General features: G+C 64.4%; 106 protein-coding genes, 1 tRNA gene, 1 pseudogene and 1 riboswitch (1 of these 109 running past the window's edge). Of the genes and pseudogenes, 44 read left to right on the top strand and 64 right to left on the bottom strand.

Annotation, left to right across the window (positions count from 1 at the left end):
- On the bottom strand, positions 1-220 hold the start of the coding sequence (locus B0G38_RS07965; RefSeq protein WP_264668943.1) for a MarR family winged helix-turn-helix transcriptional regulator. It extends 275 nt beyond the left edge of the window; the window shows 220 of its 495 coding nt (coding positions 1-220); its start codon is at positions 218-220; its stop codon lies beyond the left edge, outside the window.
- A gap of 104 nt (positions 221-324) precedes the next feature.
- On the opposite strand from B0G38_RS07965, the gene B0G38_RS07960 reads away from it, so the two are divergent.
- Together B0G38_RS07960 and B0G38_RS07955 are read left to right on the top strand one after the other, a co-directional pair.
- On the top strand, positions 325-903 hold the full coding sequence (locus B0G38_RS07960; protein WP_264668942.1) for an NADPH-dependent FMN reductase: 579 nt from the start codon (positions 325-327) through the stop codon (positions 901-903).
- Positions 904-1401: 498 nt separating this feature from the next.
- Positions 1402-1584: a helix-hairpin-helix domain-containing protein gene (locus B0G38_RS07955; protein ID WP_264668941.1), complete on the top strand. Its 183-nt coding sequence runs from the start codon at positions 1402-1404 to the stop codon at positions 1582-1584.
- Here B0G38_RS07955 and B0G38_RS07950 read toward each other — a convergent pair.
- The 5 genes from B0G38_RS07950 to B0G38_RS07930 all read right to left on the bottom strand — a co-directional run bounded on the left by B0G38_RS07950 (position 1581) and on the right by B0G38_RS07930 (position 6067).
- The gene (locus B0G38_RS07950; protein WP_264668940.1) at positions 1581-2243 is read right to left on the bottom strand and encodes a TetR/AcrR family transcriptional regulator; all 663 of its coding nucleotides are present in this window, start codon (positions 2241-2243) and stop codon (positions 1581-1583) included. The genes B0G38_RS07955 and B0G38_RS07950 overlap by 4 nt on opposite strands.
- A 346-nt stretch (positions 2244-2589) precedes the next feature.
- Complete coding sequence (locus B0G38_RS07945; RefSeq protein ID WP_264668939.1) at positions 2590-3528, bottom strand: DMT family transporter; 939 nt, start codon at positions 3526-3528, stop codon at positions 2590-2592.
- Between the two features lie 74 nt (positions 3529-3602).
- Entirely contained in the window at positions 3603-4193 is a 591-nt protein-coding gene (locus tag B0G38_RS07940) for a hypothetical protein (protein WP_264668938.1), read from the bottom strand.
- Between the two features lie 90 nt (positions 4194-4283).
- Positions 4284-5099 carry an ABC transporter permease gene (locus B0G38_RS07935; RefSeq protein WP_264668937.1) on the bottom strand — a complete coding sequence of 272 codons (816 nt, stop codon included), beginning with the start codon at positions 5097-5099 and terminating at the stop codon, positions 4284-4286.
- The gene (locus B0G38_RS07930; RefSeq protein ID WP_264668936.1) at positions 5099-6067 is read right to left on the bottom strand and encodes an ATP-binding cassette domain-containing protein; all 969 of its coding nucleotides are present in this window, start codon (positions 6065-6067) and stop codon (positions 5099-5101) included. Before B0G38_RS07930 ends, B0G38_RS07935 begins: the two co-directional genes overlap by 1 nt.
- 212 nt (positions 6068-6279) lie before the next feature.
- On the opposite strand from B0G38_RS07930, the gene B0G38_RS07925 reads away from it, so the two are divergent.
- From B0G38_RS07925 to B0G38_RS07880, 10 genes are all read left to right on the top strand, one after another.
- On the top strand, positions 6280-7797 hold the full coding sequence (locus B0G38_RS07925) for a SulP family inorganic anion transporter (protein ID WP_264668935.1): 1518 nt from the start codon (positions 6280-6282) through the stop codon (positions 7795-7797).
- 837 nt (positions 7798-8634) lie between these two features.
- Entirely contained in the window at positions 8635-11343 is a 2709-nt protein-coding gene (locus tag B0G38_RS07920; protein ID WP_264668934.1) for a helix-turn-helix transcriptional regulator, read from the top strand.
- A gap of 26 nt (positions 11344-11369) precedes the next feature.
- Positions 11370-14108, top strand: a complete 2739-nt coding sequence (locus B0G38_RS07915) for a helix-turn-helix transcriptional regulator (RefSeq protein WP_264668933.1) — start codon at positions 11370-11372, stop codon at positions 14106-14108.
- Between the two features lie 319 nt (positions 14109-14427).
- Positions 14428-16488 carry a LuxR C-terminal-related transcriptional regulator gene (locus B0G38_RS07910; protein ID WP_264668932.1) on the top strand — a complete coding sequence of 687 codons (2061 nt, stop codon included), beginning with the start codon at positions 14428-14430 and terminating at the stop codon, positions 16486-16488.
- Between the two features lie 206 nt (positions 16489-16694).
- On the top strand, positions 16695-19601 hold the full coding sequence (locus B0G38_RS07905) for a helix-turn-helix transcriptional regulator (RefSeq protein WP_264668931.1): 2907 nt from the start codon (positions 16695-16697) through the stop codon (positions 19599-19601).
- Between the two features lie 349 nt (positions 19602-19950).
- Positions 19951-21324 carry a nucleotide sugar dehydrogenase gene (locus B0G38_RS07900; RefSeq protein ID WP_264668930.1) on the top strand — a complete coding sequence of 458 codons (1374 nt, stop codon included), beginning with the start codon at positions 19951-19953 and terminating at the stop codon, positions 21322-21324.
- 63 nt (positions 21325-21387) lie between these two features.
- Entirely contained in the window at positions 21388-22443 is a 1056-nt protein-coding gene (locus B0G38_RS07895) for a dTDP-glucose 4,6-dehydratase (protein ID WP_264668929.1), read from the top strand.
- 101 nt (positions 22444-22544) lie between these two features.
- On the top strand, positions 22545-24170 hold the full coding sequence (locus tag B0G38_RS07890) for a polysaccharide deacetylase family protein (RefSeq protein WP_264668928.1): 1626 nt from the start codon (positions 22545-22547) through the stop codon (positions 24168-24170).
- Positions 24167-24958 carry a hypothetical protein gene (locus tag B0G38_RS07885; protein WP_264668927.1) on the top strand — a complete coding sequence of 264 codons (792 nt, stop codon included), beginning with the start codon at positions 24167-24169 and terminating at the stop codon, positions 24956-24958. The genes B0G38_RS07890 and B0G38_RS07885 overlap by 4 nt, the downstream gene beginning before the upstream one ends.
- Positions 24959-25018: 60 nt before the next feature.
- Positions 25019-26248 carry a glycosyltransferase family 2 protein gene (locus tag B0G38_RS07880; protein ID WP_264668926.1) on the top strand — a complete coding sequence of 410 codons (1230 nt, stop codon included), beginning with the start codon at positions 25019-25021 and terminating at the stop codon, positions 26246-26248.
- On the opposite strand, the gene B0G38_RS07875 is transcribed toward B0G38_RS07880, so the two are convergent.
- Positions 26217-26672, bottom strand: a complete 456-nt coding sequence (locus B0G38_RS07875) for an NUDIX hydrolase (protein ID WP_264668925.1) — start codon at positions 26670-26672, stop codon at positions 26217-26219. The genes B0G38_RS07880 and B0G38_RS07875 overlap by 32 nt on opposite strands.
- Positions 26673-26719: 47 nt before the next feature.
- On the opposite strand from B0G38_RS07875, the gene B0G38_RS07870 reads away from it, so the two are divergent.
- On the top strand, positions 26720-27973 hold the full coding sequence (locus tag B0G38_RS07870) for an acyltransferase family protein (RefSeq protein WP_264668924.1): 1254 nt from the start codon (positions 26720-26722) through the stop codon (positions 27971-27973).
- 99 nt (positions 27974-28072) lie between these two features.
- Here B0G38_RS07870 and B0G38_RS07865 read toward each other — a convergent pair whose 3' ends face one another.
- The 4 genes from B0G38_RS07865 to B0G38_RS07850 form a co-directional block, all read right to left on the bottom strand.
- Positions 28073-29638 (bottom strand): HNH endonuclease signature motif containing protein, encoded by a 1566-nt coding sequence (locus B0G38_RS07865; protein ID WP_264668923.1) that lies wholly within the window; start codon positions 29636-29638, stop codon positions 28073-28075.
- 266 nt (positions 29639-29904) lie between these two features.
- A complete protein-coding gene (locus B0G38_RS07860) occupies positions 29905-30075 on the bottom strand; it encodes a hypothetical protein (protein ID WP_264668922.1) in 171 nt (56 codons plus the stop codon).
- Positions 30076-30234: 159 nt separating this feature from the next.
- Positions 30235-30699, bottom strand: coding sequence for a hypothetical protein (locus tag B0G38_RS07855; RefSeq protein ID WP_264668921.1), 465 nt, complete (start codon positions 30697-30699; stop codon positions 30235-30237).
- 166 nt (positions 30700-30865) lie between these two features.
- Positions 30866-31147, bottom strand: coding sequence for a DUF3040 domain-containing protein (locus B0G38_RS07850; protein WP_264668920.1), 282 nt, complete (start codon positions 31145-31147; stop codon positions 30866-30868).
- Between the two features lie 431 nt (positions 31148-31578).
- Here B0G38_RS07850 and B0G38_RS07845 point away from each other — a divergent pair, with 431 nt between their 5' ends.
- The 3 genes from B0G38_RS07845 (at position 31579) to B0G38_RS07835 (ending at position 33113) form a co-directional block, all read left to right on the top strand.
- Complete coding sequence (locus tag B0G38_RS07845; RefSeq protein WP_264668919.1) at positions 31579-32343, top strand: helix-turn-helix transcriptional regulator; 765 nt, start codon at positions 31579-31581, stop codon at positions 32341-32343.
- 72 nt (positions 32344-32415) lie between these two features.
- On the top strand, positions 32416-32646 hold the full coding sequence (locus B0G38_RS07840) for a hypothetical protein (RefSeq protein WP_169991003.1): 231 nt from the start codon (positions 32416-32418) through the stop codon (positions 32644-32646).
- 53 nt (positions 32647-32699) lie between these two features.
- Positions 32700-33113: a VOC family protein gene (locus B0G38_RS07835; RefSeq protein ID WP_264668918.1), complete on the top strand. Its 414-nt coding sequence runs from the start codon at positions 32700-32702 to the stop codon at positions 33111-33113.
- 21 nt (positions 33114-33134) lie between these two features.
- Here the strand turns inward: B0G38_RS07835 and B0G38_RS07830 are convergent, their stop codons facing one another.
- On the bottom strand, positions 33135-33338 hold the full coding sequence (locus B0G38_RS07830) for a helix-turn-helix domain-containing protein (RefSeq protein WP_264668917.1): 204 nt from the start codon (positions 33336-33338) through the stop codon (positions 33135-33137).
- An 18-nt stretch (positions 33339-33356) separates the two neighbouring features.
- Positions 33357-34319 (bottom strand): AfsR/SARP family transcriptional regulator, encoded by a 963-nt coding sequence (locus tag B0G38_RS07825; RefSeq protein ID WP_264668916.1) that lies wholly within the window; start codon positions 34317-34319, stop codon positions 33357-33359.
- Positions 34320-34493: 174 nt separating this feature from the next.
- On the opposite strand from B0G38_RS07825, the gene B0G38_RS07820 reads away from it, so the two are divergent.
- The 3 genes from B0G38_RS07820 (at position 34494) to B0G38_RS07810 (ending at position 36547) form a co-directional block, all read left to right on the top strand.
- Positions 34494-35396, top strand: coding sequence for an SDR family oxidoreductase (locus B0G38_RS07820; protein ID WP_264668915.1), 903 nt, complete (start codon positions 34494-34496; stop codon positions 35394-35396).
- Between the two features lie 170 nt (positions 35397-35566).
- Positions 35567-35959, top strand: coding sequence for a nuclear transport factor 2 family protein (locus B0G38_RS07815; protein ID WP_264668914.1), 393 nt, complete (start codon positions 35567-35569; stop codon positions 35957-35959).
- A 141-nt stretch (positions 35960-36100) separates the two neighbouring features.
- Entirely contained in the window at positions 36101-36547 is a 447-nt protein-coding gene (locus B0G38_RS07810) for a cupin domain-containing protein (RefSeq protein ID WP_319801229.1), read from the top strand.
- 78 nt (positions 36548-36625) lie between these two features.
- Here the strand turns inward: B0G38_RS07810 and B0G38_RS07805 are convergent, their stop codons facing one another.
- Complete coding sequence (locus tag B0G38_RS07805; protein WP_264668913.1) at positions 36626-37294, bottom strand: haloacid dehalogenase type II; 669 nt, start codon at positions 37292-37294, stop codon at positions 36626-36628.
- Positions 37295-37496: 202 nt separating this feature from the next.
- On the opposite strand from B0G38_RS07805, the gene B0G38_RS07800 reads away from it, so the two are divergent.
- From B0G38_RS07800 to B0G38_RS07785, 4 genes are all read left to right on the top strand, one after another.
- Entirely contained in the window at positions 37497-39878 is a 2382-nt protein-coding gene (locus B0G38_RS07800; RefSeq protein ID WP_264668912.1) for an FdhF/YdeP family oxidoreductase, read from the top strand.
- Positions 39879-40054: 176 nt separating this feature from the next.
- A tRNA-Gln gene (locus tag B0G38_RS07795) sits at positions 40055-40126 on the top strand.
- A 100-nt stretch (positions 40127-40226) separates the two neighbouring features.
- Positions 40227-41723: a bifunctional UDP-N-acetylglucosamine diphosphorylase/glucosamine-1-phosphate N-acetyltransferase GlmU gene (gene glmU, locus B0G38_RS07790; protein WP_264668911.1), complete on the top strand. Its 1497-nt coding sequence runs from the start codon at positions 40227-40229 to the stop codon at positions 41721-41723.
- Positions 41720-42700, top strand: coding sequence for a ribose-phosphate diphosphokinase (locus tag B0G38_RS07785; protein WP_264668910.1), 981 nt, complete (start codon positions 41720-41722; stop codon positions 42698-42700). The genes glmU and B0G38_RS07785 overlap by 4 nt, the downstream gene beginning before the upstream one ends.
- An 18-nt stretch (positions 42701-42718) precedes the next feature.
- Here the strand turns inward: B0G38_RS07785 and B0G38_RS07780 are convergent, their stop codons facing one another.
- Together B0G38_RS07780 and B0G38_RS07775 are read right to left on the bottom strand one after the other, a co-directional pair.
- The gene (locus B0G38_RS07780; RefSeq protein ID WP_264668909.1) at positions 42719-43093 is read right to left on the bottom strand and encodes a hypothetical protein; all 375 of its coding nucleotides are present in this window, start codon (positions 43091-43093) and stop codon (positions 42719-42721) included.
- Between the two features lie 110 nt (positions 43094-43203).
- On the bottom strand, positions 43204-44163 hold the full coding sequence (locus B0G38_RS07775) for a hypothetical protein (protein WP_264668908.1): 960 nt from the start codon (positions 44161-44163) through the stop codon (positions 43204-43206).
- Between the two features lie 2 nt (positions 44164-44165).
- Positions 44166-44336: riboswitch (cyclic di-AMP (ydaO/yuaA leader) on the bottom strand.
- A gap of 553 nt (positions 44337-44889) precedes the next feature.
- Between B0G38_RS07775 and B0G38_RS07770 the strand changes: the two genes are divergently transcribed.
- From B0G38_RS07770 to B0G38_RS07760, 3 genes are all read left to right on the top strand, one after another.
- Positions 44890-45423 carry a hypothetical protein gene (locus B0G38_RS07770; protein WP_264668907.1) on the top strand — a complete coding sequence of 178 codons (534 nt, stop codon included), beginning with the start codon at positions 44890-44892 and terminating at the stop codon, positions 45421-45423.
- Between the two features lie 127 nt (positions 45424-45550).
- Positions 45551-46687: an aminotransferase class V-fold PLP-dependent enzyme gene (locus B0G38_RS07765; protein ID WP_264668906.1), complete on the top strand. Its 1137-nt coding sequence runs from the start codon at positions 45551-45553 to the stop codon at positions 46685-46687.
- Between the two features lie 396 nt (positions 46688-47083).
- The gene (locus tag B0G38_RS07760) at positions 47084-49372 is read left to right on the top strand and encodes a hypothetical protein (RefSeq protein WP_264668905.1); all 2289 of its coding nucleotides are present in this window, start codon (positions 47084-47086) and stop codon (positions 49370-49372) included.
- A 97-nt stretch (positions 49373-49469) separates the two neighbouring features.
- On the opposite strand, the gene B0G38_RS07755 is transcribed toward B0G38_RS07760, so the two are convergent.
- A complete protein-coding gene (locus tag B0G38_RS07755) occupies positions 49470-49721 on the bottom strand; it encodes a type II toxin-antitoxin system Phd/YefM family antitoxin (protein ID WP_264668904.1) in 252 nt (83 codons plus the stop codon).
- 53 nt (positions 49722-49774) lie between these two features.
- Between B0G38_RS07755 and B0G38_RS07750 the strand changes: the two genes are divergently transcribed.
- Positions 49775-50266: a hypothetical protein gene (locus B0G38_RS07750; protein ID WP_264668903.1), complete on the top strand. Its 492-nt coding sequence runs from the start codon at positions 49775-49777 to the stop codon at positions 50264-50266.
- A gap of 35 nt (positions 50267-50301) precedes the next feature.
- On the opposite strand, the gene B0G38_RS07745 is transcribed toward B0G38_RS07750, so the two are convergent.
- Entirely contained in the window at positions 50302-51825 is a 1524-nt protein-coding gene (locus B0G38_RS07745) for a SulP family inorganic anion transporter (protein WP_264668902.1), read from the bottom strand.
- 188 nt (positions 51826-52013) lie between these two features.
- On the opposite strand from B0G38_RS07745, the gene B0G38_RS07740 reads away from it, so the two are divergent.
- Positions 52014-52424, top strand: coding sequence for a MerR family transcriptional regulator (locus B0G38_RS07740; RefSeq protein WP_264668901.1), 411 nt, complete (start codon positions 52014-52016; stop codon positions 52422-52424).
- Positions 52425-52460: 36 nt separating this feature from the next.
- Here the strand turns inward: B0G38_RS07740 and B0G38_RS07735 are convergent, their stop codons facing one another.
- The 8 genes from B0G38_RS07735 to B0G38_RS07700 all read right to left on the bottom strand — a co-directional run bounded on the left by B0G38_RS07735 (position 52461) and on the right by B0G38_RS07700 (position 59681).
- Positions 52461-52814, bottom strand: a complete 354-nt coding sequence (locus B0G38_RS07735; RefSeq protein WP_264668900.1) for a GNAT family N-acetyltransferase — start codon at positions 52812-52814, stop codon at positions 52461-52463.
- Positions 52815-52997: 183 nt separating this feature from the next.
- Positions 52998-53426, bottom strand: coding sequence for a hypothetical protein (locus B0G38_RS07730; RefSeq protein WP_264668899.1), 429 nt, complete (start codon positions 53424-53426; stop codon positions 52998-53000).
- Between the two features lie 7 nt (positions 53427-53433).
- Positions 53434-54699, bottom strand: a complete 1266-nt coding sequence (locus tag B0G38_RS07725) for an ArgE/DapE family deacylase (protein ID WP_264668898.1) — start codon at positions 54697-54699, stop codon at positions 53434-53436.
- Positions 54700-54733: 34 nt separating this feature from the next.
- Positions 54734-55474 carry an RraA family protein gene (locus B0G38_RS07720; protein ID WP_264668897.1) on the bottom strand — a complete coding sequence of 247 codons (741 nt, stop codon included), beginning with the start codon at positions 55472-55474 and terminating at the stop codon, positions 54734-54736.
- A 3-nt stretch (positions 55475-55477) separates the two neighbouring features.
- Positions 55478-55870: a RidA family protein gene (locus B0G38_RS07715; protein ID WP_264668896.1), complete on the bottom strand. Its 393-nt coding sequence runs from the start codon at positions 55868-55870 to the stop codon at positions 55478-55480.
- Entirely contained in the window at positions 55867-57255 is a 1389-nt protein-coding gene (locus B0G38_RS07710; RefSeq protein WP_264668895.1) for an MFS transporter, read from the bottom strand. The genes B0G38_RS07715 and B0G38_RS07710 overlap by 4 nt, the downstream gene beginning before the upstream one ends.
- A 261-nt stretch (positions 57256-57516) precedes the next feature.
- On the bottom strand, positions 57517-58332 hold the full coding sequence (locus tag B0G38_RS07705) for a class I SAM-dependent methyltransferase (RefSeq protein WP_264668894.1): 816 nt from the start codon (positions 58330-58332) through the stop codon (positions 57517-57519).
- Between the two features lie 152 nt (positions 58333-58484).
- Positions 58485-59681 (bottom strand): helix-turn-helix domain-containing protein, encoded by a 1197-nt coding sequence (locus B0G38_RS07700; protein ID WP_264668893.1) that lies wholly within the window; start codon positions 59679-59681, stop codon positions 58485-58487.
- A gap of 181 nt (positions 59682-59862) precedes the next feature.
- Between B0G38_RS07700 and B0G38_RS07695 the strand changes: the two genes are divergently transcribed.
- Together B0G38_RS07695 and B0G38_RS07690 are read left to right on the top strand one after the other, a co-directional pair.
- On the top strand, positions 59863-61518 hold the full coding sequence (locus B0G38_RS07695) for a thiamine pyrophosphate-dependent enzyme (protein WP_264669078.1): 1656 nt from the start codon (positions 59863-59865) through the stop codon (positions 61516-61518).
- A 43-nt stretch (positions 61519-61561) separates the two neighbouring features.
- Positions 61562-62839: a M20 family metallo-hydrolase gene (locus B0G38_RS07690; RefSeq protein WP_264668892.1), complete on the top strand. Its 1278-nt coding sequence runs from the start codon at positions 61562-61564 to the stop codon at positions 62837-62839.
- 2 nt (positions 62840-62841) lie between these two features.
- Here B0G38_RS07690 and B0G38_RS07685 read toward each other — a convergent pair whose 3' ends face one another.
- Positions 62842-63423 carry a dihydrofolate reductase family protein gene (locus tag B0G38_RS07685; RefSeq protein WP_264668891.1) on the bottom strand — a complete coding sequence of 194 codons (582 nt, stop codon included), beginning with the start codon at positions 63421-63423 and terminating at the stop codon, positions 62842-62844.
- Positions 63424-63467: 44 nt separating this feature from the next.
- Positions 63468-64022, bottom strand: coding sequence for a hypothetical protein (locus tag B0G38_RS07680; RefSeq protein ID WP_264668890.1), 555 nt, complete (start codon positions 64020-64022; stop codon positions 63468-63470).
- 206 nt (positions 64023-64228) lie between these two features.
- On the opposite strand from B0G38_RS07680, the gene B0G38_RS07675 reads away from it, so the two are divergent.
- Positions 64229-64705 carry a zinc-binding dehydrogenase gene (locus B0G38_RS07675; protein WP_264668889.1) on the top strand — a complete coding sequence of 159 codons (477 nt, stop codon included), beginning with the start codon at positions 64229-64231 and terminating at the stop codon, positions 64703-64705.
- A gap of 95 nt (positions 64706-64800) precedes the next feature.
- Here B0G38_RS07675 and B0G38_RS07670 read toward each other — a convergent pair whose 3' ends face one another.
- The 5 genes from B0G38_RS07670 to B0G38_RS07650 all read right to left on the bottom strand — a co-directional run bounded on the left by B0G38_RS07670 (position 64801) and on the right by B0G38_RS07650 (position 69561).
- Positions 64801-65565, bottom strand: coding sequence for a hypothetical protein (locus B0G38_RS07670; RefSeq protein ID WP_264668888.1), 765 nt, complete (start codon positions 65563-65565; stop codon positions 64801-64803).
- On the bottom strand, positions 65565-65948 hold the full coding sequence (locus tag B0G38_RS07665; protein WP_264668887.1) for a hypothetical protein: 384 nt from the start codon (positions 65946-65948) through the stop codon (positions 65565-65567). Before B0G38_RS07665 ends, B0G38_RS07670 begins: the two co-directional genes overlap by 1 nt.
- A gap of 301 nt (positions 65949-66249) precedes the next feature.
- Positions 66250-67878, bottom strand: a complete 1629-nt coding sequence (locus B0G38_RS07660; protein ID WP_264668886.1) for an ABC transporter permease — start codon at positions 67876-67878, stop codon at positions 66250-66252.
- Positions 67878-68783, bottom strand: a complete 906-nt coding sequence (locus tag B0G38_RS07655; RefSeq protein WP_264668885.1) for an ABC transporter ATP-binding protein — start codon at positions 68781-68783, stop codon at positions 67878-67880. Before B0G38_RS07655 ends, B0G38_RS07660 begins: the two co-directional genes overlap by 1 nt.
- A gap of 214 nt (positions 68784-68997) precedes the next feature.
- Complete coding sequence (locus tag B0G38_RS07650; protein ID WP_264668884.1) at positions 68998-69561, bottom strand: dihydrofolate reductase family protein; 564 nt, start codon at positions 69559-69561, stop codon at positions 68998-69000.
- A 91-nt stretch (positions 69562-69652) separates the two neighbouring features.
- On the opposite strand from B0G38_RS07650, the gene B0G38_RS07645 reads away from it, so the two are divergent.
- The 3 genes from B0G38_RS07645 to B0G38_RS07635 all read left to right on the top strand — a co-directional run bounded on the left by B0G38_RS07645 (position 69653) and on the right by B0G38_RS07635 (position 72791).
- The gene (locus B0G38_RS07645; RefSeq protein ID WP_264668883.1) at positions 69653-71290 is read left to right on the top strand and encodes a LuxR family transcriptional regulator; all 1638 of its coding nucleotides are present in this window, start codon (positions 69653-69655) and stop codon (positions 71288-71290) included.
- Between the two features lie 170 nt (positions 71291-71460).
- The gene (locus B0G38_RS07640) at positions 71461-72318 is read left to right on the top strand and encodes an alpha/beta fold hydrolase (protein ID WP_264668882.1); all 858 of its coding nucleotides are present in this window, start codon (positions 71461-71463) and stop codon (positions 72316-72318) included.
- Positions 72315-72791 carry an OsmC family protein gene (locus B0G38_RS07635; protein ID WP_264668881.1) on the top strand — a complete coding sequence of 159 codons (477 nt, stop codon included), beginning with the start codon at positions 72315-72317 and terminating at the stop codon, positions 72789-72791. Before B0G38_RS07640 ends, B0G38_RS07635 begins: the two co-directional genes overlap by 4 nt.
- On the opposite strand, the gene B0G38_RS07630 is transcribed toward B0G38_RS07635, so the two are convergent.
- Positions 72792-73094, bottom strand: coding sequence for a hypothetical protein (locus tag B0G38_RS07630; protein ID WP_264668880.1), 303 nt, complete (start codon positions 73092-73094; stop codon positions 72792-72794).
- Between the two features lie 488 nt (positions 73095-73582).
- On the opposite strand from B0G38_RS07630, the gene B0G38_RS07625 reads away from it, so the two are divergent.
- Complete coding sequence (locus B0G38_RS07625) at positions 73583-74116, top strand: hypothetical protein (RefSeq protein ID WP_264668879.1); 534 nt, start codon at positions 73583-73585, stop codon at positions 74114-74116.
- A gap of 77 nt (positions 74117-74193) precedes the next feature.
- Here the strand turns inward: B0G38_RS07625 and B0G38_RS07620 are convergent, their stop codons facing one another.
- The 20 genes from B0G38_RS07620 to B0G38_RS07520 form a co-directional block, all read right to left on the bottom strand.
- Entirely contained in the window at positions 74194-75666 is a 1473-nt protein-coding gene (locus B0G38_RS07620) for an aldehyde dehydrogenase (NADP(+)) (protein WP_264668878.1), read from the bottom strand.
- An 8-nt stretch (positions 75667-75674) separates the two neighbouring features.
- Entirely contained in the window at positions 75675-77156 is a 1482-nt protein-coding gene (locus B0G38_RS23215; RefSeq protein WP_319801228.1) for an FAD-dependent oxidoreductase, read from the bottom strand.
- Positions 77153-77428, bottom strand: a complete 276-nt coding sequence (locus B0G38_RS07605) for a (2Fe-2S)-binding protein (protein ID WP_264668877.1) — start codon at positions 77426-77428, stop codon at positions 77153-77155. The genes B0G38_RS23215 and B0G38_RS07605 overlap by 4 nt, the downstream gene beginning before the upstream one ends.
- Positions 77425-78606, bottom strand: coding sequence for an NAD(P)/FAD-dependent oxidoreductase (locus B0G38_RS07600; protein ID WP_264668876.1), 1182 nt, complete (start codon positions 78604-78606; stop codon positions 77425-77427). The genes B0G38_RS07605 and B0G38_RS07600 overlap by 4 nt, the downstream gene beginning before the upstream one ends.
- Positions 78607-78609: 3 nt before the next feature.
- Positions 78610-79347 (bottom strand): GntR family transcriptional regulator, encoded by a 738-nt coding sequence (locus tag B0G38_RS07595; protein WP_264668875.1) that lies wholly within the window; start codon positions 79345-79347, stop codon positions 78610-78612.
- The gene (locus B0G38_RS07590; RefSeq protein WP_264668874.1) at positions 79338-80306 is read right to left on the bottom strand and encodes an ornithine cyclodeaminase family protein; all 969 of its coding nucleotides are present in this window, start codon (positions 80304-80306) and stop codon (positions 79338-79340) included. The genes B0G38_RS07595 and B0G38_RS07590 overlap by 10 nt, the downstream gene beginning before the upstream one ends.
- Positions 80303-81304, bottom strand: coding sequence for a proline racemase family protein (locus B0G38_RS07585; protein WP_264668873.1), 1002 nt, complete (start codon positions 81302-81304; stop codon positions 80303-80305). The genes B0G38_RS07590 and B0G38_RS07585 overlap by 4 nt, the downstream gene beginning before the upstream one ends.
- Before the next feature lie 98 nt (positions 81305-81402).
- A complete protein-coding gene (locus B0G38_RS07580; RefSeq protein ID WP_264668872.1) occupies positions 81403-82308 on the bottom strand; it encodes a dihydrodipicolinate synthase family protein in 906 nt (301 codons plus the stop codon).
- Between the two features lie 136 nt (positions 82309-82444).
- Positions 82445-83950: an alanine/glycine:cation symporter family protein gene (locus B0G38_RS07575; RefSeq protein WP_264668871.1), complete on the bottom strand. Its 1506-nt coding sequence runs from the start codon at positions 83948-83950 to the stop codon at positions 82445-82447.
- 827 nt (positions 83951-84777) lie between these two features.
- Positions 84778-86196, bottom strand: a complete 1419-nt coding sequence (locus tag B0G38_RS07570) for a leucyl aminopeptidase (protein WP_264668870.1) — start codon at positions 86194-86196, stop codon at positions 84778-84780.
- A 1-nt stretch (position 86197) separates the two neighbouring features.
- On the bottom strand, positions 86198-87418 hold the full coding sequence (locus tag B0G38_RS07565) for a metal-dependent hydrolase family protein (protein ID WP_264668869.1): 1221 nt from the start codon (positions 87416-87418) through the stop codon (positions 86198-86200).
- A 47-nt stretch (positions 87419-87465) separates the two neighbouring features.
- The gene (locus tag B0G38_RS07560; RefSeq protein WP_264668868.1) at positions 87466-87921 is read right to left on the bottom strand and encodes a GAF domain-containing protein; all 456 of its coding nucleotides are present in this window, start codon (positions 87919-87921) and stop codon (positions 87466-87468) included.
- Positions 87918-89492, bottom strand: a complete 1575-nt coding sequence (locus B0G38_RS07555; protein WP_264668867.1) for a helix-turn-helix domain-containing protein — start codon at positions 89490-89492, stop codon at positions 87918-87920. Before B0G38_RS07555 ends, B0G38_RS07560 begins: the two co-directional genes overlap by 4 nt.
- Complete coding sequence (locus B0G38_RS07550; RefSeq protein WP_264668866.1) at positions 89431-90507, bottom strand: DUF917 domain-containing protein; 1077 nt, start codon at positions 90505-90507, stop codon at positions 89431-89433. The genes B0G38_RS07555 and B0G38_RS07550 overlap by 62 nt, the downstream gene beginning before the upstream one ends.
- A gap of 41 nt (positions 90508-90548) precedes the next feature.
- The gene (locus B0G38_RS07545; RefSeq protein ID WP_264668865.1) at positions 90549-91811 is read right to left on the bottom strand and encodes a hydantoinase/oxoprolinase N-terminal domain-containing protein; all 1263 of its coding nucleotides are present in this window, start codon (positions 91809-91811) and stop codon (positions 90549-90551) included.
- A gap of 96 nt (positions 91812-91907) precedes the next feature.
- Positions 91908-92897, bottom strand: a complete 990-nt coding sequence (locus B0G38_RS07540) for an ABC transporter permease (RefSeq protein ID WP_264668864.1) — start codon at positions 92895-92897, stop codon at positions 91908-91910.
- A gap of 8 nt (positions 92898-92905) precedes the next feature.
- Positions 92906-94432, bottom strand: coding sequence for a sugar ABC transporter ATP-binding protein (locus B0G38_RS07535; protein WP_264668863.1), 1527 nt, complete (start codon positions 94430-94432; stop codon positions 92906-92908).
- Between the two features lie 85 nt (positions 94433-94517).
- Entirely contained in the window at positions 94518-95549 is a 1032-nt protein-coding gene (locus tag B0G38_RS07530; protein ID WP_264668862.1) for a sugar ABC transporter substrate-binding protein, read from the bottom strand.
- A 23-nt stretch (positions 95550-95572) separates the two neighbouring features.
- Entirely contained in the window at positions 95573-97246 is a 1674-nt protein-coding gene (locus tag B0G38_RS07525) for a hydantoinase B/oxoprolinase family protein (protein WP_264668861.1), read from the bottom strand.
- A 9-nt stretch (positions 97247-97255) separates the two neighbouring features.
- On the bottom strand, positions 97256-99307 hold the full coding sequence (locus B0G38_RS07520; protein WP_264668860.1) for a hydantoinase/oxoprolinase family protein: 2052 nt from the start codon (positions 99305-99307) through the stop codon (positions 97256-97258).
- Positions 99308-99607: 300 nt separating this feature from the next.
- Here B0G38_RS07520 and B0G38_RS07515 point away from each other — a divergent pair, with 300 nt between their 5' ends.
- Entirely contained in the window at positions 99608-100093 is a 486-nt protein-coding gene (locus tag B0G38_RS07515; protein WP_264668859.1) for a GNAT family N-acetyltransferase, read from the top strand.
- A gap of 19 nt (positions 100094-100112) precedes the next feature.
- On the opposite strand, the gene B0G38_RS07510 is transcribed toward B0G38_RS07515, so the two are convergent.
- Positions 100113-102092, bottom strand: a complete 1980-nt coding sequence (locus tag B0G38_RS07510) for an APC family permease (protein WP_264668858.1) — start codon at positions 102090-102092, stop codon at positions 100113-100115.
- A 160-nt stretch (positions 102093-102252) separates the two neighbouring features.
- Between B0G38_RS07510 and B0G38_RS07505 the strand changes: the two genes are divergently transcribed.
- Positions 102253-104091 carry a DUF4118 domain-containing protein gene (locus tag B0G38_RS07505; RefSeq protein ID WP_264668857.1) on the top strand — a complete coding sequence of 613 codons (1839 nt, stop codon included), beginning with the start codon at positions 102253-102255 and terminating at the stop codon, positions 104089-104091.
- Between the two features lie 37 nt (positions 104092-104128).
- Here B0G38_RS07505 and B0G38_RS07500 read toward each other — a convergent pair whose 3' ends face one another.
- Complete coding sequence (locus B0G38_RS07500) at positions 104129-104476, bottom strand: type II toxin-antitoxin system PemK/MazF family toxin (protein ID WP_264668856.1); 348 nt, start codon at positions 104474-104476, stop codon at positions 104129-104131.
- Positions 104463-104693: a ribbon-helix-helix domain-containing protein gene (locus tag B0G38_RS07495; RefSeq protein ID WP_264668855.1), complete on the bottom strand. Its 231-nt coding sequence runs from the start codon at positions 104691-104693 to the stop codon at positions 104463-104465. The genes B0G38_RS07500 and B0G38_RS07495 overlap by 14 nt, the downstream gene beginning before the upstream one ends.
- A gap of 451 nt (positions 104694-105144) precedes the next feature.
- On the opposite strand from B0G38_RS07495, the gene B0G38_RS07490 reads away from it, so the two are divergent.
- Positions 105145-105828, top strand: a complete 684-nt coding sequence (locus B0G38_RS07490; protein WP_264668854.1) for a response regulator — start codon at positions 105145-105147, stop codon at positions 105826-105828.
- Between the two features lie 196 nt (positions 105829-106024).
- Here B0G38_RS07490 and B0G38_RS07485 read toward each other — a convergent pair whose 3' ends face one another.
- Positions 106025-106549, bottom strand: coding sequence for a flavin reductase family protein (locus B0G38_RS07485; protein WP_264668853.1), 525 nt, complete (start codon positions 106547-106549; stop codon positions 106025-106027).
- Positions 106550-106832: 283 nt separating this feature from the next.
- On the opposite strand from B0G38_RS07485, the gene B0G38_RS07480 reads away from it, so the two are divergent.
- Both B0G38_RS07480 and ureG read left to right on the top strand, forming a co-directional pair.
- Entirely contained in the window at positions 106833-107507 is a 675-nt protein-coding gene (locus B0G38_RS07480) for an urease accessory protein UreF (protein WP_264668852.1), read from the top strand.
- A gap of 49 nt (positions 107508-107556) precedes the next feature.
- Positions 107557-108312: an urease accessory protein UreG gene (ureG, locus tag B0G38_RS07475; protein ID WP_264668851.1), complete on the top strand. Its 756-nt coding sequence runs from the start codon at positions 107557-107559 to the stop codon at positions 108310-108312.
- Between the two features lie 63 nt (positions 108313-108375).
- Here ureG and B0G38_RS07470 read toward each other — a convergent pair whose 3' ends face one another.
- From B0G38_RS07470 to B0G38_RS07460, 3 genes and pseudogenes are all read right to left on the bottom strand, one after another.
- Complete coding sequence (locus B0G38_RS07470; protein ID WP_264668850.1) at positions 108376-109530, bottom strand: glutamate--cysteine ligase; 1155 nt, start codon at positions 109528-109530, stop codon at positions 108376-108378.
- Positions 109531-109548: 18 nt separating this feature from the next.
- A complete protein-coding gene (locus tag B0G38_RS07465) occupies positions 109549-109965 on the bottom strand; it encodes an alpha/beta hydrolase (protein WP_264669095.1) in 417 nt (138 codons plus the stop codon).
- Between the two features lie 58 nt (positions 109966-110023).
- Positions 110024-110377: pseudogene (locus B0G38_RS07460) on the bottom strand (alpha/beta fold hydrolase); the annotation flags it as partial.
- A gap of 378 nt (positions 110378-110755) precedes the next feature.
- Here B0G38_RS07460 and B0G38_RS07455 point away from each other — a divergent pair.
- The 4 genes from B0G38_RS07455 to B0G38_RS07440 all read left to right on the top strand — a co-directional run bounded on the left by B0G38_RS07455 (position 110756) and on the right by B0G38_RS07440 (position 113536).
- Positions 110756-110917 carry a hypothetical protein gene (locus tag B0G38_RS07455; RefSeq protein WP_264668849.1) on the top strand — a complete coding sequence of 54 codons (162 nt, stop codon included), beginning with the start codon at positions 110756-110758 and terminating at the stop codon, positions 110915-110917.
- Positions 110918-110975: 58 nt separating this feature from the next.
- Positions 110976-112439: a protein adenylyltransferase SelO gene (locus B0G38_RS07450; protein WP_264668848.1), complete on the top strand. Its 1464-nt coding sequence runs from the start codon at positions 110976-110978 to the stop codon at positions 112437-112439.
- Positions 112440-112562: 123 nt separating this feature from the next.
- Complete coding sequence (locus B0G38_RS07445; RefSeq protein WP_264668847.1) at positions 112563-112838, top strand: hypothetical protein; 276 nt, start codon at positions 112563-112565, stop codon at positions 112836-112838.
- 23 nt (positions 112839-112861) lie between these two features.
- On the top strand, positions 112862-113536 hold the full coding sequence (locus tag B0G38_RS07440; RefSeq protein ID WP_264668846.1) for an SGNH/GDSL hydrolase family protein: 675 nt from the start codon (positions 112862-112864) through the stop codon (positions 113534-113536).
- Positions 113537-113708: 172 nt separating this feature from the next.
- Here the strand turns inward: B0G38_RS07440 and B0G38_RS07435 are convergent, their stop codons facing one another.
- The 3 genes from B0G38_RS07435 to B0G38_RS07425 all read right to left on the bottom strand — a co-directional run bounded on the left by B0G38_RS07435 (position 113709) and on the right by B0G38_RS07425 (position 114765).
- Positions 113709-113969 (bottom strand): type II toxin-antitoxin system RelE family toxin, encoded by a 261-nt coding sequence (locus B0G38_RS07435; protein ID WP_264668845.1) that lies wholly within the window; start codon positions 113967-113969, stop codon positions 113709-113711.
- Positions 113966-114298: a type II toxin-antitoxin system Phd/YefM family antitoxin gene (locus tag B0G38_RS07430; RefSeq protein ID WP_264668844.1), complete on the bottom strand. Its 333-nt coding sequence runs from the start codon at positions 114296-114298 to the stop codon at positions 113966-113968. The genes B0G38_RS07435 and B0G38_RS07430 overlap by 4 nt, the downstream gene beginning before the upstream one ends.
- A 308-nt stretch (positions 114299-114606) precedes the next feature.
- A complete protein-coding gene (locus B0G38_RS07425) occupies positions 114607-114765 on the bottom strand; it encodes a hypothetical protein (protein ID WP_264668843.1) in 159 nt (52 codons plus the stop codon).
- Between the last annotated feature and the right edge of the window lie 143 nt (positions 114766-114908).

Below are 114908 nucleotides of genomic sequence, written 5' to 3'. Positions count from 1 at the left end.
GGCTGCGCTCCCAGTCCAGTGCCTGGGCGATGTCCCGCGCCCGCATGACGCCGTCCTCGGCTTCGGAGAGCGCGGCGAGTACGGAGTACTCCACGCCCGAGAGTTCCGAGTCGCGGATCAGTTGGCGGTCCATGGCGGATTCGAAACCCCAGATCAGTTCGCGCAGCGCGCGCCAAACTTCCTGCTCGCCCTTATCGAGCCACCGCGTGTCCGAGCTCACTAAACTTCCCCCTCCAACTATGGTTGACATTTCAAGTGTCCCCTGTGCATGATTGACATGTCAACAAATCAATGACGTGTCAACAACCTGAAGGGGTTATCCACATGACCAAGATTGCAATCGTCACCGGCAGTACCCGTCCGGGCCGCAACAACAAGGGCGTAGCTGACTGGGTTCTGTCCCAGACCGCGGGCCGCACTGACGCCGAATTCGAGCTTGTCGACATTGCAGACTTCAACCTCCCGTTGCTGGACGAGGCTTACCCGGCCGCGTACCAGAACTACCAGAATGACCACACCAAGACCTGGTCCGCCAAGATCAACGAATTCGATGGCTTCATCTTCGTTACCGGCGAGTACAACCATACTCTGACCCCGGCCCTGGCCAATGCACTGTCCTACCTGAACGTTGAGTTCAACAACAAGGCAGCCGGCATTGTGTCCTACGGTTCCATGGGTGGCGCCCGCGCCGCCGAGCACCTGCGCAACGTGCTCTCCGAGCTGCAGATTGCCCACGTCCGTCACCAGGTCATGTTCTCCCTGTTCACCGACTTCGAGAACTTCTCCGAGTTCAAGCCGACCGAGCAGAACGCCGGCACCCTGGCCCCGATGCTCGACCAGCTCGTGCCGTGGACCCGCGCCATGGAGTCCGTCCGCGCCGAAGCAGCTGTCGCCGCCAACTAAGGCCGACGGCCCTCCGCGCGCCGGCACACAGCCAGCATCGCGGATCTCCAAGCTGCAAGTGCTCCGTTCCCCCACTTGCCCATGAGGGGGACGGAGCGCTTGTTCTTTTAAGTCCGCCCCTTGTATTAATCCACCACGCGGGTGCTGCCCATGTCCTCGCGCCGGCCGATTGGATACGATCGTTGCGTCAGACCGGGTAACGTCATGGTCGGGGAGGGCCGTGCCGATTGCCGGCAGGGCTGAGGAAGAATTCGACGGGGAGGAGCCACGCATGCGGCAAGGACCAGGATGGGGCGGTCCCGGACCCGCACCGGCGGCCGGAGCAACCGAGGCGGATGACGCCATCAGGCCGGCGGCTCACACGGCAGGGAAGGTGCCCCTGTGAGCGAGCGGCAGGAAGCACGACGGCGGCTGGTGCTGGCCGTGGGTGTGGTCCTGATCGTCTTCGGTATTGCGGCGTTGGCCTGGGCCTTCGTGCTGCTCGGGCGCTGAGCCACCATGGAGCTACCCCGTGGAATCGGCCAGCCGGCTACCCGTGCATTGAACGGCGAGGGCATTGAGAGTCTTGAGCAGGCGGCCGCCTATACGGAGGCCCAATTGCTGGCCCTGCACGGCGTGGGGCCCAAAGCCATTAGAGTGCTCCGCGAGGCGTTCGCGGAGCACAATCTGGACTTTGCCTAGTCCAGCGGCTCGGGATCGCCCACGCCCAGCAGGTAGGACGCGATGGCCTCGTGGAAAACGTCCACCCGCCGGCTGCCCGGAACCAGGGAGGAATTCCCATCGAGCAGGCTGCGGAACGCGAGGCCCTCGATCAGCGCCGTGAAGCCGCTGGCAAGTTTGGCCGGTTCCGTTGATCCCAGCGCTTCGAAAAGCTCCAGCGCCCGCGACTGCGAGAACAGCGCGTCCGAAATCCTGCCCCGGAACTCTTCTCGCTCGGAGAGCTCCAGGGCCAGGGCCACGCGCGCCTTGATGTGGTGCGGGCGGGTGCTCAGCTGGATGTCGAGGTACTGGGCAATCCGGGTGGCCACGTGCTCAATGTCCATGCCCTCTTCGACGGTCCGCGGCGCCTCCAGATGCGCGTTCTCGAAGTCCGCCACCGAACGCTCGCGCAGGTACTCCAAAGCGCCTGCCATCAGTTCGTCCTTGGTCCGGAAGTAGTAGCTGGTGGAGCCCGTCGGCAGGTTCAGGTGCGCATCCACGGCCCGGTGTGTCAGGGCCCGTAGGCCCTCGTGGGCGATGATTTCCGTGGTTGCTTCTGTCATCAGGGTCCGGCGCTGCGCCTTGTCGTCGTGCGCGGAGGTTGCCGGGCTGTGATGGACCTGCGGTAATGCTGCTTCCACGGGGGAGGCTCCTGATCGTTCGATGTGCTCTACAAATGTAGAGTACCTTGTCTGAAGGGAAAGGAATGACGTAGTGAGAGGCAAGTCGCAGACCAAGCAGGTAATTTTGGCGCACTTTGAGCGCCGTGCGGCAGCGGCCGGCTTCGATCTCGACGAGTACCAGCTCCAAGCCATCCGGCAACTGGCGGACGTTGCCGCCAGGACGGTTAATGCTTCCTGCACCACGCACGCTCCCAACGTAGTCTCCGCACTGTCATCCGGCAACCAGAAGCGGCGGTATCTCAACCTTTGGGGCCCAGTTGGCCGAGGCAAGAGCTGTCATTCCAGCGAATCCTGGTTCACGTCCTCATGGCGTCTGATCCCGGGATCCGGGATCCTCACTGCGCCGGCGCGAGAGCGCAACACCGAACAGGCACACCGCCCCGCCGACCACCGCGATCAGCGTCGGCACTTCGCCCAGGAACAGGAGCCCGAGCACAATGGCGGCAGGCGGCACCAGGTACGAGGAAACGATGAGCTGCCCGGCGGGCATCTTGGTCAGCGCGTACCCCCAGGTGCTGAACGCGACGGCCGTCGGCACCACGCCGAGGTAGACGACGCCAAGAATGGAGGCGGCCGAAGCATCCTGCAGGTCAACGATGAGCTCGCCGGTGAACGGCAGTGCGGTCACGGCGCCAATGGCGCAGGCCAGCCAGGTCACCTGCGCCGCTGGCACTCTGCGCAGGGCTGGTTTCTGGAGCAGCACGCCTACCGAATAGGTCAACGCCGCCACCAGGGCCCAGATGACGCCGGTTCCGCTGCCCGCTGCGCTGTCTGCACTCGTGCCGAAGCCGATCAGCAGTACGCCGATGAAAGCCACACCGGCGCCGATAGCGAGCCATTTCGGGATGCCTTCGCGCAGGAAAACGCCCGCACCCAGGGCGATCAGGATCGGTGCGAAGTTCACGATCATGGCCGTGGTTCCGCCGTCGAGCGTCTGCTCCGCAGTATTGAGGGCAACGTTGTAGACGCCGAACCACATAACGCCGCAGCCGATGATCAGCAGCCATTCCCGCGGGCTCGGTTTCACCCAAGGCCGGCCGATCAGGCCAATGGCCAGGACAGCCGCGCCGACGAGCAGCCGCAGCAGAGTGAGGGCGCCGGGCGTGAAGTCGCTTCCCACACCGCGGATCACAATGAACGCGCTTCCCCAGGCGACCACGGTCACCGCTACGGCAACCAGGACGAGCGGGGTCAGCGTTTTCGCCAGCGGTTCAACCGGCAAGGAAGGCGTAGGGGAACTCACGCCGTCAGGCTATCCGAGTCCTCGGGGCGGCACACCGGCCGGCAGCGAGGATGGCAGTTCCTTGCCGATAGTTGTCAGCTTCGTGCCGGGATTTCTTCCACCACGCTGGTGCCTCGTTCCGGGCGCGATTCCCACTGCCAGGTTTCGTGCAGCCGGATGTGCCCGTCGTCGAGCACCTCCAGCTTGCTGGCGCACACTCCGTTGGCGGTCTGCAGATTGATGTTCAGGTGCGAGTAGCGGAAGTCCAGCCGGTCGCCGTCGCGCGTGCCCACCAGATATCCGCGGACGACGGCGCCGCCCGAGTACTCTGCCCAGATCATTCGGCCGTCCTGGCGGTAGTGGAAGCGCGTGGTGCGCCCTACTTCGCCCGATGCAGTGTTGGCCACGGCGGCGAAGACTTTCCCGTCAATGACCGCCTTCACGGCCGCGGGATCGGGAGCCTCGGCCTCGTTGTCCTCCGTGGTGCCTTCCTCGGCGGCGATGGCTTCTTCGGGCGCGGCCTCGGCGGTGGCTCTGGTGTCCGCGACGACTTCGGCCTCCGCACTGGCTCCGGCGTCCGCTGCAGCGATGGCCGGCTGGTCCTCGGCCGGAGGGAATCCTGCGTCCGTTTCCACCTGGCCGTCGGGCAAATCGGAAAAACTGGTCGCTGAGACTGATTGAGACATGGATACAGAGTAGAGGTCATCACGAAAAGGTCACAATGACGGGGCGTGTTGAATCCACCTCGTGATGGAAAGTTTCACCGTTGGAAACGTTCAGAGAGAACTGTGCTTGATCACCCTCACTCCCACGGCCAGACCAACGACGGCGGTTATCACCGCCGCGACGACGCCCCACAAAGTGTCCCAGCCGAGGCCGCCGGCGAACAGCTCCCGCTCGGCGTTGACCATGTAGGTCAGCGGATTGAACAGGCTGAGCACCTGCATCCAGCGCGGGCCCGCTTCGATGGGCAGCATGATGCCGGAAAGGATCATCAGCGGGAACAGCAGTGTCTGCTGGACGCCCCAGAACACCCACTCCTTCCCCTGGGTGACCAGCGCCAGTGCGTAGGAGAGCGCGCCGAGGCCGATGCCGAAGACCCCGATCACCACCAGTCCGAAAAGCACGTGCAGCGGATAGAAGACGAAACCGAATGGGATGGAGGCCAGCGCAATCACCAGACCCTGTAGAACCAGCGGTGCCCATTCCTTCAGCGCCCGTCCGATCAGGAGCGAGGAACGGGACAACGGCGTGGCCAGGATCCGCTCGTAGGAGCCCGTCATCAGCTCGTACTGCAGGTTCGAGCCGGTCATGGAGGTCCCGAAGAGCGCGATCATGACGACGACGCCGGGCAAAAACCACTGCAGCGAGGACTCGCCCCCGAAGGCCTCCACACCTACGGCCGCCCCGAGCAACGGTCCGAAGAGGGCCAAAAACACCAGCGGCTGCACCAGCGAAAAGATCAGCGAGAACGGATCCCGGATGACCAGCAGCATTTCGCGCCAGAACACGTATTTGGTGTCCTGCAGGATCCGCCCGATCCCGGGTTTCCTCACGGCGGTGCCGGCGGCCGTGGCTTGCTGGAGCTGCATCAGACTTTGCCTCCTTCGCGCAGGCTGCGGCCGGTCAGTTCGAGGAAAACATCGTCCAGCGTGGGTGGTTTCAGCTCCAGCCGCAGGGCCGGTGCACCGGCGTCGTTCATGTCCCTGAGCAGTCCCGGTGCCAGCCGCGCGCCGTCGGGGAGCCGAAGACGGAAGCGGATGACGCCGTCGTACGCTGTTTCTTCCAGCTCGCCTGCGGCCGCCGCCCGGCCGAGCAGCCCCCGCACCTCCGGCGCCGCGGCAGCCGACACCTCCACTGCCAGCAGGTCCCCGGCCAGGTCCGCCTTGAGCCTGGCGGCCGTGTTGTCCGCAATAATCTCGCCGTGGTCGATCACGATGACCCGCTCGGACATCGTGTCCGCTTCCTCCAGGTAATGCGTGGTCAACACGATGGTGGTCCCGTGCTCGTGGCGCATGCGCATAATGTGCTCCCACAAATTCGCCCGGTTCTGCGGATCCATGCCGGTGGAGGGCTCGTCGAGGAACAGCAGGGTGGGGGAGTGCATCAGCCCCAGCGCCACATCCATGCGCCGCCGCTGGCCGCCGGAGAGTTTGATGATGGTGCGCTTTTTCAGGTCCTGCAGTTCCAGCGACTTGAGCAGCTGATCCGCCCGTTCGCGCGCGTCGGTGGTGTTCATTCCATAGAAGCGGCCTTGCATGATGAGCTCGTCGATGACGCGGTAGCTATGCCCGCCGCCGTTGCCCTGGCCGATGTAGCCAATGCGCGAGCGCACACCCGCGGGATCCGCGACGACATCAACCCCTGCCACCCGCGCGGCTCCCGACGTCGGCGCCAGCAGCGTGGTGAGCATGCGCAGAGTGGTCGACTTACCCGCGCCGTTAGGCCCGAGGAACGCGACCAGCTCGCCGCGTGCGACGTCGATGTCCACGCCCTTGACGGCCTGGATCTTCTCCTTCTTGACGGTAAAGGTCTTGGTGAGCTTGCTCGTGTGGATCATAATGACCCCTGATCGGTGGCATTCGCGAATGTGAAAACGCTACGCCTGCGGCACGGGCGAGTCCATGGGATCGCGGAGCTATGTGGACATCTTCTGTCCCTGCCTCTGGCTCTGACCGTGTATGCAGGGCGATTAGAGTTGTACACCGTGATGCCTTTTCCGCACACATCCATCCCTCTCCACGCCCGCATCACCACCTATAAGGAACAGCCATGCCCGCCCCGGCCCCTGCCACGAAGCCAGCCCTGACTCCCGACGAGCGGCAGTCCGTGCTGCGCACGCTGAAGTCCCCGCGGCTGCTCAAGACCGAGGTGCTCGCCGGCCTGGTGGTCGCGCTGGCGTTGATTCCCGAGGCCATCGCGTTCTCCGTGATCGTGGGCGTGGATCCGCGCATGGGCCTGTTCGCGTCCTTCATCATGGCGGTGACCATCTCGTTCGTCGGCGGCCGGCCGGCGATGATCTCGGCGGCGACGGGCGCGGTGGCCCTGGTCATCGCCCCGGTGATGGCCAGCCACGGAGTGGAATACCTGATCGCCACGGTTATCCTCGGCGGCATCTTCCAGGTCCTGCTCGGCGTGCTGGGCGTGGCCAGACTGATGCGCTTTATCCCGCGTTCGGTCATGATCGGCTTTGTGAACGCGCTCGCGATCCTCGTGTTCGGCTCCCAGGTGCCGGAGCTGCTGGGCGTGCCGTGGCTCGTCTACCCGATCACCGCCGTCGGCCTTCTGATCGTGTTCGGCCTTCCCAGGCTAACGACGGCGGTGCCCGCGCCTTTGGTCGCGATCGTCGCCTTAACGCTGGTGACCGTGCTGGCCGCCATCCAGGTGCCCACGGTGGGGGACAAGGGGCAGTTGCCGGACAGCCTGCCGGGCCTGTTCATCCCGGACGTCCCGCTCACGCTGGAAACCTTCCGGACCATCGCCCCGTATGCGCTGGCGATGGCCTTCGTCGGGCTGCTCGAATCCCTGCTGACCGCCAAGCTGGTGGACGACATCACCGACACCCGCTCCAGCAAGACGCGCGAGTCCTGGGGCCAGGGCGTGGCGAACATCGTCACCGGCTTCTTCGGCGGGATGGGCGGCTGCGCGGTGGTTGGCCAGACCATGATGAATGTAAAGGCGTCAGGCGCCCGCACCAGAATCTCCACCTTCCTGGCCGGCGTGCTGCTGTTGCTGCTGGTGGTCGTGCTCGGCGATGTGGTGGCGCTGATCCCGATGGCCGCGCTCGTTGCGGTGATGATCTACGTGTCCATCGCGACCTTCGACTGGCACTCCATCAAGCCGTCAACCCTCAGGCACATGCCCAAGTCGGAGACCGGGGTAATGGTGAGCACCGTCGTCGTGACCGTGTGGACGCACAATCTGGCCATCGGCGTCGGAGCCGGCGTGCTGGTCGCCATGGTCCTTTTCGCCCGCCGGGTGGCGCACTTCGTGACCGTGGAGCGCACCGTGCTGGAGGTCAACGGGGAGGAGACGGCGACCTATCGTGTGGACGGCGAGCTGTTCTTCGCTTCGTCCAACGACCTTTACACGCAGTTCAACTACGCCACCGACCCGCAGCACATCGTCATCGACATGCACGCCTCGCACCTGTGGGACGCCTCCACCATCGCCGCGCTGGATTCCATTGCAGAGAAATACCGCAGCCTTGGGAAGAGCCTTGAGATTATCGGGCTGAATGAAGCGTCCGTGCTGATGCGCGAGCGCCTGGCGGGCAAACTCAACGGCTGACCTGCTGGCCTTGTGAAGTGTCCGGGGACCTCACGAAGCCGTCGGAGACGGTGACCTGACCGTTGCATTTCGGAACGGTCCGTTTATCCAATAGTTATTGGCCCTTGGCGTCGGGCAGGAGTACTCTTTTCTTATCGGAAAGTTGCCTACGTACAACGTTCCGTCGGTACTTTTTTGGGGTTTCACTGATGTGCGCAAGCGATTAATGGGCGTACATTCCAAACGTGGCCGGGTCCGATGACTACCCGTCCCGATAAGAGGAATCCGCTTGCTTCAGCGGAATCAGTTCCTCGCACCGTCCGGTGCCGCATCCTCGGTGCGGCACCGGGCCTAGTTAATCGAGAAACTTCCAGAGAATGCGCAGGAACGGCTGAAGCGCATTAGTCTCCGGCGTCGAAGTATGGGCTTTTATTACGGAAATTGATAGCTTTATCCGGCAGGGCAGAACTTGTTTTAGTAACCCGTAAACTTCATATCCGGGCGCAGGAAAAGGACCCCTGAATTGAGTGTTGTTCACTGCTATTAGGCCGCCCTGCGTCTGGCACCAGCCGCGCAGCCAGAGCAGGATTTGTCCGCTGCTAAGCAGCCGGGCGTTATTACCGCGTTACAGGTTTTTCCAAACCACTGGTTACTTCTGCCTGCCGTCAGTATGCTGATTCTCAATGCAGGAACGCCGACGTTGGGGAATGTGTGGCAGGTGTGAGGCGTGAACCAGTTAAAAGATCTGTGCGCGGCCGTGTCTTGGGGGCGGCTGCAGTGCATCCGGGTGCCAGGATTGAGCGGGCGTCGGACCAGACCGGCCATCTTCCGGAGCCAGCAGGGCACGCCGTAGGAACGGTGTCGCCCATTAGCCTGATGCGCGGCGCCGGCAACCCGGTTTCACCTGTCGGACTCCCGGCGCCGGCCAATGTTTTTGTGGGCCGGGAGCGGGAGATCGAGGACGTCCGTTCCGCGCTGCAGGACAACCTGCAGGTGGGCGCGATGCTCGTGGGGGAGCCCGGCGTGGGCAAGACCGCGCTGGCGCTGGAAGCGCTCAAGACGTTCGACGGCAACCACCATATTGTCCCGGTACGCGGCAGCGGCATCTCCGCCAACGTGCCCTACGCAGCCTTGGGCTATCTTCTCAGTGAACTGCCCGAACATGTGCTGGACCACCCGGTGCTGGCCATGCAGGGCTTGTCCCGGCTCCTGACCGAACAGGCCGATGGGCGGACGATGGTCCTGCTGGTCGAGAACGCCCATGATCTGGACCCGATGTCGGTCATGGCCGTGACCCAACTGGCGGTCTCCGGCCAAGCGAAGGTGCTGATCCTCGCGCGCGAACTGACCGGTGCGGCCGAGGAGTTCATCCGGCTCTGGGCCGACGGCCGCGTCCGGCGGATCGATCTTGCGCCCTTCACGCTGGAGGAGAGCGGCGGGTACCTCTCGGCATTGCTCGGCGGGCGGGTAGCCCGCACCGCCGTCGCAAACCTGCACAGCCACACCTCCGGCAGCCCGGGATTCCTGCGCATGCTCGCGTCGGAGCAGCGCCACGCCGGCACTCTCGTTGAGCAGGACGGCAGCTGGGACCTGGTGGCGCCGCTGGTCCGCTCCGGCGAGATTGCGGAGGTTATCCGCGCCCGGCTGAACCGCTACGGCCCCGAGCAGCGGCGCATCATCGAGCTGCTGGCCTTCGCGGTGGAACTTCCGCTCGCGGCGCTGCAGCGGCTGGCCGCACCGGAGGACCTGGACGTCTTGGAAGAGCACGGCGTGATGCGCGTGCTTGCCACTTCGCCGCCTATCGTCCGCCTGCAAAACCAGCTCAGCGCCGAGACCGTGCGCGAATCCGTGCCGCCGGCACGCAGCCGGGAACTGCGGGAGGCCGTGGCTGCCACCATAGATTTCAACGCGATTCCGGGCGGCACCCTGATGGGCTTTGCCTCGTGGAGCATCGACTGCGGTGTCGAACTCCCGCCCGATGCGGCGCTGCGGGCGGCCCAGCTGGCCAACCGGCTCTACGACCATGCCGGTGCCCTCCGTTTTGTCCGGAGCGTGCGGGACCACCGGAAGCGGCCCGAAATGGTGCTTCAGGAAGCCAGTGCTCTGCGCAGCCTGGGCGAACTCAACGCGGCGGCCGAGGCATTGGAGTCGGTTCTCGAGGCGGCACGCGGAAACCTGCGGCTTTGGACGCTGCTGTGCGTCGAGCGGCACCGCGTGCTCCGCCGCCTTCCGGGCCGCGCCGCCGAAGCCCGCACCGTGATCGAGCAGCTGAAAACCGCCATCGGCAGCAGCGGAGAGGACACCGCAGGCGGAACCACCAACAACGACGGCGGCCCGCCGTTGCGCTGGGAAGCCGTGCTGATCGACGCCGAGTACGCCACCTTCGAGGGCCGGCACGCCCAGCTGCCCCGCGAGCTCGAAGACATTTACGGCGACGAAACCCTGCCGCTGGGCATGCGCCTCTACGCCGGCTGCCTGCTGGCCGAAGGCTGGTCCCTCACCGGGCGGTGCGAGGACGCGATTGCCGTCGTTGCCTGGCTGCACGCCGGTACCGCGAACTCTGACCTCTCGCCGACCCTGCGGGACACCGTGCTGGTACGGGTTTTCGAAATCTACTTCAACTGCGGACTCTGGCAGCGCGCCGCGGACCTGCTGTCGCCCCGGCGCGGCACCGGTTTCGCCAGCCTGGCCCGTGGCTCCAGCGCGGGCACCGGCACCGGCGGCGATCTGGCTGCGGGACTGCTGCACGCGTCCTGCGGCCGGCCCGACGAGGCGCTGGACCATCTGTTGCCGGCCTTGGGCAAACTCAGGCGGCGCGATCCGGCCGGCGCGAAGCCTGCAGCGCTGGCCGCCGCCGCCTACTGCAGCGCCTTGCAGGGCGACACCGCACGCGCCCGGCACTACCTCGATAAGCTGGGTGCAATCGGTGAACAACCGCCCTGGAACATCGGCGTGGTTGCCGCCTATTTCCGCCTCACCGCACAGGCCCTGCTCGGCGGCCGGGAGGCTGCACTCGCCGAGCTGAAACAGCTTGCTCACCACGCCGCAGGCCGGGGCTTGGTCGCCCACAACGCGCTCTTCCTGACCGCGGCCGCGAGGCTGGGGGACCGCGAAGCCGCCGTCGTCATCCTGGATCGGGTTCCGGAGACGGCGGGACAGCTGGCGAGGACCGGCAGGCTTTTCGCCGCGGGAATGGTCAACAACGACGGCGCCGCTTGGCTTCACGCGGCGGAACTCGCCAGCGGGGATGGCAACGAATTGTTCGCTTACGAGGCCGCCTCCGCCGCCCAGTCCGCGGCATCGGACCCGCTGACCGCCCGCCAGGCGCGGGAACTGGCCAACTCCAGCTACCGCAGGCTGCGCCGGCACCACGATCTTCACCGCAGCTTCGAAACGCTGAGCAGATTCGAACAGGAACTGACCGTGGCCGCCGCACGGGGCCGCAGCAGCGTGGAGCTCGGCGAGCAAATGAACCTCTCGCCGCGCACGGTGGACTGGCACTTGGGCAAGATCTACAGCAAGCTGCATGTCTCCAGCCGTACCGAGCTTGCCGAACTTCTCGCCTGACCATGGAGGGTTTCGGGAGCGTCGGTTTGGTCGGGCGGGAAGCGGACCTCAGCATTGTCCTGCACGCCATCCGGACCACCGGGGGCGCCCTGCTGGTGGCCGACCAGGGCCTGGGCAAAAGCGCGCTCGCCCGCGCCATCATCGCGGAGCTGGGCAGCGAGATGACCCCGCTGCGGGTCTACGCCAGCCCCAGCCTCGCGCGCATACCGTTCGGCGCGCTGGCCCCGTACCTGTCCGCCCTGCAGGTGGAGCGGAAGGACTCCGTGCTGCCGGCCATGCGGTCCGTGCTCGCCTACATCCACCGGCTGTCGCCGGGCAAGGCGCCCGTGCTGATGGTCATCGACGACGTCCACGAACTCGACGAGTCCAGCTCCCTGCTGGCGGCGCAGCTGGTGGCTTCGGGAGCGGTCAGGCTGCTGGCGATGAGCCGGACCATCCAGGCCCCGCCGCCGGAAATCCAGTCGCTCGCCACGGATGGGCTGATCCTGCGTCATACCCTGCAGCCGCTGGACCGGGCGCAGGCCCACGAGCTTTGCCGCCAGGTGCTGCAGGGCGAAATCCTGCCCAGCATCAGCGAAGCACTGGTCCAGTCCTCCGGCGGCAACCCGATGTTCCTGCTGGCGCTGCTGGCCCAGGTCCGCCGGGAGGGCACGCTGGTGGAACGCAACGGTGTGTGGTTGCTGGGCGGGGAGCCGCTGCCTCCGGATCTGCGCCTAACCGATCTGATCAAGGGCCACTTCAGCCGCTGCACCGATGCCGAACGCGAGCTGCTGGAGACGGTCGCCCTGGCGGACCCGGTGCCGCTGCAGGTCCTGCTGCAGACCGGCGCGGGGGACCAGATCGACGCGCTGGTCGAAGCCCGATTGATCACCATTGGCGACGACGCCGAACAGCTGGTCCGCGTGGCGCACCCGATCTACGCGCAGGTGCTGCGGGCCATGGTGCCCGCGGGGCGCAGCCTGAGGATCCGGCGCAGCCTCGCCGCCTATCTGGGCCAACTGGGCTCCCGGCCGTTCCGGGTGGAGACGCTGCTGCGCTCGGTGGACTGGTCGCTCGAGTGCGGCGTGCCGGTGCCGGACCAGCAACTGCTGCAGGCCGCGCAGGTGGCCAACGGACTGTTCCACTCGCGCTTTGCCCTGCGCGCAGCCGGAGCGGTCAGGGATCCGGCGTACCGGCCGGCGGCGCAGGTGGCCCTTGCGCGCGCCCATTTCCATTCCGGCGACTATGAGCGCGCCGGGGAAATGCTGGCCGGCGTGCTGGCCCGGACCGATGATCTGGGCACGGTCAAACAGGCGGCGGTGCTGGCTGCCCAGCTGCATCTGCACCTGCATGGCGAACCGGCCGGACTGTATGACCTGGCCGATCAGTGGGCCCGGGCGGTGGAGCGGATCCAAGGCACGAATCCGAAGCTGCAGGCGAGCCGCGCCGTCGTTATTGCCGAGCAGGGCCACCGGCTGATGCGCGTGCACGCCAAGCTCTCCGAGGGCCGCCTGGCCGAAGCCGAAGCCGAACTGCGTACGTTGCAGGAAGAGTCCGACGGCTTCCCCGAGACCGGGCTGGTCATCAAGACCCTGCTGGGCGACGTGTATGCCGCCACCGGCCGGCTGGTCAGCGGAGCGGCGCTGACCCGCGAGGCGCTGGCGCTGCTGCGGCGGAACGAAGACGAGCTGCTGGGGTACTACGAATACGTCCTGACCACGCACATCATGGCCTGCGTGCGGCTCGCCGAATGGGATGAGGTGCGCGTTGAACTGGAGCGGTACGCCGGCACCGGGCACCGCGGCCTGTTCTACTTCGGCGGCGCCGTCAGCTACGCCTACGCCATGCGGGAGATCCTGCGGGGACGGACGGCCAGCGGGCTGCAGATGCTCAACGCCGCCATCGAGGGACTGCGCCAGTCCGATCTCGAACACCTGCTGCCCATCGCCCTCGCCTCCGGTGCCTACGCCTCCGCCATGGCCGGGCTGACCGCGCTCGCCGGCGAATACCTGGCCGCATACGCCGACGTGCCGTACAAGTCCGTGCCGCAGCTGCAGCTGCTGAGCCAGGGGTACGTGGCCGCCGCCGGCTACCTCATTCAAAACGACGCCGGCGGACTCGGGAAGCTGCGTACGCTCAGCGGCGACGCGAAGAAGCGCGGCCTGGCCAGCACCGAGCTGGACCTGCGGCAGCTGAGCCTGCGCCTGGGCGACCTGACGGAGCTGGACGAACTGGTAAAGGTCGCCGGCCTGACCGAGGGAACGCCCGCCGCGCAACTGACCTCGTTCGCCCGGGCCCTGCGCGACGAAGACATGGACGCGGTGCTCAGGCTCAGCCGGGATCCTTCGGTCGGGCACGCCCTGCGGCTGACCCTGCAGAGCCTCCAGCAGCGGGATCTGCTGCCCGAGCATACCGGTGGAGCCGCTGGGCGGCAGGACTTCCTGCAGCAGGTCAAACGGCAGCTGCAGAAACTCTCCCTGGTGCCGGATGCCACCGGCGGGCTGCAGCCGGGCGGACTCGCGGTCCGCGGGTCGTCCGGGGCCGGACTGATCGGAGCGGGACTGCCCGCGTTCGGTCTGCCTGCTGCTGGGGCAGTTACGGTGCACGCCAGGCTGACCAGGCGCGAGCGGGAAATCGGACGACTGGTGGTGGGCGGACTGGCCAACTCGGACATCGCCCGGCGGCTGAGCCTGTCGGTGCGCACCGTGGAGGGCCACATCTACCGGATGTTCGCCAAGCTGCAGATCAGCAACCGCGAGGACCTGACCGCGGAGCACCTGGACTGACAAACCGAGTAACCAGTCCGGCCTTTCCGGCTGCCAGCAGCGCCCGGCGGCAGCGAGCCGGTACCTGCACGTACCTACCTGAGTAGTCCGCACGCCGTCGGCAAGCTTTCTCCAAGGTTCCTGAGTACAGTCCGGCCGCCTCGGCACGAAGAACCCGTAACCGCTACGCAAGACAGCACATCGGCGCGACTTTAGGCTCGATAGCACGTAGCTTCAGCCGATTGGTCTCATCATGTTCAGCCCTACATCGGCGTGGTCTGACCTACCGCTCGCACCGGATGAGAAGACTTCGCACCGACACGCTCACCTGCCCCCTTCCATGCCGCCGGTTCCCAACCCGGTGGGCAGCCGCAGCAAGCTGGCCGAATCCCTCGCCACATACCTGGCCGCCACCCTCGCCGCGTCCCGGTCCGGCTGCGGCACACTGCTGATCGGCGGCCCCGGCACCGGCAAGTCGTCCCTTGCCCTCGACGTACTCCACCGGCTGCACGGCGAGGTCCACATCGAGTACCTCCGCGGCAGCCCCGCCGTCGAACGTCTTCCCTACGGCGCGCTGAACGTGCTGCTCGCCGAGATCCCCGAAGCGGAATTGGGACACCCGCTGGCCGTGGTGCGCAGTGTGGCCAGTTTCCTGCACCGGCGATCGGGCGGCAAGCCCGTGCTGCTGTTTGTGGACAACGCACACGCGATCGATCCGCTCGCTGCCACGGTCATTACCGCAATGGCCGACGACGGCGACGCCCGCCTTCTGGCGTGTGCGGACGATGCGCGCCGAACACCTGCCGGGCTGCTGCGTTTGTGGAAGGATGGCCGGCTCGTGCGGACGGACCTGACGGACTTCGGCGTGGAAGAAACCGGTGAATGGCTCGGTGCAGCACTTGGTCCGCGACTGACCCTCTTGGCCGTGGAGGCGCTCCATGAAGCCAGCGGCGGCAACCCGCTGCTGCTGCGTGTGCTCACCCGCGAATGGGTTGAATCCGGTCGGCTGGTACATTGCGACGCCGGGTGGATCCTCACCGAGGCGCGGCCTGTGGCAGACGAAGCGCAGGCAGACCCAGCGCCAGCCGCCCCCACTAGCACCAGCCCGGCGCTGGAGTTGCTCACCACTGCCGAGCGTGCGGTGTTCGACGGTCGCTACCTTGACGTCCCCGCAGCGGTGGAGGATCTCCTGCCGTCGAGGGATCCTGCCCTGCGGTTGCGGGCAGGAGCAGTCCTCTGTGAAGCGATGGCCGCCACCGGTCGCGAAACCGATGCCCTGGAATTCGCCGCCGAACTGCTCGGCACGGACCAAGAGGGCAGGCCCCGCCAACCGGGCGGGCTTGCCCTTGGACTTGCCGATCCCACGGATGAACTTGCTCGCTGCGCAAGTGGGATAGCCCGCGGGTTCCGGTTCCTGGCACACCATCGGATGTGGGATGGCTTCGGCCGGTTGTTCGCCGCCGCCACCCCGTCCCGGGCGAACCTCAGCTCCGGCCCGGCTGTGGGACCCGCCCAAACCTGGTTGTGGATCGAAATCGCAGAGGCGGTAGCCAGCGCGGATGAAGGCCTGGCGGACGAAGCGCTCACTCAGCTCCGCCTGGTGCCCGTGCAACTGCAGGCCGCCAACGTAGAGGACGGCCTGGACGCGCTTGCCGCAGCGGCGACCGCTTACGCCCACGCACTCGGCGGCGATACGCAAGGTGCACGCACGCAGCTTGGCCGGCTTCCCGCCGTCGTACTTCATACCGGCCATACCGGTGTGAGCTGGCAGCAGCACCTCTGGATCCGCTACCTGCGCGCCATGGCCTCGGCCACCGTAGGCCATCGTGACCAGGCCATCGCCCGGCTGCTTCAGGGCGCCGCCCAGGCCACCACCCATGGCGCGCTCGCGGACGAGCTGCTGTTCGTCAGCGGCGCGGTCCGGCTCGGCGCCACCGAATCGGCTGACCGGCTCGCCACGATCGCCGGCCAGGTGCAGGGGAACTTTGCCCGGCTGTGCGGGCTCTTCGGCGAAGGCATCGCGCACGGGGACGCGGGCCGGCTTTTCGCCGCGGCGGAACATGCTGTTGCCCAGGGAAACCGGATCTTCGCCCAGGAGGCCGCCCGGGCCGGATTGACCATCGCGGCGCGGCAGCGCGACACCCCGCTGATGCGTTCCGCGCACACTTTCTTTCTTGCCGAACGCCGGCTGCCGGACTTCGCGCCCGGCAGCGGCGGCACTCACGATGCCCTCAGTGGGCGTGAGCGCGAGATCGCTTCGCTGGCAGCAACAGGCGCCAGCAACGCGGTCATCGCGCGACGGCTGCACGTGTCCATCCGCACCGTGGAAGGCCACCTGCAGCAAATTTACCGGAAATTGCAGGTTGGCCCGCCGGCTGTCCCGGCCGCCGCGTTTGCCTAAGTCAGCTGGGCGGTAACACAGCAGAAACACGGTTCATCATGAGTCACTCGATCATCCCCGCACGCGCGGGGGCCTTGGAAGAGGCAGGACACAACGGGGAAGCAGCACCAGGGGAGGCGCTGAACGGGGAAACAGTCTCTGGGGAATCACCACCAATAAGTACGACGGCGGTGCCTCGCCTTCCAGCGTTGGCAGGACTTCCAGCCTTGCCAGGACGCGGGCGCGCCACGGCCGCCGTCACGGCAATCCTGCACAATGCGGCCGTCCGCGGCGCACTCATTGTCGGGGCACCGGGGATCGGCAAGACCGCTCTCCTCGGACACATCGCCCAGGTGTTGAGGCCGGATTTCCGTTTCATCCGGCTTGCCGGCAGCGCGGCGTCGCTGCTCGACGTACCGTTCGCGGCGCTGGGTCCGCTGCTCGGCGACGAGGTTCCACCGGCACCGGACACGCTACCGGTGGAGGTCCTGCGGGCGACGCTGCGGTTCCTCTCCGGCCACGCCGAACCGCCCGTGCTGCTGGTGGACGATGCCCACGAACTCGATCCCGGCAGCGCGGGCATACTGGCCCAGCTGATCGGAAGCGGAGCCGTTCAAGCGCTGCTGGCGGCCCGGCCGGGGAATTCCCTTGATCCGGAGCTGGTGGCCTTGCAGCAGGACGGTCAGCTGGAACGCTGCGAACTGGCCCCGCTGACGGTGCCGGAAGTCCACGACGTCGTCCGGCACGTCCTCGGAGGTCCGGTGCTCCCGGCCGCAATCCGGCTGCTCGACCGGAACTCCGGCGGTCATCCACGGAACCTGCTGGCCTTGCTGGCGGAAAGCCGCCGGCTGAACCGGCTGGTCGAACACAACGGCAATTGGCTGCCCAACGGCCGCTTCCCGGAAACCAGCGAGCTCCTGCAGGACATGCTCCGGGAGGACCTGCAGCGGTTGGCACCCGCGGAGCAGGAAACGGTCTACGCCGTGGCCCTCGCCGGTCCGCTGCGCTTGCGCCTGCTGTCGCGGCTTGCCGGGGGAGGACACTTCGAGCGGCTCCAAGCCGGGCGCTTGCTCGAGTTCGACTTCGAAGAGACGGACCAGGGTAGGGACCCGGACTCGGACTCGGACTCGGACCAGGATAAGGACCACACCCAGAATCACCACCAGGCCCACCGCCAGGACCGGGCAGCCGCGGCGGAAGCGTTGGCCCACTTCGGTCCGTTGGTCCGGCTCGGGCCGGCCTACCCCGCAGCGGCGGTGCGCAGTATCGCGCCCGCCGGCACCCGTCGAGAACTGTACGGCCGGTTCACCCAGATCCTCGTCGACGAACCGGAGCTAACTCCCGACAGCGTGGGGCCGTCCAGATGGGCCCTAGACGCGCAGCTTCCGCTGAGCGAGAAGACACTGCTGGCCACCGCGCAGCAGGCCAACCGGGGTCACGACCTCGCGCTGGCGCTGCGGGCTGCGACGGTGATCGAGTCGCCGCGGTTGGCACCCGCGGCGGAAGTAGAGATCGTCCGGATCTACCTGCGCCAGGGTTATGCCGGCCGCGCGCTGGCCCGGTTGTCCGAGGTCCTGGCCAATTCCACCTACCCTGCAGTGCTCCGCGACGCGGTCCTGCTGGGCCAGGAAGTAGTGGTGCGGACCGGTGCCGGGGCGGAGCAGTTGAGCCAGCTGCTCCGGAACTGGGACATCGCGCTGACGCGCCGGATCCTGAAGCCGGAGGACCGCCGGTTCGACAGGCTGCTGCACCACCATGCGATGCAGCTGGAAGGCCGGTTTGCCGAAAGCATCCCGGGGCTGTGGCGGCTGGCTGCCGAGGCAGACGCTGCTCAGCAGTACGAGGATCGCCAGGACCCGGCAACCGAAGACGTAGTCCTGGTGGCCAAGACGCTCCTGGCCGAGGCGGCTCTGGCCACCGGCGACCGGCAGACCAGCACGGACATCGCCAGCGCGGTGCTCCGCCAGATGGAACACGAACCGGACACTGGGAACGTTTTGCAGGAAGGCCTGGCCCTGCGCCTCATCCGCTGCCTGGTCCAGGCCGGACATCTCACCGGCGCAGCCGGCCACCTGGAACGTTACGAAACCGACAGGCCGGAATCACTGGTGGTCTTCGGTGGAACCACCGAGTTCCTGCACGGCTGGGTGGAACTCAAACAAGGGCGCGTCCGGGCCAGCCTGGACCGGTTGCTGCTGGCGGTGGACTCGCTGCGGATGCATGATCCGCACCAGCTGCTCGGTTACTCGCTGGGTCTGGCCGCGGATGCAGCCGCCATGCTCAACGAGCGCGAGATTGTGTTATCGTGCACCAACGCTTTCAACGAGCACCTGCCCCACCGAATGGGCAGCATCCACGACAGAGGCGACGTCCACGAGGCCATGCCCCTCACGGCCCAGGCCCGGATTGCCGCCGCTGGCGCTGCCACGCACGGCATGACCGCTGCGGTTCAGGAGCTGACCGGGCTGGCGGCACGTCTGGCCGAACTCGGCCGGGTGACCGAGGAAACCGAAGTCCACATTCTGTTGCTGCGGCTCGGAGAACTGGACGGGCTGGCGCGGCTGCGGGACATCACCGCAGCACCGGCCGGCAGGGAAAACGGGTTGCTCCATGCCTTCGCCCAGGCACTGCTGGATAAGAATGCGGACCGCATCCTCGTCCTCGCCCGGGACGCGGCCGATGCCGGCTACCCGCTGCTCGCCGCAGAAGCCGCCGCCTACGGCGCCCGATACCTGGCACGCGAGGGCCAACGCGACGGCCAACGCGAGGGCCGCCGGGACGGGCAGCGGGCCAGGCAGCGGAAGGCCGTGCGGCTGGTCCAGCAGCTGCGGCTGCAGCTGCCCGACGTTGTGACCTCCCAGCTGAACGATTCGTTCGCCACCCGGGAGCTCACCTACCGCGAGCGGGACGTCGCCACGCTCGTGGCGCAGGGTATGCGCAGCCGGGACATCGCGGCACGGCTGGGCGTCTCCGTGCGGACGGTGGAAGGCCATATCTACCGGATCTACGACAAACTGCACGTGCGCACCCGAGGTGAGCTTGCCGCCGTCGTACTTAGTGGCACGCAACCGGTGGAGCCCGCCGCGCTCGCCCCACGTGATGCCCTGCCCGCGATGCAAGTAGGAGGCGGGTAAAACGCGTAGGAAGCACTCGTGCCGTGGCCGCCGCAGCTTCCTAGGCTGAAGAAATGGGGCAGGCAACGCCACGGCCAACCCGCTCCTGATCCGGACCGCGGCGGGAAAGCCCCCGCAGCCGCCGCGGTCCGGGCCATGGCGGGACCGGCGGTGAACGAAGTCTTCTGAGACCGAGACTTTTGCCCCTCACTGCCGGCCCCGTCTTCATAAGAAAGCGTCAGGTCGCCGGGGAACAAAGGGGAACAACGTAGGGGAAACGCGGGGAGCATCACCGGGAAAAGCTGTTTGGGGCAGCATCCGCTCAATCATTCGTGTCAGTCCATTCACAGATCAGACAGGGGATCAGATCATGACTCTGCAAGACCCGAGGCTTCGTCCGCCGGATTCGCTGAGCGCGGCACCGCGCGTTGCCGGCAGGACCTTCAACGCCCTGCCGGACATGTACATCACGCCCGTCAGGAAGACCGATTTCGAGTTCGACGTCGCCATTGTCGGCCTGGGTTATGTGGGCCTGCCTACCTCGCTGGCGTTCCATGAAGCCGGTTACCGCGTGCTCGGCCTGGACGTCAGCGAGCGCCGGTTGCAAACCATCCGGCACCAACGGGCCGATCTGCTCGCCGGGGACCGTGAACGGCTCTCTCGGGCCTTGGACGATTCCGGCTACGAACTGACCTCCGACCCCGTCCAGCTGAAGCGGGCTGCCGCCGTCGTTATTGCGGTGCCGACCCCCGTGGACAGCTACTTGGTGCCGGACCTGGGCATCCTGCGCCAGGCCTGCGCCACGGTGGTGACCAGCGCCGTTCCGGGCCAGCTGCTGATCCTGACCTCCACCACCTACGTGGGCAGCACCAAGGACATGCTCGCCGATCCGCTGGCCGCCCGCGGGCTGCTGCCGGGCACCGATGTCCATGTGGCGTTCAGCCCGGAGCGCATCAATCCCGGTGTCGACACGTTCAGCCAGGAGGAAGTGCCACGGGTGGTCGGCGGCGTAACGGCGGCCTGCGGGGAACGCGCCGCCGAGCTGTTGGGCAAATACGTGCCGAATGTGCATGTGGTGCCGACGGCGGAGGCCGCGGAAATGACCAAGCTGGTGGAGAACACCTTCCGGGCGGTCAACATCGCACTGGCCAACGAGTTCGCCGACATCTGCACGGCGCTAGGCATCCAGGTCATGGATGTCATCGACGCCGCGGACACCAAGCCGTTCGGATTCATGCGCTTCACCCCGGGGCCGGGCGTGGGCGGGCACTGCATCCCGTGCGATCCGCACTACCTGCTGTGGCAGCTGCGCCGTAACCGGTTGACCGCCCCGGTGATCGAACAGGCCATGCACGGCATCGCCGCCCGTCCGCACCAGGTGGTGGATCGGACCAGGAAGATCCTTTCCGACAGGGACCATGGCCTGGCCGGGGCACGCATCCTGGTGGCCGGCGTGGCCTACAAGCCGGATGTGGAGGACCTGCGTGAATCGCCCGCGCTGGAGATCCTGGCCGGCCTCGCGGCGGAGGGAGCCATTGTGGGCTACGTGGATCCGCTGATCGGCGAGCTCAACCACGAGGGGCTGGAACTGCGTTCAGTCGCCGACCCGAAGAAGTTCGGCGCGCACGTGGTCATCATGCATACAGCACACAGCAACTTCGAACTCGGCTGGCTGGCCGATGTGCCGACCGTCCTGGATACCACTTACCGGCTGCCGCTGACGGCGAACACCGTCCGGCTGTAGCACTAGCTCTAGCACCGCTGAAACAAGTTCACTGCACATTTCACTGCACATTGGGGATCGGAAATGAAAACAGCCATTACCGGAGGCGCCGGGTTTATCGGCAGCCACCTGACCGAATATCTGCTCGCCTCGGGGGACGAGGTGGCCGTGCTGGATGATCTGTCCACCGGTTCGCTGGAGAACCTGGCCAACGTAAGGCGTCACCCGCGCTTCCGGTTCGTCGAAGGCAGCATCCTCGACCGGGCTGCGGTTGACAGCGTGGTCGCCGGCGCAGACCGGGTGTTCCACCTGGCCGCGGCGGTGGGCGTCAAGCTCATAGTCGAAGAACCGCTGCGGAGCCTGCGCACCAACATCCATGGCACCGAGATAGTGCTGGATGCAACGCTCGACGCCGGTGCCATCCTGCTGCTGGCGTCCACCAGCGAGGTGTACGGCAAGAACGCGTCGGACTCGCTGCCGGAGGACTCCGACCGCATCCTCGGCTCACCGCTGAAGTCCCGCTGGACCTACGCGGCAGCGAAGGGCATCGACGAAGCCTTCGCACACGCCTACTGGAAGGAGTTCGGCCTGCGCGTGGCCATCGTGCGGTTGTTCAACACGGTGGGACCGCGGCAGACCGGCCGTTACGGCATGGTGGTGCCGAACCTCGTGGGGCAGGCCCAGCGGGACGAGCCGTTGACCGTCTTCGGCGACGGAACCCAGTCCCGTTGCTTCTCCTACGTGGCGGACGTCGTGCCAGCCCTGGTCAGGATCGCCGAGCATCCCGCGGCTTATGGCCAGGCGTTCAACCTTGGTGGCACGTACGAAGTCTCCATCCTCGCCCTGGCCGAACGGATCATCGACCAGTTGGAGAGCGCCAGCGACATCAGGCTGGTCCCGTATGACAAGGCCTACGCGCCGGGCTACGAGGACATGCGCCGGCGGGTACCGGACAATTCGAAGGCGCGCGAGCTGGTGGGCTTCAACCCGAAAACCACCATCGCGGAGATCATTTCCAACGTGGCCATGTCCTGGCAGACCGTCATGAGGGCCCCGGCCCGGGCCGCGGCAACAACGCACGACGCCGTAACTACCGCAGGCATCACCACCACCGAACCCGCCGCACTCGCTGCCCGTTAGCCCCTGGCCGGGCCGCCACTGCAACACCGCGGCGGCTCCGGCGACGGTCCCACAGCCCGAAGGGCAGAGCCGTGGGACCACTGGAGGAAAGGACTTACATCATGGGTCTCAAACGCCGCTCTGTGCCTGCGGTGCCGGCCGCAGACACCCGCGGTTCAAGACGCTCGCTGCAGTGGCTGGCGGCACTGGTGCTGCTGGCGCTTCCGGCTGCCTTCCTGGTCTTCGGCGACCAGTGGCTGGACACGTCCGGCCCCGCCGCCGACGCAGAACCTGCCGAGGTACAGGTTTCCCCGCCCCAGCAGGATCCCGCCGCCGCCATCGACGTGCCGGACTACATGCCGGCCGATCCGATGGTGGCCGCACCAGGACAAACGGTGGTTTCCCTGACGTTCGACGACGGCTTCCGCGGCCAAGCGCGCGCGGCGGAGATCCTGGCGGACGCCGGCCTGCAGGGGACCTTCTACCTCAATTCCGGCAACCTCGGTTCACCCCGCTACCTGACACTGCAGCAGGCGAAGGAAATTGCCCTGGCCGACCACGAAATCGGTGGCCACACCCTGTCCCATCAGGACATCCAGGACCTTGGATTCCAGGAAGCGGCACGGGAGATCTGCCAGGACCGGGCCAACCTGAATGGCTGGGGCTTCGATGTCACCAACTTCGCCTTTCCCTTCGCCTCCAGTACTCCTGAACTCGAATCCCTGGTGAGCGAGTGCGGCTACAACAGCGCCCGCGGGCTCGGGGACACTGCCGGCGAAGGCTGCGAGGACTGTCCGGAAACCGAGTCGCTTCGTCCGGCCGACCCCTACCTGCTGAAGGCCCCGGAACAGGTCGAAGCCGACTGGACCCTGCAGGACCTGCAGGACACGGTCACCCGAGCCGAGGACAGCGGCGGCTGGGTCATCCTGACATTCCACGGCATGTGTCCCTTCGAGTGCACCGACATCGACGTGGAAGAAGATCTCTTCACCGAGTTCGTCGACTGGCTGGCCCAGCGAAGCACCCCTGATGACCAAGCAACAGCCAACGACGTCGGGAACGTCCCCGACGCACCGGCTCCGGATTCCGTCAGCGTCGCCTCCACAGGAAGCAGCACCGTGGTCCGGACCGTCCAGCAAGTCATCGGCGGACCCAACCGGGAACCGGCGGAAGTGCCCGCACCCGAGCCGCCTGCGGCAGGGGAGAACGCCCTGGTCAACGGCAACCTGAACCAGTCACAGCGGGATGCAGCACCGTTCTGCTGGGTGGAAGGCGGTTACGGCAACAACCGCGCCGAATTCAGCCGGAGCCGCGGACCGGACGGCTCGAACGCCGCCGAACTCGTGGTGACGGACTACGTCGACGGGGACGCCAAGCTGATCACCCGGCAGGACCTCGGCGAGTGCGCCCCGGCTGTCGCTCCCGGCCACAGATACTCCCTGCGCGCCGACTACAAAACGGAAACCAACGCACAATTCAGCGTCTACTACCGGGACGGGCAAGGCGCCTGGCATTACTGGACGGCCAGCCCGTACCTTGACCCGGTCGAAGAGTTCGTCCACGCCGAATGGACTACGCCACCGGTTCCGGCTCACGCCACTGCCCTGACGTTCGGTATCGGACTCATCGGCAACGGCACTCTGGTCACCGACAACTACGCACTTTACGACGCGAATGGAGCGCCACCGGCGCAACCATCACCGGCCCAACCATCGGCGGTCCAGCCGTCGCCGGAGCAGGCACCGTGAAGAAGTGGGCCACAACCACGGTGGCGATCATGACGGCACTCATTGCAGCCGGAGCACTTCTGGCATCGTGCGTGCCTCCCGGCCCTACCGGTACCGATTCCGACCTTGAGCCGAACAACCAAAAATACCCCTGGCACACGGACATCATTGCCACCACTTTCTGGGTCGGCGAGGTCTTCGACCCGGACGCCCCCGATGGCAGCCAGCTCCAGTCCGCTTACGACAGTTTCTGGCTGGAGAACTACGGAGGCTGCGACGGCGTCGTCGTCGATAATGTCTGCACTACCGAACGGCGTACCCAGACCAACGGGTACTACCCCACACAGATGGTGCCCAAGCAGAACCCGTTCTACCTCGATCTGCCTTTCGACGACATCAATAATTCGCTCGCCTTCGCCATGCGCGGGAGCGTCATCCCGTGGGCACAGGAACCGGCTTACGCCGGCAAGGAAACGGACAAGTCTTTCAGCTACATGAAGAACCGCTGGGTCCGGATCAAGAAAGGGGACCGGGTTTGTTACGGCCAGATCCAGGATGCCGGACCCGGGAAGTACGACGACGCCACTTACGTTTTCGGCAAAGGAGACCATCGGCCCGCAAACACCGAATTCAACGGCGCAGGCATGGACGTCTCACCCGCGCTGAACGGCTGCCTGGGATTCAGCTCGCTCAACGGCGCGCACGACAAGGTGGACTGGCAGTTCGTCGACGACGAGGACGTTCCCAACGGCCCTTGGCTCAAGCGGATCACTACGCTCCAGGTCCAGCAGGGACAAAGGAGCAGCTAGCACCTGTCTATTGCAGCACAACCCGCACCGGCAGGGCTGGAAACGAGATGAGGGGGAGAGATGGAACCGTGGACAATACTGCTGATCTGCCTGCTGGTACTGGGCATCAGCACACCATTCTGGAGCAGTATCGGACTGCTGCGGCTGGTGGGGGAGTGGCAGAACAGGACCAAACCACGGCAGTTGGCCGTCAAGGTTGATCCTGCGGTCCGGCCGGCAGAAGTTGCGGTGCTGATCGCCGCCCACAACGAAGAACTCGTCATCAAGGACACCATCGCTACCGCCGCCGCCCTGGTGCCGGCACGGAACATCCACGTGATCTCCGATGGGTCAAGCGACGCGACGGCGCAGATCGCCGGACACGCGGGGGTGAACGTTCTGGAGCTGAACCCGAACCGGGGCAAGGCGGGAGCTTTGGCTGCGGGCATGGAGTACTACGATCTAGCCAACAACTACAAAGCCGTGCTTCTGCTCGACGCCGACACGCGCCTGGCCCCGGACTACCTGGCAACGGGCCTGCCACTCTTCAACGATCCGGAGGTAGTGGCCGTTGCCGGTCGGGCACGGTCCCTGCCCGACCGAGGGAAGCAAGATCCGGTCGGCAGGATCCTCCTGGCCTACCGGGAACGGCTCTACACCATCGTCCAACTGCTGCTGAAGTACGGCCAAGCGGCCAGGCCCGCGAACGTGGTCGCCATTGTGCCCGGCTTCGCCAGCATGTACCGGACCAGCGTCCTGGCCGATATCGACGTCGATGCCCCCGGACTGCTGATCGAGGACTTCAACATGACGTTCGAGATCCACGCGAAGAAGCTCGGCCGCATCGATTTCCACCCCTCCGCGGCAATCGCCTACACCCAGGACCCGGACAACTTCCATGACTACGTCCGCCAAATCCGGCGCTGGAGCCTCGGCTTCTGGCAGACCGTACGCCGCCACGGCCTGCACCTCGGCCGTTTTTGGGCCGCCCTGCTGCTGCACATCGTGGAACTGATCACCGCCAGCGTCGTTCTGGTCCTGGTCATTCCGGCGCTGCTGGCAGGTGCCCTGCTGGACGTGGTGATCCTGCGGCCACAGGATGTCCTGCTGGGCATTCTCCTGCCGGACTACCTGCTGACCGTGATCACCGCCTGCGTGCTGCGGCGGCCCGGCCTGCTTCTGCTTGGACTGGTCTTCCCGCTGGTGCGCCTGGTCGATGCCACGGTTTGCCTGGTTACCGCCGTCCAGGCCTGGACCCGGAAAACCAGCGGCGTGTGGGTCAGTCCTGCGCGCCGCCTGCAGCCGAGTTAGAACCGCCATGTGCGGACCAGACCGCCGCCTCGGCCAGGAGCGGGAGGATATGGTCGGTCAACAGCGGAGCCAGGTCGTTGCGTGCCTTCGCTTCATCGGGGTGCAGCCAAAGAACTTCTTCGATCTCGGCTGCCGCCAGCGGGGGCTGGGTTGTCTCGCAGCTGAAGATGCCGGCGTCGATAAAGGTGTCCGGTTCATTGGCCGCAGCCCCATACCAGCGGCCCATGTCGGTCAGTTCCCTTTCGGCCACCCGGATGCCCAGCTCCTCGTGGAGTTCCCGGACGGCCGCCGCCGCGAAGCTCTCGCCCGGCTCCAGCTTGCCGCCCGGCTGCATGAATTTGGCAGTGCCGCGCTTGCGGACCAGCAACAGCCGGCCGGCGGCGTCACGGATAACCAGGGCAGAAAGCGTCAGTACGGTAGGCACCTGCAAATCGTATCGCCGCTGCCTGCCCCTAGGCCGCGGAGCAGGCCATGACAGCCGAACCCCGGGCACCCGCTCCGGGCACACCGGAACCCGTCCCGACAGCGTTGGACGCGTCAATACCGCACACTCCTGCTCTGGAACGTCCGAGTCCCAGCGCTGCTTCCAGCGGCCGCGACCGCTACCTTGACCTGCTTCGCGCGATCGCCCTGGTCCGTATCGTGGCTTTTCACACCTTTTTCCAAGCGGTCTGGCTGAGCGTGGTCTTCCCATCCATGGGCGTGATGTTCGCGCTCGCAGGCTCGCTGATGGCCCGTTCCCTTCAGCGCCCGGCTACTGCCGTCCTGAAGAGCCGCACCCGACGGCTGCTGCTGCCCTTATGGGCCTACAGCCTGACCGTGGTAGCGGTCCTGCTTGTTCAGGGCTGGCGGCCGGAGCAAGGAGACGCCGGTGGCTGGTGGCTCAGGATCCTGCTCTGGTTTGTCCCGATTGGCGACCCGCCGTTCCCCGAAAGTATCGGTTCCGATGCGGGCCTGACCGAGACCTCATGGGGGATGGAGTCGGCCGATATCCTCTGGTACATCCGGGCCTATTTCTGGTTTGTCCTGCTGTCGCCGCTCCTGCTCAAGGCGTTCAGGAAGCTGCCGTGGGTCACCCTGATGGCACCGCTTGGACTCGTCACGGTACTGGGTCTGGAGATCGTCGTGATTCCCGGTGCCGCGGACAGCCCCGCCACTGACTTCGCCACCTACGGAGCCTGCTGGCTCCTTGGCTTTGCCTATCATGACGGGCTCCTTCGCCGCGTGCCGTTCCATATTGTCCTGGTCGCGGCGCTGGCGTTCATGAGCCTAGGGCTGTTCTGGGTTTGGTCGCACCTTGAAGAGTTTGGCTGGGACCTGGGGGCCAACCCGCTGGGGCAGGCCTTATGGTCCTTCGGCGTCTGCGCGTTGCTGCTGCGCATCTCGCCCTCCTGGTCCGTGCTGCCGCGATCTTTGCGGTTCCTGGACAAACTCATCGCGCTGATCAACAACCGCGCCATCACGGTGTACCTATGGCACAACCTCGTACTGATCGCATCGGTCCCACTAATCGACCTGCTCTGGAACTTTCCGGTACTCGAAGAGAACCTGCCGTGGCTCTTGGAGAGCGAACTGCTGCAGTTCATCGTCGTCTGGCCGTTGCTGGGACTGGTTTTCCTCGCCATCGGCTGGATCGAAGATGTGGCAGCCAAGCGCCGGCCGCGGCTATGGCCCACCGCAGCGCAGGGGAAGGGTTCGTCAGGGAAAGCGACAAAGACGCCGTGAACGCGACCAACCCCGCGCAATAGTGGATGAGGATTGGCGACGGGGAACGCGGAAGGTAGTCCAGGCCATGCACATGTCCAGACATAGTCAGGGGAAGCGTCAGGTGCTTGCGGCGGCCTGGCCGGCGGATAGCGCCTCGGGGATTCCCGCATGCCAGTACAGGTTTCGGCGCGCTCTTCGTTCCGGGTCGAGATATGCCGGCGGGATGAACCAGGGGATGCCCTGCCGGACCTCGATTTCCCAGTTCCCGTTGTCCATAAGGGCGTGGTGAAACGAACAAAGCAAGGTCCCGTTAACGACCTCCGTAAGGCCGCCGTCCCACCAGGGCTTGATGTGGTGGGCTTCGGCCCAGACAGCGGGTATGCAGCAGTCCGGAAAGGCACAGCCTTTGTCCCTTGCGACAAGTGCACGGCGCATCGCGCGGTTGAAGAACCGATGCTTCCGGCCGACGTCGAGAATTTCGCCCTGCGAGCCGAGCACCACCGGGATAATGTCTGCGTCGCAGGCGATCCGCCGGGCAGTCTTGGGAGTGACCAGCCCGCCGAACACGGCATGGCCGCTTCCCGCGATTTCGCCGCACAGTTCCTGGTATCCGATAGTGACCATGACTTGGGGACGATGCCCGCCGGTGTCCGGCAGCTCGTCCGTTGCCAGTGCCAGTTTGCAGCCCGCGACGAGCCCGTCAAGCAGCTGCTGCTCTCTGGTGCGCGGATCCTCCCACGCCTGGCCGCTGTCCTGTCCGTTCTCCGGCTCGGCACCGATAGTCGCAGGGTTTTCGGAGGAGGCACCCGATTCCGAAGCTGCGCGGTTTGCGGCAATGCGCGGGTTGGTGGCCACGTTCATGACCGTGGCGATGTACTCATGCTGTTCGTCGGTGGCCGCGATTTCGAGTTTGTGGAGACCGTTTCGCTTGCCCTTGTAGAAGACGCCTTGTCGAGCCTTGAGCAGTTCGGGGGACGGCTCGGCCCCGTCCTGATCAAGTGCTGCTTCCCACGTGGCCACGAGGGTAAACAGCACGTCTACATTGGTTTCCTGGGCCTGGCGGGTGAGGTTCTCCTCCATGGCGATCAGGGCTTCGGGGGCCGCTACCGGGCCGACGCGGTCTACCGCATCCCGGATCATGGTGGCGGCTTTGCCGCTGATGGCTCCCTCAGCCAGCGCTTCGCCGAGATGTTCCAGTTTCGCTGCTCCCAGCTCGCCATTGAGCTGGCGCCGCGGCAGAATGTCCGCCGCAACCCGGAGCCGGCGGCGCGCCTCCGTCCGGCTGATGCCCAGCCGGCCCCGAAGATAGTCGGCTGCGTCTTTGAACTCGGGGCGCGGCTTCGTCCGACCGGTCCCAGTTTCTGTGGCGGACGTTGTGTCCAATGTAGCGGCAACGGGAGCGGACGTGTCCGCAGGTGCGGGAGGTTCCGACCAGCCAAGGCTGCTGCGGGACTCACCAAGTGCAGCAACGTTCTGGTCTTCCACTGCTCGGGCAGCGACCAGTTGCAGAAATTCGATGGCCTTGGCAAGTTCTTCGGTGCAGGCAACATTGTCAGCGAGATCCCGACGGGACATCAACAGGGAATCGTGGACGAACTCATCGGCTATCCGGAGGACTTCGGAGCGCAGGGCGGCGAGGGAGCTGCCCGCTCCGTCCGTTTCCTCCAGCATTCCAATGGCCATACCCCAAGGCTATTAGAACGCCTGTTCGAGGAGGATGGTTCTTCGGGCGTATGTGGACAAGTTCGGACTGTGGAGGGGGAGTGCCGTCTACCCGAGGGACATGCAACACCCGGTAGGGCGAAGAAGCGTCCTTCCCCGCCACCAAACCATGCAGCCGGAGGTCGTTTCCTTCCTCCTCCTGCGCGTCAGCTTGTCCATGAGTGTTCTTGTGACCGGGCTTCATTCTCGGTCGGATCGATGCCGATGACTGCGGCTGCCGGTGACGCTCAATGGAGCCCTACGTTTGAATGCAGCCCAAGGTCGTCGAGGTCGGCAGGTCCTTCAGCTGGTTCCTCCGCATGCATCCGTTCGTCGCTTGGATCGAATGCTGCGTCTCCTTCCGCGGGAGCCTCGCTGTGGATCCTGAGCTCCTGGCTCGAATACTTGTCTTTTTCCATTTCCGTCACCTTCCAGATACTCATGAACCGATGGGAACTTTCTGTTTCTGTTCCCTGCAGGCGCGGGGAACAGAAACCAGTTTCTGCCGGATCGGCAGGGCAAGACGGGTTTCACTGAGCTTAGAAGGCGAGCAGTCAAGCCGATACTGGCACGGCTGCTCAGGGCTTCGCCCGGCCTCGCCTGCCCTTGCCTGTGTCGTACGTACGCGCCAGCTGTGCCAGCGCCAGTGCGGCGACGAGCAGGCCAAAGTCACGCAGGGCGACGTCGTAGAAACCGGAGTACGTCAGCAGATTAATGATGATGCCCGCGAGCCACAGGGCCACGACATAGGCCGCATAGCGTGGTTTGATTGCAATCATTATGCCGGCAACAATCTCGACGATGCCGATGATAATCATTGCGGTATGGCTGCTGAAAGGCAGCACATCTACTAACCAAGGGGCCAAATAAGCCTCCCAGTTGGTCAGGACGTTGGCGAATTTATCCACACCGAAAACAATCGGAAGGACAATGAAGCCAACCCAGAGTGTCAAAAACGCCCCATAGGCCGGTTCTGCCTTGGCCCGCTGAAAGGTCTGGCTGATCCCGCTACCGGCGGGGATGGGAATAGAGGTGGCAGCCACGATAATCTCCTTCGATCTGACGATGGTTGGTGCAACCCGGATGCGCTTGAGTTCTTGGAGTCCCGATGTTTTATTCGAGCCATCGGGACGGCACCCGGGGGATGCCGCGGCCAGCCGGGGCGGGGTGGCCGCGGCGGGTACGTGGGCGTATGTCCTCGGTTGGCCGCTACCTTAAGCGGCCGCCGGGGTCCCGCAAGTTAATGGACCAGTACGCGCCGGCGCCCATCAGGACAAAACCGATGACTCCGATGAGCGCAGGTTGATGGGAGATACCGAAGATCAGTAGCAGGAATCCGGCAATCATGATGAGGATTCCGGCCGGTAGGGGGAACATGCGCGAAGGGCTTGACCAACCTGAGAGCAGCTTTCGGGCCAGCTTGGGATCCTCGGCGCTTAACTCTCGTTCCAGTTCTTCGAACTGCTTCCGTTCCTCATTCGACAGGGGCATCAGAATCTCCCTTTCTGCGGCGGGAGCAGTAGCTCCGGGCAGTCTCCCGGCAGGAGTTCTGGCGGGCGGCTCGGCTAAAGCGTCTTTAGGTGTTCGGGTTTCCCGCCGTAGCAAAGGGGGATTGCCGACGAAGGCTGCGGGTTCCGCCTCTGCCTTCGGGGATTTCAGCGTCAAGAGAAGTGTGTTGGAGCAGACTTTACTACAGTAAATTCCGTAAAAATAGACCGCGGCTTTCTGCCCGTAGGAGGGCACGAGACTTTCTGGGCAAGGCGCTGCTCGTCCGACTAGCTTGCACGACTGAGAAATAAGCGCTGGGGCGGTCGAAATGGTGGCACTGAGCGCCCATATTTATTACAATGAAGTCCGTGGAAAATGACCAGAACCACACCCCGCTCGGCCCGCTTCCGGCCAGCTCAGGAACGAATGCACCCATGTCTTCGGCGCGCGCGGCTCTGCTGCAGCGGCTGCGCGACCAGCCCGAGGCCTGCACCGTGGAGAAACTGTCGACCGACACCGGCCAGCACCAGAATACGATCCGCGAACATCTAGAGGCGTTGGTCGAAGCCGGGCTGGCCCGGCGGATGACGGCAGCCCGGGGCAGCCGGGGAAGACCAGCACGGCTGTACCAGGCGGTCCCGGAGGAATCACAGGCCACAGCCTACGCCGCGCTTGCGACGATTCTCGCCTCGCATATTGCAAATAGCAGTACTCAACCACGGGCGGAGGGGATCAGTGTCGGTGAATTGTGGGCCAGGCAGTTGGAACGCGATAGGCCTTCTTCCGGGACCGATCACCCGATGGACGGGACGGATGGTCTGTCAGCGCGCCGGCGGACGGTGGCGCTACTGGAATCTGTCGGATTCGGAGTTGACGTCGATGCTTCATGGAGCGCGGTTAGGCTGACCCGTTGTCCACTACTGCAGGCTGCCCGCCAGACCCCGCACGTTGTCTGCTCGGTGCACCTGGGCATGGTGCGCGGCTTGCTCGCCCAGCTGGGGGAGGAACCTGACCAAGCCCAACTGATTCCTTTCGCCGAACCCGGTGCCTGCATCCTGCGGTTGGGCCTCCCGCGGGAAAGTCCTGAGGATATGGAGCAACAGGCGGATCCCACAGAGCCTTCGTGCAAGCCCAAGCCGTCGTCCAAGCCCAAGCCGTCGTCCAAGCCCGGCCGCCGATCCGGCCACGCCGGGGCATAGGCGTTCCCGGGCATCGTTATAGGGGGACCTCGTACCCTTCTGCCTTCGGGCCGGGACTGGGATCATGGGGCCATGGATACCACCGACCCGGTTTTGCAGGCCCAAGCCAACCTTAAAGAGGCCGAAAAGCAGTTCAAGCACGCGCAGGAGCAGTTCAAACGACACGAGATTCCCCAAGAGCGGCTGGACGAATTAGGCAGGCTGCGGGACCTCGCCGCGGACGATCTGCGCCGCACCACGAAAGTATTCGGTTCCCCGATTCCCGATGACGAGAGGTGGAGCGGAAACTTCAGACCCGCCTGACACAGGGCAGGTTGGACCCGACCAAGCAGTACCGGCCGCTCAAGGAAGGCCCCATGAAGTACTCGGCGAAGGTTGTTTCATCAGTGCTGTTCGTGTCCCAACTCGAGCGGTCAGTGAACTTCTACTGTGACGTGTTCGGCTGCGAGCAGGCCATTAGGGAGGAAGGGGCCGCCCTTCTGCTGGACCCCGGGGGATTCCAGGTCTATCTGATTGCGCAAGGCTCGGGAGCCGCACACTATCCCACCGGCGTCGGGCCCCATCTGCTGATGTGGGCGACCGACACCATGGAGGGGCTCGAGCATTTCGAGCAGGTGCTGAAAGACAGGACCGATCACACCTACAAACATTCAACAGGCGGCGTGACATTTGTTGAGGCCCGGGACCCGGATGGCATCCGGGTCGTCATCGCTTACCCCGATCCCGAGCAAATGCCTCGTTCCGTCCTGGACCTGCGCCTCTACCTGTGAAGTTACGGCTCTGCTGCCGTTCTAGGTGCCCCCGGACCGCACCGTTCCGTTTTCCAGATACTTCGCCACCGCGTCTTCGCTGACCCGGTAGCTTTGGCCGATCCGGACGGCCGGCAGCTTGCCGGTGTGGACCAGCCGGTAGATGGTCATTTTCGAGACGCTCAGGTGCCCGGCGACCTGGGCGACGGACAGATATGTCGTGTTGCTGTCGATCTGGTTATCCATCTGGATCCCCTCCTAGTGTCAGCCGACGGTCAACGCCTTGTTGAGGAAGGCGCTGATGACGCGGCCTGCAGTATTTGTGTACGACGACGACGACCCCTGCGCGCGTTTGGTGACGGCCCGCGTGTTTTGGTGCGTCGGCTGGGAGCGCATGCGGTCGTTCAGGTAGAGCAGGGCTTCGAGGACTTCGGTGAGTTCGCCGTCGTCCTCTACGGTTTTCTGCAGCAGCCGCGCGTGGGCGGCGCGCAGGGTTGGCCCCGGCGTGCAGCCCAGCTCCCGGTCCAGCAGGCGCCGGCACCTGTCGTAGGCCTGGAGGCCCTCGGCATAGCGGCCGGCAGACTCCAGCGTGGCGACCAGCGTGGACCACGCACGTTCGTTCAGCGGCTCCGACGCCACAGCCCGCTCGGCCCAGTGCAGCGCATCCTGCGTGCGTCCCAGATACTCAGCGGTTTCGGCCGCCCGGATCTGCACCGACGTCACCAGGGACGCGTGGTGGACACGAGCCTCGTCGGCCCATTCGGTTGCCAGCTCGTCCCCGAGCAGCGGCGCCGACGCCAGCTTCAGTGCCTGTGCCAGCAGGGGATAGGCCTCCGCTGGCGAGCTTTCGTCGGCCTTGGCTACCAACTGGTTGAACCGGACCAGATCCACCTCCACCAGGTCCGGGTCGAGGACATAGCTGCCGGTTGCGGTCCGCAGCGGGCCGGTCTTGGCATCGCCGGGCTGCAGACTGCGCCGCAGCAGGCTGACGTAGCTTTCCAGCGTGGCCTGTGCTTTGCCCGGAGGTTTGCTGCCCCAGAGTAATTCGATGAGCTCGCCTTTGGAAACGGGCGAGCCGAGTCTCAGCAGCAGAATTTCAAAGATCTGCCTGGCCTTCGGGCTGCCGAGAGTGGCCGACGTCAGGACGGTTTTGCCCCGTCGGACTTCAAGGTTGCCGATCATCTGTACAGAAATGGGCGTGGCGTGCCCTGCGGTTAATTGCTCCACACATCCCCCTTGCATCTCGCATTCCCCAATGCGTCGCATTCCCCACGAATGCTCTCTACATCATGACTGGTAACGATTGAGTTTCAATGGTGCAGTTGGGGCATGTCGGCCGCCCAAAATTGGGGGTTGCCCGAATATGGATTCTGAGGCAGAGGCGACGAAAGGCAGTTGGATATGACAGTGCTGATAGCGGGATGCGGCGACCTGGGGACGGAAGCAGGACTGCGGTTTGCCGCGGCCGGCCACCGCGTGATCGGCTGGCGGCGCTCGCCGGAAAAGCTGCCCGCGCAGCTGGAGGGTGCCGCCGTGGACCTCACCGGTCCGCTGCCCGCTATCCCGGCCGACACGGAAATTGTGGTCATCGCGACGGCGGCTGCCGAGCGGACGGAGGCGGCATACCGCAGCGCGTACGTTGACGCGCTCGCCAACCTGCTGGATGCGATGGAGCACGACGGCGTCCGGCCGCGCCGGGTGTTGTTCGTGTCTTCCACCGCGGTGTACGGGGAGAACGACGGCGGCGAGGTCGACGAAGTCACGCCGGCCCGGCCATCGACGCCCACCGGCAGGATCCTGCGCGAGGCGGAGGAGTTGTTGCATGCCCGGCTGCCGTCCGCCGTGGTGCTGCGACTGGGCGGCATCTACGGTCCGGGACGCACGCGGCTGATCGACCGGGTTCGGCAGGGGACCGCGGTCATTCCGGACCCGCCCCGGCTGACCAACCGCATCCACCGGGACGACGCCGCCGCGGCGGTCGTGCACCTGACCACGGCCGTCGAAACGCCAGAGCAGATATACCTGGGGGTCGATTCCGAACCGGCGGAACTGGGTGAGGTGCTGCGGTTCCTGGCGAGCGAAATGGGCGTAGCGGAGCCGCCGGTCGGTGCGGCGGCGGCGGCGTTGCCCGGCACAAACAACCCGAGCGGCGGGAACAGCGCGCCGGGCGGAACCAACGCGCGCGGCGGGGACAAGCGCTGCAGCAACAGGCGGCTCATCTCCACCGGTTTCCGGTTCAGATTTCCGTCATTCCGCGAGGGCTATCCTGCGGTGCTCGCCGGCGAGGGCGTGCGCCACCCCTGACGGTTCGTTGTCTGCCTGGCGCGCTGCGACCCAATGTCGGCGCCTTCGGCATGTCTGGATCGTGGCCGGGGCGGGTACATGAACATTGAGGGTGCAGATTGGGCCGCGGGCAAGCGGACTAAAAACCGGAAAGCCGCGGGTCGAAAAACGCTAGCAGCAAGGGGATGACCATGACGCAGCATGGATCGACACAGCAGGAATCAGACGCGAGCAGGGGAAGTCCGCGCACCATCCAGGAGGTGCTCAATTCGCACCTCCACTGCCGCACGGTGGGGGATCTGGAAGGTGACCTGCGCGAGAACTATGCGGACGACGTCGTACTTCTGTCGGCTGAGGGAGTGAACCGCGGCCACGACGGCGTGCGTTATCTTGCGGACGTCCTGCAGAGCTACATCAAGGACGGGTCGTTTCAGTTCCACAAACTGCTGACGGACGGGGAGATCGGCTTACTGGTGTGGACCGGTTCCACGGATGAGTTGAAAATTCACGACGGCGTGGACAGTTTTGTGGTCCGCGACGGCCGGATCGCGGCGCAGACCATCCATTACTCCACCCGGCGCTGACCTGCGCGCGCGATGCTCCTGTGACTCATCCCACAGGAAGGTGCGGAAGGGCCTAGGATGGTGGGAATCCGCGGTCCACGGGGATCCGAAGCGGACAGCATGATTCACGCAGTCTGGGAGGCAGAAGTGAAGAAGTTTTCTTTGACCGCAATAGGACGCCGTCATCTCGACACCGCGCGGCGGGTAACCAGCGGCAGAAGCGCCAACACGGTGTACGGCGGGCACGAACATGTTCTGCGCCAGACCGTGATCGCGCTCGCCGCCGGCCAGGAGCTGAACGAACACCTGAACCCGGGCGAGGCAACTGTCCTGGTCCTGAACGGCCGTATCCGTTTGGCGACGCAGACCGACCGCTGGGATGGCCGGGATGGCGATCTCCTGGTGGTTCCGCCGGGGCTGTACTCGGTCAGGGCCACGGAGGACTCCGTTGTCCTGCTGACCGTGGCCAAAACGGACCGGCTGCACCAGCGCCCGGACACTGGCTCTGCAGCCCGGGAGGTGCTGGAGCCCAAAGCGGAGGATGAAGTGCCGGTCTCGGGGTATGAGCTGGACGAAGCAGCGGCCCCGGCCCTGTCGGAGAAAGGCTAACCGGAGCAAGTTCGCCGGCAAAGCTAGCCGGAGAGTAGCCGGCGTAGAGGACGTCACCGCGCTTCCTCGCGCAGGCCGTTACCGCTCCAGGGTGGTGGCCAGTTCGTCGAGGCTGGTGATCGTGTAGTCCGGTGTTTCGAAGTAGCCCGGGTAGTCGGCGCCGGTGCGGTTGAGCCAAGCGGTCTGCAGGCCGGCCCGTTTGGCGCCGTGGATGTCCCAAGGATGGATGGCCACCAGGATCATCTGGCCCGGGTCCGTCTCGCAGACCCACGCGGCGTAGTCGTAGGCAGCCCGGGCCGGCTTCCATGCGGGCGCGTCCTCCACGGAGAGCAGGTGTTCGAACTGCTCCAGCAGGCCGGCCGACCCCAGCAGGTTCCTCGCCACGTCGGCAGAACCGTTGCTCAGCGTAACCAGGCGCAGGCCGGCGCCGCGGAGAGCGCTGACGCCCTCGGCCACATCGGGATGAAGGGACAGGGCAGAGAAACCGTCCATGATGTGCTGCACGGACTCGTCAAGTCCGCGGTTCAGCGGAGCGTCCTGGAGCAAGCCGCGCAGGGATTCCGCGGCGATCCGGGCGAACTTCTCGTTGTTGCCCGCGGCAGCCAGGGCAAAGCCGTCGCGCAGCAGCCCCGCAAACCACACCTTCGCCAGAAAAGCCGGAGCTCCCGCCTGCGTGAACTTGGCGGATAGGGCAGAAAGGTCGGAGAGTGTTTCGTTGACGTCGAAAACCACAACGGACGGTTTCATGGCAACCCCTTTCTGCTGACGACCTGCTAAGAACTGCTAACGACCCTACGGGAGGGCCTCCAAGCCAATTTAGAGACCTGCTGGAATCGGCTAAATGCTTGCGGCCCCGCAGGATAACTGTTAGGCCTAAGGTACTCGTAATACTCCTGCTATGAGCACATCAATCGGACCTGCGTTTGTGGTGAAGAAAGGACGTGCGGCAATGACGCGCAATAATCCTGAGGTTGAGGAAGCCGACGAGAACGATCTCGAGGTGGAGAAGCCCAAATCCTGGGCGGCCGGAATCCCCGGCGTCGTGCATTCCATGCAGCCGGCGCTGAAGCACATGGGGGTGGACCGCAGCCGGAAGACCCTGCTCGCGATGAACCAGAAGGACGGGTTCGACTGCATGAGCTGCGCGTGGCCGGATCCGGACCACCGCAAGCCCTTCGAGTACTGCGAGAACGGGGCCAAGGCCGTCACCTGGGAGGCCACACCGGTCACCATAGCCACGGAGTTCTGGGCCGAGCACACGGTTGAAGAACTGCGCGGCCGCAGCGAATACTGGCTGGGCATGCAGGGCCGCCTGACCGAGCCGGTGTACAAGCCGGCCGGGGCGGACCATTACATCCCGGTCAGCTGGGATGACGCGTTCAAGATCATTGCCGCCAAGCTTAACGGACTGGCTTCACCGGATGAGGCCGCCTTCTACACCAGCGGCCGTACGTCCAACGAGGCTGCCTTCGCCTACCAGCTGTTTGTGCGCGCGTACGGCACCAACAACCTCCCGGACTGTTCCAACATGTGCCATGAGTCTTCCGGCTGGGCGATGGGCCAGACCATCGGCATCGGCAAGGCCACGGTGAAGTATGACGACTTCGGTAAAGCCGACCTGATCATCATCATGGGCCAGAACCCCGGCACCAACCACCCGCGGATGCTCACGGCCCTGGAGGAGTGCAAGGAGAACGGCGGCGAGATCGTCGCGGTCAACCCGCTGCCCGAGGCCGGCCTGCGCCGCTACAAGAACCCGCAGACGGTCAAGGGCATCATCGGCCACGGCACCGAGATCGCGGACCAGTTCCTGCAGATCCGGCTCGGCGGGGACATGGCTTTGCTCCAGGCCCTCTCCAAGCGCGTGCTCGACGCCGAGGCCGCCAATCCCGGCACGGTGCTGGACCACGAGTTCATCCAGGCCCACTGCGAGGGGCTCGATGAGCTCAAGGCGCACCTGGACAAGCTGGACGAACAGGCCGTGCTGGAGGCCACCGGCCTGCGCGCCGAGGAGATCGACGAGCTCGCGGCCCGCTACCTCAAGGCGGACAAGGTCATCATCACCTGGGCCATGGGGCTGACACAGCAGAAGAAGGCGGTCTCCACCATCAAGGAGATCATCAACCTGCTGCTCCTGCGCGGCAACATCGGCAAGCCCGGCGCCGGCGCGTCCCCCATCCGCGGCCACAGCAACGTGCAGGGGGACAGGACCATGGGTATCTGGGAACAGATGCCGCCGTCGTTCCTTGACTCACTTCAGGACGAATTCGGCTTCAACCCGCCACGGGAACACGGCGTGGACGCGGTCCAGGCCATTGCCAAAATGCGCGACGGCGGGATCAAGGTTTTCATCGCGCTCGGCGGCAACATGGTGGCCGCCATTTCGGACACGGCCGCGGCCGAGGAGGCCATGGAGAACACGGAGATGATCGTCCAGATCTCCACCAAGCTCAACCGCTCGCACACGGTCATCGGCCAGGAAGCCCTGATCCTGCCCACCATGGGCCGCACCGAGATCGACCGTCAGGCCACCGGCGAGCAGTTCGTCTCCGTGGAGGACACGGTCAGCGCGGTGCACCCGTCCTGGGGCAAGGTGGAACCCGTGGCGCCGGGCCTGCTCTCCGAGGTCGCCATCGTCAGCAGGCTGGCGCGCGCGGTGCTGGGCGACAAAGTCAACGTGGACTGGGCCGGCTTCGAGCAAGACTATGACAAGATCCGCGAGCACATTTCCCACGTAGTGGTCGGCTGCGAGAACTACAATCAGCGCATCCGGCAGGAGGGCGGCTTCATGCTGGCCAACGGCCCGCGGGATTCGCGCACCTTCAACACGCCCACCGGCAAGGCCATGTTCAGCACCAATGACCTGGAGGCGCTGGACTGCCCGCCCGGCCGGCTGATCCTGCAGACCCTGCGCTCGCACGACCAGTTCAACACCACTATCTACGGCTACAACGACAGGTACCGCGGCATCAAGAAGGGCCGCCATGTGGTCTTCGTGAACCCCCAGGACCTGGTGCTGCTGGGCATCCACGACGGCCAGCTGGTTGACGTCCACGGGGAGTACGACGACGGCCGGGAGCGTGTGCTGCGCAAGTTCAGGGTAGTTGCGTACCCCACTGCCCAAGGGTGTGCGGCGGCCTACTATCCGGAGGCGAACGTGTTGGTGCCCCTGGACAGCGTGGCGGAAGTAAGCAACACGCCAGTCTCCAAGCAGGTCATCGTCCGGCTGGAACCAGTGCCGGAGGAAGCCGGGCCGGATGGCGGAAAGCAGGAAGACGCCCGAGCCAAGGAACCGTCGGCCGAGCTTGGCTGGGTCGGGACCGCGCAATAGGTCCTACAACTCTCTAAAGACAGCAGCCTAGTCGGGAAGGCGATTCTCCCGCGCCAAAAAGTCCGACAGTCAATCGGAAAAACGCGTAGCGCCTGCGCGTTTTCGGGCCCGGGCGCGCTCAAGTCGCGCGGAACTCGGCAAACGTGGCAAAATGATTTCTTGTGCCCCCGGCACGGTCCGCCCTGGTGTAATGGCAGCACCCCAGCCTTTGGAGCTGTGGAGTATAGGTTCGAATCCTATGGGCGGAACGAGGACCCTCTGGTAAACGGAGCAAGTCCCGGCAAGTAGCATGGCGTTAACCCTTGCTTAGCTTTGACACGGATTCAGTCCGGGTAGGAGTGCCACTTCGTGAGCCCCCAAGACAACAGTCCAGACAACGCAGTACCGGTGATCCAGCCGGCCGCAGTCATCGTTCTCGCCGCAGGCGCGGGCACCCGGATGAAGTCGCAGAAACCCAAGATCCTCCACGAAATCGGCGGGATTTCCATGGTCGGCCACGCGCTGGCCGCAGCCCGGGGCCTCGAGCCCAAGGTGCTGGCCGCCGTCGTACGCCATGAGCGCGACCGCGTTGCAGCCCACATCCAGGAGCTGGATCCGGATGCGCTGATCGTGGACCAGGACGAGATTCCCGGCACCGGCCGCGCAGTGGAAGCCGCGCTCGAAGCCCTCCCCGCGGACCTCGAGGGCACGGTTGTGGTGACTTACGGCGATGTTCCGTTGCTCACAACCGCCCTGCTGCAGGAGCTAGTCCGGACCCACACCCAGGACAGCAACGCGGTGACCGTGCTGACCGCGGTGCTCGACGACGCCGCCGGCTACGGACGGATTGTCCGCACCGGGGACGGCACCGTGCAGGGCATCGTGGAGCACAAGGATGCCAGCGACGCGCAGCGCGAAATCCGCGAGATCAACTCCGGTATCTACGCGTTCGACGCGAAGGTCCTGCGCGATGCGCTCAAGGAGATCACTACGGACAACGCGCAGGGCGAGAAGTACCTCACGGACGTGCTCGGCCTGGCTAACGACGGCGGGGGCCGGGTGGCCGCGGTGGTCACCACCGACCGCTGGCAGGTTGAGGGCGCGAACGACCGCGTCCAGCTGGCGCAGCTCGGCGCGGAGCACAACAAGCGCGTGCTCGAGGCCGCCATGCGTTCGGGCGTGAGCATTGTCGACCCGGCCACCACCTGGATCGACTCCACCGTCACGTTCGGCACGGACGTCACGCTGCTGCCCGGCACCCAACTGCACGGCAGCACGCATGTGGCAACGGACGCCGTCGTTGGTCCCGATTGCACCCTGACAAACGTCACGGTGGGCGAGGGCGCCAAGGTCATCCGCACGCACGGTTCGGACAGCCGGATCGGCCCGAAGGCGACGGTGGGTCCGTTCACCTACCTGCGCCCGGGCACGCAGCTGGGGGAGAAGGGCAAGATCGGCGCCTTCTACGAGACCAAGAACGTCATCATCGGCAAGGGCTCGAAACTGAGCCACCTCGGTTACGCCGGGGATGCCGAGATCGGCGAGAACTCGAACATTGGCTGCGGCAACATCACCGCCAATTACGACGGCGTGGCCAAGCACCGTACGATCATCGGCTCCGAGGTCCGCACCGGATCGAACACCGTCTTCGTTGCACCCGTTCAGGTGGGCGACGGCGCGTATTCGGGCGCGGGCGCGGTGCTCCGCAAGGACGTTCCGGCCGGCGCGCTGGCACTGAACGTCTTAGCCCAGCGCAACATCGAAGGCTGGGTCCAGCAGAACCGTGCAGGCACTGCAGCTGCAAAGGCGGCTGATGCCGCTGCTTCTTCCCAAACCCCCACCAATGCAGAAAGTGATCATTCATGACCGGAATTAAGGCCCAGGGCGAAAAGAGGCTGGTCCTCGCCTCAGGCAGGGCACACCCGGAACTCGCCAAAGAGATCGCCAAAGAGCTCGAGATCGATCTGCTTCCCACCAGTGCGTACGACTTCGCGAACGGCGAGATCTACGTCCGTTTCGAGGAAAGCGTCCGCGGCACCGACGTCTTTGTGCTCCAGGCACACCCGGCCCCGATCAATGAATGGCTCATGGAGCACCTGATCATGGTGGACACGCTCAAGCGGGCCTCCGCCAAGCGCATCACCGTGATCGCCCCGTTCTACCCGTACGCCCGGCAGGACAAGAAGCACCGCGGCCGCGAGCCGATCTCGGCCCGCCTGGTTGCGGACATGTACAAGACCGCCGGCGCGGACCGCCTCATCTCGGTGGACCTGCACACCGCCCAGATCCAGGGCTTCTTCGACGGCCCGGTGGACCACCTGATGGCCATCCCGCTGCTGGCCGAGTACGTCCGCACCCGAGTGGACCTGGACAACGTCACCGTGGTCTCCCCGGACACGGGCCGCGTCCGCGTGGCCGAGCAGTGGGCCGAGCGCCTCGGCGGCGCCCCGCTGGCCTTCGTGCACAAGTCGCGCGACGTCAACGTGCCCAACCAGGCCGTGGCCAAGACCGTTGTTGGCCAGGTTGAAGGCCGCGAATGCGTGCTGATCGACGACATGATCGACACCGGCGGCACCATCGCCGGCGCCGTCCAGGTACTCATGAACGCCGGAGCCAAGGACGTCATCATCGCCTCCACCCACGCCGTGTTCTCGGATCCGGCGGCCCGCCGTCTGGCCGAGTCCGGCGCCCGCGAAGTGGTGGTCACCAACACGCTGCCCATCACCGCGGACAAGCATTTCTCCCAGCTGACCGTGCTGTCCATCGCTCCGCTGATCGCCCGTGCCATCAGCGAAGTGTTTGAGGACGGCTCCGTCACCAGCCTCTTCGACGGCAAGGCCTAAGCCTCAGTCCTAACACGGCTAACTGCGCGGCGTCGGCCGGTCTCCCTGAGATCCGGCCGGCGCCGCGTCGTCGTGCTTGGCGGTTCTCTCGCCCAAGGATGTCTTGCGTACCGGATCGGTCCGCCGCTGCACCGCGGAGGCCCACACCCAGGTTGTCCGCCTGGCGCCGGCGTCCTCCCAGGTCACCTGCACCGCCCGCGACGTCCAGCCGAACGCCTCGCCCTGCACCAGTTCAGCCGCCCCGGGGAAACGGATCCACGCCCACACCGGCACGCCCGGAACTACCCGGGTCACCTTGTGGTGCTCAAGATCCAGTTCTTCGGCCGTCAGCGATACCGGCTCGGCACGCTTGACGTAGCGGGCTGCCATCGCCGCCGCAGCATCCCGGTCCATACATCAATAGTAGAACAGATATTCGAAAAAATAGAGAAGGATGGCGGAACACTGGTTCCACCATCCTTCTCTATTTTGCATTTCCAGCCCGGAGAGAGCCGGGTCAGGTTCTACCGGCTTTCGTCCTCACCCAGGAGGATCCAGAGCCACTCTGCATCGTCGACGGTCCTGTCGGAGTCCTGGCGATGCTTCTTCTTCTCTGCATCCCTGGTGGGCTTATCAGCAGCAGGCGAAGTCTCGGGCGCGGGCCGTTCCTCCGGCTCGGCGGCTTCGGTGGTCGGGGCCGGTTCGACGGGCGCCGCCGAATTGCTGCGTACGCCTGATCTGGTGGGTTCGGCGTCTTCTGGCACGGCTCGTGCACTCTGCTTGGCCGGAGGGCTCGTGGCCGGACTTGTCGGTACCGCTGCGTCGGCGGTAGGCGAGGCCGTCGGCTTGGCCGCGTCGGCGGTAGGTGAGGCCGTCGGCTTGGCTGCGTCCGTGGCTGTCGCAGTGGTCTTTTCGGCAGCCTCCGTGGCAGCCGCAGTATCCTTTCCAGCTGCCTGCGTAGCGGCCGAAGTGGCGCCGGCAACCTTCTCTTTAGCGGCGCCCGTTGCCTTTTCGACGGCACCGGTCAGCGGGGCGGCAGCCTCTCCGGTGGGGTCGGTGGCGAACTTGGTGGTCAGTGGAGCGGGCAGCTCGGTAGCGTCCCCTCCCGGAGTCGGCTGGGTGGCAGCACTCGGAGTGACCTTCGTGTCCTGCTGGGCGGCCGCCGTGCTGTCTGTTGTCGGTCGGCTGAACGTCGGCTCAGCTTCATTGGACGGCGCGAAAATAGGCCAGGTCTTACCGGATGTCTGCAGTTGGGGACGGCCCGCGTGAGCTTCCTGGGATCCGGACTGATCCAAGGGCAGGGCAGCCGCAGCAGCCACCGTGGCAACTACGGCCAGGCCGGTGAGCGCCCCGACGCTGCGGAAGGACACAGCGGATGGGGCTTGGTCCTTGGCACGGCGACGGCCGCGGACGAGACTGGTGACGCCATGCGACGAGACCGTGGGGCCGGCGCGCCGGCGTCCACGGGCAGAATAGTTCTTCACGGGATTCCTCTCTACACGCCTGCGAAGTTAGCTGTCGGATTCGAGACGGAGCATCTCGGCGCGGTCGGATCGCAGCAGAACGCCGCGGACAAAGCCGCACTTCACCCCAAGGCGCCGCTGGCGCCACTTCTGGTTCCTCCACCTCTGCCAGTGAAATTGAACGGACAGGTACGCTGGCAGAGCTCGGCGTGCGGACCCGGCCCTAACCCTTCCCTAGGGCTATGGCGCGATTAAACGTATCGGCCACACTGAACCGTTACAAACCCGTGACATGTGTTTGTTGTCACCTACCACCAGATGAATCTTTTCACCAAACTCTGCCCGGACGAATTGCGGGATTTTAGGCTGAGGAGCTATCCCAGCGCATGCCACCTCCCCAAGGCATGGGATGAACGGACTTGGCCAAGGCAGAGCCTCTGGTCAGGTCCATCACTTCAGGTCGTCGTGAAGTCGCGCCGGATTTCCTCGGTTCTGCGCGCAGTGCTGTAATCAGGAGAGCATCTCAATAGCGGGGGAGAATAAGTGAATCAGGGCAACGTCAACAGGCCTCGCCACGCCGTTCGTACACTGTTGGCCGCTGCAGCGGTTTCGCTGCTGACAGGCTGTGCCGCTTCGGCCTCTACCCCAGCTCCGTCGACAGGCACAGGGAACAGCACCGGCGAAGCAAGCGGGAACACTCCGACTTCGAGCCCTCAACCAACAGGTCCCTCCGCGACCCTGACAGCAGTGACGCCGACACCCGACGTGACCTCGGTACCGGCTGCTCCCAGCCTCACCGCGGAGGAGGCCGAAGCCGACCGGCTGGCGACAGAGCAATTTCTCGCCAATGCCTGGGACAGCATGGACGCCAAGCGCCTGAGCGACCTGTCGATCGGGGACTGTCTATACTTCGACTACGACTACATGGCCAAAACCACGGCCATCTTCACGGTGGACTGCTCCACGCCGCACGAGGGCGAAGTGATGGCGACCTACCGGAACCCTGATTCTGAATATCCTGGACAGTACAACCTCGGCGGAAGCGCCGGTCCCGTCTTCGGCGAAGTAGCAGATGCAATGCGGGAGGCCGGCCAGCTGCCTACCACGACAAGTAAACACCTGAACCCGACGGAAGCTGACTGGGAAGCCGGAGAGCGGACCAGCGTCGACTTGCTCCGCCACAATGCCAGTTCCGGCCTGTTGGAACGCGGTTACCTCGACACCGACCACGTGACGGTGACGGAAGTGCCGGACAAGGGAACTGCACGTACCGGACAGTAGAATCCGGTCGGGCTCTCAAGGAAGGTCACCGACCGCAGGCACTGGCTGCGCCGGTGCGGCCAGCCATAAGATGGTTGTCCTACTCGGCGACCGCGCCTAGACTTTGGCGGCGAGGACGCCAATCGGCATGAAGGATGGTTCAGCCATGCACGCCGCCGATATCCGCCAGCTCTTCCCCGGGCTCAAGGACACGATCTACCTCAACACTGCCTCCATGAACGTCGGCTGCGCCCCTGCGAGGGCCGCATATGAGCAGGCGGTCGAACGCTGGTCCACCGGCCGGTTCGATTGGCGGGAAGCTGAGCAGGCAGGGGAGGATGCCCGCGCCACGTTCGCGGAGATCGTCGGCGCTACCGTCGAGGAGATTGCCCTCGTGCCGGCCGTGAGTACGGCCGCGGGGATCGTGGCCGCTAATCTGCCTCCCGCGAAGCGCGGCGAGAACGTCGTTGTCGCCGAGAACGAATTCACTTCGAACTACTTTCCCTGGCTCCTGCTGCGGGAGCGCGGATACGAGATCCGCACCCTGGCGCCGGACGCCGGGGTCGTGGCGGCCGAAGCTTACGCTCACGCTGCCGACGGCGGTACCCGCCTGATTGCGGTGAGTGCGGTGAATTCGGCCAACGGCTACCGGGCGGACTTGGCCGCGCTCAGCGGGATAGCCGCCCGCTCCGGCGCCTGGTTCTTCGTCGACGCCTGCCAGGCCGCCGGTGCGGTACTGCTCGACGTCGTGCGTGATGGCGTTGACTTCCTCGCCTCGGCCAGCCATAAGTTCCTGCTCGGTTCGAGGGGCATGGGTTATCTTTATGTCCGCTCCGGACTGCTTGAGCAACTCCGGCCTGTCGTGCCGGGCTGGAAGGCTACCCGGATGCCGCTCGAGAGCTTCTACGGTCCAGCCATGGATCTGTCGCAGACGGCGTCGAAGCTCGACGTTTCCCTGGCGTGGTTTCCTGCCCTGGCCGACCAGGCGGCGCTTCGCCTTTTCGGCCGGTTCGGTATCAACGCCCTGATTGAGCGCAACGCCCAGCTCGCCCGGCACCTGCAGGACGCGCTGGCCACACATTGCCCTGCCTTCCACCCCTTCCCTGAGCAGCACCGCTCTACCATCGTCGCTGTCCCGCTGACCGACGCCGAAGCGGTCATGGCACGCTGCCGCCAAGCCAACGTGGTGGCGTCTGTCCGTGCAGGCAGAATCCGTCTGGCGCTGCATTTCTACAACCTTGAGGAAGAACTCGACCTCGTGGCCGAATTGATCGGCCGCGCCTGAGCGGCGACGTGCCGACGACTACGCACTTCTGCCACCGAAACTCGCCCAGCGACCTTGCAAATACCTTGGAAAACGGCGCCAATCCGGCCGCAAGCAACGTTTATCCCTAGCGCCCGAACTAACCCCTCGCCTAGGCTAGCCGTACTTGGCAGCCACCACCGCCCTCCGTTGCCGGCGGCTGTCAAGGCACGAAGGCAACGGAGCGGGTTCTCAATGGTGAGGACCTTGGGGGAAGCAGTTTTCTTTATGAGGGACTGCACGTGTGGCAGCCCGTTGGGGAGCGGGCTGCCGCAGCGTCCGCATGGGCGCTCACGGCAATAAGGGACCAGGGGAGACGGTCCGACACTCGCACCTGCAACGGCACCCGACGTGTGCCGGTCTTTTTGGGGGAACAAGATGACAGACAAGCCAGCGCAGTCAGCGGCGTCCAATCCGAAACCGCCCAAGGAAGCGCGCCCGAAGAGGCGCGACGTCCTGAAGCGGCTGCGCGGAGGACTTGCTGCTGTGGCCGCGGGCTCGCTCATGTCGGCCGGCCTGGCCCTGCCTGTTCTAGCGGACGACGGCGGAGCAGAGTCAACGGGAACAGCCACCGAGATCGTGGGGCTGGCTGCGGCGGCCCCTGCCGAAGCCACGCTTGCCGGAACGGAAGACCCCTCGGCAGGAACAGGCGAACCCGCCGAAGCTGAAGTCATGGAGGCGCCTGAACCTGCTGGACCGGCAGCCGAACAGCCCGTTGAACCGGCGCCCGCCCCGGGCCAAGAACCGGCCCCGGCCGCCGAAGATGCCGCGCCGGCCAACCAGCCCGCCGCACCCCTGGCCGCGATCGCCGGCAGCGACGATGACGCCGGGCACGAAGACGAAGAAACCGAGACCGAGGACGAAGCCGAGCACGAAGAGGGTGACCACGAAGACGAGGCCAGCCCGATCGTCGCCACTAAGAAGGCCAACTCGGTGGAGGCCCTCGGCGACGAGTCCGAAGGCCGCTGGTACATCAGCTACACCATCCAGGTAACCAACCAGCCCAACGGCGACGGCGACTACAAGGATGACGAGGAATACACGCTCTCGGACGAGCTCTCCTTCGGCCACGGCATCGAGGTCGAGAGGGCTACCTGGAGCAAGGGCGACAAGGAAAACCAATTCCAGGGCAACACGGCCGAACTCGCCAGCAAGGACGACGACGTCGAACTGGGCGAAGGCAAGAGCCACTTCTACCATGTGTACGCCACGGTCAAGGTTGCAGACGACACCCCCGAATACGAGCTGACCTGCAAGGACGGCTATTCCGGCGGCCTGCTGAACAAGATCTACGTGGACGGCAACTACGCCGATTCCGCCTGTGCCGACATCCCGCACGCGCCCAAGTACCGCGCCAGCTTCGAAGTCGATAAGAAGTGGGTCATCGACGGCGAAGAATTTGACCACGGCAGCCAGCCGGATGGCTTCGACGCCTGGCTCAAGTTCGGTCCGGACAGCGAGGAAGTCGCAGACGCAGCTTGGGATACGCAGTACACGGACTTCTACAAGGGCGACTACGTCTACCTCAAAGAGGAAGCCAAGGTCCCTGAAGGCTGCTTGGTGGACTACCGTGAGGGCCTCGGCGAGCGGGAACTCATGGACAAGGACAGCGCCTTCACCGTCGTAAACCATGTTGAGTGCGAACAGAACCTGACCCTGGCCAAGGACATCGACCCCGAGGACTACTGGGACTACGCGGAGAAGTGGACGCTGACCGCCACAGCGGAGGGCGAGGATGAGCCCACGCTTGAGGGCACCTCGTGGGTGAGCGGCAACGTGGATCCGGACGTGACCTACACGCTCGCCGAGGAAGCAGACTTCGACGGCCAGGACGAGTTCTCCGCCGGCGACTGGGTCTGCGAACTGGTCTACGGCGAAGGCAACATCTATCAGGACGGTGACAAGATCACGCCGTCGTACGGCCAGGACATCCGCTGCGTCATCGAGAACTCGCTCGACCCCGAGGGGCTGCACGTCGACAAGACCGCCGGAGAGGCGATCGACGTCGGCGCCGGCATCTGGGAAATCGAATACGAAGTCAGCGTGACCAACAATTCCAAGATCGCCTGGCGCGACTATGACCTGACCGACACACTGAAGTTCGGCGACGGCATCAGGGTCACCAATGCCGAATGGATTCGGGATAACGACGGCGAGGAAGGGGTTTGGGAGGATCCCGAAGAGGACGCTACAACCACCTTGGCGGACGGCCGCGGCATTGAACCCGACTCCACTCATCTCTACATCGTCTGGGCGCGCGTCGTCGTTGACTCCGACGCCTCGGAAGACCAGCTGGACTGCCGGCTGGAAGAAGACGAAGGAACCGGCCTGCTGAACGAGGTCCTGCTCAACGGCAAGTACTCCGCCGAGGCCTGCGCCGAGGTCGAGGCCCCGGACGAGGAGACCCCGGCCAAGCCGACTCCGGAACCGGAAGAACCGCCGGTCAGCCCCGAGGAGCCGCCGGTTACACCGGAAGAGCCTGCGGAAGAAGCGCCGGCACCGGGTGCAGCGGCTCCTAACCCTGAACCGTCACCGGTCGTCTACCCCCAGTCAGGAGGCCTGGCCATGACGGGCACGGAATCCATCGGACTGATTTCGGCGGCACTGCTGCTGATGACAGCAGGAACCGCAGCTACCGTGTTCTCACGCCGTCGTAAGAAGAGCTGAGTCGCCACGCCCAAGATCATAGGGCCCATATAACTTGAGGCCGTTGCCAGCAGCTAATGCTGGCAACGGCCTCAAGCGTTCTGGACGGACCAGCCACTTAATGGCGCGGCATTTGTCTCGCTTCTTCACCTGATTCGAGGTTGTCAATTGAACGGAGGAGCCGCCGAGCATTCTCGGGGGTGCGGAGGAGATAAGCGGTTTCCTTGAGCGACTCGTAGTCATCCAGAGCCAAGATGACAACGGGATCCTTGTCCCGCCGGCGAATGACGACCTCCTCGCGGTTGTCCACAACGGAGTCAAGAATGGCCTCGTGGTCCGCCTTCAGTTCGGCGTACGTCATGCTCTTCATGAATGGTCCTTTCGCCCTGCAGCCAATTGTGCCGCAAGCTCTAGGATGAGCCTATGACGGTACCGGATGCAGTGATTGTCCAGCAGTCGGAATGGTGGAACATCCTTGAGGCTTTGGGCCCGCTGGCCACGCTGCTGGCAGCCGCCGTCGCGGGTTTCATTGCGTGGCAGGCCGTGACGGAGCGGGCGCTGGCAGACCGCCGCTCCGAGTGGTGGTCGCGCGCGCAATGGGCGTTGGACGCTTCCTTGTCAGCTGACATGGAGCGCAAGGCGACCGGGCTTGGTGTCCTGGCACTGCTGGCCAAAAGCCACTTGGCCACGGATGAAGAGATCGAAATCCTGGCCACGGCTGCCATCAGGCCGCTGCACGAAGCAGCGCTGCCCAAAGCGCTGCCGGAGCGGGATGGCGAAGATCATTGCGTCAAGACCAACGCCGCCCGGCTGTGCGTGACCACTGATAAGCGTCTGGGCAGGGCCACGCCGGAATGGGTTTCAGATCTGGCGGCTTCCGGCCTTCCGCATCCGGGTGTGGGATCGGGACAATAGGAGCCAGGCCACGACCGTTCCAACGGCGGTACCGGCTAGTGGCCGCCTCCCAGTTTGCCTGCCATACGTTCGCGCATCAGGACGCTGGCGGAGTTCAAGCCGATGATCTGAACGTCCTTGCCGTGCCTGCGGTACTTCTCCGTGATCGCGTCCAGGGCGGCGATAGTCGATGCATCCCAAAGGTGGGAGGCATGCATGTCGATGACCACCTTCTCCGGATCGTGCGCGTATTCGAACTGGGTATAGAGGTCGTTCGAGGAGGCGAAGAACAGTTCGCCGTCCACCACGTAGGTGGCGACCTTCTCGCCGTTGAGTTCCAAGACCGTGCGGTCCACGGAAACGAAGTGTGCCACGCGGCGGGCGAAGAGCACCATGGCCGTGAGTACGCCGACGCCCACGCCGATGGCGAGGTTGTGCGTCCAGACGGTGACGATCACGGTGACGAGCATGACGGCGGTTTCACTTTTGGGCATCATGCGCAGCGTGGAGGGCTGGATGCTGTGCCAGTCGAAGGTCGCGATGGAAACGAAAATCATCACGGCCACCAGGGCGGCCATCGGAATGATAGCCACGATATCGCCGAGGGAGACTACAAGGACGAGCAGGAACATGCCGGCCAGGAAGGTTGAGATCCGGGTGCGGGCGCCGGAGGCTTTGACGTTGATCATGGTCTGGCCGATCATGGCGCAGCCGCCCATGCCGCCGAAGAATCCGGTGATGATGTTCGCCGCGCCCTGGCCCCAGGATTCGCGGGTTTTGCTGGAGCGGGTGTCGGTGATGTCGTCGACGAGCTTGGCCGTCATCAGTGACTCGAGCAGACCGACGAAGGCCATGGCCAGTGCATAGGGGAAGAGGATCTGGAACGCCTCAAACGTTAACGGGACGTTCGGGAAGAACAAGGTGGGCAAGCTGTCGGGCAGATCACCCTTGTCGCCGACCGTGGGGATAGCCACAGAGGCTAGGACCGTAATGAGGGTCAGGACGACGATGGCGACCAGCGGTGCCGGGACCACATTGGTCAGTTTCGGCAGCCCGAACACAATCACCAGGCCCAAGGCAGTCAGCAGATAGACCAGCCACGGCACACCAAGCAACTCCGGAACCTGGGACATGAAGATCAGGATGGCCAGTGCGTTGACGAAGCCCACCATGACCTGGCGGGGGATGAACCGCATCAGCTTGGCCACGCCCAGCAGAGCAAGCAGGACCTGGAAGATGCCGGCCAGAATGACGGCCGCGATGAAGTGGTCAACGCCATGGCTGTCCACCAGCGGTGCGATAACCAGGGCCACAGCACCGGTGGCCGCCGAAATCATCGCCGGACGCCCGCCGAGGAAAGCGATGGAAACGGCCATGGTGAACGCGGCAAACAGTCCCAGCCGGGGATCTACCCCGGCGATAATGGAAAACGCGATGGCCTCGGGGATCAGGGCCAGGGCGACGACAAGGCCGGCGAGGACCTCGGTTTTGAGCAAGCGGGGTGATTTGAGAGTGCGCAGTACCGACTGCCGCTCTTCCGGGGTCAGTTCCGGCTTGGCTTCGGTTGAAGTCGTTGCCATTAAGGCTCCGTTCATACGTTCAGAAGGCAAACCGGCCTTCAGTTACAAAAGAAAGCGGGGGCTGCGCAGGGGTGAGTAGAAGAAGAAAATGGGGCGGCCGGTAACAGGCAAGGACCGGCAGTCAGCTACAACCCTAACCTAACGTGAGGGTAGGGTTGCAAGTCGGAGGCAGGAAGAGAGAATGACCTATGAGTGAAACAGGCGGCGGAACCAGCGGGGCGCGGACAATGCATATCGGCGAACTGGCTGAAGCGACAGGGCTTTCGCTGCGCACGATCCGTCATTACGACGACGTGGGGCTCCTTCCGGTGACGACCCGGACGGAGGGTGGATTCCGCGTCTACGCCCAGTCCGACTTGGAACGGCTGCTGGTAATCCGTTCCATGAAGCCGCTTGGCTTCACCCTTGAAGAAATGGCGGAACTGCTGGAAGTGGTCGACACCCTCGCGGACGGCTTGGACCATCCGCGGGAACGGGAACTGCTCGAAGAATATATTCGCAGGGCGCATGAAAAACGCGACAAGCTCGCACTCAACCTGGAGCGCGCCGACGACTTCATTAGGAACCTTCGTTCTAACCAGAGCAAACCCGCCCCGTAGGGCGGGTTATGCATTGGCGGCCTAGCTGACGGCGGCTTAGGCCGCGGCAGTCGCGAGCTGCTTCGTTTTCTTGGGCGCGGGAACTGCGGTCAGGTGAAGGCGCCTGACCTCGTTGGCCGGAACCAGCTTCAGATATACGGGGTGCGCGGAGATGATCTTGCGGACCTCGTGGCAGAACGGGCGCACGGCCAGCCTCCTCTTGTGCGCATCGGCGAGGGCGTCGCGGATCAGGCGCTCGGCAAGGCCCTTGACCTCGCAGCTGTCGCTCACGGTGGTCCAGAGAAGCCACATCTCGCCGTTCTGGATCTGGTAGTGCAGTGACGCGGCCACCGCTCCGTCCACATAGGCGTCGTATTGGGAAGCACCGAAGTTATTGGCGATTACCTGCATGCCATCTCTCCTCTGTTCAAGAATTGATCCTGCTACAAGATGAAGCCAAGCATGCTTATTATCCCTCGTGCAACACGAAGAGCTGGATTCGGGTCTTTCGAGGTCAAAATGCCATTTGGGGCAGCACCAGGACAGCGATCGTGATAAAGACGAGACCTTCAGTAAATGTGAGAGTAGCCGGGGCTATTCGCTGAAAACAGGCAGCTGGTCGGGAACACTGGTGTCTTCGAGGAATGGCTCCCCGGTTGCGCTGTCGAACACTACAAAACGCTCCTCGGCATAGTCAGCCGTGAACCAGATGGACACGATATGTCCGTCGCCGCTCGGCTCAACGTACTGTGTTCCGTTGAGCCCCAGCTGGTCCATGTACTTCTCGAGGAGGTTAAATCCCATTGCGTGTTGGTTTTCCTTGTCGGCACCCTTTACTGAGAGGCCGTGCCCGAGAAGCAGTGGGATGGCGGCGAAAAAGATGCTCCACGCCGCGACGGTCGTGATTCTCTCCTTGAGCTTGCGGACCGACGCATAGAGGATGACGAAGAGGCCAAGCCCGCCGACCGTGAGGGCGGCCGTGAGAAAGAACGGATTCGGCTCGGCATCTACGGGCATGTACATGATGCGCTCAGTCTGCCCTATCCTCCTCCACGCCGCACCATTCCGCGATGAACAGGGCGATGGCCTTGGTGATCCGGCGGACTGACTCGATGTCCACACGTTCGTCGAACCCGTGGATCGCCTCGGAGACGGGACCGTAGACCAGGGTAGGAGTGTCGCCGTACAGCGTGAAGACCCTGCCGTCCAGATAACCCGGCGTGGTGAAGCTCTGCAACTCCTCGCCGAACGCCTCCCGGTGTGCGCCGGCCAGCACGGCTTCGGCATCGGAGCCTTCCTCCAGCACATAGCCCTCGGAGTAGAAGCCGGTCTTGGTGGCGGTCAGCGGCAGACCGGTGGAGTCGAGACAATCCTGCAGTTCCTGCCAGGCCTGGTCCGCCGTCGTACCTGGATAAATGGCCACGCGGACGTCGATCTCGCACCAGGCCGGGACGCTGGAGGGCCAGTCGCCGCCGACGATCTTGCCGAAGTTGAAGTTGATTGGGTGCTCGAGGTCCTCGAAGTGGCGGTGCGAGCTGCGCTGTTCGTTCCACTTCTCCTCCAGCTTCCGGAGGCTGGCCATTACTGTGTAGGCCGAGTCGATCGCGTTGAAGCCGGTGGACATTTCGCGCGGATGGGTAGGCGCGCCGGCCACCCGTACCTTGAACCACAGCACACCGACATTGGCCCGGACCAACATGTTCTCTTCGGGTTCGGGGATGATCACGGCGTCAGCAGTGTGGCCGCGGAGCAGGGCGGCCAGCGAACCGTTGCCGGTGCACTCTTCCTCCACAACCGACTGGACGATGATCTCGGCGGTGGGTGCCAGCCCGGCGGCGCGGACGGCGTCGAGCGCGAAGAGGTTGGCAACAAGCCCGGCCTTCATGTCGCCGCTGCCGCGCCCATACAGCCAGCCGTCGACAATCTCGGCGTGCCAGGGGGAGCGGGACCAGGTGTCCTCGGGCCCGGTGGGCACCACGTCCACGTGGCCGTTCAGGATCAGCGAACGCCCCGCCGTCGTCCGCGGTTTATAAGTGCCGACCACGTTAACGCTGTTCTCGTAGGAGACGGTGGACGGGCCGTAGCCGACGTGATTGCGCAGTTCCTCCGAGTCGATTGCCCAGCGGTCCATCTCCAGGCCGCGGGACTCCATCGCCCGGTAGAGCAGGTCCTGCGCGTCGGACTCGTCGGCGCGCAGCGACGGTTCGGAGATCAGCTCGGCGGTGAACGCGAGCTGCTCATCGAACGCGGTGTCGACGGCGGCCAGGATGCGCTGTCTAATGTCCGGATCCGGCATGGTTGCTCCTTCGGTCGAGGCTGGCGCGGGCGCGTTACTGGCCAAGGTACAGGATCCTTTCGAGCGGCTCACCGGCAGCAATCCGGCTGAGGATATTCGGTTCGGCGGCGTCGGATTCAACCGCCTGAAGTACGACGGCGGCGGCCACCTCGGGTGCCAGCACCACCACTCCGTTGTCGTCACCGAGGACAACGTCGCCCGGCCGGACGGTGACACCGCCGACGCTCACGGGGACGCCGAACTCGGCACGGCCCGACGCGTGGCGTTTGGTGGTGAGGCAGGTGGTGCCGCGGGCAAACACGGGCAGCGCCCCGCCATCGTTCGTTTCATTCAGTTCCACCACGTCGGTCACCGGGCCGTCCACCAGGATGCCGGCCGCGCCGCCCGCCCGGGCCGCCGCGCTGGTCACCGCGCCGACGGGAGCGTGCTGCCGGTCGCCGTCCATGTCCAGCACCAGCACCTCGCCCGGCTGCAGGCGCAGGAGCGCGTGGTTGACCGCCACCGCATCGGCGTCGGGAATCCGGGCCGTGGAAGCAACGCCCACCATCCGGGCACCGGGCACTATCGCGCGGATCTCAGAGGAGCAGAATCCCTTTTCGAGGAAGTGGCCCAGGGTGGGGAAGCTGACGCTGCATAGCTGTTCCAGCAGCTCGGGCAGCTGCTGGACCGGACGCTCAGCGTGAGGCTCAGTCTCGACCTCAACCTGAAGCTCAACCTCTGCGGCGGGATTGCCTAAGGTGACGGCGGCAAGGGTCCCGGTGGCGGACATTTCCATTGGCTATTTCTCCTCCTGTGCGGGCACTACCGCCGCGCATTCGATCTCCAGGCTCACGCCCCACAAGCTGACGCACACCGAGGTGCGGGCCGGCTTGTGGGGGCCGAAGAATTCCTCGTAGACCGCGTTGTATTCGGCCAGCTGGTCAGGTTCGGTCAGGTACGTGTTGACCTTGACGACGTGTTCCAGACCGGAGCCGGCTTCGATCAGCGCGGCCTCCAGGTTCCGGATGGTCTGGCGGACCTGTTCGGCGAACGTGTCCGGCTGGTCCTCCAGACTGGACTTGGCGGGCACCTGGCCCGCGGTGAAGACAAAGCCGTTGGCGACGACCGCCTGTGAGTACGGGCCCACCGGCTCTATTGAGCCGGGGGCCGCGTGGATGCGCCGGATGGTCACCGGGCAACCTCTGCACTCTCAACCAAGCCGGCCGGAGCGTCAACGCTCTCGCTGGACGGGGCTGCCTCAACGGCGTCGATGTTGCCGTGCCGGGTCTCGGTCAGCAGGTACAGCGCGATCAGGGACAGCGCGGCGGCGCCCATCACGTACCAGGCGATCGAGGAGCTCTGGCCGGTGGCGGCGAGCAGGGCCACCGTGATGGCCGGGGTAGCGGCCGAGCCCAGCAGGCCGGAGAGCATGTAGGACACGGACAGGCCGGAGTAGCGCACCTTGGAGCCGAACAGTTCCGCCAGGAAGGTGGCGATCGGGCCGTAGTTGGCGGAGAAGGCCAGCATCATGAGGCCGTAGCCGATGAACATCAGCGGCACGGAGCCGGTGTCCATCAGCCAGAACATCGGGAAGGCAAGCAGCGCTTCGGCGGCCACACCGGCGAAGATGATGGGCTTGCGGCCCACGCGGTCGGAGAGCCGGCCGAAGAACGGGATGGCAACAAAGGCCAGGACGCAGGCGAACATGACGGCCCAGAGCATCGTGTCGCTGGAATGGCCCAGTTCGGTGGTGCCGTAGTTGACGCCGGAGGCGACCAGCAGGGTGAAGGTGCTGCCGGTGGACAGGGTGGCGACGCCGCCGAGGATGACCTGCTTCCAGTACTTGCGCATCAGATCGGCAAACGGGATCTTCGCCTTGGCGCCGGTCTCGCGGACCTTCTGGAAGGACGGGGTCTCTTCGATGTTCAACCGGATGTAGATGCCCACGCCCACCAGGACGGCCGAGAGCAGGAACGGTACGCGCCAGCCCCAGCTAAGCAGGTCGGCCTCGGACAGGTTGGCGGCTACCAGCAGGAAGGCCACGTTGGCGATCAGGGTACCCACGGGCACGCCGATCTGGACCATGGAGCCGTAGAAACCGCGCTTGTTTTCCGGCGCGTGCTCCACGGTCATCAGGACCGCGCCGCCCCATTCGCCGCCGAGGGCCAGGCCCTGGATCAGGCGCAGGGTCAGCAGCAGCAGGGGAGCGGCGATGCCGATGGTATTGAAGTCAGGCACCAGACCGATGGCGAAAGTCGCCGCGCCCATCGCGATCAGCGAGATCAGCAGCATGGACTTGCGGCCAACGCGGTCGCCGAAGTGGCCGAAGAGGATGGCGCCGACCATGCGGGCCAGGTAGGCGGACGCGAAGGTGAGGAAGGAGAGGAGGGTGCCGATGGCGCCGTCGAGCTCGGGGAAGAAGATTCGGTTGAAGACCAGCGCGGACGCCGTTCCGAAGAGGAAGAGGTCGTACCATTCGACGGTGGTACCGATGACGCTGGCGGTGGAAATCTTGCGCATCTTTGCGCGGTCGAGTCGTGCACTTGTCGAAGCGCTTCGCGTGGCTGCAGAAGACATTCGTAAGCTCCAATGGGGAAGGGATGAAGGGCACCTGGCTCTGATTCGCCTGCGGTGCAGAACAAGCTGTTGTGCAAACCACTATCCCCGCGGCGTGGCGTACGTCACAAGAAAGATCCACACACAATTAGCGGGTGCGCATTGGGCACATGCACACCGGCCCCAACAGTGCCCAATCCCTTTCAACCAACGACGACGGCGCGTCGCCCGCTATGGGCGGCGCGCTCATCTTTGCATCCGGTTACGTTCGCCGACGCCCGGTCACTTCTTGACGGCCGTGAACAGCAGGTACTCCCATTCCATCCTGCCGTTGCCGAGGTTCGTACGTGCCAGCCCGGCGAGCTCGTCATCCAGCGCCTGCACCCGCTCCGGGCTATCGGCGATGTTGCGGTACGCGGTGATGGTGGGTCCGTAGCAGGTCTTGAAGAATTCGCGGAACTCTTCCGGGGTGCCGAACCGGTCAACCATCAGCTTTTCCCGTTTCGCAACGACGTCTGTCACCCGGTCGCCCAGCAGTTCCCGCACGTGCTCCTCGTTGCCCCACAGCGGCGGCGGCTGTGCGCCCGGAGGCGGCGGTGGAGCGTACGGCTTCATGGTTTTGAACATTTGGCCGATAAAGCCCTCGGGTGTCCAGTTGATCAGGCCGATTCTGCCTCCGGGCCGGAGGACGCGGACGAGTTCGTCGGCGCTGGCCTGATGGTTGGGAGTGAACATGATCCCTACGCAGGAGATCGCGGCGTCGAAGGAGCCGTCGTCGAACGGCAGGTTCTCGGCGTCGGCCTCCCGCCATTCGAGGGTTAGGCCGTCGCCTTCGGCTTGCCTGCGGCCGGCGTCGAGCAGCGCAGGCGTCAAGTCGGACGCCGTGACCCGCGCGCCGATCCGGGCTGCCGGAAGGGCTGCGTTGCCCGAGCCTGCGGCGATGTCCAGCACATGCTCGCCAGGGCGAATTCCACTTGCCACGACGAGTTCCGGGCCCAGTGCCGGTATGACTTCCGTGGCGACCGAGGGATAGTCGCCCAGGGCCCACATGGCACGGTGCTTGGCTTTGATTCCGTTGAGAACATCTTGATCGCTCATTGGTCTTGCCCTTAGAAATTAGTAGCTCTGGATGGCCCCTATTGGTGCTTCTTCAAGGATCGATCCACACGCAGTCTGCGTCCAGTGCCAAATCTGAACCGGCTTTGCTTCGAAAATTTGTGCTGGCGCCAATAGCGGAGCGGGCGTTTACATCAGGCCCAGGCGACGACGGCGCGGGCGGCCTGCACCGGGACCATCAGGTCGATCCCGGTCAGCTCCTTGAAGCGGCGCATCCGGTTCAGGATGGTGTTGCGGTGGCAGTAGAGCTTGTCCGCCGTGGCGCTGACGCTGCCGTTGGCCAGGAAAGTGGAGACGGTCTCGCGCAGCCGCTCCATTTCATCTGGCCGGGCTGCGGCCAGCTGGGCGTCCAACCCGGCGCCGAGCTGCACGCCGAGCGCGTCCATCCGCGCACGGGCCAACCGGATCCAGTGCCGCTCGACAGTGACGGGCGCCTGGTCGTCCGGAGTGGCTAGATCCGACAGAGCGGCGGCGATGCGGCCGGCCGCGGCCAGATCCACGAGTCCGGCAGCGGCGGTAGCCAGGCCGCAGGGAATCGAAGAGAGCCCGGCACCGCGAGCACCGGAGAACCCGCCGCCACGGGGTTCAGGCCAGAACAGGTAGGTGTATTCTTCCGCCTGGTGCAGGAACATGGACAGGCTTCGGTTGGGTGCCGAGGCCACTTTCCGGAGCTCGGCCGCCGGCTGCCCCTTCGCTGCCGCGATGGCATATGGAACGTCCGGCTTCAAGCTGAATGCCTTGGCAAACCGATCGCGGGTTTCGGGCAGGCGGCCCTGGGCACCGAAGAGAGCTGAGATGAATTCCTGCCGGACGCCGGCTTCCTCCTGTGCCATGCTCACGCGCGCGGCCAGGTAGCTCGAGTGAGTGGCAGTGGCGTAGTCATCCACCACCCGCCAAACTTCCTCGGCCCGGTGGACCAGCAGGGCGGCGTCGTCGTTATTTGAAATTTCCAGCAGGGTGGCCCAGATGATCGGGAAGTCCAGGCGGACGGCGGAGATGAGGGCCTCGGCCGGGAGGCCCTGGCGGGCGCGGCGGTTGCCCAGATCGGTGGCGAACTCCAGCAGCCGCGGATAGTGCTCCTTGCCGGCCATCGCGTCCAGCGTCAGCTCGATCGCCTTGGCGGCTGCGGACTGCAGGTCCTGGCCGGAAACGGCATGCCCGGAGTACTCGGGAATGGCCCGCACCCGCTCGACGAATAGCTCCTGCATCCTGGGCAGTTTGTCCTTCAGCCCGCCCACCAGCTGCACCCAGCGGGCATCATCGGCACCGGTCTGAGATGAGGCCGAACCGTTGCCGGTCGAGGGGGCGGGGCTGCCAGTGGGTGTGTGCATGAGCACAGTGTAGGGGAAATAAAGCGTTGGCTATTGCTAGTTCCAGCGGCCCGGCCGACTGCCATCATGGGAACAGACCGACAGCCAGAGTGCCCGCGGCTCCCGCACATCGCTGTGTAGGACAACTGCGGCGAGGACCTGGACAACCAAGACCTGTGGAGGACGATTAGTAGTGAGCGTAATGACCGAGACCCGGATGGCCACCGAGACGGACACGATCTCCGCCGGGCACCTGATCGTTGCCCAGCTGGAGGCCGCCGGCATCCGCCGGGTCTACGGCGTGCCGGGGGAGAGCTTCCTGGACGTCCTCGACGGGCTGCACGATTCGTCCATCAACACCGTGGTCACCCGGCACGAGGGCGGCGCCGGATTCATGGCCGTGGCGGAAGGCCGCTTGACGGACCTGCCGGGCGTGGCCATGGTGACCCGCGGACCGGGCGCGGCCAACGCGCTGATCGCTGTGCACACCGCGTACCAGGACGCCACCCCGATGATCCTCTTCGTCGGGTTGATCCCGGTGGCGGACCGCGGCCGCGAAGCGTTCCAGGAGTTCGACATCACCGCTTGGTTCGGCAGCACGGCCAAGAAGGTTGTGGTGCTCGACGACGCGGCCTCGGCCGCCGCCGTCGTCGACGACGCCATCCACACCTCGCTGAGCGGACGTCCGGGCCCAGTGGTGATCGGCCTGCCCGAGGACGTGCTGACCCACGCCGTGCAGAACGGCGCTCAGGTTGCTCCGCGCGCCCTGGCCAGGACCGCTCCCGCTGCCGCGGATCTCGAAGCACTGGGCGAGCGTTTCGCCCAGGCGAAGCGGCCGCTGATCGTGGTCGGGGGCGAGGGCTGGACGCAGGAGTCCGGCGAAGCCCTCGCCCGCTGGGCGGCGACGCACGGCGTGCCGGTCGCCGCCGACTGGCGCGCCTATGACGCCTTGCCGCACGTGCTCGACGGCGGCAACTCCTACATCGGCTACCTCGGCTATGCCCGCAGCGATGCCAACGCGCGGATGCTCAACGAGGCGGACCTGCTGGTGCTGATCGGCTGCCCGCGCGGCGACGTGCTCAGCGACGGCTACACCCGCGGACTTTCGGCCGAGACCGTGCTGGTCATGCCCGGCGATATCCTGGGCCACCACGGCCGGTTGGACCAGCACATCGTCGCGGACGTGACCGCCTTCAGCCTGGCACTCGCCGGCCAGGACTACCGCACGTCGCCCCAGCCGAACTGGCTCGCAAACGCACGCGCCGACTTTGAAAGCTACTCCACGCCGCGGCCTGACGGCGGGATCGGCGTCGACATGGGCGTGTGCATGGAGATCCTCCGCGGTGAGCTGGAGCAGGACGTCGTCATCACGTACGGCGCCGGTAACCACGCACTGTGGCCGGGACGCTACCTGCAGCACACGGCCGCCAACTCGCTGGCCGCACCGCGCAACGGCGCCATGGGCATGGGCATTCCCGCCGCCGTAGCAGCCAGCCTGATCTTCCCCGAACGCCAGGTGGTCTCGGTGGCCGGCGACGGCTGCTTCATGATGAACGGCCAGGAAATTGCGACGGCGGTGGGTTACGGCGGCAGGTTCATCGCCATCGTGGTGGACAACCAGTGCTTCGCCACCATCCGGGAGCACCAGGAACGTGAATACCCCGGCCGGCCCTCGGGCACCCACCTGACCAACCCGGACTTCGCCGCCTGGGCCGAAACCTATGGCGGCCACGGCGAGCGGGTGGAACGCACCGAAGATTTCGAAGAAGCCTTCCGTCGCGCGGTGGCCAGCGGCAAACCCGCGGTGCTGCACGTGCTGCAGGATCCCGAAACCCGCGCTCCGCGGACGGATTCCTGAGCCCGCGCAACTTTCGCCCGAACAGCTTTCCAGAGGAGAAACCATGAGTGCCACGATCGTTGAACCCAACCCGGCAGCCTTCACCGGCGGCGACGCGAAGTTCATTGAAGACTTCGCCACCCTGTGCACGTTCGGCGCCACCGCGAACGGCGGCGTGCACCGGCTGGCCGGCGGCGCGGCCGACGGCGAACAGCGCGCCTGGCTGACCCGGCTGCTCGAACAGCATGGGTTCCGCGTGGAGTTCGACCGGATCGGCAACCAGTTCGGCCTGCTCGAGCTGGTCCCCGGCGCACCCTACGTCCTGGTCGGTTCGCATCTGGATTCGCAGCCGACGGCGGGTCGTTACGACGGCGCGTACGGCGTCCTCGCCGCGGCGCACGCCGCCATCCGGGTTGCCGCCCACAGCGAAAACGGGACTTCGAAGCCCAAGTACAACCTCGCCGTCGTCAATTGGTTCAACGAGGAAGGCGCGCGCTTCAAGCCCTCGATGATGGGCAGCTCGGTCTACACCGGCAAGCTCGCCCTTGAGGATGCCTTGGCGACGGCGGACTCTGCCGCCGTCACCGTGGGGGAGGCGCTGGCATCGATCGGCTGCCTTGGCACCGGCGACGGGCCGGAAGCCGCCTACTGCGCCGAAATCCACATCGAGCAGGGCCGCAGCATGGAGCGCGAGGGCATCACCATCGGCGTGGTCGACTCCAACTGGGCCGCCAACAAATACCAGCTGGTGGTGCACGGCGAGCAGGCGCACACCGGTTCTACTGTGATCGCTGACCGCCGGGACGCGCTGCTCGGCGCCTCGCTGCTGGTGGTTGCCGCACGCGAAATCGCGGACCGGTTCCCCGGCGTCCTGCACACCTCGGTGGGCCAGCTGGACGTCTACCCCAACTCTCCCGTCGTCGTGCCGTCGAAGGTGACGCTCCTGCTGGATCTGCGCTCGGCGGACGAGGATGTGCTGGCGCAGGCGGACCAGCTGCTGCATGACCGGATGGCCGAGATCGAGCGGCTGGCCAACGTGTCCGTGGAGAAGCACTCCTCGCACTGCTGGCCGGTCACCCCGTACCAGCCCGAAGGTGTGGAGCTGTCGGAGAAGATCGCCGTGGACCTGGGGCTGGCATACGGCCGCGTCAAGACCCTGGCCGGGCACGACTCCACCAACATGAAGGACATCGTCCCCACGGTCATGCTGTTCGTCCCGTCCGTGGAAGGGATCTCGCACAACGAGCACGAGTACACCCGGGACGAGGACATCGTCGCCGGTCTGCACATGCTCACCGCCGTGGTGCAGCGCCTGGCCGAAGGTGAGCTGGACCGCGGGTAGGTTCAGCGGCGCACCCGATAGCGCAGGTGAAGCACCCGGGTGCCCTGAATCACCACGTCGGGATCCTCCAGCAGGTGCTGTGCGTGGACCGACCCGAAGTAGCGCTTGCCGGACCCGAACACGACGGGTACTACGTCCATGCGCACCTCGTCGACCAGGCCCGCGGCAAGCACCTGGCCACCGAGGTCGCCAGCGGCGACCTCGACGATACGGTCACGCGCGAGCTCCTGCGCCTTGGCCACGGCTGCCTCGACGCCGTCGACGAAGTGAAACGGCGCCTCGGGGTCCCAGCCCTCGGGCTTGGGCCGGTGCGTCACAACGACCACGTGGTCGATCCCGCTCGGAGGCTTCCCGTCCCAGCCGTCCGTCAGGTCGAAGACGTGGCGGCCGGCGATTGTCACCCCGATCTGGTCCCAGTACGGCCGGGTGTAGTCGTACGATGTCTGTGACACCTTCAGCTCGCCGCTGTCGTCCAACGGGACGTCACCGCTGGATAACCAGTCGAACAGCGGTCCGGGCTGGTCGTTCTCGTCCGCGATGAAGCCGTCCACCGACACCGAGCCGTACATGACCACCTTGCCCACGGGGCACTCCTTCGCTTCGGGGTGCCCCATATTACTCCTCAGCCTTACTCCTCAGCAGGTACCGAAGTATCAATATTGGTGGCCTCGATATACGGTTCCTTGTCATGATCGGCGAAGCCGTCGTCTTCGAGGTCCAGGTCCATATTTTCTTCGACAGTCGGCAGGTCAAAGGCCTCCTGATAGGTGCCGGTGACTTCCACGGCCGTACCCTCCGAGAGATCCGTCATCTTTCCGTCATGGACGATCAGCAGCGGGTCCACAGTTGTCTCGTCCGTCCCTGCAATCGTGAAGGACATGGGTGTGACAATCTCGTTGACATTGGCCGATACCGTCACCACTTCACCGACATAGATATCGGCCTCATCGTTGAAGGCTTGGTCGTACGGCCCGACAAACAGCGGAGTCCTGACATCCTCGCCGGCAGCATCAGTAGCCTGCCCGGTAATGTCCGGATTATCGCCTTCCTCCTGGACGTCCTCAACATCCGTGCCGGCTTCATTTCCGGCGGTATCGCATCCAACCATTCCGAATGCACCCAGCGAGATAATTCCTGCGGCTGCCATCCGGGTTATCCAGCGTTTCTGTTCCTGAATTGTCATGACCCTCTCCAATCGGAATTGTTGACGCTTCGGCCATGGACAGTAGGCCCAGGCCATATGTTCACCGTAGGTTTTGCTCGAAGGCGCGAACAATGGCATTAACCGAGATGCAATCCAGCGTTCCGGAATGGTGAAGACAGGCCCTGAGATTGCGATTCCGCAACATCCGGCACTTTTAAGTACGACGACGGCGCGCACCTTGAGCAGTGCACGCCGCCGGTGCTTTTACTCGCATCGGTGCCCTAGCGGTCGCTGCTGCCAAAGCAGCTGGAGCCGAACGCGTGGTCGCTGCCGACCTCTCCGATGCTGCGCTCGATGTTGCCCGGCGGATGGGCGCGGACCAGACGGTAAACCCAGGCCGGGGCGACAACTTGCCGCAGGACATCGACGTCGCAATAGAGGCATCCGGTGCACCCGTGCGCTCGGAGGTGTTATCGCCGCGGTCCGCCGAGGAGGGGTCATCGTCCAGGTCGGCAATCTGCCGCCGGGCGAGGTGTCCGTCGCGCTGGGGGGACATCGTTACCCGCGAGATCGATTACCGAGGTTCTTATCGGTTCGTCGACGAGATCTCCCGGGCGCTTGAGCTGATGGCGGGTGGCGTTGACGTGAGCCCGCTGATGACGCACGAGGTGTCGATCGACGACGCCGTTCGCGAGCTCGCGGCCGACAGATCTACCGGCTAGTCCAAGGTCATGATCCACCTCGGTCATCGCTTTGACAGCGGCCCAGCCCAGCTGATCCTGTCACCGCGCGCACATCTAAGCGTTGCAGACTGAGTTCAGCGGCAGGAAGCGCCGTAGAGTCCGAGCACGTATCCGAGGTCGTTGTCATGTTGTTGGATCTCGTCTTCGGTGATGATTTTGAAGGGTTCAGGGCCGAGCCCATCGTCGGTCCGCCGCATCCAATAGGCCCAGCAGACGCCGCCGCCGAACTTTGAATGGAATTTCACTCCGGCGGGGTAGCTACCGTCGTCAAGGACCTGCTCTCGGATCCACTGGGCAATAAGTGTGGTGGCGTCCCGGTTCTCCCCACTGAGGGTTGCCAGGGTGATTCCGTTGATTTCGAGCTGTTCCTCGAACGTCTGCCCGAGGAATCTGTTGAGCGCTGCCACAGTTTCTGCCGTCGTGAGGTCGACCCAGGAGGCCGTAGAGTTCATGCGCAATCGGTACATCAGGCGGCCGTCGCGCCAGCTGGCCGGCAGCCAGCCGGGCACCATGTTTCCGTTCCGGGTCCAGTCTTCCTCGATGAGCCTTCTTGCCTCATCGCCGCTGATACCGAACTGTTGGGCGGCGAAGGCAACGGCGGAGCGGAATTGACTGCCTACCCGAGTGGGGGAGAGGGTCTCCGCGTATGCAGTGCGCTTGTCGCCGGCGAGGTAGACAGTTGTTCCGGGTGTGTCAAAGCGTGACCAGCCGGACCTGCCGGAGCCACGGGTATTTGGGCGCGGTCTCGGGTTCAGCGGGCCGTAGGAGCTCTTAGCGATTCTGAAACCGCTCAGGCGGGTGTCGACGAGGGTCAGACCCGTGCTGGCGCAGATTCGCATCAACCGGAGAAGCTGTCTTCGATCATGGCGGCGGCGGCATCCATGACCTCCTTAGCGCGAAGCTCGCTAATCGCCTCGATCGGGGACACCTCGCTGAGCCATGGGTTCGCTCCGATGAACCAGAGCCGGGCGACATGATCTCCCTCGACACCGGAAACAGCCGTCCAAGCCCGGTGGGCCAGCTGTAGACGGGCTTGGGCTTCCGGCTTCGGCTCGGGTCCGTCGGTGCGTGCCCACTTGTAGCTGATCTTCGGATCCTTGCTGCCAGCCAGGGCCGAAACCAAGGTGGCGCCGAGTGCGCTGTTAAGTTGCCGGACAATTTCGCGGATGCCCAGCCGTGCGGTTCCCGCATGGGCCGCGCCAATGCCGGTGGAAATGCTCACGAATATTCACTCCTCTGCTGCCCGATAACTCCACTCTAGACGCAAGGGAACAAAGAATCCACTAAAAATCTACCGCCTGACTGCTCGCGAGGTCTGTCTGTTCATGCAGAGCACACCGGCTAATAAGGGTGTCCGATTGGGTTCGGTGGAAGTGCCCGCTCGAGCGGGCTGATTCTGCCCCTCTTATGCGACTGCGGCGCAAGGTCTACTCGCTGAACGCACAAGGCGCTGAGTGCCTCGAAGAGCGGATCGAGCGACTCAACCACCACACCGGGCACCTGCAAGAAGAAGTCCTCTTTGTTTAGTTTGTGAGGTCGCGTCTGTTGAGCAGGCCGGTGGCTACGGCAGCCAGGACTGCCGCGGCTCCGGTAAGCAGGAGCGCTGCGGTGATGGCGGTGATGTCCAGGTCTTCGACAGGCAGCGCCGGGGAGTGACGGAAGGGACTGAGATTCTGCAGCCACGCGGGCAGCCGGAGCAGTTCCCCGAACTGGCCGAGGACCAGGCCGACCGCGAGTAGTCCCCAGCCCAGCGGAACCGTTCGCCGTGGCACAACGGCGAAAGTCAGGGCGGCTACCGCGGTGAATACGAGTGCCGCGGGCACATGGGCCAGGGCAGCCAGAACCACGGTTCCCCCGTTGCCGGTGGTGGTGCCCGTGGCTTCCAGCGAGACTGACGCTGCGATGCCCGCCGCGGCGGATACGGCCGTGACCGAAAAGGCGGCGACGGCCAGATTCGCGGCCAGCCAACGGGCGCGTGTCTTCGGTGCCGCAAGCAGCAGTTCTGCCCGTGCCTCGGATTCCTCGGCACGCATCCGTAGCATGGCCTGCACACCGGCTGCAGCGCCAAGGACACCTGCCATACCCAGCAGCGCGGCAGCGAAGACATCGACCACGTCAGCCTGGCTTCCCGGCACCAGCCGGGCGATGAGCTCAGCCAGTGAAGGGTTACCGGCCACGGTGTCGGAAACCACGGGTCCGAGCACCCCGGCGACGGTCCCCAACGCTGCCCCGCCCAAGGCCCACCCGGCCAGAGTCGCACGCTGCAACTGCCAGGCCAGGCCAACCATTGACCGGCCCGCTTTGCTGCTGCGTGCCCGCCCTGCCCGGTCGGGCAGGAGGCTGGCCCCGAGATCCCGCCGTTGTCGAATCCGGAGAGCCAGTACCGCCAGGACGGCAGCCGCCACGGCCGGGACCAGCAGCGGTAGCGGGTCGGCAGCAGTGAACGGGCGCGAACGCTGTCCCCAACCGATGGGTGAGAGCAGGGACGGCCAGGCGCTGGTGACCCTCATGAGACCGGCCTCTGCCGTTCCGAGCGCATCGCCGATCCCCCTGAGGAGGTACGCCAGCCCGACAAGGGCGGCCGCGGTCCCATTGGCCCCCCGGCCGGATGGCAGGAACTGTGCGAGCACCGCCGCGGCGGCAACGAAGAAGAAGCCTGCGGCGCCGACCGCAAGCCCGGCGATGGCTGAACCCGCGACGGGAAGACCGCCAGCGGCGAAACCCGCGGCGGTGAACACCGATAACAGGACATTGGCAGCGGCACCGACCAGCAAGGTCGCGGCCAGCGGAGCGCTTCTGGCGATGGGGGAGGAGCCCAGCAGTTCCGCCCGCCCGAGTTCCTCCTCGCTTCGGGTATGCCGGATGACCAAGAAGGTGCTCATCAATCCGGCAAGCACTGCCATGAAAGCATAGCCCTGGAAAAATACGACAGCGCCGATGCCGGTTCCGTCGGGCAGCCCGCGCAGGAACAGGAAGGCCGGATTGGCAGCCGCCACGGCGATGATGCCCGCGCGCTCGGCTTCGCCGCCGAATTCGCTGCCCACCGCGGCCGCCGCAGCGAGTCCCAGCACGGAGATGCCCAAGACCCAGATACACAGCTGCCAGCGGTCCCGCCTGGCCTGGGCCACGGCCAGGCGCAGTGTCGCACCCATCAGCGGGCCTGTCCGTTCAGGCGGCTGTAATGGCGCAGGAACAGTGATTCCAGCGACGGCGGCGCCACTTCGAGACCGTCGACATCGGCTTCGGCAAGACTGGCCAGGACAATGTCAAGATCTGTTGCTTCGGCATCGAATTCAACCGTTGTACCCTCGACGCGCAGATCGTGCAGTTCCGGACGCGAGGTGACGGCTCCCGGTTCCCTGACACCGGTAGCACGCACATGTGTGCGTCGGAGGTGGCGCAGGTCCGCCAGCGACCCTGATTCCACGACCGTTCCGTTGCGGATGATCGTGACCCTGTCGCACAACTGCTCGACCTCGCCCAAAATATGGCTTGAAAGGAGGACAGTTGCTCCTTCAGCGCGGACACGCCGGATCTGCCGGCGGAAGACCGTGTCCATGACCGGGTCCAGGCCCCCGCTCGGCTCGTCCAGCACATAGAGGCGGGCCGGTCTTGCGAAAGCGGCAATGAGCGCGGCCTTCTGCCTGTTGCCTCTCGAATAGGTCCGGGCCTTGCGGCGGGGGTCGAACTCAAACTCGTCAATGAGCTGCTGGCGCAGATGCTCGTCGGCGCCTCCGCGCAGCCCGGCCAGCAGATCGATCACTTCACCGCCGCTGAGATTCGGCCACAGATTCACATCCCCCGGAACGTAGGCGATATCCCGATGGGTCTGCACGGCATGTGCCCAGGGGTCCAGGCCAAAGACCCGAACTGTTCCCGAGGTGGCACGGATATGTCCTAGCAGCACCCGCAGCGTAGTGGATTTCCCTGCCCCGTTGGGACCCAGAAACCCATGAACCTCGCCTTCTGCAACCGAAAGTCGAAGGCCGTCCAAGGCCCGGACACGACCGAAATCCTTCACGAGAGCTACAGTTTCAACAATTGACGCGGTACGCATGACCAGTCCCCCTTCCGCGCAGTGCAAACGCGGCCACGAGCGAGCCAGCGTTCCGCAGGCAAATACCCGTGTGCCGACCAGGCTTCCCGGCTCTCCGCTGCCCAGCCTACAAGCGGCGCATCTGCGATGGAAGAGCCGCCCAGCTGCACCTGGAGCAGCCGCCTGCTTGTCCTGCGCCCTGTGCCAGGAGCGCTGTGATCAGTTCTGAGCGCGGTTAGCTGCCAGGCCTATGGCGCACGGTGTAGGACAGGATGACGATGCCGTTCTTGAGGGCTTGACTGTTCACCAGATCCAGGCGCGCGGCGGGACTATGTCCGAACAGCAGGCTGGCTGTATCCGTCCCGCCGATGAAGAACGGGTGGATCCATAGCCGGATCTCGTCCAGCAGCCCATGTTCCATCAGCGCCCGCCCCAGCCGGCCGAAGCCATAGGTCACGATGTCCTTGCCGGGCTGCTCCTTGATCCGCCGGACCTCGGCGACGGGATCGCCGGTGATGACGGTGCTGTTCTCCCAGCTCGTCTCGACCAGCGTCGACGAGACAACGTACTTTCTCATCCTGTTGATCTGGTCGGTGTAGGGATCTCCCGATTGTCCTTCCCACACGGAGGCGAAGCTTTCGTACGTCTCTTTCCCCAGCAGGACGGCGTCGCACCGTTGCAGCAGCTCAAGCTGAAGATCCGCGCCGACGTCGTCGTGCCCTTCGAGGGTCGGCCAGGTCTGGGGATTCTTGATGACCCCGTCAAGCGAGATGTAGGTCGAGTTGATAATCCGCCGCACAATGTCCTCCTGGCTGAGCGGTGGGTACTGGCTGTCCCTCCACAGCGTACTCACCCCGGACGTAAAATGGAGCCCTCGATGAGAGGCAATCATGGCCATCACAGAATCGATCGAGCGAGGCCGCGCAGCTTGCACGGAGCATGCCTGGGACGACGCGTACCAATTCTTGTCGGACGCGGACGGTGCATGCTCGCTTGACGCTGCCGATCTCGAACGACTCGGGGTAGCGGCCTATCTCACCGGCCGGGATGAGGCCGCTGGCGCGGATCTGGAGCGCGCCTACCAGGCGTACCTGGAGCAGGGCGGGATTGAAAGATCCGTAAGGTGCGCGTTCTGGCTCGGGATCACGTTGCTGCTTCGCGGCCAGCACGCCCGTGGCGGAGGATGGCTTGGCCGGGCTCAGCGGCTGGTCGACGAAAGGCTGCCCGGCTCGGTCGAGCAGGGGTATTTGATGATTCCGGCTGGCCTGCAGGCCTTGGATTCAGACCCAAAAAGCGCCTACGAGACCTTCGACAAGCTGGTGGCCATAGCCAATGAGTTCGACGACGCCGATCTCACGGCCCTCAGCCGACTCGGTCTTGGCCAGGCGCTGGTCGCGATGGGGGAGGCGGGGCGTGGCGTTGCCATGCTGGATGAGGCAATGCTCTGTGTGACCACAGGGGAGGTTTCCCCGATCGCGGCCGGGATTGTCTACTGCGCCGTGATACTTGCGTGCCGCGACACCTTCGACTTGGGCCGCGCCCAGGAGTGGACGGCAGCTCTGAGTGAATGGTGCTCCAAGCAGCAAGGCCTCCGGCCATACCGTGGCCAGTGTCTTGTGCACCGCTCGGAGATCATGCAGCTGCACGGCCAATGGGAGGACGCGATAGCGGAGATCCAGCGCGCCTGTGAACACCTTGCTGCGCAGCCTGGGAACCTGGTCATGGGGATGGCCCAATACCAACAGGCGGAGATCCTCCGCCTGCGGGGCAAGTACGCCGATGCCGAGCTGGCTTACCGCGAGGCCGCTGCCTACGGGCATAATCTGCATCCGGGTCTGGCCCTGCTGCGGCTGGCCCAAGGCCATATACAAGACGCATATGCGGCGATCCGCCGGGTGGCATCAGATGCGGCTGAGCGTCCCGTCGAGCGGGCGAATATCCTCGCAGCGTACGTCCAGATCGCGCTCGCAGCGGGCGACACGAATGGGGCCAGGCTGGCCGCAGGGGATCTGCAGGAGATTGCCGATCGGTTCGACTCCCAGTACCTGCAGGCCATGGCCGGGTCGGTGCGTGGCATGGTACTCGTCAGCGAGGGCGACTACATGGCCGCCTGCACCACGCTGCGCGCGGCGTGGTTGGCCTGGCAGGAGGTGGAAGCTCCCTACGAAGGGGCGCGGCTCCGCATCATCATGGCCCGCGCCTACCATGCGCTGGGGGACCATGACAGTGCAGAAATGGAACTCGACGCCGCAGCTCACGTCTTTGGGCAGCTGGGAGCGGCACCGGATCTGAGGGAGATCGCGGAAGTCTCGAGACGTTCGACGGCGCGTACAGCCGGAGGACTGAGTACCCGGGAAGTAGAGGTGCTCCGGCTGGTCGCCACGGGCGCGACCAATCGTGAGATCGCGAATACGTTGGTCATCAGCGAAAAGACGGTCTCCCGCCACATCAGCAATATCCTGACCAAACTCGGTCTGTCATCACGCACGGCAGCCGCAGCCTTCGCCTACGATAACGACCTCACCTAACTCGGACGCCACACCAACTCCCTGATCTGCTGTCACCTGTCGAGCCCTGCGACCTACACAAAATTTCCCATTACCGTCGGCCGGTTCGGATGGTCCGTATTCCCGATGCGGCACAAGTATGCCCGGTGGGATGCTCAAGCATAAGGAACGGTATGAAGAAGGTGAGGACGATGAACAGGAATGAAGGGAACGGGATACGGGAGCGACTGCTCGCCGCGATCCCGCTGGCAGAAAAGATCCGCGAGCTTAATGGCGTTTCCACCGCCGTACTGGAGGGCGGTGACGGCCCGCCGATCGTGCTGTTGCATGGCCACGGAGAGTTCGCGGCGGTCTGGCTCCGGGTGGTACCAGAACTCATGAAGACGCATCATCTGGTCATCCCGGATCTGCCCGGGCAAGGCGCATCGGAAATCGTGGCCGGAAGCACACTCGATGCGGACGGAGTGCTCGAATGGCTCGATCAACTCATCGACGCGACGTGCGATTCCGCGCCCGTGTTGGCGGGACACCTGTTGGGCGGTGCCATCGCTGCCCGGTACGCTGCCGATCGCGGTCATCGCCTCGCCCATCTGGTGCTCGTGGATACCATGGGCCTGGCCTGGTACCGGCCCGCGCCGAGCTTTGCCATCCCCATGATGGGCTTCATGGCCCGGCCCACCGCCAAGAGCCGGGACCGGCTCTTTGACCAATGTTTCCTGGATCGGGAGCAGCTCCGGCAGCGGATTGGCGACAGCTGGGAGCCGCTCATGGACTACGCCCTTGATCAGGTCCGGACGCCGAGCGTGCAGTCGGCAGTGCGCCGGCAGATCACGGGCTTGGGCATGCGGCCGATCCCGCAGGGGGACTTGGCCAGGATCGATGTTCCGACCACGTTGATTCATGGTCGCCACGACCTACAAGTGCGGCTCAAGACTGCTGAAGAGGCTGCTGCCCGTTATGGGTGGGCGCTGCATGTGATTGATGACTGCCGCGACGATCCCGCCGCCGAACAGCCTGAAGCCTTCATCTCTGCCATCATGAACCTATGAGTGAAACCCAGGACCCCACGTTGCGTTCCGTCGAGCTGTCCCGCACCGCCACCAGCCGTTACACCGCCCGGAATGCGGCGGGAGCCGAGATCGAGTTCGGTCAGGGCGAGGGCCTGCTGTCTCCCGTTGAGCTGCTGCTGGCAGCGCTCGCGGGCTGTTCGGCTATCGACGTGGATACCGCGACCTCACGCAGCGCGGAACCGACGGAGTTCCGGGTTGAGGCTAGCGGACACAAGATCGTCGATGAGGACGGTGGGAACCGCATGGGCGACCTGAACCTTTCGTTCAGCCTCTCGTTCCCCGATGACGCCGGTGGCCGCAAGGCCGCCAGCATGGCCGAACGCCTCGTGGCCCTTTCCCACGACAAGTACTGCACGGTCTCGCGGACGGTCGAGCATGGCACTGCCGTGGGGTATGACGTTAGCGTCGGCCTCGCCGGCCCCCTGGATGACGCCCGGTCGCCGCGCCCGTGATCAGCCGGCGTGGATGGCGGGCCGGCGGTCCGGGTCCGGCTCGTTCTCGCGGATGATCTCGCGCACCACCGGGGCGGTGCCGCCCTGCCCGAGCAGCTGGACGCTGCACGTGATCGATGATTGCCGCGACGATCCCGCCTTAGAACAGCCTGAAGCCTTCATCAGCGTCATGCGTTCGGCGCTGGAACCTGCGTTACGACTACCGCGAACAACGACGACGCCGGCGCGCGCTTGGGCGGTGCGCGCGCCGGCACCGTTGTCGGTATCGACAGCAGAATGATGATGGTGAATCCGGTCAGGCACTGGAGCAAATTCACGGCGAGGTGCCTGTGAAGGATCGTTCGTCGCCCTATAAGTGGGCGAAAGCCGGCGTACCGGAACCTCGGCCAGAAATCGAAGCGCGATTACGGCTGGGCTACCGAGTGTGGAAGACGTTGGAGGCCGCAGAAGGCAAACATGTAGCACTCGCCTGGCTGATGGGCTCTAACCCGCGTTTGGAAGGGCACCTTCCTGTGCTTTACATACAGAAGCAGCGTTCTCGCGAGGTCCTCGGCGCAGCGGAGGCTTTCATTAATGACACGTACGCCGCGTGACCCGAACGAGCACCGAACGCACCTGCAGCCGCACCGGGCATCGTCTCGTTTCGGCGGAGGGTGAGAAGGTCCGCATCGCAACTATTTAGACCGGCAGTCGAAGACGGTTCATGCTAAGGATTCGGTGATCAGGGCCGTCGGGCCGAAGAGTTGATGTATCGTTTGAGCACATCGTACCGACCACCATCGGGAGAGATCATGCAGAAGAGCAGCCTGGCAGCGTTTGCCATAGCCGGAGGCCTGTTTCTGGCAGGCTGCGGCGGTGAGGGCGAAACGCCGGTGGATGCACCTGCGCCCGCGGCTACCAGCGCACCGGCAGAGGAAACCACTGCTGCTGCCCCAGAAGTAGCCGATTCGGCAACCGCTATCGAAATTGCGGAACAGCTTGAAGCTGAAGTCGCCACCGTCGTGAAGGTCACCGAAGTTACGGAAGACAACGACGTAAATGAGCTCATTGGCCGTCCAAGCCAATACACGAGCGCAGCCTGGATCGCGGACGAAGCGATGGAGGATCCATCGGCAACCGGTATCGACAGCGGTGCCGTGGTGGAAGTTTTCGAGAACGCTGAGGACGCCAAAACCCGTTCCGACTACATTCAGGGCATGCTCAAAGAATCCGGAGGCGTTTTGGGAACTGAGTACCACCACCTGCAGGACAATGTCCTGCTACGGGTGTCGGGCCAGCTGAAGCCCAGCCAGGCCGCTCTCTATGAAGAAGCCTTTGCCGGTTGATACCGGCAAGCAAAGTACGACGCCGGCGCTCACCAAAGTGGTGAGCGCCGGCGTCGCTGTAGGGCAACGTGTGTAAACTAGGCTCGCTTGCCGTTCACGAGGCGTGGGATGCCCAACGGATTCTTTTCCTGCAGGGCTTCCGGCAGCAGGTACTGCGGCATGCCTTGGTACGCGACCGGGCGGAGAAAGCGGCCGATGGCAGCCGTGCCGACCGAGGTGGAGCCGGAAGCGGTCGTCGCTGGGTAAGGCCCGCCGTGCTGTTGCGCGTAGGTGACGGAGACACCGGTGGGCCACTGGTTCCAGAGCACCCGGCCCGCCTTGCGCGCGAGCACACCGATGAGGCCGGCAACCCGGTCGTCCTCGGTACCGAAGACCGTTGCGGTCAACTGGCCCTCGAAAGTTTCCGCCAGCTGCTCAAGCTGTGTCTCGTCGTCGTACTCCACGACCACGGCGGTGGGGCCGAAGCATTCCTGCTGCAGTTCGTGGGGAGCGGAGAGCATGGCCTGGGCAGTGGTGTGCAGCAGGGTGGGGCTGGGTGGATCGGCCAACGGGTCCGGCCCTTGGACCAGGACGGACAGCCGGCTGTCGGAGCCGAGCCGGCCAAGGACTTCCTGGTAGCCGGACTGGATGCGGGCATTGAGCAGCTTGGCCGCCGCCGGCAGAACACTTTGGCGCAGGGCTTCGGTGAGGCCGGAGCCGGCGGGGACCAAGATGGTGCCGGGCTTGGTGCAGAATTGCCCGGCGCCGGCAGTGAAGGAGGCTATGAAACCGTTGACGATCTCCGTGCCGTTGGCCGCGGCGGCTGCTTCTGTGACGAAGACGGGGTTGTTGCTGCCGAGTTCCCCGTAGAACGGGATGGGTTCCGGCCGGGCATTGGCGATGTCGAACAGCGCGCGGCCGCCCGGAATGGAGCCGGTGAATCCCGCAGCCTTCACCCGCGGGTCCTTCAGCGTCTCGCGTCCGGCGTCCGTGCCGAAGACAACGGCGAAGAGACCCTCCGGTGCACCGGCTGCGGTGAGCGCTGCAGCAACAATTTCACCGGTCTGCCTGGACAGCTTCACGTGGCCCGAGTGGGCTTTGAGCACGACGGCGTTTCCTGCGGCCAAGGCGGAAGCGGTGTCGCCGCCAGCCACAGAGAACGCGAAGGGGAAGTTGCTGGCGGCGAAGACCAGTACTGGGCCGACCGGTTCCAAGACGCGACGCAGGTCAGGGCGCGGAGCGCCCATCGGCCAGTCCGGATCCGCGTGGTCGATCCGCGCGTCGAGGTAGCCGCCGTCGCGCAGGACTTCGGCGAAGAGACGGAGCTGGAAGGTGGTGCGCTTCAGTTCTCCGGTAAGGCGGCCCTCGGGTAAGTTCGTCTCGGCCACGGCCGTCGGGACGAGGTCCCCGGCGGCGGCGTCCAGCGCTTCGGCCACGGACTCCAGCGCGGTCGCACGCCTGGCCGGAAGCCAGGCTCCCCATGTGCGGGAGGCAGTCTGGGCGGTGGCCAGAATGGACTCGAGCTGGTCGGCGGTGGTGGTTTCGGGGACGGTTGCCGTGGTGGCGGTCATCGATTCTCCTAGTGGTCGGTGGTGGTTTCGAGGACTTGCTCGTCCTCAAGCGTGAGCAGTTCTGACAGGGTGACGGGCACGCTGACAGGGCGTTTGGCAACGGACCGCAGCGATTCCGCGGACGCGCCTTCCGTGCCGGCGAGGCAGGAGACGGCGAAACCGCAGACCTTGCCTTGGCACCAACCCATGCCGGTGCGGGTCATGGATTTCATGGTCCGCGCGTCGGTGGCGCACAGATGTTCCTTGGCAGCGGCGATGTCACCGGCGGTGACTTCTTCGCAACGGCAGACGGTAGTCTCCGGCCGCAGCCAGTCCTGCCACCCGGCGGGAACGGGATGGGCCAGGTGCATGGCGCGGGCGAAGGCCCGGTACGTCCCCGCTTTCCGGGCGAGCCGTACATCTGCCGCCGACGATTCGGCCGCGGATGATTGCGCTGCCGTTGATGCCGCCGCGGCACGTCCGGCGATCACGCCTTCGACGACGGCCAACGCCGCGCCACCGACGCCGGAGACTTCACCGGCGAGGTAGAGTCCGGGCACGCTTGAATGCTGCTGCGAATCTACGACGCCGACCAGCGAGCCGTCGTCATCGACGCGGGTTTCGGCGCCGAGGGCAACCGGCAGCTCCATCTGGGCCGTGAAACCCCAGCCGAAGCCAACCGCGTCCACGTCCTCGATCAGCCGTTCGCTGCCTTGCACGGTCCGGCCATGGGAATCGACTTTTGCGGTGCGGACAGCCTGCACCCGGTCGCTTCCGAGGACTTCCGTGACTACGGTTCGCGTGCGGTACGGGATCCGGTGCTTGAGGAAGGACTTCGCGTATTCGGTTCCCTCGAGAGCTTTGGCCGGAACGCGGGCAGCTGTGGCCAGATGCGGGAACCAACCTGTGAGGTCGGCGGACTCGCACACTGCAGCGACAGCGCCGCCGGCTTCGGCGATGTTGGCGGCGACTGGCAGCAGGAATGGACCGGTTCCGGCAACTACGAAGCGCTTTCCGGGCAGCATCCCGTTGGCCTTGATGAACGCCTGGATGCCGCCGGCGGCCATGACGCCGGGCAGGTCCCAGCCGGGTACGGGCAGTTGCCGGTCGTAGCCTCCGGCGCAGACCACCAGCTGGGTGGCTCGGACAGTCTGCGGACCGGGCGCTGCTCGGCCTGCTTGGGCGCTGGCGGTGGTGCGCAGTGTGAATCCGTTGTCTTCGCGCTGGGCCATCCACACTTGTCGGCCAGGGTAGAAGCACAGGCTGCCGACCGCCGCGGCTGCATCAAATCCTGCACGCAGCCGGAGGTAGGTCTTCCAATCGTGGTGCAGGGAGCCGTCGTCCTCAGGATGCGTGTCCTCGGGGCGATGCCGCCAGAACTGGCCGCCGGGCTGGTCGTTGGCGTCAATACAGACCACCCGCGCGCCGCGTTCGGCAGCGGTAGCGGCTGCGGCCAGCCCGGCGGGACCAGCACCGATGATAGCGACGTCGTAGTGTTGGCTGCTGCTCATGCTTCCTCCTCCGCGGTGTCGGGCTCCGCCCCGTTGATGCGCATGCCTTCGGTGAGCCGCACCATGCAGGCGCGTTGGTTGGGCTCGCCGTCGACATCCACCAGGCAGTCGAAGCAGACACCGATACCGCAGAACAGGCCTCGCGGCCTACCCTCCTTGCGGGTGTTGCGCCATGAGGTGACGCCGTTGGTCATCAGGGCGGCGCCGACGGTGGTGCCGTCTTCGGCGGTGAGTGGGCGGTCGTTGAAGGTTGCGTTGATTTTGTGACTCATGCGCAGGCCTCCTGGATAGTTGTGGAGCCGGACTGGAATCCGCCGAAGCGGTGGGGTGCGAACGGGGCCAAGGACAGATCGGGCTCCTTGCCGGCCAGGGCCTGGGCCATCAGTTTGCCCGTGCCTACAGAGAGCCCGATGCCGGCTCCTTCGTGGCCCGAGGCGTGCCAGAGCCCGGGCGCCCGTTCGTCGTGACCGATAACCGGAAGATGATCCGGGCAGTACGGGCGGAAGCCGTGGTAGTGGCGCAGGATTTTCACCTTGTTGAGGAAGGGGAACAGCTCGGTGGCGTTCTCTGCCATGGCCCGCAGCGCGGGTACGCTGACGGTGCCATCGAATCCGACGCGTTCACGGCTGGAGCCAATCAGGATGCTGCCGGCGGGGGTTCCCTCCACCACTGGTGAAGACTGCAGACCGGCGTCTGAGCTGCCCACATTGTCCACGTATTCGGCGGCGTAGACCTTGTGGTGGATCATCGGCGGTAGCGGTTCGGTGACCATGACAAAGCCGCGGCGTGGTTTGACCGGGACGTTGGCACCGGCCAGCGCGGCCAGATCGGCAGCCCAAGTGCCGGTGGCGTTGGCCACCGCGCCGGCCGCGAAGTTTCCGGCGCTTGTGCGCACTCCGGTGACCTTCCCGCCGTCATTCAGGAAGCCAGCGACTTTGGTATTCGGGAAGAACCGGGCGCCGTTGGCCCGCGCCATGCGGAGCAGTTGTGCGGCGGCGAGCATGGGCTGGACCTGGCTGTCCTCGGGATAGTAGGCGGCACCAAGGGCGCCGGGGGAGATGTTCGGCTCAAGGTCCCGTAACTGATGCGTGCTCAGTTCCCGGGCGTCGACTCCGTAGCTGCGCTGGGCGGCTGTGAGCCGGTTGAGCGAGGCCAGGCTGGATTCCCGGGAGGCGACGATGATGCCGCCCTTGCCCTCGAACTCCCAGAGGTCGGCGTGCTCGGCAAGGTCCTGCTTCCAGACTCCCAGGGAATACTTGGTCAGCTCGAGCTCCGGGCCGGGTTCCTTGTCCGAGACCAGGATATTGCCTTCGCAGGCCGAGGAGGTGCCGCTGGCGGGGAGACCGCGTTCAAGCACGGTGACGGACAGGCCTTCAAGGGTGGCAAAGTAGGCGATTGCGGAGCCGACAACGCCGGCGCCGACGACAAGGACGTCGCTGGCTGGATTCATGCGTTACTCGCTTCTGTGTGGTGGTTCTTCGTCGGTGCCGCGGGCCCAGAGGCCACGGGCATGGCCGATGTGCCGGTCCATCAGGACACGGCTCGCTTCGGCGTCGCCGGCCCGCATCAACTCCAGCAGTTCGTGGTGCTCCCGGGCCGAGTCAGCCAGCTTGTTCTCCCGCACCAACGCCTGCAGCCCGTACATTCGCGTGCGGCGGCGCAGCGAGGTGGCCAGCTCGGCCAGCTGGCGGTTCTCGGAGTAGGCGAGAATCAGGGCATGGAACTCCCGGTCCTTGGCCAAGTAGCCGTTGAGGTCCTCCGCCTTCGCGGCCGCCAGGCATTCATCCGCCAGCCGTTGCAGCTCGCTGAATCCCTGCTCCGGGACCGAGCCCACTACACGTGCCACGGTGGGCGGCTCGATCAGCAGGCGGATTTCGGTGATGTCGTCGAGCTCCTTGTCGGTGACGGCGGTAACCCGGAAACCCTTGTTCTTGACTGTCTCGACCAGTCCCTCGCGGGCCAGATCCATCATGGCTTCCCGCACCGGCGTGGCGGACACGCCCAGGGCAGCGCCCAAGACAGGGGCTGAGACGACTTCGCCCTCCGCCAGCTCGCCGGTGATGATCGCGGTCCGCAGTTTCTCCGTGACGGATTCGCGCAGGTTCAGGGTACGGGAGAGCGGGGCAAGGGCGGAGCGGGCAGTGGCGTCCATGACGGTTCCTCCAAGGGCAGCGGTGGTGCCTAGTGGCATGATTTACTGCCTTCTTCATACACCACTGCGGCCGTAACCAAGTCCTCCCAGGCCATCCCCACGCCTGTGTAGAGGCAGCAGGTGCCGGGCCGCCGGACCAGTTTGCCGCGGACAAGATCGCGCAGATTGGGCGGTTCTATTCGCTGCCACTCCGCCACGCTCCGGGCAGGGATGAGATCACCGCTCTCCCGCCACGAGGATGCTCGGCCCTCCACCACAATGTCGCTGCGGAGCACCAGCGCGGCATCGACTTCACGGGCATCCAGCCCGTGCTGGCCCACTGAGGCGATGATCGCGCCGTCCCGTGGCAACCGGCCGTCGAAAAGCGGTTCGGGCGAGGACGTGACACAAAGTACCACGTCGGCGCCGGCCACTGCTGCTTCCGGGTCGCCGGATGCGTCCGAGACGGTGATTCCTTCGGCCGCGAGGGTTGCCATCAGTTCCGCGACGCGCTGCGGACGTTTGCCGACGACCGCGAAGGTTGCGTCCTCGAAGACGGCGCAGGCCGCCCGGATGTGGTTCAAGGCCTGGACACCGGCGCCGAAGACCACTACTTGCGGCGCGGTGCCGAAGCCTTCGCCGGCCGGTGCGGCTGCGGCAATGTGCTTGACCGCGGCCAGAGTTGTGGCGGGAGTGCGGATGGCCGTCAGTTCGGCGCCGTCCATCATGGCTACCGGCGCCAGGGTTGCTGAGTCGAACAGGACATAGACCCCCTGGATCTTCTCCAGCCCGCGGGCGGGGTTGGAAGGCGCGATGGTGGCCACCTTGACGCCGCTGAAGCGTCCGCCGCCTTCCGTGGGCATGATCAGGAATTCCCCGTCGGGAGCCGGGCTGAACAGGCGCTTGCTGTCCTGCTCCGGGTCCACACTGTCCAGCAGCCCCTCCTCGATGGCCCGCACAGCCCGCTCGAAGGGAACTGTGGCGCGGACCGTTGCGGCATCGAAATATGGCAGGCTCATAGCAGGAATCCTTCCGGGAAGGGGTCGGTGGGGTCCAGGAAATACTGGGCGGTGCCGGTGATCCAGGCGCGGCCGGTCACAGTGGGGACCACGGCGGGGCGTCCTCCCACGGTGGTTTCCTCCACCAGTCGTCCGGTGAACCGGGATCCGATGTAGGACTCATTGATGAATTCCGTGTGCAGGTCCAGTTCACCCCGGGCATGGAGTTGTGCCATGCGGGCGCTGGTGCCGGTGCCGCAGGGGGAGCGGTCGAACCAGCCTGGGTGGATGGCCATGGCATGGCGGGAATGTTCGGCAGTGGACCCCGGTGCTTTGAGGTAAACGTGGTGGCAGCCGCGGATGTCCTCCCGTTCGGGGTGGACCGGCTCCGCCGTCTTATTGATCGCATCCATGACCGCCAGGCCGGCTTTGAGCAGGTCGTCTTTGCGGTCCCGTTCGAACGGCAGGCCGAGCTCGTCCAGGTCGACGATGGCGTAGAAGTTGCCGCCGAAGGCAAGGTCGTATCCGACCATGCCGAAACCGGGAACTTCCACCTTGGTGTTTAGCCGGTCCACGAATGAGGGAACGTTACGGATGGTCACCGATTCGGCCTGTCTGTCCTTGACGGCAACTTCCGCAATAACAAGGCCGGCCGGGGTGTCCAGCCGGACGGTGGTGACAGGTTCGACCACCTCCACCATCCCCGTTTCCACCAAGACCGTTGCCACACCGATGGTCCCGTGTCCGCACATCGGCAGCAGCCCGGAGACCTCTATGTAGAGGACGCCGTAATCCGCATCCGGACGTGTCGGCGGCTGCAGGATGGCCCCGCTCATGGACGCGTGCCCGCGCGGTTCGGTCATCAACAGGGTCCGGATCCAGTCCGAGTTCTCCATAAACCACAGCCGGCGTGCGGCCATCGTAGCGCCGGGAATGGTGCCGATCCCGCCGGTGATCACACGGGTGGGCATGCCCTCGGTGTGCGAGTCGACGGCGTGGAACACGCGGTTGGTTCTCATGCTTGTGTCGCTTTCTGATGGAGGTGGGTGGCAGGGCCGCAGGTCCTGCGGAGCATGCAGGATGCGCAGGCTCCGCAGGACCCCTTACGCGGTGGAGTTTACTTGTAGCCCTTGGCCAGAACGTCCTTGGTGTCCTGGATGACCTGCTCGTGGTCGGTCGGGGTCAGCGGGCCGCGCGGAGGACGGCAGACGCCGCCCTTGAGTCCGACGACGTCCATGGACAACTTGATGGACTGCACGAACTCGGTCTTGGTGTCCCAGCGCAGGAGCTTGTGTAGATCCACGTAGATCTCGCGGGCACGCTCCAGATCCGCAACATTGCCGGAGGTGGAGAGCTTGTAGAGTTCAACCGTGGACTGCGGAATGGCGTTCGGGTACCCGGCCACCCAGCCGACTGCGCCGGCAATACCCATTTCCAGCACCGTGTCGTCGGTACCGATGAGCAGGTCCATCTCCGGCGCCAGCTCCTTGATCTCGTAGGCACGGCGCGGATCCCCGGTGAACTCCTTGACGCCCACAATGTAGCCTTCGCCGTGGAGACGGGCGATCAGCCGCGGGGTCAGATCCACCTTGGTGTCGATCGGGTTGTTGTAGCCGACAATCGGCAGGCCGATCTGGGCAACGCGGCGGTAATGGTCGACCACTTCGTCCTCGGTGGCACGGTAGGTGTTCGGGGGAAGGAGCATGAGCGACTGGGCGCCGGCCTCAGCGGCCTGCTCGGCCCAGCGCTGAGACTCAAGGGCGCCGTATGCACCGACACCGGCCATGACCGTGAATCCCTTGGGGGCCGCTTCCACGGCGGTGGTGATGACGCGGGCGCGCTCCTCGGCGGTGAGGGTCTGGTACTCGCCCAGTGAGCCGTTCGGTGCGATGCCGTCGCAGCCGTTGTCGGCCAGGAACTTCACATGCTCGGCGAAGGCATCGTAGTCAACGCTCATGTCGTCCTTGAACTGCAGCGCAGAGGCGACGAGAACTCCGTGCCAGGGTTTCTTGGTCTCAGTCATGGTGGTTCCTTTCGAAGGGGAATGCGTTGGTCGTGAGGTAAGTCTGTGGATCCGTGATCCATGCCACTAACTATAACATGTGACATTGCACTGTTCAACGTGTGCGGTCGTTCCCTTGTAACCAAGGGGGGTGCTGTCAGCGGCGACTGCCGTTTTCGACGCCGGCACTGGAATCGTCTCCCGCGGACCGGTGGGTCTGAGTCGCGGCAGCAGCAGTGTGCGTGGCAGGCATCCAGAAGTCGGCGCCGGTGATGCCGAGCGGACGTGGGTCGAACACTGGATCAAGGCCCATCTTGCGCTGACGGTCGTAGTCTTTGATAACCTTCCGGACCATTGGGCTCAGCATCAGGATGCAGGCCATGTTCACCCAGCCAAGAGAGGCGTAGCCGATATCGCCGATCGTCCACATGACGGAAGCGGATTCCACTGCCCCGTAGAAGGTGATGCCGATCATCCCCAGCTTGAGCGTCCAGCTCAAAGCGGGGCCGAGCTCTCGTCCGGCAAGAAACACCAAGTTGGTGTGGGCAATGTAGAAGAACGCCACCAGGGTGGTGAAGGCAAAGAAGAAGAGCGCGATGGCGACGAAGCCGGGGCCGAAGCCAGGCAGTACCGCGTTCACCGCCTCTTGGGTGTAGGCGGAGCCCGCCTCCATACCGGGAACATTGGAGACAATCGCGTCCCCGTTGTCCGCGAACACGTTGTAGGAGCCGGTCATGACAATCATGATGCCGGTCGCAAAGCAGACAACCACAGTGTCAATGAAGATGGAGAAGGACTGGACCAACCCCTGCTTGGCGGGGTGGCTGACAGACGCCGCGGCGGAGCCATAGGTGCCTTCGCCGACGCCGGCTACGTTGGAGAAGACCGCTCGGCGTACACCCCAGGCGACGGCGGCACCGGCGATACCGCCGAACACCTCGTTCATGCCGAAGGCGCTGGAGACAATGAGTCCCAAGGCGGGGAGCAACTGATCGATGTTGAACAGGACCACGATGATAGCGGTAAGGATGTAGCCGACGGCCATGATCGGGACCATGAACTGTGCTGCGCCTACCACCCGCTTGGTGCCGCCGATCACCACGAACCCGAGCAGTACGCTGACCCCCACCGCGGTGATCCAGGTGGGGATGTTGAATGCGTGCTCAAGGCTGGAGGCGATGTTGTTGGACTGGACGCCAGGAAAAACGAAGCCGTAGCCGACCATGGTCATGACGGCCAGCAGCGCTGCCAGCCATTTGATGCGGAGCCCGTACCTAACGTAGAAGGGCATGCCGCCCCGGTGCTCGCCGTTGATTTTGCGTTTGAAGACCTGGGCGAGGGTGGACTCGGCGAATGCGCTTGCCGAACCGAGCAGTGCGCACACCACCATCCACAGCAGGGCGCCCGGGCCACCGGCAGCGACGGCGGTGCCAACACCGGCAATGTTGCCAACGCCCACCCTGCTCGAGATGGTCAGAAGCAGAGCCTGCAAAGGCGAGATGCCGCCGTCTTCCGCTTTTGGTTTGAATATCTGGCGCACCGTATCCGGCAGCAGCCGGAACTGGGCTGCGTTGGTGATGACGGTGAAGAAGAGGCCGACGGCCAGCGCGAAGTAGGCCATGGGATTCCACAGCCCATCGCTAATGGCGACGAGGGTTTCCATATGTTTCCTTTGATTGTTCGGGCAACTGCGTTCTTAGAGGTTCTGCGTGCTCCGTGCGGTGCGGGCGGCCGCCTCGGCGTCTACGTCCCGCAGTGACTTTCTGGGGGCTGCTCAGAAGATGGAGGCAGGTTCTAAAGGGCTCTTCGGTGCTGAGATTCGATTGCAATTAGATGTGTCATGTATCACCGCTTGTAAAATGGTACATGTCACATGTTCGACTGCCAAGGTTTATGGAGGAATGGTTGTGCGGTTCCGCAGCTGAGACCAGTGGCGCCTTACCGCTCAGGGTTCATCAGAAGGGAAGGCGTCCGGCACCGTTTTGCCTAACCCTTAGGTTGTCGCCTAGACGAAGAAGCCTGGCTGACGGAAATGCAGAGACTGACACCTCGTCACGGTGCAGCACGCTTTCCGTGTAGGTGCCGTAGCTCAATCAACTGTCGCTTTTGTAGCTGATCTCGCCCATGGAGGTGGGGGACATGACCCGCCTCGGGAGGTGGTTGGCCCCAGGATGCGGTGGCTCATCCTATGACGGGTGCCGTGACCTTGAGCGGTACGTGCACCCTGTCCCAGAAAGTTCACCACCTACCAGACCCTCAATACCACTGAGCCTCCGCCGCGTTCCTAGCCGGATGACGCCGCGCCGTACCACCGGACAAGGCCTCATTTCCCGGGACGCAGGCCTTACGGAGCTTTGCGGGCTTTATACGGGAAAAGCGAATAGCTTTCCAGCACGTAGTCGTGATCTCTGTCGTGGGGATGGATCTCCTCTTCGGAGAGAAGAGGAACATGTATAGGCAGCGGAACGGCTTCCACCTTTTATGGAAAATCTACCCGCGCGCGTATGTCCGCAGTAGCTGGCCGAGAAGACGGACACCGTAACCTGTGGCGCCGCGCGACGCTACACCATATTCCTCTTCCGACCATGCCGGACCAGCCAAATCAAGGTGTGCCCAAGGGATACTCGCTGGCACAAACTCCCGGAGAAACATAGCAGCTGTGGAGGTGCGGGCCGTGGTTGCGCCCGGAAAATTCTTCAGATCCGCCACCTGGGACAGGATCTGGGGCCGAAGGTACCTCGGCATGGGAAGTCGCCACACCGGCTCTCCGGTGACACCAGCGGCTCTTTCAATCCTCTCAATGAGGGTCTGATCGCTGCCTAAAAGAGCGGCAGTACGCTCGCCGAGAGCGTGCGTGGCGGCGTAGGTTAGCGTGGCTAGATCGATGATGGCTCCAGGGCCGGACTCTGCTGCAAGGGCCAATGCATCGCCGAGCACCAACCGACCTTCGAAATCAGTGTTTAGGATTTCGACGGTCCTTCCGTTGCGCATGGTGACAACGTCGCCTGGCCGAGTCGCCCGACCGCCGGGCATATTTTCCGCGAACGGCAGGACTGCTTTGACCCGGAGCGAAGGGGCAAGGAGCGGAACGAGCATCATGGCCCCCAGTACCGCTGCGGCGCCTCCCATGTCGTTCTTCATACCGATTTGGCTCTCCGGGCTCTTAAGCGACAGGCCACCGGAGTCATAGGTAATTCCCTTGCCTACCAGGCACAGATCAGGCGGCTGCTGTGGATCGCCCCAAGTTAGCTCCACCAGACAGGCTGGCTCGGCAGAACCGCGTCCGACGGCGGCAATACCACCAAATGCACCGCTGTCCAATTCCGCACCACTGATCCTGCGAAATCCCATGCCAGCGTTGCGGGCCAAAGTCTCGGCGTGATCAGCCAGAGCGGTGGGCGTGAGGATGTTGGCCGGCGTATTGACCAGATCCCGGGTGAAGTTAACGGCGGTGCCAATCTGAACTCCCTCGGCCCACCCCTCGGATTCGAGATCTCCGAACTTGGGCCCGAGAGCGGACAGCCACCGTGTACGAGTCGCAAGCGAAGATTTGTAGCCGGCAAAGTGATAGGCGCCGAGGGTTACGCCTTCGGCTGCTGCTCTAGCTACCTCCTCGGGTGCATAGCCGGGCATGGATTTTGCCGCTAGCGTACAGCGGGCCGTCGTTAGGTGGCGCAACGCCCGTCCTGCCGTTGCGGCTGCCGTCCGCACCGTGTCAGCCACAGCATGGGCGCGGAGTCCTAGTCCTACCAGCAAAACCGGGCCCTGCAGTCGTTCCAGCAGTATGGTTTGGTCTTGTTGCCCGCGGAAGCCCGCCGCCATGAACGTCTGAACGTGGGCTTCATAGTCAGTCAGATCCTCTTCGAACACGCCTTCAACGGAGCAGTCGACAGTCAAATTTGCGGTCATATCACTGGTCTCTGATGTCTGCGGGGACTACCGCACCGGCTTTGATCACTGTCCGCTTCCGGCTGTCGTCCCATAGTACGGACGGGTCCTGGAACGGATTTCCGTCGAGGAGAACTAGGTCGGCGATGGCTCCGACAGCTATGTGTCCCAGATCATCGCGTTGCAGAAGCCGCGCATTCACCGAGGTGGCCGAGCGAAGCAGTTCGTGGATACCAGTTACTTCACTCTGCAGGCGCAGCCCCTGCAGCTGTTCGTTTTCAAGTGCACCCATAAGGTCTGACCCGAAACCGAGCGGGATGCCGGCGGTGTGTGCGAGTTCGACAGCCTTGCGGCCGGCGTCCAGAACCTCCCGGTTCTTCCCACTCCCGACTGCGGTGAGCCCGATTTCCTGACCGCGCCGGTTCATCGCATCATAAGTCACTAAGGTCGGGACCAGATAAGAGCCGTGCTCTCCCATGAGTTCCGCGGTTTCCTGATCCAGCAGGTTTCCGTGTTCAATACAGCGGACCCCGTTTAGTACTGAATGCCGGATAGCTTCTGGGGAATAGGCATGGGCCGTGGTGTAGCTGCCCCGTTGCGACGCTTCCTCCGTCACCGCCCGGATCTCCGCAGCTGAGTACTGCGGGATGCGCAGGGGATCGACCGGAGAGATAACACCGCCCGAGGTCATCAGCTTGATCGCGTGAGCTCCGGTCCGAAACCGCTGCCGGACAGCGGTGAGCAGATTGTCTGCACCGTCCACTACCTCGCACATATGCCCCCCATGGAAGCAGCCGCCATCGTGTGCCCCGCGTGGGTCGCCGTGACCGCCGGTCTGGCTTAGAGCCGGACCGGTGAACAGATACCGAGGCCCAACGAACATGCCTTCTTCAATGGCGTTGGCCAGCCCGATGTCGCCGCCGGCTACGTCACGAACCGTGGTGAAACCGCGCCGCAGTGCCGAGCCGAGGCGCCGGACTCCTGCCAGTGCGGAGTAGCTCAGGGGTCCAATTTCATTCTTAATTGATGTCAGGCTGATGGCATAGGCATGGAAATGTGCGTCGATGAGCCCAGGGATCACCACCTTGCCTCCGGCGTCGATCACCTCCGCGCCCTCGGCGGGGTCGCCGTCAAGGGCGGTGATGCGTCCGTCTTCCACATGGATGGGTCCACTCGTCAGCTCGGCGGATTCGCCGTCGAAAATCAGGGCGTTCTGGACGGTTAATGGGCTGGCAGTACTCACGTCAGTCTGGTCCTTACTCTCTGCGGTCAGTACACGGTTAGCTTCAGTTACCCGACGGTGGAGATGGTCTCTTCCAATACGTTGCCGGAGCGCTCGGCGATCTGTACAGCAACCTGTAGCGACACTTGGTTGTAGCTGCCCTCGGTGTCAAGGAAGTTCATTGATCCCACCGTCTTGCCATCGCTAATCACGGGTACGTTGATGATGGCGCCGCAGCCGAGCGACTCGATGGTCTCGTAGTCGAAGAAGAATGCCCGGACCGCTTCCTTGTCCTTTCCCATGAACGGCTGCTGGTCTTCGATCACATGCTGCAGCCACTGCGGATCTGTGTCTTCGGAAAAGGTCTTCTTGCCGCCGACCGGGTAGACATCAGGATGCGTCGTGTAGACCCTTGCCATGGCGGTGCCGTTATCGGCGATTGCCGACACGGTAAAAAGCCGGACACCTACCTCCGACCGGGCAGCTTGGTAGATGTCGTCGAAGGTGTTAAAGGGAGTACTCATGGTGAGTCCTTTCTCGCGTGTCGTGTTGTTCTGGATGTGACGTCGTTCAGCACATGCAGAATCATGTGCGTCGCGAGGAGTTGGTGCGGGTCGTCCAGCGGCACTCCAAGTTCTCGGGCCCGATGGAGACGAGTCTGGAGGGTGTTGCGGTGCAGGTTCAAGGCTTTGGCTGCCGAGCTTACGGAACTGTGGTGGTCTAAGTACGAGGCCAAGGATGAGATCATTTGCTCCCGGTCAGGGGCCGCCATCAGCTGCGGCAGTGCCAGATGAGCCACCTGCTGTATGGTCTCCTGGTTCATGAAGAATGTTGCTGCCTGGACGTTTAGGCTGCCAAAGGCGAGGATGTTTCCTGGGCCAGTCAGGTAGGCACATTCGGCGGCGATCTTGGCTTCCCTGACAATGGCGGGCAAAGTCACGTTCTCCGCCTGCCAACGGGAGAGCCCGGCGGCAAGATGGAACTCGGCCAGCGCCCGCCCAATTTTGGCGTTGACCCGTTGCTGCAATTGCGCCACTCTCTGGTCCTCTTCACATGGAATTATGGAGAGCCAGCCTTCTTCAACCTCGGCCAGCGGGCGCCGTATCCCAACTCTGCGCCACAAGAGACGCAAGACGGCGGTCCGTTCCAAGCGGTGCGGCTCATTGGGATCGTGCCAGATCCAAACGGCTACATAACGCTGGCCCCTATGCCAGCCCAATTCGGTCATCAGATGCCGGTGTCGGTCTTCGAACTTGTCGTCGGCTGCAGTATCAAAGGGGGTTAGATCCACGAGCGCGGCGCTGGGCACAGCATCACGGTCCTCGCGAGAATTGACCTGCAGCCACGCCGACTGCACTGAGGGCACCGCCATTTCCAACGCAGTGCGCACAAACTGCCGGTCGTAGGCTTCGTCGGCGGGAATCTGGGCTGTCAGGGCCATGCCCCTACTACTGTTCTCCTGGCTGCGCAGATCCACGGACACTTGACCGTCATCTTTGCCGGTGCTTCCTGCGGAAGCGACCAAGACGCCATCGTATTCCAAAGCGATGAGAATTCCGCCTAGGTGTTGGGATATTCCGCGCAGGACTCCGGTAACAGTCGATTCTTTGATCAGAGCGCGGACCAGATTCGCGAGCTGCACGTCGACGACGGACCTAGCGGCTCCGATTTCGGCTGCCAAGTCCAAGGCCACGCTGGCCGGATCTTGTCCGGCCGCCAGTAGGGTTATGTCCAACCGCTCGGCGAGCCCGATAACAGTACTGGAATACCTGCTTTCTGGCACAACAACGGCGCTGGATCGCCGCTCCCAAGCGTGGCGCAGTGCCGCGGACACGAGCCAGCCGCCGGCTCCCATCTCGGTGGACAGGACCACGACCGTATTGGGCGGTACACGACGTATCGCGTCGAGGTGTGGCACGATCATCACCCCGTCTATCACGGTGCTGGAAGGAGCGAGGTAGAGCGCGGTAGTGCTGCGCAGCGATCCGCGAGCGAGAACGGTTGACAGATCCAGTCGCCTGCCTTGGCCTGGTCTACGCATTGCGCCTCGGATGATCCAATGGAATATCGAACGCGCGAGGGCCTGCCAGTTCAAGGCCGGGCGCCGAATACCAAGCTTCGGCTGCGGGAATCGCGATCACATCGATCACCGTACCTACCCCCACATCGTCTAAGCTGACCGCCGTGCCGTACTCCGGGCTAAGTAGGGTCACAATATCCGGTACAGCTGCCGCCACAGCACCGTCGACGAGAACAAGGAGAATCTCATTCTGAATCTCCAGCCTGATGATTTGGCCGGTGGTTTCGTCGATGAGTGTCATACTGGATGGCTGCGCCGGAAGGCCCAGGCCTGTTGGCCGGGAAAGGCTTTCAATGTGTTGCACCCGGGCCCGACTGATTCGGACGGCTTTGAGCAATTCGATGAGTCGGCGGTATTTGTTCTCCACGGATTCGTCCGCGTCGAGAATCTCTCCGACACGGATCATCCGGGTAACCGTCCCGCGTACCCCATGCATGCGCAGTTCTCCCGCCGTACAGGGATACATGGCAGTGGCCGCCCAGCCGCCGAGTTCTGTCACCAGCGAACGTACCAGCGTTTCGGCACGTTGGGGATTAGGAGCCTCGACCATGGCTCGCTCTCCGGTGACTCCCATCATCGCTATGGGGCTGATACCCACTTCACCGATATGCAAGGTCGTCTGGCTGATCAGCGGAAAAACACGGCCCATTGGATCGGCGTCTACCACTGGCAAGCCGGACTGCAGGCCAACCATCAGGGGCACGATGCCGTTGATGCTGGCTGCTGCAAGCGAATAGACGGCTTGGACCTTCCGACTCAGGGCGGTCTCGATCGCACTGATACAGCTTAGGAATTCGTCCCCGACCGGAGGCATATCGGCAATGAACAGTCCCTGGGTAACCATGCCGGTAGCCACAACGAGATCTTCCGGGTCGAGGCTCTCTACATCGACCAGTTGAACCTGTCCGCTCACCATCGCCGACTGAATCATCTCGGCATAGATATAAGTCGATGTGGGGTCAATGGTGCAAGCCAGGAATTGTGCCCCAGTCCGTAAATGCGCTATATCGGCGCTGGTCAGACTTGTCATACCGAGCCGGGTAGCGGGTACGCCGCTGCGCTCTCCCGAGGTCATTTGACCTCACTATCTGCAACTGCGCGGGTTCCAGCGGCCCGAACCCGGACCCTGACAATGCCGGGATAGCTGTATGCCACGCTGGAGGCACTGGATTCAATGATCCGGGTGTTCCCTGGAGCTGCCCCGAGGTTGACGGTCATGGATTGAGCGTCTTCTTCGGCCAGATGCTGGGCACGCCTTAAGTCCGCCTCATTGACCACCGATTCGAGGCGGTCGATCCAGCCGGTCAGGAGGGCGGCGGCGCAGCCGACCAGAGCCACATCGTCGCGGATGCTTATTGTGGGTTTCAGTCCAAAAGGCAGGGGCGCACCGATGCTCTGGCGTAAGTCCGCGATAACCGAGACAGCGTCTGGAGCAAGTAGATGGTTCCTGGTATAAGGCGCGTGAACTGCAGCGTTGCTCGCCAATGATGCTCCATGCCCCCGGCGGATCAGGCTGCTAGCTACGGGAATTCCATGGCGGGTGAGCCCCACGCTCACCCCTTGGTCTTCGCCGAGGATAACCTCGCCGTCGGGCACTCCAGTGAGTGTGGCACAGCCCAAGATCCGCATAGCCGGTTCGGCAAACAATCCGTGGACGGGTGTAGTGGAGAGCAAGCTCAGCGGGCCACTGCCCCCATCGTTCTTCGCATAACAGAGGGCCGCCGAGGGAAAGTATCGCCTGCAGCTTCGCTCCAATAACGTTGCCAGTTCATCGCCTGTCGCGCTGAGTGCGCTGTTGAGAATGGCGGTGTAGTCTCGGTCCCGGAATGCATTGGAAAAGTACCCGTGCGACAGCGTTATCCTCATATCGCTGTCTTGGGACAGGAGTGCATCTGCTACCGCTTCCTCATGCGCTGTGGCAGCAATGGAGCCGACGCCCGTGATCGAGATATTCCTAATACCTGTGGCGACGATTGAGGGGAGTTCGGCGACGAAGTCTTCCAGGCCTAGCGGAGCCAACTCACGTCCGCGGACATCATGCCCCCCACGCACGTGTATAGCCCTCCTCACCAGTGATGCCGCATTCGACGGCAGACTGGTGCTGTGGAAGGCATCGGCTGGAGGCCGAGGGGAGACTCGGATGGCCACAACTTCTGCGGGGCTGCGTGTCTGCAGGAGCGGGCCGACGTCGGCGGTTATCTCGGTGACCGGGCGCAGCGGATCGTTGTGCAGCAGGCTGTGCAGTTGGGCCAGCGTTTGGTCGACAGCCTCAGCCAGACTCCCGGCCCGCGATCCGCTGCTGTGGAGGATCTTCTGCCCCTCCAAAGCCGTCACTTGGCAGGAGCCTTCTGCCAGCCTTAGCCCTATCCGCACCATGTAATACCCCGCTTTCAACTGAACCGCCTCTCAGCGATACGAATCCTCGTCCATCTAGGATCCGTATTTCTTCTTGAACAATCCGTCGGCCGCGACGGCCACCAGGATCAAGACTCCGGTGACCACCTGCTGGTAGGTCGTGTCCCAATGCAGGAGGTTGAAGCCGTTTCCAATCACCGTCAGGAGCATAACCCCAGCAAAGGTGCGCCATAGCGCGCCCTGGCCGCCCATGATGCTCGTGCCGCCGATAACAACTGCGGCAATGGCTGTCAGTTCGATGCCGGTGGCCATGGATGGCGCCGCGGATCCGGCACGGGACGCGAGGATCATGCCAGCCATGCCGGCGCAGAGGCCACTGATGGCGAAGACGGCTACATGGATGGAACCGGTGCGAATGCCACTCAGCCGGGCAGCTTCCTTGTTGCCGCCGACGGCGTAGATCCTACGGCCGAAGGTGCTACGCCACAGCAGAATTCCCAGCCCCGACATGACGGCTAGCATCAACACCGAACCGGCGCTGAGGCCCAATAGACTCGGCCAGGTCCACGTCCGGAAAGAATCCATTTGCTCGGGCAAAGGGGCTACGATGGCGCCGCCAGTGATGACGATGGCGACCCCGCGGTAAATAATGCTCATGGCTAACGTACCGATAAAGGAATTGACCTTGGTGAGAACAACGATTATGCCGGTGAGAGCGCCCATCAGCGTGCCCACGATCAGGGCGCCGAAGAACCCTGCGGCCACACCGAACTGCTGAGTAATCGTCACGCCGATGATCGAAGAGACAGCCAACGTGGCTGTGGACGACAGGTCGAAGACGCCGCTGATGATGCATAGCGTCACTCCGGCCGCCAAGAGTCCAACGACCGTAGCTTGGTCAAAGAGATTGATAAAGTTCTGCCCGGTTAGAAACGTGGTGGTGTTGAGGGCGAGCAGCAGCATGATTGCGATCAAACCGAAAACGATGCCGAAGTCGCGGTACTTGTTGTCAAACTTCTTTTTCTGCGCCGGCCGCGGCGCAGCAATGGTCTCTGTTGTTGTCACATGATCACCTATTTCAGAAAAGCGGAGGCCATAACCTCGTCGCGGGATGCGTTTCGGTCGAATTCCGCAACGATCCGGCCGTGTCTCATGACCTTGATGCGATGGGACAGGCCGATTACTTCTTCGAGTTCGGAACTGACGACGACGACGGCAGTCCCTTTTGCTGCTAGCTCCGCAATCATCTTGTGAATACGGGTCTTGGCAGCGATGTCGACTCCGCGGGTTGGTTCGTCGACCAGCAGGACGGAGGGCGGATCAAGCAGCCATTTGGCAAAGAGTGCTTTCTGCTGGTTGCCACCGGAGAGTCCTGCAATGGACATATTTTGCCGCACTCCGCGGATGTCAACGGCTTCGCTGATCGCGGCCACCGCCTTCTTCTCCTGCTGCCACTTCACAAACCCGGCCAGGGAGCGCTTGGCGAGCGTGGCCAACGCAATGTTCTCCGACACGGGCCGGACCGTGATCAGGCCCTGCTCCTTGCGGGACTCGGGGACCAAGGCGATGCCCGCTTTAATAGCTCTTGCGACGGAACCGCCGGGAATACGCCTGCCGTTGATCTCGACAGTTCCGGCTGTTGCTGGGTCGGCGCCGAAGATCGCCAGTAGTGTTTCGCTGCGTCCGCTGCCGACCAGACCGGCCAGGCCGAGGATTTCTCCCCTGCGCACTTCCAAGGAGATTTCTGCAACTTTGCTGCTGGAGAGGCCGGATACCTTGAGCGCCGTCGGCGCCTCCGCACCAACCTCGGGAATCTCGGGGATGAGGAAATCCACATCGCGCCCAACCATGTGGCGGACCAGCGACTCGGGGGTCTGTTCTTGGGCAACGCCGGTGAGGATGTGCCGTCCGTCACGCAGTATGGTGACGCGATCGGCCAACTCAAGCACTTCATTGAGATAGTGCGAGACCAAGATGACCGTGGTGCCGGCGGCGGCAAGCCTTTTCATCACCAAAAGGAGCCGGGCCTTTTCGGCCTCGTTCAGCACCGCGGTCGGCTCGTCCATGCACAGGACCTTGGCGCCGCGGGCCAAGGCTTTAAGGATCTCCACCTGCTGGGCCAAGCCGATCGGCAACCGCCCGACGATGGCGCTGGGATCCAGCTCGAAACCCGTCTCATCAATTAGCCGGGCAAAATGTTCCGCATCGCTACCGATCCTGGCCAGTCCTGCCGTATTGGACCAGCGGCCCAGGAAGACGTTTTCCAGCACGCTGCGCTCCGGAATGAGAGCCAGTTCCTGTGCGATGAGCGAGATTCCCCGGGCAATCGAATCCCGCGGGGAGCTGATCTTGACCGGTTGGCCGTCGAGGCTCAGTGTGCCGTAATCTGCCACGATGGCACCCCCAAGGATCTTCAGCAGCGTGCTCTTACCGGCCCCGTTTTCGCCGACAATGCCGTGGATCTCTCCAGGGGCGATGGATAAGTTTATATCGTTGAGGACCACGCTGGGGCCGTAGCGTTTCCCCAGCCCTGCCACAGTGATTTCTGGTGTAGTAGTCGGCTGAACGCTGTCCTGCGTCGATACCTGTTGTATAGCCATGCTGACCTCTGATTTGAACTGGAAGGTGTCGGTACGGTCCTTCGGGCCTGATGGCGCCAGGGTCGAAGGACCGTACCGTTCGTTCTTAGTCCGAGTACTGAGCTTCGAAGTCCACCTTCTCCAAGGCTTCCTTGGTGCCTTTGCCTCCGTTCGGGGCCAGAGTGGCTTCGTCGATCGCCATCTCGACGGCTTCGCCGCGAGCCTTGGCCAAGCCCAATTCAGTGGCCTTGGCGCCGTTAGCAACCACGTCCATCACATAGATGGAAAACCAGTCACCGGAACGTACAGCCTCCACATTGGACTTAGAGGCGCCGTTGCCGATCAGCTTTAGCTCGGAGCCTTCACCTGCGGCCAGTTGCACGCCGGTGATCGCCTGCGAAGCGCCGATGACTACGTCGAGATCCGGATTGGCCTGGGACACGTCTTGGTAGGCCTGGCGTCCGCTGTCCTGGGTGTAGCCGCCTTCGACGCTGGCTACCACCTCAATCTTTGGGTCTTCCTCCAGCGCCGCTATAACCGCGTCGGTCCGCGCATTATCCAGAGGCAGGGCCTTGAACCCTTCCAAATAGGCCACCTGGCAGACATCGTCTTCGACCTCGGCGCAGGCATCCCTGCCCATTTCGCCAAGCGCCGTCCCGTTAACCGTCGGCGAATCCACGATGCTGATAACGCCCGGAATCTGCGGTTCAATTGTGTCGAACTTGGGTCCAACTACGGAGAACTCGACCACTACGGTAATGCCCGCATCGATTGCCTGCTCTAGCGGCCGGACGAGCGCCTGATTGTCGTTGGCTTGGACCACGATCACGTCAAATTGCTGTGAAGTGACTGCATCTTGGATCTGCTGGACCTGAGTTTGCGGATCGAAGTTGGAATCTACGAAGGTGGCCGTGGCATTGTTTTCAGCAGCGGCCTTCTCGACTCCCAGATAAGTGCCTTGGGCGAAGGAGTTGGAGGCAGCGAAGCCGAAGAAGCCAACGTCGAGCTTTTCGTCCACACCGGCCGCAGCGGCGGAATCCGCCGAGTTGTTGGCTTCGCTGGGCGGCGAGCAGGCTGTCATCAGGAGGGCAAGGCCAGCGAGGGACGCGGTCACTGCAGAACGCTTGATGTTTTTCACAACAGTCCTTTCAGGGTGGCTGTTCAGTAGCCGTAATGGGTCTTGGCGAAATCTTCAGTGATGTAGCCGTTGGCGATGTCCTGCTCGATGGCTTCGCGGGTACGCTCCGTCACCTCTCCGAAGCCGCCACCACCACCGACGGCGAGCCGGATGATGTCTCCTGCCTTGATCTTGCGGGCGTTCTCCTTCAAGGTGCGGACCTCGTCCGCGCGGCCTGGGTTGATTATGACTTCCGGACCCTGCGCGTCGGCCCCGCCGAATAGACCCCATGCTGGTGTCTTGGAGCGCTCGAACCAGAGTCCCACCACGCAGTCGGCCAAAAACTCGTATTCGCGCACTACGCCATTACCACCGCGCCATTGGCCCGGACCACCCGAATTGGGGCGGATGGAGTATTCATTGATGCGGAACGGATAGCGGGTCTCCATCATTTCGATGGGCAGATCCTTCAGCGAACCGTTGACGTTATTGATCAGAGCAGATTCGCCGTCGCTGCCCTGCCATCCACCGTAGCCGCCTAGAGTCGCCTCCATAGTGACCCAGTTACGGCCGAAGCGGGCGTCGAATCCGGCGGTAGTGATGATCATCGAATCGCCGTGGCTTGCGCTGACGACGCGTTCGGGCATCACTGGGGCCATCGCTCGGGAGACCATGTCGATGAGCATGCCGAGGTGCGAGAAGTACCACTGGCAGGGCGCCGGCGCGATCGCGCCCAGTACAGAACCCCTGCGGACCTGAGTAGTCATCGGACGGAAAGAGCCACCGTTGGAGTTGGTGTCCGGGCTGATCAGCAGCTTGTATCCAACGCGCAGGGCCGAGACCGCCTGTGCGACGCCGCAATTTACCGGACCGACCGTCTGATCTGACGACTCGCGTACATCGAAGTCGATGGTTTCGCCGGCGACGGTGATCTTCAGCTTTATAGATATAGGCTTGTCCAACTCGATGCCGTCATTGTCCAGGACCCCTTCGGCCTCATAGACGCCGTCCGGGATATCGCGGACAGTTTCCAACTCCAGCTCTTCGGTCTGCCGGAAGATCTCGTCCCGTGCCGCGTTGAGCTGTTCGACGCCGTAGCGGTTGACTAGCTCTTTCATCCGCGTGCTTCCCATGCGCAAAGCGGCGACCATCGCGTTCATATCGCCTTTGGTCTGGTAAGGGAAGCGAACATTGGTACTGATCAAATCTACGACCGAGGTCTCGATTCCTGCCTCATGGAGCTTGACCGGGCCCATGCGGAATCCCTCCTGGAAAATATCCGTGGAGTTCATTGACCCGCCGACATCCTTGGAACCCATGTCCATCCAGTGAGCGCGGGTGGCAGCAAAGCCAACTAGGTCGCCGCTAACGAAGACCGGCGCGAAAATGGTCACGTCGTTCAGATGGGTGCCGCCGATATAAGAATCATTGAGGATCCAGACATCGTCTTCCTGCCATGCAGAGCGACCGTACTTCTCCTCCACTGCCAGCGAGCACGTTTCCAGATTGCCGAGGAACAACGGCAAACCCGCTGACTGCCCCAGCACCCGGTGCTCGGTGTCCATCAAGGCCACCACGCAGTCCCCGCCTTCATAGAGGATCGGTGAATATGCGGAGCGAATGAGAGTGGCATTCATATCATCGGCAGCGCTGGTCAAAGCGTTGCGGATGATTTCTACAGTTACGGGATCAAGAGTTTTGACTGCTTCGAGTGTCATGGCGTTTCCTCAGTTTCCTGCTGCGTCGTCATTGCGGATCACTAGTGAGCCGAACTCGTCGACCAAAATGTTGAAATTCGGTGGCACTACGGTCGTGGCGGTTTCTTCGACAATGATGGCTGGGCCGGTGAAGGCATGGCCGGCGGCGAGATCATCGCGTCGGACCACAATCGCGTCGTGCTCAACGTGGTCAAATATCACTTTGCGGATTTCATGCTTGAAACTTGTGGCGGTGGCAGCCGCGAATTGCGGTGCCTCTAGGCGGCCCAGATCCCCGACGGCCTTGGTACGTAATGTGACTACTTCGATCGGCGCACCGGGGGTGGCATGTCCGTAGCGGGCACTGTACATTTCCGCGAAGCGGGCCGCTAGGTTCTTCACGAAGCCGGGAGAATGCGGTTCGTCCGCGGAGGCCAGCGGCACGGTCAGCGTGAATTCCTGCGACTGGTACCGCACATCCACGGCGTGGGTTGCGACTCGATGCTCTGCGGTTACTCCTTCAGAGACCAGAGATGCCACAGCTTCGCTTTCCATACCGCCCAGGACGGCCGCCATGTCCGCAGTGTCGATATCAGCGTCGAGAGCAAAGTACGGCTCGACGAAATCTTTGCGGATATTGGTCTGCAGCATTCCCCAAGCCGAGAATGCGCCGGGGAACCGCGGCACAATGGTCTCCGGGATACCAAGTTCCTTGGCTAAGAACACAGCGTGCATCGGGCCGGCCCCGCCGAACGCCACCAGGGAGAAGTCTCGTGGTTCAATTCCGCGTGAAATGGTGATCGTACGGATGGCCTGGGCCATCTGGGAGTTGGCGACGTCGCAGATGCCTTCGGCCATCTCCAGCGGATCCAGGCTCAGCTGATCGCCCACCGTCTTGAGTGCATTGACTGCTGCCTGCTTGTCAAGGGCAACCTGACCACCGGCGAACCACTCCGGATCCACACGTCCCAGGACGAGATTGGCGTCAGTCACGGTCGGTTCGACACCGCCACGGCTGTAGCATGCCGGGCCGGGGGTGGCGCCTGCCGAACGTGGTCCCACTCGCAGGCCGCCGGCCTCAAGCCATGCCACAGATCCGCCGCCGGCTCCCACGGTGTGGATGTTGACTACGCTCATCAGCATTGGCAGGCCTTCGAGAACGGCCTCTGTTGAGACATCCGGCTTGCCATCCACTACAAGGGAGACGTCAAAGGACGTCCCGCCCATGTCGACACCGATCAAATTTCGGCGGCCGGAGACGGCAGCAAGCTCCACATCGCCCATCGCCCCACCCACAGGACCGGAGAGCAGCGTCTGCAGCGGACGCTTCCGTGCGGACTCTGCGGTGAGAACCCCGCCGGAGGACTGCATGATGTGCAGGGGAGCCTGGACACCGCGGGCGTCTAGCTGTTCCTCCAAGTTCTGCAGATAGTTGCGGACTACAGGACCGGTGTAAGCCTCTACGACTGCCGAGGAGGTACGCTCATATTCGCGCCATTCCTTGGCGGCCTCATGAGAGAGGGAGACAGCAAAATCTGCACCGAGTTCATCTAGCAAGATCTCGCGGGCACGTAGTTCGTGGGCCGGGTTCTTGTAACTGAATAGGAAAGCCACGGCGATCGCGCCGTACCCTTCCTTGGCTGCCCGGCGGGCGGCCTGGCGCAAGGCAACCTCGTTCAGCGGGCGAATTTCGTGGCCCTGGTCGTCGAGGCGTCCACCGATCCCAACCACGTCCTTGCGCTCCATGAGCGGTTCTGGCTTTCGATATTGGGCGTTGTACAGTTCCAGCCGGGGACCGCGGGCAATGTGGTAGGTGTCTTCGACGCCTGCTGTCGAGAGCAGCAATACGGGAACGCCCCGGCGTTCTAAGAATGCGTTCAATCCTTGGGTCGTGCCGTGCACCAAAAACTCAATATCCGACAGGTTGTCGACGATCGACTCTAAACCGGAAATGACCCCGTCGCTGAGGTTGGCTGGCGTTGTGGACGCTTTGGTGGCGGTGTAGGTGCCGGCTTCCTTGTCGTAGGCGACGATGTCTGTAAACGTCCCGCCGATGTCCATGGACACCCTGTAATTGGCCATGTGAGTCTCCTCATATTTTTGTAGGGATCTTGGAATGGAGATACCGTACAGTCCGGCGTGGGAGACAGGCAGGGCATTGTGCATCGAAAGAATTCATCCAATTGTTCATTCTGCACGATCGGCGCAACGTTCGCGCAGATCCCTACGCCCGCGGCTCTGCTGAATCGCGTGTCCTTAGGGTCGATACTGACGTCGGCGGACCTCGATGGTTTTTGTCAATCGGCGGAAGCCTAAGACCCAGTTTCGCGGCTGGTTTTTTCTGGCAGGAGCAATCAGGAGCACAGGGAGGCCAGGACACGAATGACGACGACGCTGAGGATCGGGCCGGAAGAAGTCCTGTCGCCAGATATTCGGCAGTTGCTGCAGGAACATCTTTCGGACATGCACTCCATCTCGCCGGCGGAGAGTGCGCACGCCCTCGACGTCGACGCGTTCTCCGCGCCCGGGATCGACTTCTGGACCGTGCGGGACGGACAGATGCTCCTCGGTTGTGGCGCGCTGAAGGAGCTCACGCCGACGGAAGGCGAGATCAAGTCCATGTGCACGGCTTCCGGCGCCCGCCGACGGGGAGTCGCCACTCTGATGTTGGCCCAGCTGCTCGAAGTTGCCCGTAGCCGCGGCTATGAGCGTGTCAGTCTCGAAACCGGCTCGGACGAATCGATTGCCCCGGCACGGCGGCTCTACCGCAGCCACGGCTTCATCGAATGTCCGCCGTTTGCCGACTACAGCCTGGATCCCCACAGCGTCTTCATGACCCTGTGTCCGGGCGCTTCACTGTCGTCGTAATTCCCGTAGTTACGGGTACTCAGCCGGCGTGGATGGCGGGCCGGCGGTCCGGATCCGGCTCGTTCTCGCGGATGATCTCGCGCACCACCGGGGCCGTGTCGCCCTGGCCGAGCAGCAGGTAGCGCATCAAGTGGGTGAGCGGATTGCCTTCCGACCATTCGAAGTAGGCGTGCGGCCGCACGCCGGTGGCATCGCGCAGCGCCAGCAGGATGGCGGCGATGGCGTTTGGCGCGGCGGGGCTCTTGACGCGCAGGATGCGGTGGCCGCCGACATCGGCGCCCCGGACATGGAGCGCGTCGCTGAAGCTTGACGGGTCGCTGACCTCGATCTCCAGGAACAGCACGTCCGCGCTTCCCGGCACCGGGTTAATGCTGCGCTGGGCGGCTTCCTTCTCCGCGTACTCCTGCTCGGTGGCCACGTGCGGCTTGTGCGCGATCAGGTTCAGCCGGTGATCGCGCGTCAGTGAATCCGTGATGAACCGCCGGGCCGTTTCGTCGAACTCGATCCGGTCGGCCCGCAGCTCGGTGGTCCGGGTGACCCGGGAAACCAGCGACACAACGATGATGCCGCCGATGAAGAAGGCGGAGATCATCAGCCCGTCCGGCTTTTCAATAATGTTGGCCACCAGGGCGTAAACCAGGACCGCGGACAGCACCGTAAAGGCCAGCCCCGCCCGTCTTTGCCGCCGTTGTACGGTGGAAATTGCGACGGCGACCGACGCCGAGACCATCATGGCCAGGATCCCCGTAGCGTAGGCGCCGGCCTGGGCATTGACGTCGGCGTTGAACGCGATGGTGATCAGGATGCTGACGCCGGTGTAGACCAGGACCACCGGCCGCACCGCACGGCTCCACTCCGGAGCCATGCCGTAGGAGGGCAGGTAGCGCGGGACGATGTTGATCAGGCCGGCCATGGCCGAGGCGCCCGCGAACCACAGGATCAGGATGCTGCTGATGTCGTACGCGGTGCCGAAGCCGTCGCCGAACCGTTCGTGCGCCAGGTAGGCCAGGGCGCGGCCGTTGGCCTCGCCGCCCTCCGCGAAGGCGTCGGCGGGGATCAGCAGGGTGGTGACGAAACTGCTGCCCAGCAGGTACACGCTCATGATGACGGCGGCGGCCGTGAGGAGCTTGCGGGTATTGCGGATCCGGGTGGCGAGCCGCTCCGCCGGAGTCCGGCCCTTCGCCGCGACCAGGGGCATCATGCTGACGCCGGTTTCGAAGCCGGAGAGCCCCAGGACCAGCAGCGGAAAGGCCAGCAGCGCCGGGAGCACCAAGCCGCCGAGGCCGCCCGGCGCCGTGGTGAGCGCGTCCGTCCAACCGGCGAGCACGCCCGGCGTCGTGAAGATCTCGAGCACGCCGGCGCCGATGATGACGGCGTTGAGCCCCAGAAAGACGGCAACAAGCGGGATGGCTACGGCCACGGCTTCGGTGAAGCCGAGCAGGAACACCCCGCCGAGGATGAGCAGCAGGACTATCGTCACGGGGACGGGGTGGCCGCGGAGCACCTCGGGTGCGTAGGGGTTTTCGATCAGGTGGACCGTCGCGTCGGCCGAGGACAGTGTGATGGTGATGATCCACGAGGTGGCGACGAAGCCCAGCAGGATCAGCACAAAGATCTTGCCCCGCCAGAACGGCAGCAGGTGCTCGAGCATCGCCACCGAACCTTGCCCGTGTGGGCTCGCCTTCGCCACCCGGCGGTACATCGGGAGCATGCCCAGCAGCGTCAGGGCCACGATCAGCAGCGTGGCCAGTGGCGAGAGCACACCCGCGGCCAGCGCCGCGATCGCCGGCAGGTAGGACAGCGTGGAGAAATAGTCCACCCCGGTCAGGCACATGACCTTCCACCACGGCTGCTGGGCGCCGTGGGTTTCCGGACTCGCCGGCCCGACCGGTTGGACAACGTGCGCGGTCAGCCAGCGTGAGACGCCGTGGGCCGGCTTGTGCTGCGGGCCCGGCCGGGGAACGCTTGCCGGTATGGAGTACTGAGTGGAAGTGGCCACTGTGATGCCTCTTTCTGGTCCGGATCCGGTGGGGATCCGGGGCAAAAGCCTACAACTGTACAACGCCGAAAAGGCCGGAATTCCGGGTTCAGGGGCGTTAAGAATTCATCAAAAATACGACGACGGCGCCAGTGGGTGGCTGGTCAGGCAGAATGGGCGCATGACGGACATCGTGCCGGAGTGCGAATGCGTGCTCGTCGGACTCAGCGGCGGTCCCGAGGGGCAGGCGCTTCTCCACCGGGCGGCACGGATCGTGGCCGGGAGGACAGGCAGCGAACTTCATGCCGTCCACGTCCGCCGGCCGGGCAAGGCAGGAACCGAATCGCCCAAGGAACTGGACCTGCAGCGCAAGCTGGTCGCGGACCTCGGCGGCACCTACCACACGGTCGGCGGCGGTGACCCGGCGCAGATCCTGCTCGACTTCGCCCGCAGCATCAATGCCACGCAGATTGTGGTGGGAGTGCCTCGCGGCATGTTCAGCCGGGGGACCGGCGCCAGGCTCGTCCGGGCTGCCGGGGAAATCGACGTGCATCTGGTCGCGCAGGAACACGGCGGCGGCAACAGGCCACCCCGCCGGCCAAATGACCTGGGCCGGCTGCGGTTGGTTGCCGGGTTCGTCCTGGCCGTGCTCCTGCCGCCCGCACTGCAGTACCTGCTGGGACATTGGCCGCATGACCATTTCGCCACCGATCTGCTTATCCAGTTGACCGGCACTATCGCCGTCGCGCTGCTGGGCGGCCTCTGGCCCGCCGTCACCACCGCGGTCCTGAGCAGCCTGATCGTGAACTACTTCGCCGTCCAGCCCGTGGGCAGCATGGACATCCGGGACCCGGAGAACATCCTCACGCTGCTGGTCTTCCTCGCCGTCGCGGTGGCTGTATCGCTGGTGGTCGGGCTTTCGGCGCGGCGAAGCAGGGAGGCCTCGGCGGCCGGGGCGGAGGCGGCGGCGCTGGGGGAGCTGAGCCGCAACGCGGTGGCCACCCAAGAGAGCGTGCCGGAATTCCTCGAACGCGTCCGCGAACATTTCCAGAGCGACGGAGCGGGGCTTTACGTCCGCAAAGATAACGACGGCGAACCGGACGCCTGGCACCCGGTCCACAGCACCGGCGTCGTACCTTCGAAACTCCAGGACGCGGACAACCTGGAACGTATGGACGCCACCCGGACGCTCGCGCTGAAGGGGCGGATCCTCACGCAGCGGGAGCGGCGCCTGCTGTCTGCGTTCGGTGCCCACCTGCTGGCCATGCTGCAGCGCGACCAGCTGATGGCCAGCCGCCGCGACGTGCAGCGTCTCGCGGAGGGAAACCAGATGCGCACCTCCATTCTCCGGGCGGTCTCGCACGATCTGCGCACGCCGCTGGCGGGCATCAAGCTGGCGGTGAGCAGCCTGCGCCAGGACGCGGTCCAGTTCCCGCCCGAGGAAGAGGCGGAACTGCTTGCCACCATCGAGGACTACACGGACCGGCTGGACTCGCTGGTGGGAAATCTGCTGGACATGTCGCGGATTACGGGGGACTCGATGGCGCCGCTGATCCGCCCGGTCCACTGGCAGGACGCCGTGGCCGACGCCCTGCGCGGGCTGCCGGCCGAGCACGTGCTGGTCGACCTGCCGGACAACATGCCGCCCGTCGACGCGGACCAAGGCATGCTCGAGCGTGTCATCGCCAACATTGTGGAGAACGCGCTGAAGTATGCCCGCGGATCGGACGTGCGGATCACCGGCCTGATCGGCGGCATGGGCAGCGCCACCGTCGACGGCCGCCCGGCCAGCGAACTGCGGATTATCGACGCCGGACAGGGGGTGCCGGCGGAACAAGTGATCAGCATGTTCCGGCCGTTCCAACGGCTCGACGACGCACCCGCCGGCACCGGGATCGGGCTCGGACTGGCCGTGGCCAAGGGCTTCACCGAAGCTATGGGGGGCAGGCTCCTGGCCGAGCACACACCCGGCGGCGGACTGACCATGGTCATCCAGCTGCCGCTCTCCACCGGCGTCTGAGCCAGTTGCGACACCGATGGCTGAGAGCGGATTTGGGCTACAGCTGTAGGTGCAGTCGCAGCGCGTCGTCGAGCTTCGCCATGACGTCGGCTGGAACGTGCCCTAGGACGGCGCCTACCCGCTCAACCGCGATCGAGCGGACCTGTTCGGCCTGCGCCTTGGAGTCCTGCCGCAGCCCGGTGGCGGCTGCGGAAAGCAGAGCCTGGAAGGGAAAAATCCGGTCGATATTGCTGGTGATCGGCACGATGGTGATCACCCCGCGGCCGAGCCTTGTCGCGACCGAGTTTGCGCGGTCGTTGCTGACGATTACTACGGGGCGTCGCTTGTTGGCTTCGCTTCCGCGGACAGGATCTAGATCGGCGAGACGGATCTCACCGCGCAGCATCGGCGATCCCGTCGGCCGCGGTCGAGTCCCACGTCGCGTGGTCTCCTGATGCCTCCCACTCGTTCCAAGCCGCCTCATAGTCCCGCTCCAGCTCCGGAAGGCGCAGCATTCCGACGGCGTGGTGTAACGCGGCTGACCTAGAGGCAAGGCCCTTTAAGCGAGCGAACTCATCGAGGATTGCGACGTCCTCAGCTGGCAGGCTGACACTGATTTTCATACCACAATACTACCCTAGTAGCACCGGGCGCACGGCTGCGTGACCGGCCGCGCTCGGCACCGACGACGCTCACTACGTCTGCGCCCGCCCCCGCGTTCGAATTCCATAAAGGATGGTGCCGACGCCGTCAGGAAAACATCAACACCGAACTTTGGGAGAGCTCTGCGGCGTTGACTTGAAGTGACGGGGCATGCACAGGGCGGGGGATACCCCATCCGGCAGGGCAGCCCGTCCGAACAGAGGGAGTTCCCGTGATGGAAGCGGAGTTGTGGCAGATCCTGTTGGTGCTGGCTGTGGGCGGAACGGCGCTGGTTCTCCTGTTCCGTTCGCTGCTCCGGTCAGGCACATGGTGGCGCTGAGCAGTTGGCTGCGCTGAGGGCGGCGAAACCAGTCCCGCCCTGACAGAATGGGCCCCAGCACAGCGCCCGGCAGGCACGGCAGAAGGAGCCTCATGACCAACGTGCTCATCGTCGACGACGAGCCGCAGATCCTTCGCGCCCTGCAGATCAACCTCAACGCCCGGGGCTACCAGACCTTTCCGGCGGCGGACGGTGCCTCCGCGCTGGACCAGGCAGCCAGGCATGCTGTCGACGTCGTAATTCTGGATTTGGGCCTGCCGGACATGGACGGCATCGACGTCATCCGCGGGCTGCGTGGCTGGACCGACGTGCCGATCATCATTCTCTCCGCGCGGCATGCCTCGGACGAGAAGGTGGACGCGCTGGACGCCGGCGCCGATGATTACGTCACCAAACCCTTCGACCTGAACGAGCTGCTTGCCCGTGTGCGTGCCGCCACCCGCCGGGTTGGAGGGGCACCGGAGAGCCCCACCGTGGAGACCGCCGATTTCGAGATCAGCCTGATCGACAAGCGCGTCACCCGCAACGGAGAGGCGGTCCGGCTGACGCCGATCGAATGGAACATTCTGGAACTGCTGGCGCGCAATCCCGGCCGGCTGATCTCCCAGCAGCAGGTCCTGACCCATGTATGGGGACCGGCGTACACCAAGGAAACCCAGTACCTGCGGGTGTACATCGCACAACTGCGCCGCAAGCTCGAACCGGATCCGGCAAAACCGCGCTACCTGCTCACGGAAGCAGGGATGGGTTACCGTTTCGAACCGGGTACCAGCTGACCTGAGGGACGCCGCGAGTGGAGGTGGCCTTACCTGCCTACAGTTATAGGAAATTATGTCCGAGTGTAATGAATCCCTATAGTCCATTAGCTTCTTATATAGACCAGCCCTGGGCTGGTCTCGCCCGGCGAGCGCCGCAGGCTTACGGAACACCCGGATCACATCTCCGCGGTGCTGGCCGTGCTACTCGGCTGGCTCAGGGCCGGGCGCGCAGGGCCGACCAGTCGTCCAGGGCGTAATACGTCTGCCGTTGGTAGACCAGCGGCGGGGCGAACGAGCCGCCGTCGAGAATCTGCAGGACCTGGGCGGCCAGAACGACGCCGGTTCCGGCCGGCATCCGGTCAAGGGGCTTGCACCGGAGCACTGCGCCGACGCCGCGGATGATGGGTTCGCCAGTGGGCGCGGTGTACCAGTCCATGTTGAACCCGAAGCGGTGCGAACCGGGCCGTGCGAACAGTTCGGCCAGCCCGCGGTTGGCGGTAGTAAGCAGGTGAACGGCAAGCGTTTCGCCTGCCAGCAGGGCGGCTCCGGATTCGCTGCCGGGCATGATCGAAACCGCGAGCACCGGAGGTTCGGCAGATACGGAAATCACGGAAGACGCGGTAATTCCTGCCGGCCCGTCCGGTCCGGCAGCGGTGACAATCGCTACCCCCGCGGGATGGGCGGCGAAAGCGGCGCGGAAGGCGGCGGCGAGACCCGGAGGCTGAGCGTCCTGCGGCATGGGCACCAAGGTTGCTCCTTCCTGCAGAGGGACCGACGGCGCGAAAGCACCTACCGCCCATGCTAGGACTGCTCAGTGCGCCACGCCAGAGGGCGGCGAGACAGCGTCGGAGATGACGCAAGCCCTACCCCTGCAACTGGTCCCCGTGTAACGTGACGGGAAAGCGCAGGTCCGACAGTAGGGCGGTTGATTTGTTGCTAACTCTTAGTGCGCGGGCGTCTCACAATGCGTACGACGGCGGACGCTGCCCTTCCGTCTCGATGCGATACCTTGGGCACTGATCATGGCTGATAACGCAGCCGCGCTCTTGCTCTTAGCCGATGGACGGCTGCCCGCCGGCGGCTACGCGCACTCCGGTGGCCTCGAAGCGACCATCCGCGCCGGACGCGTGCACGATGCCGACAGTCTGGAGAAGTTCCTGACCGGGAGGGCGGTCACCGCAGGCCTGGTAGCCGGCGCGTTCGCTGCCGCCGCATGCCATGCATCCACCAAGGGCGATCGAGTCCTCCTGCAAGAGCTGGACCCTGAGCTCGACGCCCGCATCCCGTCACCCGCCCTGCGCGCCGTCTCCCGCTCCCTGGGGCGCCAACTGCTTCGGGCAGCCACAGCCATCCGGCCGCACCCGCGCTTCAACGAACTTGACCGGACCGCGCATCAACCCATCGTGTTGGGCGTAGCGGCGGCAGCCTTTGATCTTGCCCCGCGGGATGCCGCGCTCGCTGTACTGCATGAAGCAGTGGCCGGGCCGGCAGTCGCCGCCGTCAAGCTGCTCAGTCTGGACCCGTTCAGCGCCCACGCCGCGCTGGCCCGCCTGACCCCCTTGTTGGACCAGTTGGCGAGCGAAGCAGCCAAACACGCGGACACGGCTCCGGCTGATCTTCCGTCCGCCGGTGCACCGCTGCTCGACATCGCCGCTGAACATCATGCGACAACGGATATGCGGCTTTTTGCCTCCTGAACAAACTCAGGGGGAGTACACGAATGCTAGAGAGAATGAGGAGGGCATTGTGCCGGAGAATCAGGAACCACGAACGCGCTCACTACGGCTCGGAGTCGCCGGTCCCGTAGGGACCGGGAAAAGCTCGGTCATCGCGACCCTGTGTCGAAACCTCGCGGGTGAACTGAACATCGGAGTCATCACCAACGATATCTACACCGATGAAGATGCCCGCTTTCTCCGGTCGGCGGGGGTCTTGCCCGCCGAACGGATCCGTGCGGTGGAGACCGGGGCCTGCCCCCATACCGCCATCCGCGATGACGTCACGATGAACCTGATGGCCGTCGAGGACCTGGAACAAGACTTCGCGCCGCTCGACATCGTGCTTGTCGAAAGCGGCGGCGACAATCTCACCGCCACCTTCTCGCCGGCCCTGGTCGACGCCCAGATCTTCGTGCTCGACGTCGCCGGCGGGGGAGATGTTGCCCGCAAGGGCGGCCCCGGAATCGCGCGCGCCGATCTGTTGGTGATCAACAAAATCGACTTGGCCGAATACGTGGACGTGGATGTGGAGCAGATGGTCAAGGACGCCACTGCCGCCCGCGAAGGGGCACCGGTCCTGGCACTGTCGCGGAAGCAGCAGGACACGGTGCAGCAGCTCTGCGCCTGGGTGCGCTGGATGCACAGCCAGCACGTAAACGGAAGCCACACACCCATTGATCCAGGTCCGATGGCCCCGCATTTCCACGCCGATGAGAGCGGCGAGGGCTATTTCCACAGCCACGACGACGACGGCGCCGCGGAGCCGGCCCACGAGCACAAATGATGGGGAGCAGAGGCAAGCTGCATCAGGCTGTACCTGATGGTTTGTATCCGCCCGTTTTCCCGGTTAGAGGTGAGCAGCAGGAAGATGTGTGCGTCGGACGGCGTCGAAGACGACATCGGTGAGCTTGCTGTGACGGGCGAAGACAGCCCGCTGGCGGTCTGATCCTGTTCCGGTGCGGACAATCCGGCTGGCCAAGTGTTTAATCGGTTCCAGGTCTCCGGTTTCGGCCAGTACCGGTCCTATGTGGTTGAACAAAGCGCCGATGGCTGATCTTGCCGGACACCGGCCGTTCCTCAGCGGATGGATCAGGTCATCAGTAACGGCAGACTTGTTTGCCCGCCAGGACGCCAGCCGCAGCAGCTCCGTCGGAACGGCAGGCGGTGGCCGGCCGTCAAGCCACTCCCGTGCCGCCGTCTCGACGAGGGCCCGGCACATCCCTGCCAGAGCTGCGGCATGGTCTGCTTCGAGGCAGACGTCCGCGACACGAATTTCCACGGTGGGCTGTCGTCGGCTGAGGCGGGCGTCGAAGTAGACCATTCCTTCGTCGAGCAGTACATCGCAGTCCAGGAGCACACGGACCAGACTGTGGTAGGCGGACGGAGACCCGAAAAGATCCGTGGGCCCTGCGGTGGGCCAGCGCTTCCAAACCTGGTAGCGGAAGCTGGCGTAGCCGCTGTCGGTGCCCTGCCAGTAAGGGGAGTTGCCGCTCAAAGCAAGCAGGATTGGTAGCCAGACCCGGATCCGGTCAAGGACTGCAACGGCTTCGTCGTCGGACGCAACGCCAACGTGGACATGGAAGCCGCAGGTGAGCTGCTCGCGCAGCGTCAGGCCGTAGCGGCCTTCCATCGCTAGATAGCGCGGGCGCCGGACCAACTGGGTCACAGCCGGCATTGGATAGGTGCCGAGCGCGACCGCCCTGGCCCCGAACCTCTTGGCCTGCCGGTCAGCCTCCGCCCTGCCGGCCCGCAAGCCTGCAGCCAGCTTCCGAAGGTCCCTGTACGGTGCGGATACGGCTTCAAGCTGTTCCTGCTTTAGCTCCGGGACGAGCGCACCCGCGTAGCCGCCCGCAGGGCCCTCAGCTCTGGGCGTTTTGGACCCGGAGCTTGGTTCTTCCCCGAGGAGCTGCTCGGAGACCGGGGCCAGTGCCCCTGTCTTCGCGTCCACCAGAAGCAGTTCTTCCTCGACGCCGAAGCTGCGCATGTCTTTAGTCTTCACCACCGGGGTTGTGTTTCGGAACTACTGCCTTTCTCCGAAGTCTGCGATCCAGTTCCTGAGCATCCGGGCGAGTGCTTCTCCGTCCTCCGCAGGCCACCAGTGGCCTGCGTCAACTTCAGAGATCTTCAGCTGCGTCACCCAGTCCTCCAACCCATCTACCAGATTCGGGGAAAGGAACGGATCCCGTCGGGGGACGATCACTTGCACCGGGACCAGGCAGTGGGCCGGCAGGGTCTGGTGGCGGTACCAGTTCGCTCTGTACAAGGCCAGCCCGCGGGCACCGTTGTCGCTGATGCTCCGGCCGGTCAGGTGTTCGTACCGGCGGGCCAGGAACGTCCGCCAAGCCAGCTCCGGCAGGACCGGCAGCTGGAACACCGCAACGTACCAGCTGCGCAATGCCTGGCCCGCTGCCTGCGGCCACAGAACGGGTCTGCGCATCCTGTCTTGGAACCAGCGGCGGAAGATGGCCCAGATCGGGGCCGGAAATGCTGGTGAAGCTCAGTATCCGTCCGTTGGCACGAGTGTCCCGGATCGCCGCCCAGCCCTGGATCGATCCGCAGTCGTGTCCTACGAGGTGCACGGCACCTGCGCCGGAGGCGTCGATCACGGCGAAGAGATCGTCAACCAGGACCGGCAGCCGGTAGGAGCTGCGGCGGTCAACAGCGGTCCTGGACGCCCCGGCATTCCGGGTGTCATAGGCGATGACATGGCAATCGTTGCTCAGCCCCGCGATAGCGGATGCGAAGACTCGGTGGTCATCCGGGTAGCCATGGATGAACAGGATGGCTGGGATCCCTGGTCCCGGCGGTGGGCCGTAGCTGTAGATGGACAGGGTCGCATCCTGTCGCATTATTGTCCCGCGGCGTTCTTCGGCCTCCATCGGCTTTCTCCCTGCCTGCGCCCATCACGTGCCTGAGAATTGGGTACCTTCCCATCCGGTATCAACGATTGGTACTTCCGCGTTTGGAACGTCAGAGCGTGGACACTTTGCTGTGCTTGTCTTTACCTGGACCCGTTTGGACTGATTCCGGCCGTTTGAGCCGGGCGAGGTAGTACAGGACTACCTCGGCAGCAACCCAGCCCCCGATGTTCATTGCGCCGCCGAGGTGACAGTCTCCTCGATCGTAATAATAAGCAATCTTACTAATAAGCCAGGGTAGTAGAGAGACTTCGCGACCCGCTGCGTCATTGCACGCGAGCTGAGGGACGTGGCCGCATGATTAACATCATGGGGAAAACAGCCAACAGATTCGGCTACGCCGCCCTGGCGCTACTCGCGCTGGGCGCCGCAGCCACGGGGCACATGATCGTGCAGGAAATGGGCGAAGCCCTTGCCGGACTGTGGACCGCTGCCGACGATGAAGCGACTGCCGCGCGTCCTTCCGACTGAGTCAGCTCAACCCAAATACTCATCAGCTAGCCAAGGGTGCCACAGGTATCCTTGATAGATGAGTGCCGTAGCCCCGTCCACCGTCACTTTTGGCGGCCGCTTCGCCCGTGAACTGACAGAACTGGCCATTCCGTGGCAGGCCGAGGAAGCTCCCGACCCGCAGCTGCTCGTGCTCAACGAGCCGCTGGCCACGGAGCTGGGCTTCGACCCGGCGTCATTGCGGGGCGCCGAGGGCCTGCGGCTGCTGATCGGTAACGCGGTCCCCGAGGGTGCCACTCCGGTGGCGCAGGGATATGCCGGGCATCAGTTCGGCTTCTACTCGCCGCGTCTGGGCGACGGACGCGCACTCCTGCTCGGTGAAATTGCCGACGCCGACGGCGGCCTTCGGGACATCCACCTCAAGGGTTCCGGACGCACGCCGTTCGCCCGCGGTGGCGACGGTCTGGCCACGGTCGGTCCGATGCTGCGCGAGTACGTGGTCAGCGAGGCGATGCACGCCCTGGGCATCCCCACCACCCGTTCGCTCGCCGTGGTCGCGACGGGGCGGCCGGTGCGCCGCGAGACGCAGCTGCCGGGAGCCGTGCTCACCCGCGTGGCCAGCAGCCATCTGCGTGTAGGCAGCTTCCAATACGCCCGGGCAATGAACGACGACGACCTGCTGCGCCGGCTGGCCGATCATGCGATCGCACGCCACCATCCCGCTGCGGCCGAGGCCGAGCACCCCTACCTCGCCCTGTTCCACGCGGTGGTCGCCGCCCAGGCATCGCTGGTGGCCCAGTGGATGCTGGTGGGTTTCATCCATGGAGTCATGAACACCGACAACATGACCATTTCGGGGGAGACCATCGACTACGGGCCGTGCGCCTTTATGGACGCCTTCGATCCGGCCACGGTCTACAGCTCGATCGACGAAAACGGCCGCTACGCCTACGGCAACCAGCCGCTGGTGGCGGAGTGGAACCTGGCCCGTCTCGCGGAGGCTCTGTTGCCTCTCTTTCACCAGGACCAGGAACAGGCCGTCGCGCTCGCGCAGGAAGCGCTCGGCGCCTTCCATGGTCAGTACAGCGCCGCCTGGCTGTCCGGCATGAAAGCCAAACTCGGTCTGCCCGCCGGCGTTGACGACGAAGCCGCATCGACGCTGACGAACGAACTGTTCACCCTCCTGCAGGAAGGCAAGGTCGACTACACCGCCTTCTTCCGGAGGCTCGGCCCCGCGGCCCGTGGCGACGCCGAGCCCGTGCGCTCCATGTTCCTTAACCCGGCAGCCTTCGATGCCTGGACCGAGCGCTGGCGCGCGCTGGATCCGGACGCGGACCTGATGGACCGGACCAACCCCGCCTATATTCCCCGCAACCACCTCGTTGAGGAGGCCCTCGCCGCCGCCGTCGAAGACGACCTGGAGCCGTTCAACCAGCTCCTGGCCGCGGTGACCGCACCTTACGAAGAACGCCATGGCCTCGAGCGGTACGCTACCGCAGCCCCCGAGAGCTTCGGCCCCTACCGGACCTTCTGCGGAACCTGAGACGCCTCTGCTTCCCTGACGGACAAGGCTTGAAAGCGGTGATCTAATGGTGGAAGCTGGTAAGCACACTTAGCACCTTTGGGGAAACTGCCATCCGGATTTCAGCCATAAAGGAGCAGGACCATGACCCCCACACCCAAGCAACCCATCACCGATGACAGCATCAAGGTCCGCCAACTCAGCCACTACCAGTTCACCTGGGTAGCCGGTGAGCCAGGCAAGCCGGGAACCTGGACCCTTCAGCTCGTCCTGGATCAGGGCGCATGGGAAGAAGTGCTGACCATCGACGCTGACGACGCCGACAACCTGCAGGATATGCTCTCAACCGCAGAGACCGTGTACTACGACATCGGCCGCAAGACCCTCATGTTCGGCACCACCAAGGCCGGCCACCACTAGGCAACAAACGAGGGCCTCGGCGAATGCGTGGTGGAAAACTTCCGGAACCGACAACCGGCCACGTGGTTCTGCTCGGCGACTCCATCTTCGACAACAAGGCCTACGTTGGCGGCGGTCCCGACGTCGTCAATCAGTTGCGCGGTGAGCTTCCGCCAACGTGGCAGGCTGCCCTCCTGGCAATCGACGGGGACGTCATCTCAGGCGTGCCGCGGCAGCTTCGTTCCCTGCCGCGCGGCGCGACCCACCTGGTGGTCAGCGCCGGCGGGAACGACGCGCTGGGGTTCGCCTACCTGCTGCAGTCTCCCGCGAGCTCCGTAGCGGAAGTCCTTCGGTGGTTCGGTGATGCGCAGGACCGGTTCGCCACAGATTACGAAGCCATGGCGGAAGCAGTCGCGGCTACTGGGCTGCCCGCTGCGGTCTGCACAATCTATGACACTCCCGCCTCGGGGCCCGATTACCGGATCATCAGGACCGCCGCGGCCTTCTTCAACGACTGCATCACCCGGGCAGCCTTCGCCCGCGGCCTATCGCTGATCGACCTGCGCCTGATCTGCAACCAGGACGGGGACTACGCCAACGCCATCGAGCCGTCGGCGCAGGGCGGCGCCAAAATCGCCCGGGCTATTGCCGCCGTCGTCGTCGAACTTCGTCAAGGTTCCACCGCTTCCGCCGTCATCGCCCGCCACCCGGCCTGGTGAGGTTTAGACAGAGAACGACGACGGCGGGGGCTATCCGGGCGAAGACCAGTGGGCTTTCAAGCGCTCCATGCCTTCTTCGGGAGTCATGGCCGCAACTTCCTCTTCTGTGAGTCCAACTTGATGGATGAGGGGATCGGCCACCCATGCCGGAAGGGGCTCCGGAAGGTCTGGTTCAGGCGTGGGCTCGATTCACTCTCCAGACGATGCGCCAGTCCCGGTCTCCGACTGCGAGCTTGCGGAACCCGATAAGACTCCCAAGCAAGGGCTCACCAGCATGTGCTGGCCGCTCCAGCAGCAACATCTTCTTGAAGGCCCATCGGACGATCTGCGGGTCTTTCTTTTGCAAGCGGCGGAGATCGGCGATGGCATCATCGGTCAGCCGGACGACGGCGGTACTTGCATGCTCCTGCGCAGACGGTTCCTGCTGACTCACGGTCTACCGGCGGCCAGGTCTGCTTCCAGCTCAGCCTCCAGCTCGGCGCGCTCAAGTCCGAAGGCTTCCATTGCGTTGTCGAGGGTAGTCCGTACACCGGTGTCGGTCGCGGCGCGGACAACGACGAGGGCAGCATCGCGCAGCTCTCCTTCCAGTTCGCGGAGCCGATCAAGCTGACGTGCGCTAACGACTGCTGCCACGGGACGGCCATGCCGGGCAACAACTACATTTTCTCCGGCCTCAGCATCCTTGATAAGCCCGGCGATGCCCCGTCTGGATGCCTCAGAAACGGAAATGGAAGGGGAGTGGGCAAGATTGGGAAGAGCCATGATTAAAGTGTGCAGATTTCTACACGGAACGCTAGGGCCGGTTTGATCGTGCCGCTCTTAGGAAGCCCATGATCACGGTGCCCGGGCCTGCGAATCAGCCCATTGTGTGCCGGTTATTTGGCGTCTATTCTGAACCCACGGGTAGGAGCGCGCCATGGAATTCACCCTTTTCGTCATCGTCTTCGTACTGACTTTCACGCCGTTTGTGGCGCTGGTTTTCGGACCCAATCTAAGGACAGACAGACCCGTTGTACGGCCCCGCCGCTCCGCTTCCGGAGTGGCGGCTTCGCACAGGGGTAGGCGGAAGATCATCCCGGCAGGCGCCGGGCTTCCACTCCTGCCGCCTCCGTCCGGTGCGGGCGGAGGAACCAGGGCGCCAGCGCGGCTGCGGCCAGCCCGGTGGGCCGTACGACCGAGGTTCCGCCGTGGTCCAGGACGTGCCGCAGGTCCGCGATGAACGGAAGCACTCGAACCATGACTAACGACGACGGCGGGGGCGGCTGAGCCGGGACTTCCTAGGAGCGTGGGTCAATAGCGTTTTATCGGATCCGAAAGTGATTGTTCCTTGATCGGTTGGATGTGAAGTCTGTGCTGCGACTTCGGGGCTCGA

The sequence above is a fragment of the Crystallibacter permensis genome, assembly GCF_025960875.1.
Taxonomy (GTDB): domain Bacteria; phylum Actinomycetota; class Actinomycetes; order Actinomycetales; family Micrococcaceae; genus Crystallibacter; species Crystallibacter permensis.
The sequence above is the reverse complement of the archived record's forward strand: the minus strand, read 5'-3'. Positions and strand labels throughout refer to the sequence as shown.

Bases quoted from the DNA above. Each gene is read 5' to 3' on its own strand.
- B0G38_RS07960 (WP_264668942.1), top strand. From the start codon at position 325: ATGACCAAGATTGCAATCGTCACCGGCAGTACCCGTCCGGGCCGCAAC.
- B0G38_RS07955 (WP_264668941.1), top strand. From the start codon at position 1,402: ATGGAGCTACCCCGTGGAATCGGCCAGCCGGCTACCCGTGCATTGAAC.
- B0G38_RS07940 (WP_264668938.1), bottom strand. From the start codon at position 4,193: ATGTCTCAATCAGTCTCAGCGACCAGTTTTTCCGATTTGCCCGACGGC.
- B0G38_RS07935 (WP_264668937.1), bottom strand. From the start codon at position 5,099: ATGCAGCTCCAGCAAGCCACGGCCGCCGGCACCGCCGTGAGGAAACCC.
- B0G38_RS07930 (WP_264668936.1), bottom strand. From the start codon at position 6,067: ATGATCCACACGAGCAAGCTCACCAAGACCTTTACCGTCAAGAAGGAG.
- B0G38_RS07925 (WP_264668935.1), top strand. From the start codon at position 6,280: ATGCCCGCCCCGGCCCCTGCCACGAAGCCAGCCCTGACTCCCGACGAG.
- B0G38_RS07910 (WP_264668932.1), top strand. From the start codon at position 14,428: ATGCCGCCGGTTCCCAACCCGGTGGGCAGCCGCAGCAAGCTGGCCGAA.
- B0G38_RS07900 (WP_264668930.1), top strand. From the start codon at position 19,951: ATGACTCTGCAAGACCCGAGGCTTCGTCCGCCGGATTCGCTGAGCGCG.
- B0G38_RS07895 (WP_264668929.1), top strand. From the start codon at position 21,388: ATGAAAACAGCCATTACCGGAGGCGCCGGGTTTATCGGCAGCCACCTG.
- B0G38_RS07890 (WP_264668928.1), top strand. From the start codon at position 22,545: ATGGGTCTCAAACGCCGCTCTGTGCCTGCGGTGCCGGCCGCAGACACC.
- B0G38_RS07880 (WP_264668926.1), top strand. From the start codon at position 25,019: ATGGAACCGTGGACAATACTGCTGATCTGCCTGCTGGTACTGGGCATC.
- B0G38_RS07870 (WP_264668924.1), top strand. From the start codon at position 26,720: ATGACAGCCGAACCCCGGGCACCCGCTCCGGGCACACCGGAACCCGTC.
- B0G38_RS07865 (WP_264668923.1), bottom strand. From the start codon at position 29,638: ATGGCCATTGGAATGCTGGAGGAAACGGACGGAGCGGGCAGCTCCCTC.
- B0G38_RS07860 (WP_264668922.1), bottom strand. From the start codon at position 30,075: ATGGAAAAAGACAAGTATTCGAGCCAGGAGCTCAGGATCCACAGCGAG.
- B0G38_RS07850 (WP_264668920.1), bottom strand. From the start codon at position 31,147: ATGCCCCTGTCGAATGAGGAACGGAAGCAGTTCGAAGAACTGGAACGA.
- B0G38_RS07845 (WP_264668919.1), top strand. From the start codon at position 31,579: ATGTCTTCGGCGCGCGCGGCTCTGCTGCAGCGGCTGCGCGACCAGCCC.
- B0G38_RS07840 (WP_169991003.1), top strand. From the start codon at position 32,416: ATGGATACCACCGACCCGGTTTTGCAGGCCCAAGCCAACCTTAAAGAG.
- B0G38_RS07835 (WP_264668918.1), top strand. From the start codon at position 32,700: ATGAAGTACTCGGCGAAGGTTGTTTCATCAGTGCTGTTCGTGTCCCAA.
- B0G38_RS07830 (WP_264668917.1), bottom strand. From the start codon at position 33,338: ATGGATAACCAGATCGACAGCAACACGACATATCTGTCCGTCGCCCAG.
- B0G38_RS07820 (WP_264668915.1), top strand. From the start codon at position 34,494: ATGACAGTGCTGATAGCGGGATGCGGCGACCTGGGGACGGAAGCAGGA.
- B0G38_RS07815 (WP_264668914.1), top strand. From the start codon at position 35,567: ATGACGCAGCATGGATCGACACAGCAGGAATCAGACGCGAGCAGGGGA.
- B0G38_RS07805 (WP_264668913.1), bottom strand. From the start codon at position 37,294: ATGAAACCGTCCGTTGTGGTTTTCGACGTCAACGAAACACTCTCCGAC.
- B0G38_RS07800 (WP_264668912.1), top strand. From the start codon at position 37,497: ATGACGCGCAATAATCCTGAGGTTGAGGAAGCCGACGAGAACGATCTC.
- B0G38_RS07785 (WP_264668910.1), top strand. From the start codon at position 41,720: ATGACCGGAATTAAGGCCCAGGGCGAAAAGAGGCTGGTCCTCGCCTCA.
- B0G38_RS07780 (WP_264668909.1), bottom strand. From the start codon at position 43,093: ATGGACCGGGATGCTGCGGCGGCGATGGCAGCCCGCTACGTCAAGCGT.
- B0G38_RS07765 (WP_264668906.1), top strand. From the start codon at position 45,551: ATGAAGGATGGTTCAGCCATGCACGCCGCCGATATCCGCCAGCTCTTC.
- B0G38_RS07760 (WP_264668905.1), top strand. From the start codon at position 47,084: ATGACAGACAAGCCAGCGCAGTCAGCGGCGTCCAATCCGAAACCGCCC.
- B0G38_RS07755 (WP_264668904.1), bottom strand. From the start codon at position 49,721: ATGAAGAGCATGACGTACGCCGAACTGAAGGCGGACCACGAGGCCATT.
- B0G38_RS07750 (WP_264668903.1), top strand. From the start codon at position 49,775: ATGACGGTACCGGATGCAGTGATTGTCCAGCAGTCGGAATGGTGGAAC.
- B0G38_RS07745 (WP_264668902.1), bottom strand. From the start codon at position 51,825: ATGGCAACGACTTCAACCGAAGCCAAGCCGGAACTGACCCCGGAAGAG.
- B0G38_RS07740 (WP_264668901.1), top strand. From the start codon at position 52,014: ATGAGTGAAACAGGCGGCGGAACCAGCGGGGCGCGGACAATGCATATC.
- B0G38_RS07735 (WP_264668900.1), bottom strand. From the start codon at position 52,814: ATGCAGGTAATCGCCAATAACTTCGGTGCTTCCCAATACGACGCCTAT.
- B0G38_RS07730 (WP_264668899.1), bottom strand. From the start codon at position 53,426: ATGTACATGCCCGTAGATGCCGAGCCGAATCCGTTCTTTCTCACGGCC.
- B0G38_RS07725 (WP_264668898.1), bottom strand. From the start codon at position 54,699: ATGCCGGATCCGGACATTAGACAGCGCATCCTGGCCGCCGTCGACACC.
- B0G38_RS07720 (WP_264668897.1), bottom strand. From the start codon at position 55,474: ATGGAAATGTCCGCCACCGGGACCCTTGCCGCCGTCACCTTAGGCAAT.
- B0G38_RS07710 (WP_264668895.1), bottom strand. From the start codon at position 57,255: ATGTCTTCTGCAGCCACGCGAAGCGCTTCGACAAGTGCACGACTCGAC.
- B0G38_RS07705 (WP_264668894.1), bottom strand. From the start codon at position 58,332: ATGAGCGATCAAGATGTTCTCAACGGAATCAAAGCCAAGCACCGTGCC.
- B0G38_RS07700 (WP_264668893.1), bottom strand. From the start codon at position 59,681: ATGCACACACCCACTGGCAGCCCCGCCCCCTCGACCGGCAACGGTTCG.
- B0G38_RS07695 (WP_264669078.1), top strand. From the start codon at position 59,863: ATGACCGAGACCCGGATGGCCACCGAGACGGACACGATCTCCGCCGGG.
- B0G38_RS07690 (WP_264668892.1), top strand. From the start codon at position 61,562: ATGAGTGCCACGATCGTTGAACCCAACCCGGCAGCCTTCACCGGCGGC.
- B0G38_RS07680 (WP_264668890.1), bottom strand. From the start codon at position 64,022: ATGACAATTCAGGAACAGAAACGCTGGATAACCCGGATGGCAGCCGCA.
- B0G38_RS07670 (WP_264668888.1), bottom strand. From the start codon at position 65,565: ATGCGAATCTGCGCCAGCACGGGTCTGACCCTCGTCGACACCCGCCTG.
- B0G38_RS07660 (WP_264668886.1), bottom strand. From the start codon at position 67,878: ATGGGTGCGACACTGCGCCTGGCCGTGGCCCAGGCCAGGCGGGACCGC.
- B0G38_RS07655 (WP_264668885.1), bottom strand. From the start codon at position 68,783: ATGCGTACCGCGTCAATTGTTGAAACTGTAGCTCTCGTGAAGGATTTC.
- B0G38_RS07645 (WP_264668883.1), top strand. From the start codon at position 69,653: ATGGCCATCACAGAATCGATCGAGCGAGGCCGCGCAGCTTGCACGGAG.
- B0G38_RS07640 (WP_264668882.1), top strand. From the start codon at position 71,461: ATGAACAGGAATGAAGGGAACGGGATACGGGAGCGACTGCTCGCCGCG.
- B0G38_RS07635 (WP_264668881.1), top strand. From the start codon at position 72,315: ATGAGTGAAACCCAGGACCCCACGTTGCGTTCCGTCGAGCTGTCCCGC.
- B0G38_RS07625 (WP_264668879.1), top strand. From the start codon at position 73,583: ATGCAGAAGAGCAGCCTGGCAGCGTTTGCCATAGCCGGAGGCCTGTTT.
- B0G38_RS07620 (WP_264668878.1), bottom strand. From the start codon at position 75,666: ATGACCGCCACCACGGCAACCGTCCCCGAAACCACCACCGCCGACCAG.
- B0G38_RS23215 (WP_319801228.1), bottom strand. From the start codon at position 77,156: ATGAGCAGCAGCCAACACTACGACGTCGCTATCATCGGTGCTGGTCCC.
- B0G38_RS07605 (WP_264668877.1), bottom strand. From the start codon at position 77,428: ATGAGTCACAAAATCAACGCAACCTTCAACGACCGCCCACTCACCGCC.
- B0G38_RS07600 (WP_264668876.1), bottom strand. From the start codon at position 78,606: ATGAATCCAGCCAGCGACGTCCTTGTCGTCGGCGCCGGCGTTGTCGGC.
- B0G38_RS07595 (WP_264668875.1), bottom strand. From the start codon at position 79,347: ATGCCACTAGGCACCACCGCTGCCCTTGGAGGAACCGTCATGGACGCC.
- B0G38_RS07590 (WP_264668874.1), bottom strand. From the start codon at position 80,306: ATGAGCCTGCCATATTTCGATGCCGCAACGGTCCGCGCCACAGTTCCC.
- B0G38_RS07585 (WP_264668873.1), bottom strand. From the start codon at position 81,304: ATGAGAACCAACCGCGTGTTCCACGCCGTCGACTCGCACACCGAGGGC.
- B0G38_RS07580 (WP_264668872.1), bottom strand. From the start codon at position 82,308: ATGACTGAGACCAAGAAACCCTGGCACGGAGTTCTCGTCGCCTCTGCG.
- B0G38_RS07575 (WP_264668871.1), bottom strand. From the start codon at position 83,950: ATGGAAACCCTCGTCGCCATTAGCGATGGGCTGTGGAATCCCATGGCC.
- B0G38_RS07570 (WP_264668870.1), bottom strand. From the start codon at position 86,196: ATGACCGCAAATTTGACTGTCGACTGCTCCGTTGAAGGCGTGTTCGAA.
- B0G38_RS07560 (WP_264668868.1), bottom strand. From the start codon at position 87,921: ATGAGTACTCCCTTTAACACCTTCGACGACATCTACCAAGCTGCCCGG.
- B0G38_RS07550 (WP_264668866.1), bottom strand. From the start codon at position 90,507: ATGACAAGTCTGACCAGCGCCGATATAGCGCATTTACGGACTGGGGCA.
- B0G38_RS07535 (WP_264668863.1), bottom strand. From the start codon at position 94,432: ATGGCTATACAACAGGTATCGACGCAGGACAGCGTTCAGCCGACTACT.
- B0G38_RS07525 (WP_264668861.1), bottom strand. From the start codon at position 97,246: ATGACACTCGAAGCAGTCAAAACTCTTGATCCCGTAACTGTAGAAATC.
- B0G38_RS07520 (WP_264668860.1), bottom strand. From the start codon at position 99,307: ATGGCCAATTACAGGGTGTCCATGGACATCGGCGGGACGTTTACAGAC.
- B0G38_RS07515 (WP_264668859.1), top strand. From the start codon at position 99,608: ATGACGACGACGCTGAGGATCGGGCCGGAAGAAGTCCTGTCGCCAGAT.
- B0G38_RS07505 (WP_264668857.1), top strand. From the start codon at position 102,253: ATGACGGACATCGTGCCGGAGTGCGAATGCGTGCTCGTCGGACTCAGC.
- B0G38_RS07500 (WP_264668856.1), bottom strand. From the start codon at position 104,476: ATGCTGCGCGGTGAGATCCGTCTCGCCGATCTAGATCCTGTCCGCGGA.
- B0G38_RS07495 (WP_264668855.1), bottom strand. From the start codon at position 104,693: ATGAAAATCAGTGTCAGCCTGCCAGCTGAGGACGTCGCAATCCTCGAT.
- B0G38_RS07490 (WP_264668854.1), top strand. From the start codon at position 105,145: ATGACCAACGTGCTCATCGTCGACGACGAGCCGCAGATCCTTCGCGCC.
- B0G38_RS07485 (WP_264668853.1), bottom strand. From the start codon at position 106,549: ATGCCGCAGGACGCTCAGCCTCCGGGTCTCGCCGCCGCCTTCCGCGCC.
- B0G38_RS07480 (WP_264668852.1), top strand. From the start codon at position 106,833: ATGGCTGATAACGCAGCCGCGCTCTTGCTCTTAGCCGATGGACGGCTG.
- B0G38_RS07465 (WP_264669095.1), bottom strand. From the start codon at position 109,965: ATGCGCAGACCCGTTCTGTGGCCGCAGGCAGCGGGCCAGGCATTGCGC.
- B0G38_RS07455 (WP_264668849.1), top strand. From the start codon at position 110,756: ATGGGGAAAACAGCCAACAGATTCGGCTACGCCGCCCTGGCGCTACTC.
- B0G38_RS07450 (WP_264668848.1), top strand. From the start codon at position 110,976: ATGAGTGCCGTAGCCCCGTCCACCGTCACTTTTGGCGGCCGCTTCGCC.
- B0G38_RS07445 (WP_264668847.1), top strand. From the start codon at position 112,563: ATGACCCCCACACCCAAGCAACCCATCACCGATGACAGCATCAAGGTC.
- B0G38_RS07440 (WP_264668846.1), top strand. From the start codon at position 112,862: ATGCGTGGTGGAAAACTTCCGGAACCGACAACCGGCCACGTGGTTCTG.
- B0G38_RS07430 (WP_264668844.1), bottom strand. From the start codon at position 114,298: ATGGCTCTTCCCAATCTTGCCCACTCCCCTTCCATTTCCGTTTCTGAG.